This window comes from Mesorhizobium sp. LNHC232B00 (assembly GCF_000502435.1).
Classification (GTDB): domain Bacteria; phylum Pseudomonadota; class Alphaproteobacteria; order Rhizobiales; family Rhizobiaceae; genus Mesorhizobium; species Mesorhizobium opportunistum.
In genome coordinates, this window is the sequence record NZ_AYWP01000015.1 from 57,363 (window position 1) to 160,184 (window position 102,822).

83 protein-coding genes and 14 pseudogenes (1 of these 97 cut by a window edge) are annotated in these 102,822 nt (G+C 60.5%); 50 read left to right on the plus strand and 47 right to left on the minus strand.

Annotated features, from left to right (window positions below; genetic code table 11):
* A pseudogene (locus X743_RS01000000169190) lies at positions 1–126 on the minus strand (ISNCY family transposase) (it extends 1,362 nt beyond the left edge of the window).
* A gap of 183 nt (positions 127–309) precedes the next feature.
* Here X743_RS01000000169190 and X743_RS1000000170890 point away from each other — a divergent pair.
* Positions 310–682, plus strand: a pseudogene (locus X743_RS1000000170890) (transposase); the annotation flags it as partial.
* Positions 683–1,034: 352 nt separating this feature from the next.
* Here the strand turns inward: X743_RS1000000170890 and X743_RS1000000172860 are convergent.
* Both X743_RS1000000172860 and X743_RS150045 read right to left on the minus strand, forming a co-directional pair.
* Positions 1,035–1,266 (minus strand): annotated as a pseudogene (locus X743_RS1000000172860) (IS6 family transposase); the annotation flags it as partial.
* 447 nt (positions 1,267–1,713) lie between these two features.
* Complete coding sequence (locus X743_RS150045; RefSeq protein ID WP_032923194.1) at positions 1,714–3,033, minus strand: aspartate aminotransferase family protein; 1,320 nt, start codon at positions 3,031–3,033, stop codon at positions 1,714–1,716.
* 444 nt (positions 3,034–3,477) lie between these two features.
* Here X743_RS150045 and X743_RS1000000169900 point away from each other — a divergent pair, with 444 nt between their 5' ends.
* Together X743_RS1000000169900 and X743_RS1000000170900 are read left to right on the plus strand one after the other, a co-directional pair.
* Positions 3,478–4,746 (plus strand): CoA transferase, encoded by a 1,269-nt coding sequence (locus X743_RS1000000169900; protein ID WP_023766842.1) that lies wholly within the window; start codon positions 3,478–3,480, stop codon positions 4,744–4,746.
* Between the two features lie 410 nt (positions 4,747–5,156).
* Entirely contained in the window at positions 5,157–5,723 is a 567-nt protein-coding gene (locus tag X743_RS1000000170900; protein ID WP_031257902.1) for a GNAT family protein, read from the plus strand.
* A gap of 118 nt (positions 5,724–5,841) precedes the next feature.
* Here X743_RS1000000170900 and X743_RS01000000169195 read toward each other — a convergent pair.
* Positions 5,842–6,868, minus strand: a pseudogene (locus X743_RS01000000169195) (IS630 family transposase).
* 78 nt (positions 6,869–6,946) lie between these two features.
* Here X743_RS01000000169195 and X743_RS150040 point away from each other — a divergent pair.
* From X743_RS150040 to X743_RS150035, 4 genes and pseudogenes are all read left to right on the plus strand, one after another.
* The gene (locus X743_RS150040; protein WP_023766845.1) at positions 6,947–7,726 is read left to right on the plus strand and encodes an IclR family transcriptional regulator; all 780 of its coding nucleotides are present in this window, start codon (positions 6,947–6,949) and stop codon (positions 7,724–7,726) included.
* A 143-nt stretch (positions 7,727–7,869) separates the two neighbouring features.
* Positions 7,870–8,538 (plus strand): annotated as a pseudogene (locus X743_RS0136430) (transposase); the annotation flags it as partial.
* A 319-nt stretch (positions 8,539–8,857) separates the two neighbouring features.
* Positions 8,858–9,738 (plus strand): annotated as a pseudogene (locus X743_RS01000000169200) (tyrosine-type recombinase/integrase).
* 10 nt (positions 9,739–9,748) lie between these two features.
* The gene (locus X743_RS150035) at positions 9,749–10,948 is read left to right on the plus strand and encodes an IS91 family transposase (RefSeq protein ID WP_023766849.1); all 1,200 of its coding nucleotides are present in this window, start codon (positions 9,749–9,751) and stop codon (positions 10,946–10,948) included.
* A gap of 917 nt (positions 10,949–11,865) precedes the next feature.
* Here the strand turns inward: X743_RS150035 and X743_RS1000000173445 are convergent.
* From X743_RS1000000173445 to X743_RS149925, 28 genes and pseudogenes are all read right to left on the minus strand, one after another.
* Positions 11,866–12,096 (minus strand): annotated as a pseudogene (locus tag X743_RS1000000173445) (transposase); the annotation flags it as partial.
* 574 nt (positions 12,097–12,670) lie between these two features.
* Positions 12,671–12,904 carry an amidase family protein gene (locus tag X743_RS1000000173450; protein WP_031257904.1) on the minus strand — a complete coding sequence of 78 codons (234 nt, stop codon included), beginning with the start codon at positions 12,902–12,904 and terminating at the stop codon, positions 12,671–12,673.
* On the minus strand, positions 12,904–13,218 hold the full coding sequence (locus tag X743_RS1000000173455) for an amidase family protein (protein ID WP_023766850.1): 315 nt from the start codon (positions 13,216–13,218) through the stop codon (positions 12,904–12,906). The genes X743_RS1000000173450 and X743_RS1000000173455 overlap by 1 nt, the downstream gene beginning before the upstream one ends.
* Before the next feature lie 871 nt (positions 13,219–14,089).
* Entirely contained in the window at positions 14,090–14,533 is a 444-nt protein-coding gene (locus X743_RS1000000174125; RefSeq protein WP_348625903.1) for an exopolysaccharide production repressor protein, read from the minus strand.
* Positions 14,442–14,759: a ferredoxin III, nif-specific gene (fdxB, locus tag X743_RS150020; RefSeq protein ID WP_023766852.1), complete on the minus strand. Its 318-nt coding sequence runs from the start codon at positions 14,757–14,759 to the stop codon at positions 14,442–14,444. The genes X743_RS1000000174125 and fdxB overlap by 92 nt, the downstream gene beginning before the upstream one ends.
* Entirely contained in the window at positions 14,756–14,959 is a 204-nt protein-coding gene (locus X743_RS150015) for a CCE_0567 family metalloprotein (protein ID WP_023766853.1), read from the minus strand. The genes fdxB and X743_RS150015 overlap by 4 nt, the downstream gene beginning before the upstream one ends.
* A 25-nt stretch (positions 14,960–14,984) precedes the next feature.
* Entirely contained in the window at positions 14,985–15,455 is a 471-nt protein-coding gene (locus X743_RS12460) for a DUF269 domain-containing protein (RefSeq protein WP_023766854.1), read from the minus strand.
* A gap of 335 nt (positions 15,456–15,790) precedes the next feature.
* Entirely contained in the window at positions 15,791–16,960 is a 1,170-nt protein-coding gene (locus tag X743_RS150010; protein WP_023766855.1) for a TlpA disulfide reductase family protein, read from the minus strand.
* Between the two features lie 1,301 nt (positions 16,961–18,261).
* The gene (locus X743_RS0136445) at positions 18,262–19,149 is read right to left on the minus strand and encodes a universal stress protein (protein ID WP_031257905.1); all 888 of its coding nucleotides are present in this window, start codon (positions 19,147–19,149) and stop codon (positions 18,262–18,264) included.
* A 105-nt stretch (positions 19,150–19,254) separates the two neighbouring features.
* Positions 19,255–20,040 carry a response regulator transcription factor gene (locus X743_RS150005; RefSeq protein ID WP_023766858.1) on the minus strand — a complete coding sequence of 262 codons (786 nt, stop codon included), beginning with the start codon at positions 20,038–20,040 and terminating at the stop codon, positions 19,255–19,257.
* Positions 20,041–20,067: 27 nt separating this feature from the next.
* Positions 20,068–20,547 carry a NifX-associated nitrogen fixation protein gene (locus tag X743_RS150000; protein WP_023766859.1) on the minus strand — a complete coding sequence of 160 codons (480 nt, stop codon included), beginning with the start codon at positions 20,545–20,547 and terminating at the stop codon, positions 20,068–20,070.
* A gap of 17 nt (positions 20,548–20,564) precedes the next feature.
* Positions 20,565–21,062, minus strand: coding sequence for a nitrogen fixation protein NifX (gene nifX, locus X743_RS149995; protein WP_023766860.1), 498 nt, complete (start codon positions 21,060–21,062; stop codon positions 20,565–20,567).
* Positions 21,028–22,410 (minus strand): nitrogenase iron-molybdenum cofactor biosynthesis protein NifN, encoded by a 1,383-nt coding sequence (gene nifN / locus X743_RS149990; protein WP_023766861.1) that lies wholly within the window; start codon positions 22,408–22,410, stop codon positions 21,028–21,030. Before nifN ends, nifX begins: the two co-directional genes overlap by 35 nt.
* Before the next feature lie 9 nt (positions 22,411–22,419).
* A complete protein-coding gene (gene nifE / locus X743_RS149985; protein WP_023766862.1) occupies positions 22,420–23,910 on the minus strand; it encodes a nitrogenase iron-molybdenum cofactor biosynthesis protein NifE in 1,491 nt (496 codons plus the stop codon).
* A gap of 56 nt (positions 23,911–23,966) precedes the next feature.
* Positions 23,967–25,508: a nitrogenase molybdenum-iron protein subunit beta gene (gene nifK, locus X743_RS149980; RefSeq protein WP_023766863.1), complete on the minus strand. Its 1,542-nt coding sequence runs from the start codon at positions 25,506–25,508 to the stop codon at positions 23,967–23,969.
* Positions 25,509–25,631: 123 nt separating this feature from the next.
* Positions 25,632–27,134, minus strand: coding sequence for a nitrogenase molybdenum-iron protein alpha chain (gene nifD, locus X743_RS149975; RefSeq protein ID WP_023766864.1), 1,503 nt, complete (start codon positions 27,132–27,134; stop codon positions 25,632–25,634).
* A gap of 98 nt (positions 27,135–27,232) precedes the next feature.
* Positions 27,233–28,126 (minus strand): nitrogenase iron protein, encoded by an 894-nt coding sequence (gene nifH, locus X743_RS149970; RefSeq protein WP_023706403.1) that lies wholly within the window; start codon positions 28,124–28,126, stop codon positions 27,233–27,235.
* A 473-nt stretch (positions 28,127–28,599) separates the two neighbouring features.
* Positions 28,600–29,856, minus strand: coding sequence for a HipA domain-containing protein (locus X743_RS149965; RefSeq protein WP_031257906.1), 1,257 nt, complete (start codon positions 29,854–29,856; stop codon positions 28,600–28,602).
* Positions 29,831–30,157 (minus strand): helix-turn-helix transcriptional regulator, encoded by a 327-nt coding sequence (locus X743_RS149960; RefSeq protein ID WP_023766866.1) that lies wholly within the window; start codon positions 30,155–30,157, stop codon positions 29,831–29,833. The genes X743_RS149965 and X743_RS149960 overlap by 26 nt, the downstream gene beginning before the upstream one ends.
* A gap of 587 nt (positions 30,158–30,744) precedes the next feature.
* Positions 30,745–31,791 carry a type 2 isopentenyl-diphosphate Delta-isomerase gene (gene fni, locus X743_RS149955; protein WP_031257907.1) on the minus strand — a complete coding sequence of 349 codons (1,047 nt, stop codon included), beginning with the start codon at positions 31,789–31,791 and terminating at the stop codon, positions 30,745–30,747.
* An 85-nt stretch (positions 31,792–31,876) separates the two neighbouring features.
* Entirely contained in the window at positions 31,877–32,779 is a 903-nt protein-coding gene (locus tag X743_RS149950) for a hypothetical protein (protein WP_023766868.1), read from the minus strand.
* A complete protein-coding gene (locus X743_RS149945) occupies positions 32,776–34,323 on the minus strand; it encodes a hypothetical protein (RefSeq protein ID WP_031257908.1) in 1,548 nt (515 codons plus the stop codon). Before X743_RS149945 ends, X743_RS149950 begins: the two co-directional genes overlap by 4 nt.
* A 146-nt stretch (positions 34,324–34,469) precedes the next feature.
* Positions 34,470–35,456: a polyprenyl synthetase family protein gene (locus tag X743_RS149940; protein ID WP_031257909.1), complete on the minus strand. Its 987-nt coding sequence runs from the start codon at positions 35,454–35,456 to the stop codon at positions 34,470–34,472.
* Positions 35,457–35,586: 130 nt separating this feature from the next.
* Positions 35,587–36,930, minus strand: a complete 1,344-nt coding sequence (locus tag X743_RS149935; RefSeq protein WP_023766871.1) for a cytochrome P450 — start codon at positions 36,928–36,930, stop codon at positions 35,587–35,589.
* The gene (locus X743_RS0136450; RefSeq protein WP_031257910.1) at positions 36,930–37,772 is read right to left on the minus strand and encodes an SDR family oxidoreductase; all 843 of its coding nucleotides are present in this window, start codon (positions 37,770–37,772) and stop codon (positions 36,930–36,932) included. The genes X743_RS149935 and X743_RS0136450 overlap by 1 nt, the downstream gene beginning before the upstream one ends.
* A gap of 6 nt (positions 37,773–37,778) precedes the next feature.
* Positions 37,779–38,066: pseudogene (locus tag X743_RS1000000174130) on the minus strand (ferredoxin); the annotation flags it as partial.
* A gap of 1 nt (position 38,067) precedes the next feature.
* Entirely contained in the window at positions 38,068–39,357 is a 1,290-nt protein-coding gene (locus X743_RS149930) for a cytochrome P450 (protein ID WP_031257911.1), read from the minus strand.
* Positions 39,358–39,448: 91 nt separating this feature from the next.
* The gene (locus tag X743_RS149925; RefSeq protein WP_023766874.1) at positions 39,449–40,651 is read right to left on the minus strand and encodes a cytochrome P450; all 1,203 of its coding nucleotides are present in this window, start codon (positions 40,649–40,651) and stop codon (positions 39,449–39,451) included.
* Positions 40,652–42,285: 1,634 nt separating this feature from the next.
* Here X743_RS149925 and X743_RS149915 point away from each other — a divergent pair.
* The 3 genes from X743_RS149915 (at position 42,286) to X743_RS149910 (ending at position 45,606) form a co-directional block, all read left to right on the plus strand.
* Positions 42,286–42,819, plus strand: a complete 534-nt coding sequence (locus X743_RS149915; RefSeq protein WP_023766875.1) for a peroxiredoxin — start codon at positions 42,286–42,288, stop codon at positions 42,817–42,819.
* A 69-nt stretch (positions 42,820–42,888) separates the two neighbouring features.
* Complete coding sequence (gene rpoN, locus X743_RS0136455) at positions 42,889–44,325, plus strand: RNA polymerase factor sigma-54 (protein ID WP_031257912.1); 1,437 nt, start codon at positions 42,889–42,891, stop codon at positions 44,323–44,325.
* 57 nt (positions 44,326–44,382) lie between these two features.
* The gene (locus X743_RS149910) at positions 44,383–45,606 is read left to right on the plus strand and encodes an MFS transporter (protein ID WP_031257913.1); all 1,224 of its coding nucleotides are present in this window, start codon (positions 44,383–44,385) and stop codon (positions 45,604–45,606) included.
* Positions 45,607–45,742: 136 nt separating this feature from the next.
* On the opposite strand, the pseudogene X743_RS1000000173465 reads toward X743_RS149910, so the two are convergent.
* Positions 45,743–45,982: pseudogene (locus tag X743_RS1000000173465) on the minus strand (ABC transporter permease); the annotation flags it as partial.
* Positions 45,983–46,045: 63 nt separating this feature from the next.
* Between X743_RS1000000173465 and X743_RS149900 the strand changes: the two are divergent.
* The 7 genes from X743_RS149900 to X743_RS1000000173470 all read left to right on the plus strand — a co-directional run bounded on the left by X743_RS149900 (position 46,046) and on the right by X743_RS1000000173470 (position 52,965).
* Positions 46,046–46,417, plus strand: a complete 372-nt coding sequence (locus X743_RS149900) for a type II toxin-antitoxin system RelE/ParE family toxin (RefSeq protein WP_023766880.1) — start codon at positions 46,046–46,048, stop codon at positions 46,415–46,417.
* Positions 46,417–46,812: an XRE family transcriptional regulator gene (locus X743_RS149895; protein WP_023766881.1), complete on the plus strand. Its 396-nt coding sequence runs from the start codon at positions 46,417–46,419 to the stop codon at positions 46,810–46,812. The genes X743_RS149900 and X743_RS149895 overlap by 1 nt, the downstream gene beginning before the upstream one ends.
* A gap of 66 nt (positions 46,813–46,878) precedes the next feature.
* On the plus strand, positions 46,879–48,222 hold the full coding sequence (locus X743_RS149890) for a hypothetical protein (protein WP_023766882.1): 1,344 nt from the start codon (positions 46,879–46,881) through the stop codon (positions 48,220–48,222).
* A gap of 92 nt (positions 48,223–48,314) precedes the next feature.
* Positions 48,315–49,034, plus strand: coding sequence for a hypothetical protein (locus X743_RS149885; RefSeq protein ID WP_156934463.1), 720 nt, complete (start codon positions 48,315–48,317; stop codon positions 49,032–49,034).
* Positions 49,031–50,557, plus strand: coding sequence for a hypothetical protein (locus X743_RS149880; RefSeq protein WP_023766884.1), 1,527 nt, complete (start codon positions 49,031–49,033; stop codon positions 50,555–50,557). The genes X743_RS149885 and X743_RS149880 overlap by 4 nt, the downstream gene beginning before the upstream one ends.
* Positions 50,547–52,319, plus strand: coding sequence for a DEAD/DEAH box helicase (locus X743_RS149875; protein ID WP_023766885.1), 1,773 nt, complete (start codon positions 50,547–50,549; stop codon positions 52,317–52,319). Before X743_RS149880 ends, X743_RS149875 begins: the two co-directional genes overlap by 11 nt.
* A gap of 304 nt (positions 52,320–52,623) precedes the next feature.
* Positions 52,624–52,965, plus strand: a complete 342-nt coding sequence (locus X743_RS1000000173470) for a hypothetical protein (protein WP_245264259.1) — start codon at positions 52,624–52,626, stop codon at positions 52,963–52,965.
* 139 nt (positions 52,966–53,104) lie between these two features.
* Here the strand turns inward: X743_RS1000000173470 and X743_RS01000000169205 are convergent, their stop codons facing one another.
* The 6 genes from X743_RS01000000169205 to X743_RS149845 all read right to left on the minus strand — a co-directional run bounded on the left by X743_RS01000000169205 (position 53,105) and on the right by X743_RS149845 (position 57,545).
* Positions 53,105–54,550 (minus strand): DNA cytosine methyltransferase, encoded by a 1,446-nt coding sequence (locus tag X743_RS01000000169205; RefSeq protein WP_023766887.1) that lies wholly within the window; start codon positions 54,548–54,550, stop codon positions 53,105–53,107.
* Positions 54,534–54,731, minus strand: coding sequence for a hypothetical protein (locus tag X743_RS149865; RefSeq protein ID WP_023766888.1), 198 nt, complete (start codon positions 54,729–54,731; stop codon positions 54,534–54,536). The genes X743_RS01000000169205 and X743_RS149865 overlap by 17 nt, the downstream gene beginning before the upstream one ends.
* Positions 54,728–55,006, minus strand: a complete 279-nt coding sequence (locus tag X743_RS149860) for a hypothetical protein (RefSeq protein ID WP_023766889.1) — start codon at positions 55,004–55,006, stop codon at positions 54,728–54,730. The genes X743_RS149865 and X743_RS149860 overlap by 4 nt, the downstream gene beginning before the upstream one ends.
* 130 nt (positions 55,007–55,136) lie before the next feature.
* Positions 55,137–55,754: a nitrogen fixation protein NifQ gene (locus tag X743_RS149855; protein ID WP_031257915.1), complete on the minus strand. Its 618-nt coding sequence runs from the start codon at positions 55,752–55,754 to the stop codon at positions 55,137–55,139.
* A gap of 332 nt (positions 55,755–56,086) precedes the next feature.
* Positions 56,087–56,287, minus strand: coding sequence for a ferredoxin (locus X743_RS149850; RefSeq protein WP_023766891.1), 201 nt, complete (start codon positions 56,285–56,287; stop codon positions 56,087–56,089).
* Between the two features lie 40 nt (positions 56,288–56,327).
* The gene (locus X743_RS149845) at positions 56,328–57,545 is read right to left on the minus strand and encodes a cytochrome P450 (protein ID WP_031257916.1); all 1,218 of its coding nucleotides are present in this window, start codon (positions 57,543–57,545) and stop codon (positions 56,328–56,330) included.
* A gap of 427 nt (positions 57,546–57,972) precedes the next feature.
* Here X743_RS149845 and X743_RS1000000170920 point away from each other — a divergent pair.
* Positions 57,973–58,360 (plus strand): annotated as a pseudogene (locus tag X743_RS1000000170920) (hypothetical protein).
* A 79-nt stretch (positions 58,361–58,439) separates the two neighbouring features.
* Here the strand turns inward: X743_RS1000000170920 and X743_RS149840 are convergent.
* Positions 58,440–59,507, minus strand: a complete 1,068-nt coding sequence (locus X743_RS149840; RefSeq protein WP_031257917.1) for a hemin-degrading factor — start codon at positions 59,505–59,507, stop codon at positions 58,440–58,442.
* Between the two features lie 683 nt (positions 59,508–60,190).
* On the opposite strand from X743_RS149840, the gene X743_RS149835 reads away from it, so the two are divergent.
* From X743_RS149835 to X743_RS149760, 16 genes and pseudogenes are all read left to right on the plus strand, one after another.
* Positions 60,191–60,511 carry an iron-sulfur cluster assembly accessory protein gene (locus tag X743_RS149835; RefSeq protein ID WP_023766895.1) on the plus strand — a complete coding sequence of 107 codons (321 nt, stop codon included), beginning with the start codon at positions 60,191–60,193 and terminating at the stop codon, positions 60,509–60,511.
* Between the two features lie 431 nt (positions 60,512–60,942).
* A complete protein-coding gene (gene nifS, locus X743_RS149825; protein WP_023766897.1) occupies positions 60,943–62,109 on the plus strand; it encodes a cysteine desulfurase NifS in 1,167 nt (388 codons plus the stop codon).
* A gap of 25 nt (positions 62,110–62,134) precedes the next feature.
* Complete coding sequence (gene nifV / locus X743_RS149820; RefSeq protein WP_051508572.1) at positions 62,135–63,343, plus strand: homocitrate synthase; 1,209 nt, start codon at positions 62,135–62,137, stop codon at positions 63,341–63,343.
* The gene (gene nifW / locus X743_RS149815; RefSeq protein ID WP_023736300.1) at positions 63,340–63,720 is read left to right on the plus strand and encodes a nitrogenase stabilizing/protective protein NifW; all 381 of its coding nucleotides are present in this window, start codon (positions 63,340–63,342) and stop codon (positions 63,718–63,720) included. The genes nifV and nifW overlap by 4 nt, the downstream gene beginning before the upstream one ends.
* 187 nt (positions 63,721–63,907) lie before the next feature.
* The gene (locus X743_RS149810) at positions 63,908–64,759 is read left to right on the plus strand and encodes an electron transfer flavoprotein subunit beta/FixA family protein (RefSeq protein ID WP_023766899.1); all 852 of its coding nucleotides are present in this window, start codon (positions 63,908–63,910) and stop codon (positions 64,757–64,759) included.
* A 17-nt stretch (positions 64,760–64,776) separates the two neighbouring features.
* Complete coding sequence (locus X743_RS149805; RefSeq protein ID WP_023766900.1) at positions 64,777–65,886, plus strand: electron transfer flavoprotein subunit alpha/FixB family protein; 1,110 nt, start codon at positions 64,777–64,779, stop codon at positions 65,884–65,886.
* A 9-nt stretch (positions 65,887–65,895) separates the two neighbouring features.
* Entirely contained in the window at positions 65,896–67,203 is a 1,308-nt protein-coding gene (locus X743_RS149800; protein WP_023766901.1) for an FAD-binding protein, read from the plus strand.
* A gap of 11 nt (positions 67,204–67,214) precedes the next feature.
* The gene (locus X743_RS149795; protein ID WP_023678245.1) at positions 67,215–67,514 is read left to right on the plus strand and encodes a ferredoxin family protein; all 300 of its coding nucleotides are present in this window, start codon (positions 67,215–67,217) and stop codon (positions 67,512–67,514) included.
* A gap of 253 nt (positions 67,515–67,767) precedes the next feature.
* Positions 67,768–69,455 (plus strand): annotated as a pseudogene (gene nifA, locus X743_RS01000000169210) (nif-specific transcriptional activator NifA).
* Positions 69,456–69,694: 239 nt separating this feature from the next.
* Positions 69,695–71,173, plus strand: coding sequence for a nitrogenase cofactor biosynthesis protein NifB (gene nifB, locus X743_RS149790; RefSeq protein WP_023766905.1), 1,479 nt, complete (start codon positions 69,695–69,697; stop codon positions 71,171–71,173).
* A 31-nt stretch (positions 71,174–71,204) separates the two neighbouring features.
* Positions 71,205–71,399, plus strand: coding sequence for a 4Fe-4S dicluster domain-containing protein (locus X743_RS149785; protein WP_023672218.1), 195 nt, complete (start codon positions 71,205–71,207; stop codon positions 71,397–71,399).
* A gap of 96 nt (positions 71,400–71,495) precedes the next feature.
* Positions 71,496–71,816 carry a nitrogen fixation protein NifZ gene (locus X743_RS149780; RefSeq protein WP_023760366.1) on the plus strand — a complete coding sequence of 107 codons (321 nt, stop codon included), beginning with the start codon at positions 71,496–71,498 and terminating at the stop codon, positions 71,814–71,816.
* A complete protein-coding gene (gene nifT, locus X743_RS149775; protein WP_023678250.1) occupies positions 71,813–72,025 on the plus strand; it encodes a putative nitrogen fixation protein NifT in 213 nt (70 codons plus the stop codon). The genes X743_RS149780 and nifT overlap by 4 nt, the downstream gene beginning before the upstream one ends.
* A 33-nt stretch (positions 72,026–72,058) precedes the next feature.
* Positions 72,059–72,952 (plus strand): SIR2 family protein, encoded by an 894-nt coding sequence (locus X743_RS149770; protein ID WP_023778141.1) that lies wholly within the window; start codon positions 72,059–72,061, stop codon positions 72,950–72,952.
* An 85-nt stretch (positions 72,953–73,037) separates the two neighbouring features.
* Complete coding sequence (locus X743_RS149765; protein ID WP_031257919.1) at positions 73,038–74,882, plus strand: ABC transporter ATP-binding protein; 1,845 nt, start codon at positions 73,038–73,040, stop codon at positions 74,880–74,882.
* Between the two features lie 22 nt (positions 74,883–74,904).
* Positions 74,905–76,797, plus strand: a complete 1,893-nt coding sequence (locus tag X743_RS149760) for an ABC transporter ATP-binding protein (RefSeq protein ID WP_023736290.1) — start codon at positions 74,905–74,907, stop codon at positions 76,795–76,797.
* A 595-nt stretch (positions 76,798–77,392) separates the two neighbouring features.
* Here the strand turns inward: X743_RS149760 and X743_RS149755 are convergent.
* From X743_RS149755 to nifA (X743_RS149745), 3 genes are all read right to left on the minus strand, one after another.
* Complete coding sequence (locus tag X743_RS149755; RefSeq protein ID WP_023766908.1) at positions 77,393–78,433, minus strand: LLM class flavin-dependent oxidoreductase; 1,041 nt, start codon at positions 78,431–78,433, stop codon at positions 77,393–77,395.
* A 90-nt stretch (positions 78,434–78,523) separates the two neighbouring features.
* Positions 78,524–79,663 carry a histidinol-phosphate transaminase gene (hisC, locus tag X743_RS149750; RefSeq protein WP_031257920.1) on the minus strand — a complete coding sequence of 380 codons (1,140 nt, stop codon included), beginning with the start codon at positions 79,661–79,663 and terminating at the stop codon, positions 78,524–78,526.
* Positions 79,664–79,881: 218 nt separating this feature from the next.
* Positions 79,882–81,648 (minus strand): nif-specific transcriptional activator NifA, encoded by a 1,767-nt coding sequence (gene nifA / locus X743_RS149745; RefSeq protein ID WP_084555562.1) that lies wholly within the window; start codon positions 81,646–81,648, stop codon positions 79,882–79,884.
* 1,282 nt (positions 81,649–82,930) lie between these two features.
* Here nifA (X743_RS149745) and X743_RS149740 point away from each other — a divergent pair.
* Both X743_RS149740 and X743_RS149735 read left to right on the plus strand, forming a co-directional pair.
* On the plus strand, positions 82,931–84,259 hold the full coding sequence (locus X743_RS149740; RefSeq protein ID WP_032923201.1) for a dicarboxylate/amino acid:cation symporter: 1,329 nt from the start codon (positions 82,931–82,933) through the stop codon (positions 84,257–84,259).
* A 305-nt stretch (positions 84,260–84,564) separates the two neighbouring features.
* The gene (locus X743_RS149735) at positions 84,565–85,596 is read left to right on the plus strand and encodes a LacI family DNA-binding transcriptional regulator (protein ID WP_023736284.1); all 1,032 of its coding nucleotides are present in this window, start codon (positions 84,565–84,567) and stop codon (positions 85,594–85,596) included.
* A gap of 490 nt (positions 85,597–86,086) precedes the next feature.
* On the opposite strand, the gene X743_RS149730 is transcribed toward X743_RS149735, so the two are convergent.
* The gene (locus X743_RS149730; protein ID WP_023736282.1) at positions 86,087–87,112 is read right to left on the minus strand and encodes a LysR family transcriptional regulator; all 1,026 of its coding nucleotides are present in this window, start codon (positions 87,110–87,112) and stop codon (positions 86,087–86,089) included.
* Between the two features lie 238 nt (positions 87,113–87,350).
* Between X743_RS149730 and X743_RS149725 the strand changes: the two genes are divergently transcribed.
* From X743_RS149725 to X743_RS1000000173475, 9 genes and pseudogenes are all read left to right on the plus strand, one after another.
* A complete protein-coding gene (locus X743_RS149725; protein WP_023736281.1) occupies positions 87,351–87,944 on the plus strand; it encodes a NodA family N-acyltransferase in 594 nt (197 codons plus the stop codon).
* Positions 87,941–88,600, plus strand: a complete 660-nt coding sequence (nodB, locus tag X743_RS149720; protein WP_023766912.1) for a chitooligosaccharide deacetylase NodB — start codon at positions 87,941–87,943, stop codon at positions 88,598–88,600. Before X743_RS149725 ends, nodB begins: the two co-directional genes overlap by 4 nt.
* 14 nt (positions 88,601–88,614) lie before the next feature.
* Positions 88,615–89,973 (plus strand): chitooligosaccharide synthase NodC, encoded by a 1,359-nt coding sequence (gene nodC, locus X743_RS149715; RefSeq protein ID WP_023766913.1) that lies wholly within the window; start codon positions 88,615–88,617, stop codon positions 89,971–89,973.
* Between the two features lie 35 nt (positions 89,974–90,008).
* On the plus strand, positions 90,009–90,617 hold the full coding sequence (gene nodS / locus X743_RS149710; RefSeq protein ID WP_023736278.1) for a nodulation methyltransferase NodS: 609 nt from the start codon (positions 90,009–90,011) through the stop codon (positions 90,615–90,617).
* Positions 90,618–90,652: 35 nt separating this feature from the next.
* A complete protein-coding gene (locus X743_RS149705) occupies positions 90,653–90,937 on the plus strand; it encodes a carbamoyltransferase N-terminal domain-containing protein (RefSeq protein ID WP_023766915.1) in 285 nt (94 codons plus the stop codon).
* Between the two features lie 4 nt (positions 90,938–90,941).
* The gene (gene nodI / locus X743_RS149700; protein WP_023766916.1) at positions 90,942–91,853 is read left to right on the plus strand and encodes a nodulation factor ABC transporter ATP-binding protein NodI; all 912 of its coding nucleotides are present in this window, start codon (positions 90,942–90,944) and stop codon (positions 91,851–91,853) included.
* 3 nt (positions 91,854–91,856) lie between these two features.
* The gene (locus X743_RS149695) at positions 91,857–92,645 is read left to right on the plus strand and encodes an ABC transporter permease (RefSeq protein WP_023736275.1); all 789 of its coding nucleotides are present in this window, start codon (positions 91,857–91,859) and stop codon (positions 92,643–92,645) included.
* Between the two features lie 66 nt (positions 92,646–92,711).
* Positions 92,712–93,662: a LysR family transcriptional regulator gene (locus tag X743_RS149690; RefSeq protein WP_023766917.1), complete on the plus strand. Its 951-nt coding sequence runs from the start codon at positions 92,712–92,714 to the stop codon at positions 93,660–93,662.
* A gap of 30 nt (positions 93,663–93,692) precedes the next feature.
* A pseudogene (locus X743_RS1000000173475) lies at positions 93,693–93,954 on the plus strand (hypothetical protein); the annotation flags it as partial.
* Between the two features lie 542 nt (positions 93,955–94,496).
* Here the strand turns inward: X743_RS1000000173475 and X743_RS1000000173480 are convergent.
* Entirely contained in the window at positions 94,497–94,658 is a 162-nt protein-coding gene (locus X743_RS1000000173480; protein WP_245264260.1) for a hypothetical protein, read from the minus strand.
* 173 nt (positions 94,659–94,831) lie between these two features.
* On the opposite strand from X743_RS1000000173480, the pseudogene X743_RS149685 reads away from it, so the two are divergent.
* The 4 genes and pseudogenes from X743_RS149685 to X743_RS12115 all read left to right on the plus strand — a co-directional run.
* Positions 94,832–95,290: pseudogene (locus tag X743_RS149685) on the plus strand (HlyD family efflux transporter periplasmic adaptor subunit); the annotation flags it as partial.
* A 719-nt stretch (positions 95,291–96,009) separates the two neighbouring features.
* The gene (locus tag X743_RS149680) at positions 96,010–96,810 is read left to right on the plus strand and encodes a hypothetical protein (protein WP_023766920.1); all 801 of its coding nucleotides are present in this window, start codon (positions 96,010–96,012) and stop codon (positions 96,808–96,810) included.
* Between the two features lie 369 nt (positions 96,811–97,179).
* A complete protein-coding gene (locus X743_RS149675) occupies positions 97,180–98,955 on the plus strand; it encodes a type I secretion system permease/ATPase (protein WP_245264263.1) in 1,776 nt (591 codons plus the stop codon).
* Positions 98,930–99,936 (plus strand): annotated as a pseudogene (locus X743_RS12115) (biotin/lipoyl-binding protein). Before X743_RS149675 ends, X743_RS12115 begins: the two are co-directional and overlap by 26 nt.
* Before the next feature lie 418 nt (positions 99,937–100,354).
* On the opposite strand, the gene X743_RS1000000172865 reads toward X743_RS12115, so the two are convergent.
* A complete protein-coding gene (locus X743_RS1000000172865) occupies positions 100,355–101,116 on the minus strand; it encodes a hypothetical protein (RefSeq protein WP_198028462.1) in 762 nt (253 codons plus the stop codon).
* 566 nt (positions 101,117–101,682) lie between these two features.
* Positions 101,683–102,078, minus strand: coding sequence for a hypothetical protein (locus tag X743_RS1000000172240; RefSeq protein WP_156934465.1), 396 nt, complete (start codon positions 102,076–102,078; stop codon positions 101,683–101,685).
* A gap of 166 nt (positions 102,079–102,244) precedes the next feature.
* On the opposite strand from X743_RS1000000172240, the gene X743_RS1000000170935 reads away from it, so the two are divergent.
* Positions 102,245–102,822 (plus strand): transposase (locus X743_RS1000000170935; protein WP_156934466.1); only part of this gene is annotated, 578 nt, incomplete at its 3' end.

Sequence of the window (102,822 nt, forward strand, 5' to 3'; positions counted from 1 at the left end):
GGTGAAGCCCGTGACGACGACAAACTCATCCAAAATTCTCGCCTTCTCCGCTCGCGTCGCAGCACGATAGCGCTCTGAAACCGCCGCCGTCAGTTCTTTCCTTGTGGCCATCCTCAGCCGTCCCATAGTTGCCCCTGCTCATCACCCCTCGGTAGAGAGCAACTTATGTGAGGCAACGGTTGAACATTCAGGAACATTTTTGACGAGGCAATGCGCTTCTCATCCAGATCGTCGCGCTACAGGAGAGCCTGCCTGAGGACCAACTGCTTTTGGGGCTGGAGGAAGCCGAGCAGGTAGAGGCGGAAGGCTTCTCATATGCTGGTGTCGAAGTATGCCGACCACCTTCCCCTATATCGTCAGGCCCAGATCTACGCCCGCCAGGGCATGAATCTCGACCGTTCGACACTCGCCGACTGGGTGGCCAAGGCAGCTTTCCTGCTTCGCCCTGTGCATGAGCGGCTGTTCGAGCGGCTGAAGGCATCAGACAAGCTCTTCGCGGACGTGCGGGCAGTTGTTCGCCTATGTCCGAGACGACCGACCTCGGGGCGGAATGGACCTACCCGGCGTCGCCTATCTCTACGCTCCGGACCGGAAGGCCGAGCAGCCGATCCGGCATCTTCAGGGCTTTGTCAGAACCCTGCAGGCCGACGGATACGCGGGCTACAAGGCACTGGCCGAACGCAACGCGTCCCGTCATCAATGCCCTTGAACGATCGCTTTGCTGATCGAGTCATGCAAGCTCAACGGCATCGAGCACGCGGTAGCCAGAAAGGTCGATGCCTTCCAATATCTGCGCGATCTTCTCCGGGGCTCTGCGAAAGCATGCCTTCGCCCCAGATGAGTTCCATCGCCCGGCCGATTTCCTCCACCCGCCTGCGAACGAACGATTTTTTTTACCATTTCTACGTCCACACTATAAACATAAACTATGATTATCCCGAACTCACGGCGATTGTAGGGCAATCCAGTTTTATGCAATTTTCTATTATTTTATGACCTTTTATTGATGATTGTTTAGTATTTCCCTTCCTATTCACGAGCAGGTCGATAGTCTCGCCGAGGCTGTCGATGGCGCGACGAAAATACATCCATTGGCCTCGATGTAGGTCTAATGTGCCATTTTCCAGTGACGCCCAGTCTAATGGTCGACGCTCAGGCCACGCTCGGCCATCATCTCTTCCAGATCGCGCAGGCTGAGCTTGTAGACAGATAACAGCGAACGCACAGCAGGATCACGGATCGATCAAAATGGCGGCCTTTGAACATGACAAACTCCCGGAAAAAAGAGCAAGCGTCATGCAGAAAATGATCTTTCCGAGACGTTTGCAACAGAACCCTTGCGAGCCCGACGAAGTTAACCCGTCGCCTTAGCGATCGTCAGGGGACGATGCGACTTGTCAGCGTTTGATGGCGAGTGCCGTCCGCCTCGTGCGCTCGCCTATACCGCACAATCGACATCGTGGGTTCAGAAACTCCAAGGCGGTGGAGCCGATCCTGGGGCTGACGCCAAAGCTGAGCGAGCCCAGGAAAGCAAGCGGATTGGATGTTGCTCTGCGGGGCGCTCAATGCGTTCTGGGCGAGTATGATGAAATGGCGCCGTAGCGAAGTGCGCGGAATGCTTTGCAGCAAGTTATCCCATGCAATTTCAGCGGCGTGGAGAAGCAATCCGAGCGACAATATTGGACCTTGCACGCACAGTTGCATCTGTTTACACTACCGTGACGAGAGGTTTTGAAGCGCATCCCCCGCAGCATCCAGAGTGAATGCTATATCTTTGGCGGAATGCGCGGCCGATACATACCAGAGGCCTTCTGGGGTGATCCGGACACCTCTATTCTGCAAGGCGAGGTGCCACGCGGCCTGAAGGTTAAAATCGAGGCCTTCGGCCGCCGACCGATGATTTAGGACCTGCGTAGGCGCGACTCTGAAGGCTGTCGTGACTGCGCCGGGGCTCGCCCGAATAACTAAAGGCAGCTGAGTTTGCTTTGCTAGGTCTCGAAGACCCCGCTCGAGCAATGCTGCACGTTGATGGACAAGTCGAAGTTTTGCGCCGGAACTTGCTGCCAAGAGGGTTAAATGCTTAAGTGTACCCACGATGGCGGGTGGGTAAGCATTATAAGTTCCGGTGTGTACCGTATTAGTCACAACAAGCCGGTTCATAACATCCCGGCGCCCAGCAAAAGCAGCTAGGCAAACACTTCCACTTAGAGCCTTTGCGAACGTGCTTAGATCCGCGGCGACGCCGAAGTACTCTGCAGCTCCTCCGAGCGAAGTCCGGAAGCCCGTTTGAACCTCATCAAAAATCAACAGCGCGCCGTTCGCATCGCATTGTTCTCGAAGGAACTTCAGAAACCCCTTGATGGGTCGGACATTGCTCCAGAAACTATTAAACATGATCGGCTCGGTGATGACCGCTGCGATCTCCCCACGGAATTTGTCAAAGGCGCCTTCGACCGCTTCCGGGTCATTCCATTCAGCGGTCACTATATTGGAGGCATCCGAGGAGGGCTGTCCGAGAGACGACGGGGCTGGAAAGGATAAACCACTGTGACTGGTATTAGCACCCAGAAACCCCCACGAAATGCCATCGTACCATCCGTGATAGTGGCCGGTAAATCTGATGATTTTCTCCCGACCAGTCGCCGATCGAGCTAGCCGAACACTGGCATGGATCGCCTCCGAACCGGAATTGCAGAACCTGACCATTTCGACGTTGCTCACAAGAGAGCAAATTAATTCTGCAAGTTCTGCCTCTGCCTGTATCTGGCCTGCGAAAAATTGACCAACCTTAAGTTGCTGACATATGGCGTCTATGACTTCGGGGTCTCCATGTCCAAGGATTAGTGGCCCTCTGCCGAGTACGTAATCGATGTATTCGTTACCATCCACATCCCACACTCGAGCACCATCGCCTTTAGCGTAGTAAAGAGGGAACGGGGTCCAATTCGCTCGATTTCCGCTCGAAACCCCTCCCGGGATCACAGCTCTCGCCCTCTTGAGGAGATGTTCCGATGCCTTAAACGAGTTGCTCACATTTGCCTCCGACGTCTAGTAGGTTCATAAATGGCGGTCGTCCGAGCGCTCATCGCAGGTAGTAGCATGCGTCCGTGACCTCTCATCCTATTTGTCTGAGAAGATTGAGCCGGCTGCCTCCGGGAAGAGGCCCATCATTTCGCAAAAGTTAAGCGAGTCAACCGGACACGGGTAAAAAAAAGACGTCTATTTGTTTAGTTTGTTTACAAAATATTTCGACGCATAATAGAATGGCATATACTTGGTTACATAGACAACACTGTTTGTCCAAAATTCGTCACATTACTTTTACGAACTCTTTATAATGATAACTTCACGTCTTATGTATATATGTCCAGCACGACGGCGTGAGGACGTTGACGGTTCCGATCAAGCGCAGCTGTTTTCAAAGCCGGATGATACATCCCGGAACTTTTTCGCGCGTATGAAAAATAGAGGCTAGAAATGGTGAAAAACCCCGACGCGACCAGCAAGTTGGAAGCACGTACCGATATACATCCGTTAAGCGGCATTCGAGTCTTGGCATTTACGCACTATGCCGCTGGCCCAATTGCCGCGCAGTACCTGGGCTCGCTGGGCGCAGAAGTTATCAAGATTGAGGCGCCAACGGGTGATTTTCAGCGCAGCGGGATCAAGGAGTCCACAGCTCCCGATGACGCCCCGAGTCCCTATTTTTTAGGCATGAATCGAAACCAGCGGTCGCTGTCCATTGACCTCAAGAGGCCGGAAGCACGGTCTGTCATCCGAAAGCTGATCTCGCCGGCGGACGTGATCCTAGAAAATTTTAGGCCAGGCGTTTTGGAGCGAATGGGTCTCGGTAACAAAGAAATTATCTCCGAGCACCCTGGCTTAATTTATTGCTCTATAGCTGCATACGATCCTGCTGGGCCTAGCAAAAACAAGCCGGGTCAAGACTTGATCATTCAAGCTCTTTCGGGCATCGCAAGCCTCGGCGGACCGGCGGGCGGTCCACCCATCCCGGCGGGCGCCTATGTCGTGGATACGTACACCGCATCGCAAGCCGTGATCGGTATACAGGCGGCTCTAAGGCACCGTGATCAAACAGGCCGTGGACAGTGGGTCCGTGTCGACATGATCTCGTGCGCGTTACACTTGTTGGCATCGGAGTCCACCTATTTTCTAAACGCGCAGACACCGCCAACAAGAGCTCGGCATGCCATCAGCCACGTCTGCAACGGGGCGCCTTATGGTATTTACGCAACTGTTGACGGTGCGGTGGCCCTTGTAGCACATGCGGCATCTTTGCCAGACATAGCGGTGGCGCTGGGAGTAGCAGATCAAATCGTGCCGTTGCTCGAAGGCAAAGGTGCCTTGACCAACCGTGATCAAATCGCGGCATGCCTGTCAAATGAGATCCGTCAGCTAACTACTGATGAGGTAATTTCAGGTCTTTCACCGACGGGCGCTTTGTTAGCTCCTGTCCGAAGCGTTGGCCAAGCGCTTGCCGATCCTGACGTCGCCCGCGACCTCATTCGTGAGGTCAACCACACTTATGGCGGCAGCTACCGGGTGGCCGTTGAGCCGGTGAAATTTACAGATTCTCCTCTCGTCTTCGATCGTCCGGCGCCTGCGTTGGGAGAGCACTCGATCGAGGTTCTCCGCGAAGCAGGCGTCGGCGCAGATGACATTAAATCCCTAATTTCTACTGGAGCGGTTCGGGTCCCTGCGACTTCGCTAGCTCGAGACTCTTGAAGCGATGCGACCCAAGTAGAACTTTGCGACTTGGACCTCACTGATGCTCAAGGGGTGATCTGAGCACGAGCCGTGATGTGACAGGTCCTAACTTAGTTAAAATGTGTTGGCGCAAATAATTGAGACGCCGGGAAACATCGACATCCTGATCGGCCTTGTAGGGCTTAGCAAGACTATAGGACGGGAACTGAAGAATAGGAATACTCGTAAACTCCATTACACGGATGTTGAGGGATGAGCTTGTCGGAACAGAGACGCCGGAAGAACCTGAACTTTTTGAGGACTCTACCCGATGAGGCGCGTCTGCAGACCAGAAGAAATCGCTTCTATTGTGCCTTGGCTCGCACCAACGAATCCAGCTTCTGGACGAGCACAGTGTTTGACATCTCTGGCGGACGGGGGAACTACGAATGAACCTAACAACGAAACGCCTCGTATTACGCGAATGGAATCCCGAAGATCTACAGCCATTGGCACGTATCAACAATGATCCCAGAGTGGCTAGGTATGTCGCAAAACTTGCGGATCGGCGTGTTCTGGCAGCTTGGATTGCGGGCCAACGCGAGCACTTCAATAAGCACGGGTATGGCCTTTGGGCACTGGAGCTATCTGGTGCGGCTAAACTGATTGGCTTCTGTGGTCTTGTCAAAGTGCCATATCAAGCGCATTTCACGCCGGCGGTTGACATTGAGTGGCGGCTCGCTTCGGCCCATTGGGGCCGAGGTTACGCCACTGAAGCAGCATCGGCTGCGCTTGCATTTGGATTTGGACATCTTCGATTGAACGAAATTGTCGCTAACGCTGCAGTTGCGAATTTGGACTCCAGACGCGTTATGGAGCGGCTGGGAATGACCCACAACCCAAAAGATGATTTCGACCACCCCCTCATGGCCGGCGATGACCCGTTGCAGCGTCAAGTACTGTACCGGATCAAGGCTGAGAATTGGGGGAAATTGAAGGCGTCGTCTACTGGCTGAGCTTCGACCTGGAGCGCTTCATTCGGTCAAAAAACTCCGATGTACGCATCGGGGTCGACCAAAGTTGCACACCGTCTACTCACAGTAGGGCCAACTTGACCGCTCTAATCGATGGAATCTAACGCTTGGTTTCGACCGCAGCGATGATTTCGTTGGGATCGGCGGCCCTAAGGGCTTGGGTGGCCGGTTGTGCTCGGCGATGTAGCGATTGATGGCGGCCTGCAGGTCGACGACGGAATGGAGCACGCCCCGCTTGAGGCGACGCTTCGACAGTTTGGCGAAGAAGCCCTCGACGGCGTTGAGCCAGGAAAACGAGGTCGGGGTGAAGTGGATGGTGAAGCGCTGATGGCGGTTGAGCCAGGCACGCACCTTGTGGTGCTTATGGGCGGCGTCATCGTCGAGGACGACGTGGACGGCCTTGTCGATCGGCACCTCGGCGTCAACGGCGTTGAGAAAGCGGATGAACTTCTGGTGGCGATGGCGCTGCATGTTGCGACCGATGATGGCGCCGTCGAGCACATTGAGAGCAGCAACAAGCGTGGTCGTGCCGTTGCGCTTGTAGTCGTGGGTCATGGTGGCGAGCCGCCCCTTGTTCACGGGCAAGGCGGGCTGGGTGCGGTCGAGCGCCTTGATTTGGCTTTTCTCGTCGACAGAAAGCACGATGGGATTCGCCGGCAGGTCGGCGTAGAGGCCGACGACGTCGCGCAGTTTGTCGACGAAGTGCGGATGGGTGGAGAGCTTGCACTGCCGCCAGCGATTCGGCTGCAGCCCGTATGCCTTCTAGATGGGACGCACCGCGCTGAGGCTGACTTCGCCGCTTGCGCCATCATGTCGGCAGTCCAGTGCGTCGTCTCGCCCGGCGGGTGTCGCAACGTCAGCGACGCTCGGCCCCTTCCGGTCCGAGCGGCGGAATGCGCGAGGGCCGCGTCTTCTCGCGCACAGTCCCTCGAAGCCTCCTGCCAGCGCCACACACAGGCCTTCGACTTGCCGGTTTACCGCATAATTTCGACGGTGGCCCAAGCCGTCGGAGCTCAACAGCCGCGCATGTACTCCTGCGGCGCATTGCGATCTCTGATCAGTGCTGTCAGGCGCTGGCGATCGGTCAGCGAAACGGTGAATGATATTCCTGTGCGCTTAACGGAAATCCCACCCGGACTCTTACGCTAGGTGGGAACCTTTAGCCGATGGGACAATCATATTCTTAATGGAAGGAGGAATTCGAGGTGCGCGTTGTCAACTCTCTGGTCGAGCGCTGCTTCGCCGTCGTCTCGTTACTCGCTAACGAAGCGGCGGCCATGCGGCTGGGCGAAATTGCCGAGCAGCTGGGGCTGCAGAAAAGTGCCGCCCACCGCATGCTGAACGTCTTATGCGAGATCGGTTGGGTAGAACAAGAACAAGTTACCGGATTTTACAAACTTTCGCTACGTCTCGCAATATTGGGGCAACGTTTTCTCAGCGCGACACACCTGACGGACGTATGCCAGCCTGTGCTCGAGGAGCTTGCAGCCGCGAGCGCAGAGTTGGTTCGGATGGCGGTCATCCAAGGCGAGACATTGACATGGATAGCGCAGGTCCAAGGCGCAAAAAGCGGCCTGAAGTATCAGCCGGAGATGGTGGCAAAGGTGCGTCTCGGGAGCACAGCCAACGGCAAGGCATACCTGTCCAAGTTGCTCCCGAAAGATGCGCTTCGCATCGTGATCAAAAGCGCTGATGACGGGCAAGACGGGACGATTTCGTCGGTGGAAGATTTCATAGAGGAACTAAAACTGACCCGAAAACGCGGCTGGGCTATTTCTGACGGGCAAACAGAACCGGGTGTGGTGGCCATCGCAGCTCCGATCACTTTGATAGGTGGCCCAGCGGTAGGTACTGTCAGTGTCGCCGGGCCCAGTTCACGCCTTACTGAGGAACAGCACGGTAGCGTCGCGTCCTCCGTTCTGGCTGCCGCAGCGAAGCTTGGGGAATTGTGGCCTTTAAGACAACCGTGCACTAAGGCAAGCTAATTCGCGATGATCCGTTCGGTGGACAGGCATTAAGCTAACATCGCCGTTTCCTCGAACTCAATAGGGCTGAGGTAGCCCCAGCATCGAGTGGCGCCCTTGCGGATTGTAGAGGCCGTCACTGCCGCGCTTGACGGTAAGACCGTATGTCCGCCTCTGTCGGTGAGGTGGCTCGCCCTACACTGCGCGTCCGAGGGTTGCTCGGGCGGGCCGAGCCGATCCTCATCACAGGAGGACGAGCCGTGGCAGATTATAGGGAAGCATTTGTCGGAATCGATGTCGCGAAGCTGAGGAACGCCATCGCGATTGCGGACGCTGGCCGGGAGGGAGAGGTTCGCTTCTTCGGCGAGGTCGACGCGTTGGAAGAGAGCATGCGCCGAGTTATCCGGCGGATCGCCGCCAAGTTCGATCGGGTGTATTTCTGCTACGAGGCCGGCCCGACCGGCTACGGTCTCTATCGGTTGATCCGATCGCTCGGCCACGAATGCATGGTGGTCGCCCCATCGCTGATCCCAAGGAAGCCCGGCGATCGGGTGAAGACGAACCGCCGGGATTCTCTTGCGTTGGCTCGACTGCTGCGCGCCGGCGAACTGACCGCGGTTTGGGTTCCTGATGAAGGTCACGAAGCCATGCGGGATCTCGTCCGCGCCCGGGCGGCCGCGGTCGAGACGCTTCGCGTCCATCGGCAGCATGTGAGCGCCTTCATGCTCAAGCACGGGCGTATCTATCCCCGCAAGAAGGGCTGGACGATGCGCTATTTGCGCTGGCTGCAGGAGCAACCGTTCGATCACCCGGCGCATCAGATCGCGCTTCGGCGCGGAACACGGCGCGGATCGTGGCGGCGCTATAGACACGCGGATCCTCACCGAGGGCGGGCAGCAGCCGCTTGACCATGCGGCCCTGCCGCGAGACCGATCGATCGGACAGGCCGCGATGAACGGATATGCCGCGCGCCGCATAAGCAGGTTTGGACTAACCCGCTCCGCGATTGCGGAGCGGCAAGGAGGGTGTGTGCCGACGGCGTGGTCTTGATGGCGTCGTCTGTCGCGCTGGTCATGTGTCCACAACAAGCTCCGACTGCGTCAGCATGGAGTGGCTGCTTGCAGCCCATTCCATCGGACAAAGGAGCTTGTCATGACCCAACTTCGCCAGCGCATGAGCGAGGACATGCAGGTGCGCAACTTCGCGCTCAACACCCAGCTGTCGTATCTGCAACAGGTCTCGCTATTCGCCCGCTACTTTAGCAAGTCGCCGGATTTGCTCGGGCGGGAGGACATTCGGACCTATCAGATCTATCTGACCAACGAGAAGAAGCTGGCGCCCGGCTCGATCCACATCGCCATTGCGGCGCTGCGCTTTCTCTACAAGGTGACGCTCGAGGGGACTGGGCGCCTGAAGAGGTCCTGCCGCTTCCCAAGAAGCCGCAGAAGCTGCCGATCATCCTCAGTCCCGAGGAGGTTCAGCGGTTCCTCGGTTGCGTCCTCGACGTCAAACACCACGCCATCCTGACCACTTGCTATGCCGCCGGCTTGCGCATCTCGGAAGCGGTTCGGCTGAAGCCCACGGGCATCGACAGCCAGAGAATGGTCATTCGCGTCGAGCAGGGCAAAGGCCAGAAGGACCGCTACGTGATGCTGTCGCCCAAGCTGCTGGAGATCCTGCGTAACTATTGGAAGGCGCGCCGGCCAAAGGCGTGGCTCTTCCCCGGCGATCATGCCGACCAGCCGATCACCAGGGATGCCGTGGGACACGCCTGCGCGAAAGCGCGCGACCGCTCCGGCTTGTCCAAACCGGTCACGCCCCACAGTCTGAGGCACGCCTTCGCCGTCCATCTGTTGGAAGCCGGCGCCGACGTGCGCACCATTCAACTCTTGCTCGGTCACCGCAGCCTCGCGACCACCGCCCATTACCTGCGGATTGCCACCAACAAGGTCTGCGCCACATCGAGCCCTTTTGAGCTCTTGCCGCGTCCGGCGCCCATCCTGCCGCCACCCGCCAAGCCTCAGTACTTCTGAGCTCGCGCCGATGGCCCGCTCGGGGCCGGAAGTGGCGGATATCTTCCGCTGCTACGGAGAAGCCTATCGCGAGCAGCATGACGCGTCGCTGTCGACCGCCCAGCGCCGCGTCATGACGGCGATCGAACTGTGCCGGACCGCCGCGCTCGGCGGGCACGTCGAAGCGTGCGATCACTGCGGCCATAGCCGCATTGCGTTCAACAGCTGCCGCGATCGTCATTGCCCCCGCTGCCAGTCGCTGGCCCGCGCGCAATGGCTGGAGGATCGTCGCGCCGAGCTTCTCGACACGCAATACTTCCACGTCGTCTTCACGCTGCCGGAGCCCGTTGCCGCCATTGCCTTTCAGAACAAGGCACTCGTCTACAGTCTTCTCTTCCGCGCCACCGCCGAGACCATGCGCACCATCGCTGCCGACCCCAAGCACCTGGGCGCCGAGATCGGCTTCTTCGCCGTGCTGCACAGCTGGGGCCAGAACCTGCTCCATCATCCGCATCTGCATTGCGTGGTCCCAGGCGGCGGCCTTTCTGCCGACGGCGATCGATGGATCGCCTGCAAGCCCGGCTTCTTTCTGCCGGTCCGGGTGCTCTCACGCCTGTTCCGACGATTGTTCCCGGAGCATCTGGAGAAAGCCTTCGACGCCGGCCAGTTGAAGTTCTTCTCTGACTTGCAGGCCCTGAGCGAGCGCGATGCGTTCCGGCGCTATCTGGCACCGCTACGGAAGGCCGAATGGGTCATCTATGCCAAGCCACCCTTCGCCGGTCCCGAACGGGTCCTCGACTACGTCGGCCGCTATACCCACCGCGTCGCCATTTCCAACAATCGCCTCGTCGCCATCGAGGACGGCAAAGTCGCCTTCCGCTGGAAGGACTATCGGCACGGCAGTCGGCAGAAGGTCATGACCGTCGCGGCCGACGAGTTCATTCGCCGCTTCCTGCTACACGTCCTGCCCGAGGGCTTCCATCGCATCCGCTATTACGGCTTCCTCGGCAATCGCTATCGCGCGCAAAAGCTCGCCTGCTGTCGTGACCTGCTCGGCATGCCAGTTCCAGAGCCGTCGGACAGCCGATCCGCAAAGGACTATCGCGACCGCTACGAGGACCTTACGGGGCATTCCCTCAGGCAATGCCCGGCGTGCCATCGCGGGCAGATGATCATCATCGAAACATTCGACGGCGTCACCGGACGCCCGCCATACCAAGATACGTCATGAAGCAGGGGCGTCGCCTTCGTTGTCATCAGCATCGCGCCGGCCTGCTCGGAAGCCAAACTGAGCCGGCCCCGCAAAAGTGTGCGCCGTCATCACCGGCAAGCTGTCCCAGGCAGGCCGCGGCGCCGATCCTCACATGCCGGAACCGATATCCGTGCCGCTTTCGGCGCACCCCACGCCTCAATCGCCGCGTCCGCACCACCAAGAGATGCCTGTTGATGGGTGCGGCCCTAATTGAAAACCCATAGCGGCCACCCGTGCCGGCGGCTTAGTCCAACACGTTTTTAGCTCACCGTCGCGATCCACCGCAGCGCGCTCTCGCCACCCGCCTTGCAGCGCGACGCCAAGCTAAAAACGCTCTGCATTATGCCGATCACCGAACTATGCCGAGTGAGCAAGTTTTTACCAACACTTTCCTCAACATAGCGGTAGCTGGATCGGCATAGCTTAGGCTCTCTCCGTCGCAATTGACGCGAAAGGAGAGGACACATGAACGCAAGTGACTAGGCGAGGCCCCACACCTCTTCCTGCTTCAGGGTTTTCATGAAGCTCTCCGCCTTCGCGTTGTCGTAACGGTTGCCGACCGGCTCATGCTCGCCTGGATACCGTGAACATGCAGAAGTTCGGAATAGGCCCCACAAGCGTATAGGGCGGATTCAAGCGGTCGTCGCAACACCAATTGTGTTCACTCACGACGGCAACTCGTCAAGCGCCTCCGCCGGCGTCTTTAGGTTTTTCTCGGTCGGGCTTTGAGAGCCGCGGCCACGGTGCGGCGCGGCGATCAGGATGAGATTCGTATTGCCTCGCCCAAGAGTGTTCCCAAAGAACAATGCCGTTGCCTCACTCGGATGTTCTCGATTGCCTCACTGATTCTCCCCGAGATTTAGCCTCTGCCCATCCCGTCTTGCTCGGGGATGATCTCACCGCACGACCTCTACAATTTCCGTCCGGGCGGTATCGGCGAATGGCCCGAACACCAACGCATTGGCTTGCGTACTGCGCCAGATTTTCATTCGACGCTGCACGGTTCGAATGAGGCTGTCGGGATACACGCCGGGATATTTGACCTGCAAGCGTTTAAGCAACTCTCGTGACGTTCGCCAAGGCTCTGCCTCGAACCATTCCTCAAGCTCTCTCGAGGGCCGGCAAACCCCGACTGCTGAACGACGATGATCGAGTTGGCCTGGCTGTGGCTGCGTGCAATCAACAGGGTTCAGCGCTGACCCGCTGGTTTCATTAACGCGCAATGCGCAATCAGAGGCGCCTCAAAGAGACAACGATCTTCGCCCTAAGCTCGTGGCTCCGTGAAAATACGTGACCGCAGGCGTCATCGAGGGTGCGATCATGAAAGCTATCAGACGAGACCACACCGACGCACCATCCCTCGAGGCCTGGCCAGCCTCGGCGGATCCAGGAGGCGAACCGAGATCTCGCCTTCTGGGCGCCTGCCGCCTGCAGCCGGATATTGGTGCAGCCGTTCCAAGCGGCGACCCTATGTGAGTTTCACTAAGCTCGATCGGCCAAACCGTATCACGCAATCGGGCCCAGCTCTGGATTCCGCCACCAAATTGGAACAACACGAGCAGCCCTAACACACCTCTTGACCTAAGAATGTCATGTGAACCCGGATCAAACACCTAGCTCGCGCAAAGCTTTGGCGGCGATCGGGCTTCTTCGTTCCAAGATGAGCTTTCGTCCTAGATTTCTACGAGTTGAGAAGTCTGATCAGAGCCGCGGGCGCTTGTCAGCCCATGGCTGCATCTCTTCGAATGCCGCTGCAGCCTGCAACACGCCCAGATCGTCAAAGCGTTTGCCAACGATCTGCAGTCCGACTGGCAGCCCCGCCGGAGTAAAGCCGCATGGTACGCTTGCGGCAGGGTTCCAAGACATGTTGAATGGGTAAGAGAACTCCGCCCACGTGATCCAGTCCCAAGGATGCGTCGGCCAATGATCGGGCATCAGCTTCTCGGCGAGATCTTGCTACCGTGCTGTGTCGGCATGTCCTTGGTGTTCGAATGGTCTTTGATCGTGACGGGCACCCCGTGCAAGCGTCCAATTCGCACACCGCTCATCAACGCAGCTTCCGCCTTCATGGCATCATTCATTACGCGATCTGCGGCGAGGTATGCGAAGGCGTTTACCTTGGGCTCCAGCTCGGCAATGCGGGCCAGGAGGGCGCGAATGTACTCAACTGGCGAAATCTTCTTGGTGCGGATCAGTTCGGCCACCTCGACAGCCGGAATGAAGCCGATATTCTGAGAGTTCACGATCATTCCATTTTCAACGAGTCATGTAGATTTCTGTCGCAGCTTCTCCTAAAGCCTGCTCACACACTCCCATAAGGACGATGAGCGCTGTTGCACCCTGCGCCGCAGCTATCTGCACTTGTGTCATCATGTTCTCTCCTGGTATCTGACAGCCGTAGCCTCCGTCATTTGCGCGCGCGCGATGATCGCTCATCACTCGCTGCTACAGACGCTCTGCCAAGAGCACTGCATTTGTCGTGCCGACGAGAAGAACATTGGGAAACGGCACCATTCGCTTCCGCCACACTCGTGTCTCGGAGCTGATATCGTCGCGTTTCCGACAGACGGGCCGACGACGGCAAGCACGCGGGAGTTATCTCTCGGTCGTTGGCAGAGGATGGGTGCGATCGGCATCGCCTGGTCGTCCAGTGTCGGAATTCTCGCCATCGACTGGCCGGGCGCGGAATCGCAGTCCGGAAGAGCTCGCTCGTCGCCGGAAAGGGCGGAGTCCCGAGAGATGTCGAATCAGTCTCCCATGATCGAATGCTGATCGTGTGGGCACTGTCGTCGAGGTGGTCCCGGGATGGCTTGGCTGCCCTTCAGATGATCACGTGCTGCGGGTGCTGACCGATTTGCTCAACGGCTGCCATGAGGGCGATGCCAATTGTAGCGATGAAGCCAGCGAGGCAATTCGGCGGTGCGTTCGTAAGAGGAGTTGTAGGCCCGCGCGTACCCCAATGCGTATGGCATTCAAGAACTGCATCTCCTGGATTAACTAGAATGACCGGATCGCGGGCACCACCGACTTCTCAGGCACAGTATTCCTTCTAATATCTGCTCAATGTTTATGGTTGGTCAAAAGTGGCGCCAGCTTGAGCACTGACCTTGTCATGGCGCCTCAAGGCAGCAGCAGCGATATGGCCAGCATTTGATCGCGCTGGAGCAAATCTGGGGATTCATTCGTCACGTCATCAAGGTCTGGCGGCTCGGATCCAACTTCCTTGCAACTGTCGAAATGCTCAGCCCTTTGGCCAGCTCGGCTAATGCAGCCAGACCGCCAGATCAGAAAGAGCACGCTTGCGAAATAGGCCAACTGAAGGAGCAACGAACAAGCCAGCGTCGTGACGACTACTGTGCTGACGGAATGAGAAGCGAAGTAGACAATCTGAGCGTTGCTGCAGAGGACCAGCCCCAGGACGCGACAAAAGATTTTTAAGGGCAACGCCGTTCTCCTGGTTTGTCTCCTGAGATCAGGCTTCGACCTTGTCGGCCGCAACATGGGTCTGGCAGTTCTTCGGGCAGACGCGGGCGCAAGCTCCACAGCCAATGCAGCGGCCAGCATGGTCGACGACCATGATCATGCGATTGAGCTCGCCGTCGAAGTCGTCGTCCTCGGCGTCACAGACGCCGAGGATTTCACCCGCATCATCGACGCCGTGAAGGTGCATGACCTCGCGCGAGCAGACCTTGAAACAGCGGCCGCAGCCGATGCAGGTCGTGCCGTCTATAGCGGTGAGATATTCCGGCATCCATCCGGAGCCGTCGCGGGTGGTGAATGTGCTCCTCATCGTAACTTCTTCATTGCAGCGAGCTCTCTCTTGGCACCATCCAACTCGGCAAAAACGGCCGACGTTTCCTCGGCAACTTCCTCTATCTCCGTCCATTTTCCCGGGAGATCCTCTGGAAGGTCGCGCAATTTCATCTTGGCAACTGCCGCGCGCAGCTGAAGCTTTCGGACTTTCTTCCCCATCTCATCTAGCTTTGACATAGATCCTTCCTCGAAATCGGTTTCTTCACGCCCGTGCCACGTCGGGATAAGCTTCAATGGCTGCAGTCGCATCGTCGACCAGTTTCGTACCGGCCTCCGCGAGCTTCCTGAACGTCTCGAAGCCGAACCGGTGGATGTCTCGACAGAGCGACCAACCGCCCGGCCGTGAAAAGCAATCGTCCGAAGCCCCCATGGGTTTCAACTCAATCATTGGCGGTGTCACCAGGCCGGAGCGCTCCTCGATCGCAAGCCCCACGGCGGTGTAAAACATGTCGAGCCTCGACAGCACGTCCGGATCGGGATCTCCGATGACAGGGATCGCACGGCGCTGTTTTCTGGTGACGATGAAGTCGGCCAGCAGCTCGGCGTCCGATTTGCCTTCCCATGAGCCGTAGGACTCCTGAGCACGGATCAGCCGCACGAGGCATTTGACGAACGGGGTGGCAAGGGCCGCCTCGTCCTCGTTGACCGCAGGGCTGATTGCGGTTTCAGACATTTCGCCTTCTCCTCATTTCAGTCCTCTTCCTCGAAGCAGGATGTCTGTTTTCTGGGACGCTTACTTCGGGCACACTTGGGCAGCCGACGCCCGGCTCGGCGCGGGTGATTCCACGCAATTGATGTCCCTCGGGTCGACCTTGAACACGTCCTCGACTGCGAAGTCTTCCACGCGAATTCGCGTTGAACATCACTTCCGCCGCAATGCGGCCACAGGCCATGAAGATTTGAGCCGCGATCCTGCTGCAAACGATCGACCAAGTGCTGCATGGACCCTCCTTGCTGCGGTCACGCCAGGGAAATGGACGAATTGGCCAGTAAGCCATTTCCGACCAACTACCCTTTTTTATCTTTCCTCCTCGGCCGACCGCGGTTTGGCACCTTCGGGAAATTGTTTTGCGCAGCCGCAAAGAGAGCGCTGCAACAAGCCTTCGCACCCCTGTACTTGGCGAGGGCGTGCAGCAAATCCGGCAGATGCTGCTCTTTCAATTCGGCCGGGATAGGCTCCGGACCGTCCAGCGACGTCAGTGCCAGTTCGACCAACTCGATCGCGCGATCATTGTTGCCATTCTCATGATAGTACCGGGCGACCGCGGGATAGGACCGGAACTTAGGACTGTCGCCTTGCGGGGGATTCAGCGCCAGGATGTGTTCGGACAGCTCCTTGCCCATCGCGAAGCGCTCAGCAGGGGGAAGGCGCGAATGGTCATTGGCCGGATGGAAAAGTTGGTCTAGCGCCGAAACCATCCAATCCTCGGAATTTTTGTCGATCGCGTCGCGAACCAACTGGCGCATCACGGCCAAGCCGGTCCACATGTCTTGTATTTTTTGAAGCAACAGATGTGCATGAGCCAGGCGGAAATTGAGGTCGTCCGGCATCAAGGCAATGCCCTCTTCGATCGCCCAGAGCGCCGTCTTCCAATCTTCCAACTTCTCCGCCGCCCAGAACCTGTCATCGATCGGCTTCTTCAACGCTTGTTCGCGCGCCAGGGGCTCGCTTGTGGCGATCCGCTCATGATCGGCGGCTTTCGCTTTCTTGCTGGTACGCCAGCTGCCGTTGAGCACTTTCGGCAAAACCTCACCGAGTTGGCTCGGATGACCGATAAAGGCGATGCAGCCGTCTCGGTCGACTACGAACGAGGTCGGAATCCCGACGCAAAAGCTGGGTTCCCTCCAAAGCTTCTTCATTTCGCCTGTGTAGTCGAACGCGATCCGATAGTTCAGTTTCGAGCACTCTTCGGCCAACCACGCGTCCAACTTGGTCCGGGCCTCGATGGCCGTTGGAGCGTCTTCATCAGCCGCGATCCCGACGACCTCAAGTCCGCTGTCCTTGTATTTCTCCTGTAGCCGCATCAGCTCGAGCATCTCCGCCGCACATAGTTCGCACCAAGTTGCCCAAAATTCGACGATATAGACTTTGCCGGGCTGGAAGTCCGCAAGGGGCTCGCCACGCAGCCAGTCCTCCACTTTGATCGAAGGAGCCGGAGACCCCATCCGCAACATCATCTTGCCCTCCAAAGCTGTTGCCAAAGGTTGCGTGACCTTATGCGCAAGCTTGTTCCCCCTTTGAGACGGGGCACGAGGGTTCAACGAAGAGAGCCTTGCGCATCTGCGTGCAGTCAGCCTTCACTCAGTGTTGCTGAATCTCAATTCGCAAAGGCCGTGCCAACGCGCTCAGCGTGCGGTAAACGCTTGATTATACTTTAAAAAACTTCTGGGGCGCGCAAGATAGCCGGTTGTATTGGACGCGACATGTTTTCTGCCACTGTCAGGTCTTGGACACGCATCACCCGCTTCCCATCGGCACAGAAGCGTGGCCACGGACGTCTCGACATATAGGGACGAACAGATGCATGACCGCCTTGGCTACCGCCAGCCTCGTCATCATCGTCCGCCTCAAGCCTTGCTTGAGCTTCTTGCCGTTTCGGTCGCTCAGGTGGTAGCGCAACGCCATTGCGATTGCAGGCGCCGCTCCATCCGAGCATCGCCTCTGCCCTACCTCTTCCGCTTTGCGCTTGAATTCCAGGTGGCGACGCAAGAGTTCTTCACGACGACGCCGGTTATGTCCGGCTGCGGGTCGCGAGTACCGTCATCGCCAGATGATGATCGTGACGAAGAGGGCCAGGATGAGTGCCGGCCTGTGCCGGGCCGGTGAACTCTCCCGGATTCCTACTTTTGTTGTTCTGTGTCCCTGTGCACAGGCCCTACAGGGACCGCCTGGTGCGAATGTGAGCGTTGTCGGAATTGACCGGCCTCAAGGCCGCTCGGTCGCCACGCGGTGGGCCGGGCAGACTGAAAACGCCGAAGACCGCCCTCGCAGCGGGGCCGGCTACCATCCCAGGCGATGACAGGTAATTGGTGCCACCGGTCGCGCCGAGGGCCGGCAACAGCGCAATCGTCGGACTCGAAGGTCGGTGCCTTGGCCGCTGCACGGTCATTGCCGTGTTCAGTTCCCGGCCAGTGGTGAGGGAAATCGTGATAACGCCAATACGATGAGGCTACGGTCCGAACGCGGCCTGCCGCGCTGAAACGAATCTCTTTCTCGACCTGACGCCGGCTCGAGTATTGGTGTTTTGAGCGCATTGAGGACGCCTGGGCTTCTGCCCGGCCGTTTGTCTGCGCGTTACGGTTGTCTCGGCGAGCAGACACCGAGGCGTCCGGGGAATGTTCTTCGCGACGGCGCTTGCAAGTTGCTCATGAGCTGCGCGAAACCTGCTCGTTTGCGGCGACCTTTCTCCGACTTCGCATCAGGGTAGGTGACCAGGGGAGTAGAGCTTGGAACAGCATCGGTGCTACTTCAGAACCCGTCAGCGGGCCAAAAACAGCGGCAATGGCGGCTTCCCAACTATCCATCTTGTCACGCCACCGGCGAGCCGCTCGCGCAGCCGGCGGCTGCCATAAGCGCCCATGACGATCAGGTCGGCAGACGTGTCGATTGCCTGCTGCGCTAGCACCGTGGCCACCGGTTTGCCGCGGCTCGCCAGCCGGTCGACCGACACCCGAGCACCGTGCCGAGTGAGATAGGCAGCGATGTCGGCTCCCGGCTCGGCGCCGTTTCCGGTGCAGGTCGCCTCCGGATCGACGAGTGCGACGCGAACTTCCTCAGCACCGGCTAGCAGATCCAGCGCTTCCCGAACCGAACGGGACGCCTCGACTCGCGAATCCCAGCCGACCAGCACGCGCCGTGGCGACAGAGTCGCCTCAGCGCCCACCGGCACGACAAGCACCGGCCTTCCCGTATCGAACAAGCTGCCGTTGATAACAAGGGGACCGACGTTAATGTCGTTGAGAAGTGCGGGGCCTACGATTGTCAGGTCGTTGCAGAGCGCCCGCTGTCGCACCGCGTCACCGATGCTGGCCTGATCGCAGTTGTCAATATCGACATCATAGCACCGCCACGTGGCTCTTAGTAGTTGGTGAATTTCCCTGGATGTTTTTTCCAGACTGGCCGTGTCTTGTGAAAATCTCTCGATTTGCCTGTACCGTTTTTCCGGTGCGGCAATGGCGTGTGCGCGATTTCTAGGCCACTCGGGGATGCCATCGCCCAGCGGCGGAGGCGACATAACGAGCCGCGGAGGCGACATAATCAGTACGGACAAATATGCGCCGACCTCGGCGCACAAGCTCGCAGCTGTTCTGACGTCCTGGTCGGAATGGTCAGCTCCCGCTACACTGAGTAGGCTTTTGAAGGCCATCTGACTGCTTCTTTCTAAGTATGTCGCGCCCGTAGCGCGTTTCGAAGCTGCAAGACCTGCCCGGACCACGACGACAGATGGGGCGTGGCACCACCCCTGCCCAATCTACTCGTCCGGCTTCTCGAGCGAGTAGCCGGCAGACCTGACGGTACGAATGACGCTGCCTGGCGAGGCCGCCTTCAGCGCCTTTCTAATCCGGCTGATATGGACGTCGACAGTGCGTTCACCGATATGGATATTGTCCGGCCAGGCCGCGTCGATCAGCTCGTCTCGGCTGAAGACCTTGCCGGGAGCCTCAAGGAATTGCCGCAGCAGGTTGAATTCGAGAGGTCCGAGATGGATGTCGTGGCCATTACCTCGAACCCGGTGAGCATCGAGCTTCATCTCAAGGCTGCCGCAACTGAGCCAGCTGCCGTTTTTTATCCCGTTTGAACCCGGCTGTGGCAGCGCGAGCTTCGTGCGTAGACAGTCAAGCAGCTTAGCCGGCGCGAAGGGCCGCACAAAGCTCTCGTCAATGCCTGCCTTCAAGAGATCGAGGTGCTGGTTCTCGGCGCCCGGCGCGATCATGGCAATAACGGGCAGGCCGCCGGTCCGGGGCTCCCCCTTGAGCCGGGCGCAGATTGTGGAGCCTGTCGCGCTTGCTGGCCCGCAGTCCAGCACTACCGCCTGGAGCTCCCGTTCATCGGCCAATGCAAGTGCTTCCTTCACCCCGCCTGCCGGCTCACTCGTAAAGCCGTCCACTCCCAGAATGTGGCTGAGGAACAGATACAACTCAGCATCTTGCGAACAGATCAGGACCAGTGGCTTCATCAGCGCTACCCCAAGAACCAAATCGGCATCGACCGCCTCGGTTGAGTGGGCTGGCCATCGCATGTCCTCAAGGCCTGACATGATCCCCTTGATCGAAAATCGGTTCCATCACGACCGCGCCATCTCGGGATAAGCCTCAATGACTGCGGTGGCATCGCCGGCCAGTTGGGTACCGGCCGCGGCGAGTTTCCAGAACGTCTCGAAGCCGAACCGATGGACGTCGCGCAGGGTCTTGGACAGAACGACCAGTCGCCCGGCCGTGAAAAGCACGCGCCCGAAGCCCTCATGGCTTATCTCCATCATCGGCGATGCCATCAGGCCGGAGCGTTCCTCAATCGCAAGCCCGACGGCGGTGTAGAACTTATCCAGCCTCCACAGCACGTCCGGATCGGGATCGCCGATGATTGGAATTGCACGGCGCTGTTCCCTGGTGATGATGAAGTCGCCCAGCAGTTCGGCGTCCGATTTGCCTTCCCATGACCCGTGGGAATCATTAGCACGGATCAGCCGCACGAGGCATTTGACGAACGGGGTGGCAAGGGCCGCCTCGTCCTCGGTGGCGGCAGGGCTAACAGCGGCTTCAAACATTTCGCCCACTCCTCATTTCAGCTTTCGTCCTCGAAGGAGGGTTTCTGTTTAGCGACACCTGCCTGCGCCAGCACCTTGCGCAGCCAAGGGGGAGGACACGTCCTGAGCATCATCTGCGTGCGCAACAGCACCTCTTGGATGGTCTGGGGCTGCGGCACTTTGATCGGATGGATCTTTGCGGAAACAAGTTTGGCTGCCGAAGGTCCGCCGATCGCCAGACAAAACAGGAGATGACAGCCCTTCAGCGCCTCCACCTTCGGGGTGATGCGGTCATCGCCCTCAGTTCGGTGCTTCCCGCTCTCGTCGGAAACGTCATCGAAGGCCACGGCTTCGACGAGATTCCACTCCTCGCGCATCACGTCGTAGACAGCAAAGCGCCTGGCCGACCCGAAATGGGCGTTGAGGTTCTTCATGTCCTGCGTGGCGATGGCCACGCGCAATGCGCCGGCTTGGCGTTCCGGCGTCGGTGCGTGAACCTCGTCAGTGACGAGCGAGAGGCGACGAACGGAGCTCATCTGGCATTTCTCGCTTACGGAGTGGATCAAGCGCCTCAGGCGTCGGCGCGTGCCCGTTGGCTTCAAAAATGTTGGCAACCTCGAAGATCAGGTCGCGGGTCCCCTGGTAGAGGATTGTGAGCTTGTGCTGGGCCCCGAGGCGGTCGAAGATCGGGAAGCCGACCCGCATGAGCGGAATGCCGAGACGCTGCGCCGCCTGGCGGCCGTGGGAATGAGTAACGAAAAGATCAGCGCCGGCGCCAAGAGCTTCCAAATCGCCGAGGTCGCCGATTTGAACCGACTGCGCCGGTACTTCCTCCAGAATTTTCGACATATCGGTCGTGGTGACCGCCGCCGCGATTTCGGAGCCCATGCCGATGAAGAAGCTCGCGAGTTGGTAGAGTTGGTCTGGTTCAGCAGCGATCGCAATTTTCTTGCCTCCAAAGTGGAAATGTCCGTCGAGCAACGCGTCCTGCAACTGCGCCCGGCGACGGCGCACCCCAGCCGGCGCCGCCTCGCCCGAAATCGCGCACAGCAGCGAGACGAACCGGTCGGCATCCTTCAATCCAGTCAGCGACCGGAACAGCACGTATGGCACGCCGGTCAGCCTCTGCAGCAGCTCGGCCGGGCGGCGCATATGCTCACCGATGACGATGCATTGCTCGGCCGTGCCAAGCTCGCGGATATCCTCGACACTGGTGCCGCCATAGGTGGTGGTGACCCAGCGGTCGGGCACCGTACCGTCGAGCGAGCCGGAGACGTCCGGCAGAATCACCGGCTTCAGTCCAAAGCTCTCAACCATCTCACGCAAATGCTCGATATCAGCCACAGTGAGGTTCCAGCCAGGCAGGATCACGATCTTCTTCGACTGCCGCGCCTGCTCGCCGGGACGCGTAATCCTTTCGATCATCGCGGTGACAGCCTTGGCCCAGCCCTCTTCGATCGCGCCGTCGAAATCCGGTGTGTTGGCTAGCACCACCTCCGTACCCGCGAGTTCTTCCCTGCGCTTCAGCCTGATATTGGCGACATCCCCTGCGCAGTCTTCGCCCCGGGTTTCCACCAGCGCCGTCGTGCAAACCCCGATCAGCGTTGGCTTTGTGCGGGCCTTGAGGTTGAGGATCGCCTGTTCCAGATGGTCCGCCCCGCCAAGGATCGTCGCCACCTCGTCCATCGCCGTTGTCTGCAAGGGAATGGCTTCCTTGAAATGCCGCACGAACAGCACGAGCGCGAAGCTGGTGCACCCCTGGCTGCCGTGGAACAACGGCATCGCGCCGTCGACGCCAAGAAAGGCCAAGGCGGCACCCAGCGGCTGCGATGACTTCAGCGGATTGACCGCCGCCGCTTTGGTCTGGGGAAGGATGCGGACCATCGGCTCTCCTCAACAATCGCCGAAATCACCGGCCGTCGTGCCGGCGAATTCCTGGACAACATGCAAGGTCGCGGTCTCGCTTTTCGTGCGCGGCAGTTCCTGCCTCACCGCAGGCTGGCAATCCCATGGTGCCGGTTCCCGCACCTGGCGCCAGATCGGGTTATGAATAGCGACGTCGATCTGGCGTACGAGTTCCACCATGCCGTGATAGCCGGCGTAAGGATGTTGGCGCTCCTGGTTGATATCGAGCCAGGGTGTCTTGGCCTTAAGGGCGATGAACTGCGTGCGCCCGCCCGACAGCATGATATCGGCCTTGTGTTCTGAGAGCATGGCGTAAAGCTCGCGCGGCGCCATCTGGTCGAATATGTGGTTGTCGTCCTTGAGGATCTGCTTGATGCGCTGCTTGTCTTCGACGGTCGACTTCTTGACAGAGGTGCCGACGATCTCGATGCCGATCTCCATCAGCGCATGGACGACCGACCAGGACTTCACACCGCCGGTGTTGAGCAGCACGCGCTTGCCTTCGAGCCTCGGCCGGTAGGCGGCGAGCTTCTTCCAAGCGATCGCCTCCTCCTCTGCAATCAACGCCTCGGTGCGGCCGAGGATCTCCGGATCGGCACCCTTCTTCACCAGCAGCTGAGAGATCTGTCGGAGCGCTTCCGAGGTGTCGGTGATGCCGTAGAAGGAGCCCTCGAAAAACGGGATCTCCCAGCGCTGCTCCATCTTGCGGGCCAGATTGATGAGCGCGGTCGAGCACACGATCATAGCCGCCCGGGCACGGTGCGCGGAAGCAATGTCGAGGTAACGTGCGTCACCCGGGATGCAGGCGCGCACCCGGATCCCGAGCCGATCCAGCAGCGGCTTCACCAGCCAGAATTCGCCCGAGAGGTTGAATTCGCCAAGAATATTGATGTCGTAAAGGCCGGCATCGTCGGGCTCCACCGTGCCGATGACATGCTCGAGCAACGCCTCGCCGGCAAGCTTGTTGCCGAGATTCTTGGAGCCGACGAAGCCCGGCGCATTGACCGGCACCACCGGTAGGCCGAACTTTTCCGCCGCGCGCTTGCAGACGGCCTCGATGTCGTCGCCGATCAGCGCCGTCACGCAGGTCGGATAGACGAAGATCGCCGGCGGCCCATACGCTTCCTTGATCTCGCGGATCGCTTTGAAGAGCTTCCGCTCGCCCTGCCCCATCACAACATCGAGTTCGGTGAGGTCGGTCGTGAAGCTTGTGCGCCACAGCGTTGGCCCGGACGAAGCCGCACCGCGGTTGTCCCAGGAATTGCCCTCGCAGGCGAGCGGCGCATGGATCAGGTGCGCGACGTCGGTGATCGGCTGCAGCACGATCTTGGCGCCGTCGAAGGCGCAGCCGCCGGCCGCCGCCCCGGGGGTTAGTGGCTTCGAACAGCCCTTTTTGCGCGCCTTGGCATCCTTGTCGCGGTTCTGCTCGCAGGCGGGCTCATTGAAGAGATCCTGGATTTTGGCTCTGAGCGAGGACATTGCGTCGGTCTCCAAAGTCCCTCGGGAAGACGACCGGCCAAAGCCGACCGTCAAGCTTAGCGGGTGAGGTCATACGAATAGTCCGTCACGCCCGTCTCGCTTGTCTCGCGATCGAGCTTGTCGAAGATCTTGTCGAGGATCGTCGACAGGACGCGCAACCCGCCTTGGTAGCCCATGAGCGCAAAGCGATGGTGATGGTGGCGGTCGAAGATCGGAAACGTAAGCCGGATCAGCGGCGTGCCGGTGTCGCGCTCCAGATACTTGCCATAGGAGTTGCCGATCAGCAGGTCCACCGGCTCGGTGAAGAGCAGTGAGCGCAACGCCCAGAGGTCCTTGCCCGCCCAGACTTGAGCACCGTTGCCGAAGGGCGATGATGCAAGCAGCTCCTTCAGCTCCGCTTCCCATGTCGACGTGCCGTTGGTGGCGAGGCAATGGGTCGGCTCGCCGCCCGTCTCCATGATGAAGCGGGCCATGCCGTAGACAAAGTCCGGATCGCCGTAGATGGCGTATTTCTTGCCGTGCAGCCAGGATTGGCTGTCGGCCATGGCGTCAACAAGTCGACCGCGCTCGAGGCGGATTGCCTCGGGGATTTGCTTGCCGGAAATCGCGGAGACCTCCATCAGGAAGTCGTCGGTCGCCTGGACTCCGAGAGGGTAATGGAACGAGGCAGTCGCCTGCCCCACCCCCTCGCAATACTCCAGTGTTTTTCGGGTGTTGTAACGCTGTAGCGACAGCGTCGCCTCGGCGTTGAGTGCCTTCCTCACCTCTTCGATCTTCGTGCCGCCGTCGTACATGCGGTATTCGCCGTCGGACGGCGTGTCGAACTGGTCAGAGGCGTCTTGGATGAAGGTATAGGACACGCCTATCAGATCGAGCAGGCGCTTGAGTTCCCGGTTGTTGCCGACACAGAACCCGTCGAAGCCCGGAATGATGTTGATGGTTCCCTCGGCTTCAGTTCGCTCCTCGCCCTTCCAGAAATGCTCCAAAATGCCCTTGACCGCAACGTCATAGCCGTCGACATGGCTGCCGACAAAGGCCGGCGTGTGGGCGAAGGGCACGTCGAAGTCGCGCGGGACCGAGCCTTCGTCCTTGGCGTTCTCGATGAAGCTGTGCAGGTCGTCGCCAATGACCTCCGCCATACAAGTGGTCGAGACGGCGATCATCTTTGGGTCGTAAAGTTGGTACGTATTGGCGAGTCCGTCGACCATGTTCTTCAGGCCGCCGAACACTGCCGCGTCCTCGGTCATCGAGGAGGAAACCGCCGAAGCAGGCTCCTTGAAATGGCGCGACAGGTGCGAGCGGTAATAGGCGACGCAGCCCTGGCTGCCGTGGACGAAGGACATGGTTCGCTCGAAGCCTGCGGCCGCGAACACCGCGCCGAGCGGCTGGCAGGCCTTGGCGGGGTTCACGACAAGCGCTTCGCGAGCGAGGTTCTTTTCGCGGTATTCCCACGTCTTGGTGAATTCGCCTTGGTCGGTAACGATCTGGTCCGGGTGAGGACATTCGAAATTCAGCCTCTTCTCGGCGAGCATCTGCCTGTATTCCGGCTCGCGGAACAGGGGCGCGTGGTCGAGAACTTTTTCAGCCGACTGCGGCATGGGTGGTTACCTCTTTCCATCTGGCCCGCCATAGGGGCACAGGGACGTCGAAACGTTTCAGGTCTCCCGCGGACAAGCGGCCACAGGCGTTCACTGCCTCCCGGCTTCCGGGAGGCCAGGGTTTCATTCGGCTGCGATCGCCGCCGACGGCTCGGCTTTTTTCTTCCAGGGAGCGTCGTAGAGGTTCCAGACCGGGTTGTTGATGGCCAGGTCCATGTCTCGGGCGAAGATGGCGAAGCCGTCGTAGCCGTGATACGGGCCGGAATAATCCCAGGAATGCATTTGACGGAACGGTATGCCCATCTTCTGGACCGGGTACTTCTCTTTGATGCCGGAGCCAACGAGATCAGGACGGATCCCTTCGATGAACTTCTCCAGCTCGTAACCAGTCACGTCGTCATAGATCAGGGTGCCCTTCTTCACGTAGTGGCCGGTGCGCTGATAGTCGTCGTTATGGCCAAATTCGTAGCCAGTGCCGACGATCACCATGCCCAGGTCCTCATATGCCGTGACGACGTGACGGGGGCGCAGCCCGCCGACATAGAGCATCACCGTCCTGCCTTCGAGGCGCGGCCGGTACTTGGCGATTACGGCATCGACCAACGGCCGGTATTTGGCGATGACCGCCTCGGCCTTGGCCTCGATTTCCGGCCCGAAGTGCTTGGCTATCTTGCGCAGAGAGGCTTCAGTCTGGGAGGGGCCGAAGAAATTGTACTCCATCCAGGCGATGCCATAGTTTTCCTCCATGTGCCGGCAGATGTAGTTCATCGACCTGTAGCAATGGATGAGATTGAGTTTCGCCTTTGGCGCTCGCTCTATTTCGGCCAGCGTAGCGTCGCCCGACCAGTTGCCGACCACGCGCAGACCCATCTCTTCGAGCAGGATGCGCGAAGCCCAGGCGTCGCCGCCGATATTATAGTCGCCGACCACATTGACATCGTACGGGCCGGACTCGAACTCCACTTCCTTCTTCTCGAACACCCAGTCGCGGATCGCGTCGTTGGCGATGTGGTGGCCGAGGGATTGCGAGACGCCGCGGAAGCCCTCGCAGCGCACCGGCACGATTGTCTTCTCGTGCTCCTTGGCCTTGTTGCGGGACACGGCTTCCGTGTCGTCGCCAATCAGGCCGATCGGGCATTCGGATTGCACAGTCATGCCCTTGTTCAGCGGAAACAGTTCCTCGATCTCGTCGATGATCCGTTCCAGCTTCTTGTCGCCGCCGAAAACAATGTCCTTCTCCTGGAAATCGGAGGTGAACTGCATGGTGACGAACGTGTCGATGCCGGTCGTGCCGACGTAGTAGTTGCGGCGTTGAGACCAGGAATATTGCCCGCAGCCGACCGGGCCGTGCGAGATATGGACCATATCCTTGACTGGACCCCACACCACGCCTTTCGAGCCGGCATAGGCGCAGCCGCGAATTGTCATCACGCCGGGGATGGACTTGATGTTCGATTTGACCTCGCATTCGGAAAGGACCTCGCTTTCCTCGCCAGCCTCGTCGCCGGTCTTTGCGACGCTGAGGTGCTTTTTGCGGCGCTTCGCCGACTTGTCAGGATATTGCGACAGCACCTCCTCGATAAGCTTCGCATGGAGGGCACCGTCATTCTCGTATTCCAGGCTCATGGGACCCCTTTCAAGGTTCAGGGTGACGCCTCACCGACGAGGCGCCGTTCTTTGAAAGGCGCACCAGGTCAGGCGGCGCCTCATGTCGGCAGCGATCGCTACTGTGCGGCCGCCTTAGCCGCTTCCTTGACCTGAAGCTCGGCAAGCATCTGCTCGTCGGTCTTCATGATGCCGAAGTCGAGCAGCATGTCCTCGAGCTCCTCCATGGTGATCGGGGTCGGGATGGTGCCCTGGCCCGAATTCCCATGGATCTTCTCGGCCAGCGCCCTGTATTCCCCGGCCTGCTTGGAGTCCGGCGCGTACTGGATCACTGACATCTTCCTGAGCTCGGCGTGCTGGACGATGTTGTCGCGCGGCACGAAGTGGATGAGCTTGGAATTGAGCCTGGAGGCCAGCGCTTCGGCGAGGTCGAGCTCGCGGTCGGTTTGGCGCTCGTTGCAGATCAGGCCGCCGAGCCGCACGCCGCCCGAATGGGCGTATTTCAGGATGCCCTTGGCGATGTTGTTGGCGGCATAGAGCGCCATCATCTCGCCGGACATGACGATATAGATTTCCTGGGCTTTGTTCTCGCGGATCGGCATCGCGAAACCGCCACACACCACATCCCCGAGCACGTCGTAGGAGACATAGTCGACGTCGTCGTAGGCGCCGTTCTCCTCGAGGAAGTTGATCGAGGTGATCACGCCGCGGCCGGCGCAGCCGACACCTGGCTCGGGTCCGCCCGACTCCACGCATTTGATGCCTTTGTAGCCGACCTTGAGCACGTCCGCGAGTTCCAGGTCTTCCACCGAACCTTCCTCTGCCGCGAGATGCAGGACCGTATCCTGCGCCTTCGCGTTCAGGATCAGGCGGGTGGAGTCGGCTTTGGGGTCGCAGCCGACGATGAGGATTCTCTGCCCGAGGTCGACAAGGGCTGCGAGCGTATTTTGGGAGGTGGTGGACTTGCCGATGCCGCCCTTGCCGTAAAAGGCGATCTGACGCAAACCTGACATGTAGCTTTCCTTCCTTCGTTCCCATTCATCGCGGCTGCCGCGACTTGAATGCCGGTCGGGCAGCTCTAGCCGCCTCGCACCTAAGGATCTCAAGACTCATGCCAATTTGGCTGATCGAACCGAAGAATAATTTCATGGTTGCTTTTCAGGGGTTTAGCTTGAGTTCCAAGAAAGGATCGTCGGAACAGCCCGTGTAGCGGACGCGACATTGGCGACACAACGCGTCGGATCGCGATCCTCAGTCACCGCATTCGGTTGAACCGCATCGTTGTATTGAGGTGGACGAACAGCATCTCGACCCTCTGCGGGATGCTGCGAACTCTTCTGTGCCCGCGAGTTGACGTGCTTGCTCAACGCGTGTCCAAGTGGACCCTCCGCCGACTCTGCGCGCGATCCTAGCATACCACCGATCCACGGCCACTAATCCGGGGCACGGGCGAATAGTTCCGCTATATCAACCCGAGGGACTCGGTTTACTTCTCGGCGCAGGAGTTCAGTATCGGCGTCATCGCCTTCACATGTCCGTCGATCCGCTCGAGCACTTTCGCTGCGACAACGTCGCGCTCAGGCAGATGCCACCAGTACTCGTTGACGAGTTTGACCGTCTCGACCACTGCCTTCAGGACTGCTGGCTCCGGGAGCCGTGCACGGTTCGCAAATGCTTTCCATCGCGGTGCTGCTAGCGCCTTGAACGAGCGCTCTCCTCCAAGCGACAGCGCCATGGCGTCGGCAGGAATATATGGCACGGTGGACAGGAGGTCGTAAATTGGTGAAAGCGCCGGCTTGTCGCCGTTACCGGGATAGATCAAAGACCAGTTCTTCAGGTGCATGTCGCCATTGCCGGTGATGACGGTCAGTGCCAGGCGGCGGACGAACTCGAGAGCCGCCGTAGGCGAGACGGCCATGCCAAGAGCCAAGGCTATGTCGTGATAAGCAGCCCCCTCATATTTGCGCGAGGGGTATACACCGAAGACCTGAGCGAAATCCTCGATGTGTATCCTCTCGCCACCGGCGCCGCGATCGAAGCGTTTGACGAGAAGGACCTTGCCGTCAGACAGCGTGTTGAATTCTTCGGGAACGCCCTCAAAATCGGACTTCTCGACCAGTTCGCATTCAGGAACGTCCATGCCGATTGCTGCTGCCAGCGCCAGGTTGGCGAATTCGTTCTCGGAAACGCCCGGAAAGGCCGTCGAAGGGAACTTGGCAATGTACCGGCCCTGCTCGTCGTCCATTGGCAAGGTAAGGCCGCCGCTTTTTCCAATGTTCTTCATGACCGACAGCTTCATCTGCACGCCGGCAAGCGAGAACCGTGCCTTGGGCTGATCCTTTGAAGCGTCCTGTGAAACCGCTATCGCGCCGTCACTGGGCAACGCCCGTACGGCTCCCGGCAGATCGGCGCCCAGCGCCGCTAAAAGGTCGAAATCATTGCCTGGCCGCACATTGCCTTCGTGGTGCCTTTCCATCGCCTCGCGCAATTTCTCCTCCGGCAGGAGGTTCGCGAAGAAAGCGGGCAAGGCGCTTGCCAGAGGCTTCGGATCTTTCCGCAATCCTCCCGTCGCTGCCCGGAACGACAGGCTGAGAACCGGAAAGCCGCCCGTCGCGCGGTAGGCCTCATCGAAGTTGAACGCATTGAAATCGCCCGGCGTCCTGACGATTGTGCCGATCTTCACTGCGTTCAAGAGTACGTCCAGCGACGGGATCGTCTTAGGTGCGCGAAAGACTGGAGGCATGATCGTCATCGTCAGGTTGAGAAACAAAGGCGGGTCGATCGTCATCATCATGCGGACGCAATAGAGCCTGGACAGCCGGCACCATGACTTGCGGAACCAGCATCATTTCCAGGCCGAGCGCGCGAGCGATATTCATCAGCGTCGTCGCACGTGCGGCTGCGGCTCCCTTTTCGATGTCGCGATAGCGGGGACGGGATATACCCGCTAAGTCGGCGACCTGCTCCTGCGTCATGGCAGCGGCCAGCCTCGCCTGCCTGAAAAGCCCACCGATTTCGCGTAGAATTTCCGATTGAGGGTCCATATGATACGTAAACGATCCATTCGATGCTAGATGATATGGCAGAGTATCTTATCCAGTGATCGTGTCAACACGTTATGATCTGTTCGCGTATCACGGATCAGCCTTATGATACGTAAAGAGATCAATCATCCTGCATTTAGCGCCGCCCGACGGTGAACGCCGTCCGAAACTGACGCCCGATCAGCCCTCCGGAACTATCGGAATGTTAAATCAAGGCGGTCCGGCAGCTGAAATCGCTCGTCTCTTCTCGTCCATACGGCCGGCCGCGCTGACTGGGGGTCAATGTGGATCGCCACTCCTGTTGCAATGGCTTTGTACCATGCACTCCCTGCCGGTCTCCCGCCGCACCTGGTGTTCCGACCCTTTTCAGGGGCTCAGCGCGGTTCGCATGACCGATCATACTGGATCAAGCATCGACATAGCCGTCGAATACCCTTTGCTCTCGGCTGTCCGTTCGAGCATGGCGGGGCGCCTCCCTGATCACGAAGCAGCACCCGAACAAATCCGCGACCAGCGCAAATCCCCCCACATCCGCATCTGGCTCAGTAAGACTAGGCGCCCGCCGCTACGCACGGGCGACGCCGGCATCAACCGGCGGGCAGATGCGCCAAGGGCAACAAGCGCGCCTGACGCAACGCCGCCAGATCAGCCGAGCCGGTGCAGAAGCAGGCGACGGCCAACTGGCGAATGAGGATCTCGAAATGCGCGACAACCGCCTCGGTGGATACCGTAGCCGCGCGCAGCACGCCGGCTGCCTGGCCGGCGATGTCCGCGCCCAGGCGGATGGCCTTGGCCACGTCGACGCCGTCGCGGATCCCGCCCGACGCGATCAGCTTCACCGCTGGCAGCGCCTGACGTACCGCCTGCACACTGGCCGGGGTCGCAATCCCCCAATCGGCGAACGCCATCGCCACTGCGCGGTCGGCGGCATCGGGGGCGCGCTCGCCCTCCACCGCGGCCCAACTGGTGCCGCCGGCGCCGGCGACATCGATCACCGCCACGCCCGCCTCGACGAGCGCACAGGCCACCGAGGCGGACAGGCCCGACCCGACTTCCTTGGCCACGATCGGCACGCCCACGCTGCGTGCGGCGCGAGCGATCTGTGCCAGGACGCCGCGCCAGTCGCGGTCGCCTTCCGGCTGTACCGCTTCCTGCAGCGGATTGAGATGAACGATGAGTCCATCGGCCTCCAGTGCATCCACCGCCCGGCGCGCGAGGTCCAGGCCGTCGGCCTCGCGCAGTTGCGCGGCGCCGATATTGGCAAGCAATGGAACGTCTGGGGCCAGGCGGCGCAGCGCGCGCGTCAGCCCATGGGAGTTGCGGGATTGCAGGCTCACGCGCTGCGAACCGACGCACATGGCGATCCCCAAGGCTTGCGCTGCCTCGCTCAGATGCCGGTTGATGGACTCCGCGCGTGGCATGCCGCCGGTCATGGAGCTGATCAGCAGCGGCGCGCGCATGGTCTTGCCAAGCAGCGAGGCGCTGAGGTCGATCTGCGTCAGGTCCAACTCGGGCAATGCGCAGTGTTCGAAACGAATGCACTCCCAGCCGGCGGCCTTGGCCCACGCCGTTCGCCGATCCAGCACGATGTCCAGGTGGTCGTCCTTGCGCCGGCTCAGCTTGGTGTCGCTGATGCTCGCCCCATCCGCCGCATCGGGCGACGGCGTTGCGTCGGGTCGGACCGACGGCAGCGCGCGCACGCCGCCGTTTCCCGCGCGTTCAGGCCGGCGCACGCTCGCCTCCCCCCGCAGCGTCGCTGCGGTAGCGGCTGGTTGAGGTCTCGTAGTACTGCGCGCGGATGGCCGCCATGGCTTCGATCAACGGTCCCCACGGCGGTGGAAAGGGTTCTTGCGCCATCACCCGGTGCAGCATGCGCGTATGGCCGGCCAGCTCGTCGTTGAGGAACTCCACCACAGGCATAGCCGGATAGCGCTGCAGCAGCAGGATCGCCGCGTTAGCTCCCTCGCCGGCCGACTTATCCTTTTCGCGTCCATGCAGATCGTTCTGCAAGCGCCCTATCGCGGAGATGAGCCGCAGGACCTGGCGAAACGCCGGATGCGCGCGCAAGGTCGCCATGTCCAGCCCCCACAGCAAGGACAGGCAACAGAACACGTTCGTGTAGGCGATCGAATCCACGCCGTTCTGCAAGTACTCGGCGTAGGACCAGCGCTCTGCCCCTGCCGCCTGCGCGTGTCCGGCACGCAGCGCCGCGCAGTAGCACCGGGTATGGTAGAGAAGCTGAGCATAGTCGCGACGATCGTAGGCGAGCGCGGCGAGCGAAGCGCGCAGCACAGCACAGCCCTCGAATCCGGGGAGCGCGCACGGCACGCCTTGCCCGAGCGCCTGCTCCACCGCGGCGAGCTGCTCCGGCGCGATCAGGTCAAGGTCGTTGCAATCGTCGAGCCAGAACAGCAGCGCCAGTTCTCGATAGAACGCCACGATCAGCGTCTCGTCCAGCGGATCGCGGCCCGTGCGGGCGCTGGTGTCGCGCAGGCTCGGCTGGATGCGCTGCAGGATGTATTGGCCGCCCCGGACTGCTTCCACGCCATGCTCGTCGGCGAACCCGGTCAGGGAACGCCCCCACTCCAGCACCTGTTGCAGCGCGCGATCGGTCTGGATCATGGCCCCGCTCCTGCTCCCTCGGCCGAGACGCGCCGCCCCCAACGAAGCGCCAGCCACAACCCGGCGAGTTCGGCCACGCGCACCACCCGGGTGGGGCAATACAGTTCCTTGCCGATCCACAGCGGTGTCTGGGGCAGTGCGTGCGCTGCGTGGCGGGCGAGCATCCACTTCAGCGCACCCGCCACCGCCTGCGCGATGCGCCGGCGCCCTGCCGGCTCTTCGCTCCCGTCCATCACGTGCAACGCGAACAGCGCATAGGCGGTTTCCTCGAATGTGGACGCGCGACCGGCGCCCCAGCCGCCGTCATCGCGCTGCGCCTGCAGCAGCGCTGTCAGCGCGCGCTCCTCGCGCCACTGGGGCTTGCCTTGCGCGAGCGCAGCAATCGCATGCGCGGTGGGATACAGCCACGAAACGTGCCATTTTTCGTTGTCCCATAGACCATGCGGGTTGCGACTGGCCTCGACGTAGGCGCTGGTGCGGGCGGCGGGCTTTCCCAACATTCGCAACGCATGCAGGGCATGGATGTTGGTCGACACCGAGGCATTGCGCTCACCGGGGAAGGTGACGAAGAGCTCGCCGGTTTCGAACTGGCGCAACGCGTCGGCCGCCGGGTCGCGGCCTGCAAGGCGAAGGACGCACAACGCAACGGCGGTGTCGTCCGCATCGGCCGCGAAGTGCAAGGCAGGGCCGAGACCGCGGACTCCGAGGCGGGCGTCGAGCTGCGCGATGATCACTTGCACCGCCTCGGCGAGCGCGGGATGCGCGAACAGACCGGCCAGATGCAGGGTGTACAGCGACCAGCATGGCTCGAACACATTGATTGGCCAGACGTTGGGAACGACACCTTCGATGCCGGTGCGCGTTGCCCGCGATGCCGCCTGCAGATACCCGTCGGTGCGCCCGACGTGCGGCGTTCTTTCCTGTGTCACGGCGTGCGCACGCCACGCGGCGGTGGCCGCTGGACTGATGCCAATGCTGCCGTCGTCGTCCGGGCATGCGGTGGCCGGCGACGTCCCCCAGGCTTCCCAGGAGTGCAGCAACGGATGGCCGCTCGGCAACGTGCCCACCGCCCCCAGCTTGGCCAGGCACGCTTGCCGCAACGGCAACAGCGCCGGGTGGCGCGGAAACGCCACGCCGCCCAGCAAGGATGCGGCCTCGCCGCACAACTGCGGCAGGATCAGCTCCGCGCCGATCGGCGCATCTTCCGGCACCGCATGTGCGTAGGGATCGGGCTGGCGCTCGAGGAACCGGGTTGCAGCCTGGACTGCGTCGGCAGCGCCGGGAAGAGGATCGGCACGCTGCAATGCCAGCAACGCCGCCCACGTGGGCGCATGGCGAAACAGCGGGAAGTCCGCGCTTCCCCATCCGCCATCGGCCTGTTGCTGCGCGATGAGCCACGCGTACGTGTCCTGCCGACCGGTGACGTTGCCGTGGAACTGCAGAGCTCGCGCCGTGTCGTAGACGGCCGGACCGACGCTGCCGCCGTCGCTCATCTCGCTCAGCAGGCGGCGCAATTCGGAAAGGATCTGTTCGGACAAGTTCACGCGGGATGTTCCTTCTGCAGAAGGCTAACGAGAACAGAAACGGGCAGACGCCGCGTACGTCGCCGCCGACACGGACACAGTGCAGCATGCAGCGCCCGCCGGCCGATCGCAGCAGCACAGGGGCGAGTCCTTACGGATGGGCCCGCTCATGCGTATGGCGCGGACAGATAGACGTTGGCCCGCTGCAGCATCTGCGCCAACCCTTCCGCACGCGGCCCCAGAGGGGCGATGGCCTCCCCGGCGTCGTGCAACAAGTACAGGGCGAACTGGCGCGCAGCCTGCAGCCCCATGATCGACGCGCAGGTCGGCTTCTGCGCCGCCGCGTCCTTACCGGGGGTCTTGCCAAGAGTCGCGGTATCCGCCGTCGCGTCGAGAATGTCGTCGGCCACCTGCAAAGCCAGGCCGAAACAGGCGGTGTAGCGATCGAGCGCAGCATACAGCGCAGCGTGCGCGGCATCCTCCGCGATGGAGTATAGCGCGCCCATGCGAACCGACGCGCGCACTAGCGCTCCGGTTTTCATCCGGTGCATCGCCAGGATCCTGTCCAGCCCGGCGTGCTTTCCGACCAACGACAGATCCATGGCCTGCCCGCCTGCGGCACCCTCGGCGGACACCGCCTGCGCCAGTTCGCGCACGAGCGCGATACGATTGTCGCCCGGCGCATCCAGGCTCGCCAGCGTCAGGAAGGCGTGGGCCTGCAGCGCATCGCCGACCAGGATCGCAGTGGCTTCGCCGAACTTTACGTGCACGGTCGGAAGGCCGCGGCGAAGCACGTCGTCGTCCATCGCGGGCAGGTCGTCGTGGACCAGGGTACAGGCGTGCATCATCTCGATGGCGGCGCCGACGTCGTCGAGCATGTGCGCCGGCGTGCCCGCCAGTGCGCCGGCAGCCAGGCAGAGCAAGGCGCGGGTGCGCTTCCCGCCATGCAAGGTGGCGTAGCGCATGGCCGCCATCAACTCTGTCTTACCGTCGTCTTCGGCGCAGAGCAGACGCGCCAGCGCCTGTTCGACCCGCTTTGCGCCGTCCTGCATCCAGATCTCGGGGAGCAGGCCGCCAGATGCGCCGCGCGCCTGCGCGCCCAATCCGGATGCGGAAACGCCGATTCGGTCGCGTGGAGTGGAACCGGTCTGCATGTTGTTCATGTCCTTGTAGCTGAGACGGCCACGGCGAGCGCAAGCCGTCACACGAGTGCGTGCGCTGAGTGCCGCAATGCCGCGCCCCGCCGGCGCCGCTGCGTTGCCATACGGGGCATGCGATGCCAGCTCATGAAAAGCCTATTCGAATTTTCATTGACGGATGTGCGGTCGGGTAATAGCGCCGGCCCTTTTCGACGTCGCTCAGCAACTGCGGCCGCACCCCGGCCTTGTGCATGGTCAGCGCCAAGGCGATGCAGAACTGCACCATTTCCAGCCATACCAGGTGGTAGCCGATGCAGACGTGTGGGCCGGTACCGAACTGCAGCATGTCCACGGGCCGGATCGGCTCTGTGCGTAGCAGCCACCGCGCCAGGCGGAACTGATCAGGCGCCTCGTGCAGCAGCGCCGAGGTCGAGAAATGCAGCAGCGGGATGCATAGATGGGTGCCCGCGGGAATGCGCCGTTGGCCGAGTTGCAATTCCTGCAGCGCGCGACGCGGCAGGAGCGTGGTCGCCGGATGCAGGCGCAGTGTCTCGCGGAACAGCGCCTCGGCGACCGGACACTGCGCCAGGTCCGCGTGCCGGGTCGGCACCGCGCCCACGCGTTGCGCCTCCTCGACCAGGGCGTCCCACAGCACAGGCTGCCGCGCCAGCTCGATCACAATCCAGGCCATCGTCGAGGCAGTGGTGTCGTGACCGGCAAGCAGCAGCAAGCGAATATTCGCGATCAGGACATCATCGGAGAGCGGACCGTCGCTGCGGTCGAAGGCGCTCACCATGTCGTTGATCAGCCCGGTGCGCGCGGCATGCGCGCGCGCATCGCGGACAAACCGGCGCAACTGCGCGTCGATCCAGTCGCGGGCGGCGCGGCCGCGCCGCAAAGGCAATCCGGGCAGGTCGACCGGTGGCGCGACGATCAATTGCAGCAATTGCCGGTACTTGCGATGCCATCCCGGCAGGTCCTGCGCGGGGATTCCCATGAGGCTGAAGATGAGCTTCAGCATGAGGTCGCCGGTTTCGCGCAGGATGGGTACCTCGCCGCGGGCGCGCCACGCCTGCACCCGCGCCTGGATCACGGGCGCGAACAGGTCGCCGATCCCGGCCTGGGTCAGTCCCTTGGGCAAGAACGCTGCCTTGATGGCATCGCGCGCCTGCCGGTGCGCGCCGCCGTCCAGGGCGACCAACGTTCCATCAAGCAATTCGGGCGCGATCTCTTCGATCAGCGCCGAGGACACGTCCTTGTGCTTGAGCAGTGAGAATGCGTCCGGATCCACGCAGGTCATCAGATGTCCGGCAGGGCCGAAATCCAGCCAGAAGTGGCTGCCCAGCGTCCGTTCTGCGCGCTGCAGCAGGCGCGGCAGGTCGCAGACAATGGCGGGAAGATGCCCGACCAGGGGGAAAGCGCCAGGCATTACCGGGATGTCGCATCGCAGCCGGTGCCGACGGTTGAGTGGATTGAGCAGCATGTCCATCAGCAGCGCGCCGCCGCCGCCGATTCGGTATCGCCGGCAAGGCGCGCGGCGCAGCTGTTGCCACCGTCGGCATATGTCGGCACATGCGCCAGCATGCCGCCATCGATGCACACGACCTGGCCGGTGATGAACGCAGCATCGTCGGAGAGCAGGAACGCCACCAGTGCGGCAACGTCCTCGGGACGGCCGACGCGCGGCAGGAGCTGGTGCCGGCGCAGATGCCGTTGCATGCACTCGTCCAGCTTGGCGAGGAGACGCTCGGTCATGATAAGACCCGGCGCAACCGCGTTGCAGCGGATCTGAGAGTGACCGTACTGGGTGGCGAGCGAGGCCGACAGCATGTTCATCGCCGCCTTCGACGCGGCGTAGGACGTCTGCGCCGTGTCACCGCTGAGCCCCTGGCACGACGACATGTTGACGATCGCGCCACCGCCGCGGGCGATCATCCGTGGGATGGCCTGCCGGCAGCAGAGCAGCGTGCCGCGCAGATTGGTCGCCATGGTCTGATCCCATACCGCCAGGTCCAGGTCGAGGATGGCGCGGTCGCGCGGGGTCAGATGCATGGCGCTCGCATTGTTCACCAGCAGGTCGACCCCCCCGAAGTGCCGCTCCGCCGTATCGAACAGCCCTGCCACCGCCTGCTCATCGGCGATATCCATGGCTATGGGCAGCGCGTGGCCTGCTTCGGCCGCGATCTGCGCGGTGCAGGCGATGGTAGCCGAGCCATCAATGTCGGCCACCACCACTCTGCCGCCCCCGCGCGCGATGGCGAGAGCGCATGCCTTGCCGATGCCGGCGCCAGCGCCGGTCACCACGGCCACCTTGCCTTCAAACCTTCCCATCGTGTCTCCTGAATTGCGTTGGTCTTTCGCGGCATGCCGCTGGGCCTGCGTCGGAGAAGGCGCCGGGTCGGCGCTGGCGCACTCGTCATGGCCAGCGTCGCTTTCGATGACCCGAATGGCGGCGACCGGGCACTGGTTCGCCGCAAGCCGCACGGCGGCGTGCAGCGCCTGCGGGACCGTCGCAACGCACACTTCGGCCACGCCGTCCGGTTCGCGCTGGCGAAAGGTGCCCGGCAGCGTCAGCACGCACTGCCCGGTCGTTCCGCACAGATCCTGATCGACCAGGACGCGCATCTCAGCCCTCCTGCCCATGCAGCCGTACCGGCAGCGCGCGGAACGTCCTAAGGAACGCGGAGGGCTCCCGGGTCGGCTGCTCGGCCAATGCCAGCGTGGGGAAGCGCGCCTGGATCCGCGGCAGGCTCTCGGCCAACTGCACCCGGGCCAGTTGCGCACCAAGGCAGAAGTGGATGCCGTGGCCGAAGGTCAGCATGATCTTCCCGTCGATCGACATGCCAGGACTGGTGCCGTAGAACCGCACGGCATCGAAGCGATCGGGATCGGCGAAGGCGTCCGGGTCGCGATTGCCGGCCGCGATCAGCACGCGCACGTCCGCGTTCTTCGGAATCACCACGCCGCCCAGTTCGATGTCGCGCTGGGCGATACGCGGAATGGAGCTGAACATGGCGGGCGCGTCATAGCGCAGGGCTTCTTCGACGAAAGCCTTCACCCCCACGGCATCTCCCTTCAGCCAGTGCCGCTGTTCGGGATACGCCAGCATCGCCAGGACCGCATGGCCGATGGCCGCGGCAGTGGTGGCGAAGCCGCCCAGCAGCATGCCCCAAAGCATGCTGATCAATTCCGCGTCCGACAGCGTCTCGGCATCGTCGTCGTGTGCGCCGACCAGCATTGACACGATGTCGTGGCGGGAATCGGTGCGCTTGCGCTGTATGAGGTCGCCGAAGTAGGCCTGCACCCTGGCGCTGGCCGCGTCCCCCGCGGCGAGCTGGGGATCGCTGGCGTGCGGGCTCAGGCCTTCCAGAATGGCGCTGATGCCGGTGATGAGCCCGAGAATGTCATCCGGGGGCATGCCGAACAGTTCGCCGAAAACCAGCATGGGCAAGGCCAGCGCGAATTCCCGATGCAGGTCCACCGCCTCCCCGCGCTCCAGCGCGGGCGCCATGCCGTCCAGGCGCGCTGCGACGATGCGAGCGATGGTCGGCCTCAGCTTGTCGATCTGGCCCATGGTGAAATCGCGCGAGATCAGCCGGCGCAGACGCGTATGCGTTGGAGGTTCCTTCATCGCTAAAGTGGACGCCAGCAGACTTAGCGACAGGCTGGTCGCCGCACGCGGGAAATAGCGCGCCAGTTCGCCTGGCGCCGGCCCCCGAAAAGCATCGCCCGTGGCCTTGAGCGCCCAGTAGATGTCGGCGTGGCGGCTCAACAGAAAGAGGCCCGACGCCGCGCGATGTACCGGATCGTGCTCGCGCAACCACCGCATGAATGGGTACGGGTCCTGAATGCACGCTGGCGACGCCAGTTCGGCGAAGGCGTCCTGGCATGCTGCCGTGGTTTCTTGCACGTCCATCTTGGTCACCTGTTGGCTGGCTGATCTGATCGGCGCGCGGCAGGCGCGCCGGCAATTCGAGAACATCGCGATTCCTGGTGGCATCCGAGCATCACCAGAGCACCGGGAACTCCTCGAACCCACCAGTGATGATCTCCTTGCGCAACTTCAGTTCTTCGGGCGCCACGGCCAGGCGCAGCGCGGGAAAGCGCTGGAAGATCGAACCGAACACCGCCTTGAGTTCCAGCCTGGCCAGCGCCAAGCCGACGCAGTTGTGCGGCCCGTAGGAGAACGCCAGGTGCGGGTTTTCGTCACGTCCTATGTCGAAGATTTCCGGGTCGTCGAAATGGCGCGGATCGAACGACGTCGCCGGCAGGCCGACCAGCACCTTGCTGCCCGCGGGAACATGCACGCCCGCGATGGTCACGTCGGTCCTCGGATATCGCATGATGCCGTCCCAGCCGGCGCCCGGCGGGTACATGCGCAGGATTTCCTCTACCGCCTTGTCCACCAGGGATGGATCGCCGATCAGGCGTTCGCGCTGTTGCGGATGGCGGAACATGGCCAGCAGGCCGAATTCGATCTGCGCGACGGTGCTCTCGTGCCCCGCCACCAGCATGCCCGCCGCCAGGCCGATCGCCTCTTCCTCGGTCGCCTTGCCCTGGTCGACCGCCGCGAGCAGATCCGTCAGCACGTTGTCGCCCGGATCCTGGCGCTTGTCCCGCATCTTGCCGCGAATGTAGGCGCGGAGTTCTTCCCAGGCCAAGCGCGACGCGCTTCGCGGGCCGCTTTCATGCTGGTGCGTCATCACCTCGTCGGACAGCCCGGCGAAAAAGGCGTGGTCCTCGTAGAGCACGCCCATCAGCGCGCCAATGACCATGGCTGGAAGCGGAAAGGAGAGGTGGCGCCGCAGATCGGCGGGCTGGGGCTGGGCCGCCAGCGTCTCAAACAACTGCGCGGCGATCGCCTCGACCTGCTGCGCGAGCTGCTTCACCCTGCCGTTGCTGAAGGCCGGCGCCACGATCGTGCGTAGCCGCGTATGCTCGCCCCCCTCGTGCGAGACCAGCCATCCTGGCGAACCGAGAATCACCGAATCCGGGGTGAATGCGGCCGGCGGCATTCCCGCGGGCCGGAACGCCGCGTCGGACAACACCGCCTTGGCCTCGTCATAGCCTGTGACCCACCAGCCTTCGTGCCCGGACGGGAAGCGCACGCGATGGATCGGACCGTTGGCCCGCAGCGCCAACATCTCGGGCGAGGGCTCAATGTGATCGACCCGCCACATCGGCAGCGTCGGCAAAGGTTGTTCGGGCATGATGGCACTTCACTCGGTAGCGATGGAAGGGCGGAAGGTGACCGGCGGACGCTGCGGCAGCGAAGACCTAAGACGGCATGTAGACGACGTCGTCCGGAGGCAGACCGATTATCAAGATCGGCTAACGCGTAACTGTCTAGGCACATCGCGCGGCGAGATGCAGAACATTATCCTGTACCTTCGAGGTCAGGATAAAGTCCGTGTGGTGGGCCTTTGACTCGCCGCCGGCCAAGAGTTCCTGCGCAAGCGTCGACAAGGGCGGCGAGCTGTTGGGTAAGGGCTTTCGCCGAGGCCCCCCTGCCCATAGACGCTATCCGACGCAGATTTGACATTTTGCTTTTCTTTCTTCGTTCCATTCGTGTCATCCACGAAATGAAAGTCGGTCGGCGGCTCCCGGCCCGCAACGAAGGTGCTTCAAATCTCGTGCCAATTTGGCCGCAGCAGAAAAAAATCGTGGCAGCTTCTCAGCGGCTTAGCCTGAGGCCAGAGAAGAACTAGGCGAAATAAGCCGGTGTCGCGGGCCAACAAAGGCGACGGAACAGTGTCGGACAGAACGCCTCGGGCGACCTTTAGGTCGGGCCTGCGACATTCTGGTCCAGTTTCGAACATAAGAGGGCGGCAAACAGACACGATTGGCGAATTCGATCCTCACGGCGCCAAGGCGCTTGCCCAAGAGCGCGCGCTCATGTTGCTGCGAGAGGCGCGTGTTCGCGATAGCCGTGCTGCGCACCCATGAACGCTAGCGGCACACGCTACGACTGGAGTGCCCGCCAGCCTCAGGTGGTGCATCGGCTCGGCTTCCGGTTCTTCTTTGCCCAGCCGGGGCTGAAGCGCCGAATATCCGCACCATACAGCATCGTTGTTGCCTATGTGACGAGGCGGCATAGCGCGCTCCCGGTCTTCTAAGACACGGCCTCCGAGAAGAAGGGGGCGGTCCAACAGCACCTCTATTTGAAATGGCACGCCGCTTGCTGCTCCTGGTTAGAGCACCATCAAATTACGATGAAAGCGACTTGCACCATGCCCGACGCGCGAAGCTCTAGACAGTGGCCTGAGGAGACGGTGCCCGTTCCCGCTGAACATCGGGACATCGTCTCCTCCGGAAGGCCGTTCTCGGTGGCCGCTTTGCGCATGGCTGGTCCGATGCCGGCACGCCAACACGGGCCGCTCGCGCAAATGCCGTTTACCGGTTCTGTTCAGCATGGGAGTGCCCAAGGGCCCCGTCAAAGGGTCACCCAAGCCAAGGCCGGCGGGTCACAGCCACACGACAACACGCTGAACCAGTCCAGTGACCCGAGTCTGCGTGAAGTGACATTTCAGGTCGCCACATGCTTGCGATATTGGCTACTGCCGGCCGCTATCCCTTTTCCCCGGGCACGATCGCGGGTGACCGATCCCGCTTCCGGCGCCATAGCCGTGGAAAGCAAGCGGCTCGACGGTCTCCAGCTCGCTCAGATCGATTGCGTTCGCGTGGCCAAGACCAGCCGCCAAGACGTTCCCATCCGTCGGGATGGAAAAGGAAGTTGCGAGCCGCCGAGGCCCTCATTCCGTGCCCGAGCATACGAGCCTTTGCTCGGAATTGCGCCAGCCTATGCCAGAATTCAACGGCAGTTTTCTTCTTTAGGAGCAACTTGATGACAGTTCAAAAGAAAGTTCCCTTCGTCACCTTTCTCACGCGCGTTCACGATAAGTCAGTCCAGGGGCCAAATCCATATCGCTGGGAAGAAAAGACATCTGACGACTACTTTGCCGGCAAGCGGGTCATCCTGTTCTCGCTGCCTGGCGCCTTCACACCAACCTGCTCGACCTACCAATTGCCCCAGTTCGAAGAGCTCTATGATGAGTTTGAGAAGGAGGGAATTGACGCGATTTACTGCCTCTCAGTCAACGACGCCTTCGTCATGAATGCGTGGGGGAAGTCCTTGGGCCTGAAGCAGGTCGAGCTCATCCCCGATGGCTCAGGCGAGTTCACACGCAAAATGGGCATGCTGGTCGCCAAGGACAATCTCGGCTTCGGGATGCGCTCTTGGCGCTACGCCGCCCTGATCAACAATGGCGTGGTGGAGCACTGGTTCGAGGAGGAAGGTTTCTCCGACAACTGCGAGGCCGACCCCTATGGCGTCTCATCCCCGCAAAACGTTCTCGAAACGCTGAAAGCCGCCGCTTGACCTAGAAAACGTCTCACTGGTGCCAGTGCCGGCCCCAAGAGGCTCCTCGACAGGATTATCGCGCTCACCATGCAATCCTCAGCAAGCCTGCTTCAACGCCAGAAGCAATCCATGGTGGCATCGCCTCAACTCATTGAGTCGATTCGCTTGCTGCAACTGGCGCATACTGAACTGCATCAGTTCGTGGAGCGGGAAATTGAGAAGAACCCGCTCTTGGAATCTTTATCAAGCGATGGCGGGCCTTTTGACGACGTTTCGATTTCGGGAGCGGATCAGCCTGTCGGCCCTGGGGCAAACGCCGTTGAAGGACCGACCGGGGGAGGTTCGCCTGAACGGCTCGGGCAATGGAAATCACTTCGCAACACGACCAACAACCCGCCGGGCAATGGCCCTTCCCTCGACGAGTTTGCCACCCTCGCCGAAACATTGCACGACCATGTCGCTCGTCAGATCGCCCTCACTGCGTTCACACCACAGGAGCGGCTGATCGCTGGCCAGCTTGCCGCCGATCTGGAAGACACTGGCTATCTTCGGGCAAACCTTTTGGAGCTGGCCGAGAGCCTGAATGTCCATGAGGCTGTTGTGGAACGGGTTCTCGGAACCTTGCAGCAATTTGATCCACCGGGAGTTTTTGCGCGAAGTCTCAGAGAATGCCTCGAGATCCAGTTGCGCCAGCGAAATCGGCTCGACCCGGCAATGGCAGCTTTGGTTGCCAATCTTGAAATGCTCGCACGACGCGATTTTGAGGCACTGAAGCAGCATTGCGGCGTCGATGAAGAAGACCTTCTCGACATGATGCATGAGATTCGGGCGCTCGATCCCAAGCCTGGGAACCGATTCCAATCCGGTGCGTCTGAATCAATCATACCCGACGTCTGGGTCACGCCCTCGCCGCAAGGCGGGTGGCAGATCGAACTTGATCCCGCCACGCTGCCAAAGCTGCTGATCAATCAAAGCTACTATGCCGAAGTCTCGCGTCAAACTGCCCAAAATTCGAAAGATCAAGCATTTCTCGACGAATGCTTACAAAATGCGAACTGGCTAATCCGCAGCCTCGATCAGCGCGCCAAGACCATTGTTAAGGTTGCGGCTGAAATCGTGCGTCAGCAGGATGCCTTTTTGGAACATGGCGTCGCCCACCTGCGGCCTCTCAATCTTAGAACCGTCGCTGACGCGATCGGCGTGCACGAGTCTACGGTAAGCCGGGTGACCTCGAACAAGTACATGCTTACCCCGCGCGGAGTCTTTGAACTGAAGTATTTTTTCACCGTCGCGATCGCGTCCTGCCAAGGCGGCGATGCGCACTCCGCCGAAGCTGTCCGGCATCGGATCAAAGCGATCATTGCCGCAGAATCTCCCGGCGACGTGCTTTCCGATGAGGACATCGCTGTCCGGCTGAAGGAAACCGGCATCGATGTTGCGCGCCGCACCGTCACAAAATATCGCGAAGCAATGAACATCCCCTCCTCCGTGCAACGCCGCCGGGAAATGCGCTTGTGTTTTTAGATTTGGGTCAAGGCAGCCAACATCACGTTGCATTGCATCAAAGTGGAGACTTCGTTCATGACCCAATCCGCAGCAGGCGTCATGGACGCTGTTCTGCACGACCCAGAAAAGCCCGTCCCACCGTCTGGTCCCGCATGGGGTGCAGTCATTTCGCTTTCCTTGGGCACATTCGGGCTGGTCACGGCAGAGTTTCTGCCTGTCAGCCTGCTCACGCCCCTCGCGCATGATCTCGGTATCAGCGAGGNCGAGGGAGCGGCTGGACAGGCGATGACGGCGACAGCTATCGTCGGGGCGATCTCGGCGCCGACGGTGGCCATCATCACAAAGCGCCTGGACCGCAGGACCGTCATGTGGACCATGACGCTGCTGCTGATCCTGTCGGACGTTCTGGCGGCCGGCGCGTGGTCGCTGGCGGTTCTCCTGACTGCACGCGTCGTGCTCGGCATAGCGCTCGGAGGCTTCTGGTCGATGTCGGCAGCACTGGCGATGCGGCTCGTTCCAAGCCACCTCCTGCCGCGCGCTATGTCGATCATCCTTACCGGCGTTTCCGTAGCTACCGTCTGCGCAGCTCCAATCGGCGCTTATGTCGGCGATATCTGGGGATGGCGAAGCGCCTTCATGCTCGCCGCAGCCGGCGCCGCCGCTACACTGCTCGTGCAACTCATAACCATTCCGAGACTGCCTCCGATTGGAGTGGCTAGCTTCCGAAGCCTGCTGGATGTGGCCAAGATTCCGATGGTCAAGGTTGCGCTTTTGGTTGTCCTGCTGGTCGCTTCCGGCCACTTCGCCGGAATCACCTATATCCGCGCCTTCCTTGAGAAGATTCCCGCGCTGGATGTCGAGACGATCTCGCTTGTGTTGCTGGCTTTTGGCATCGGCGGATTCTTCGGCAATTTGGCCGGCGGGCTTCTGGCCGAGTACAGTCTCAAGGCAGTCGCGGCCCTTGCACCGCTGCTCATAGCGCTAGCCGCTGTTTCGCTGCTGACGGCGGGAGCATCGGCCTTGGCCTCGGCGATTGCTGTTGCCGCGTGGGGGTTTGCCTTCGGCGCGGTGCCAGTGGGATTGCAGACGTGGATGGTACGGAGGGCCGTTCCCGAGCAGGCCCAAAGCGCCGGTGTGCTGCTGGTCACAGTATTCCAAGTGGCAATAGCAGCCGGCGCGATTTTCGGCGGACTATTGGTGGAGAATGCGGGGATTACCAGCGCCATTGCCTACAGTGCTGTTGCCACGTTCGTCGCTGCCCTCATAGTTTTCCTGCTCGGCCCGAAGCGCGAAACCTAGACCGCCTGACAGGAGAGATCTCAGCAGCGCAGCGGAACGAGAGTTCCAATCGCATGCACGGCGCGGCGCTTCGATTACGCATAGACCAGCGCAAGCGCCTCGCCGGCTTCACCTCCGGGCCACGCGACCTTCCCGCCAGACACGCGAACCTCGCCGGCACCGGTTTCCATTTGGCGACGGTGAGCGCTGCCGGCGCGATTGAACCCTTGCTGGCGGTCATATCCTTCACGACAAGCCGGATTCTGGGCAAGCGACAGCTACGCGCCGGCCATGCCCGTCAGAACGCCGGTGACGATGCCGCTCGAATAGCGCAGACAGGTCGGGAATTGCCAGTCGTGTCAACGGCGGCCGGATTACCCTCGACCGCGCGCACCTTGTTTCGGCCGCAGACTATCTTCGGCAGCTTGATGATGTTGACCGCATAGCCTAGGAGCTATATATGACTTGGGAAGTCGTTTTTGGCGATGAGTTCGATGGGGAGTTCGAGGCGTTGCCCCAGACAGTCCAAGATGAGCTATTGGCCTCGGCTAAGCTGCTCGGTGTGTTCGGGCCCCAGCTGGGGCGACCGCATGCGGATACCTTGAATGACTCGTCGTTCGCGAACATGAAAGAACTTCGCTTCGACGCTGATGATGGTGTCTGGCGGGTTGCGTTCGCATTCGACCGGAAGCGGAAGGCGATCCTGCTCGTCGCCGGCGATAAGTCGGGCGTGAGTGAGAAGCGCTTCTATAAAAGTCTGATCGCCAAGGCGGACAAGCGCTATCAAGGGCATCTCGACCGTTTGGCGGCGGCGAAGAAGGTGAAGAAGTGATGGGACGCAAGCTTGACGACCTAATCGCTGCGCTCCCCGAGGATCGTCGGGAGCGGGTCGACGCGCGTTTCGAAGAGTTAAGGGGAGAAGTCGAGAGTCTCGGCGATTTGCGGCGTGCCGCTGGAAAGGCCCAGGCCGAAATCGCTTCGGTCCTCAAGATCAAGCAGCCTTCGGTCTCGAAGATCGAGAAACAAGCCGACATGTACTTGTCTACTCTTAAAAGCTACGTCGAGGCGATCGGGGGGCAACTCGAACTCGTCGTTCGCCTTCCCTCGCGCGCGCCCCTCCGTATAGAGCGGCTCGGCGACGTCGTGGCTCCCAAAGCCGTCTCCGTGCGTAGCGTTAAAAGAGCGGCAGGTGGACGTAGTCGCACAAAGGCCGCACGCGCCGGCTGACCTCACTCTGTTTCGGCTAAAGACTACCGATGGGGCGAGATGGTCTCGTCGATGCAAGGAGTAGGTATGAGCAACGTCCTAGTTAAGCCAAAGACCGACCTGCCCGCCGTCACACTGCCCGACGTGACCCCTCTCTCCTCGCCCATGCTAGCCCAACTTACCGCCGCGTTGGGAGTCCCTCGCAATGTGCTCGCCGAGGACGACCAGATCGCCCATGCTTGGTCCCAGCTCCCACGCCTGATCAAGAAGATCCCTCCGCACCTGCGCGATGAGCGGATCGTCAAAATGTGTGTCGCCGTCGCCAGCGGTCTGTTCGACGCAGCCATCAACTACGTTTGGAACGCGGCCGTGGTGGAACTGCGTGACAAGGTGCGACGGTTCGGCATCAACGTCGTCCCTCAGATCCTCGACGACAAGTCCTTCGACGAGGACACGCTCCTCGACCTCAAGGACGCCGAGCTGCTCGACCTCTGCCGTAAGCTCAACCTGATCGGTGACGACGACTTCTTCTTCCTCGATCAGTGCAGGGCCACACGCAACAGTTTCTCTATCGCACACCCAGCTGCGGGGACGGTCGACGAAGACGAGTTCCTGAGCTTCCTAAGCCGCTGCCAGAAGCATGCGCTCTCGAGCGCCCACAACCCTAAGGGGGTGGACACAAAGTCCCTGCTCGCCGCGCTGAAAGCAACGAAGTTCAAGAAGGATCAACGACAAGAATGGGAACGCCGTATCCAGGAAACATTCGAGGCCCAGCGCGAACTGATCTTCGTCATGTTACACGGCATCTACTGTGACCCAGCGTCTGGAGAGGAAGCCCGCCTGAACGCCATCGCAATCTGCGAATCCTTCAGTAACGACCTTAGCCCCCGGACCAGGTCGGCGCTGGTGGATCGACACCAGGACTATAAGGCAAAAGGCGACGAAGCCCGTCAGAAGGCTTCGCTGCAGTTCTTCGAGACGCTGGGCCAATTGTCGCTGCTGAGCGAAGCCGAGGTTCACAGTATCTTCACATCAGCGAGTAGGAAGCTCTTAAGTGTGCACAATGGCTGGGATAACTTCCACAACGAGCCGCCCTTCGCCGATCGGCTCCTTAAGCTGTCGCGGAAAAACCGCGTTCCGGAAACAGCGCAGGCCACTTTTGTGGAGGCAGTCGTGACGGCAGCGACTGGCAACTCATACGGCGTCTCGAACGCGGCGTCGCCGTCCTACAATGAGATGGTGAAGTCGTTCTCGCCAAACGAGGTCAAGCTGATGCTGGATCTACCGAAGGCCTCAACCCTCGTGGCAAGTCGCATCACATCGAACAGCGGCTGCGAGAAGCGGTTCCGCTCGCTCGTCGCTCTCGTTGATGCCAAGACGGTTCCCACGGGCTCGAAGAGCTTTTACGCAAAATGGGTTCCTAAGCCTTGATTCGCTGCGTTCCCGCTGACCCTGTTTCGCCCCTAGACTACTGTATGTAGGTGACCGGCAACCCGCTGGTTCGCAAAAAGGGGACGGCGAGGTTGAACGAGGAAGAACCCCCGGGATCAGATCCCGTCGCCAAGGCGTTTGCCTTCTTGTCCAAAGCCCAGAAGGCAGCCGAGGCGAAGGACGCACTAGGCATGATCGAGGCGCTTCATGCGAGTGGCTACCTCGCCGGTCTGAAGCGTATGCTCCAGTCCAAATGGTCCAAACTGCCCGCGGCCGATGTCGACGATAGCGTCGCCGAGGCGGTCGAAGGCGCGTATTCCGCTGTTTCGACAGGACGCAGGGTCGGCAGCATAGGTGCCTGGCTCTGGAAGGCGGCTGACAACATCGCGAACGGCCGATGGAACCGCGGCCACCTCGATATGCGTGAGATCGATGACGCGTCGGACTGCGCCGGCGAGATCGAACTATCCCCCGACGAGCGACGCGAGGCCGACGACCTTGCCGAATACCGGCGGACCGAAGCAGTGCGATTCGCACGCCAACTGCTCAGCGCGGTCGGTCACGGTCAAGTTCGGGACGTGATGGAACTCGTCATCGAGGCTGTCGAGGCAGGCGAACCCGACCTCTCTGCTGAAGTTGTCGCTGACACACTCGGCATTGGCCGGGACGCCGCGCGCGCGCTCATGTCGCGCGGGCTCGACCGGCTCAAGACCGCCGCTCGAACCCATGGGATCGAACTGCCCGAAGAAATCCCGTCCGACTTGGGCGCCAACGACAACGCCGAGAATATCGAAGAGGAAACCTACCAATGAATGACCTCTCCAATGAGTTCCGCGACCTTATCGCTGCAGCAGAGCGCGTCTCTGCCGACATGGGGAACATCGTCCGCGACGTATTGCAGGCTGGCCTCGATCAGCCTCTCGACCGAGACGAGGCTCGCACCCTGCTTGGTCGCGTGCTCACGGTGATGCGCGAACGCGCCGAGGCGCGCGAGGATCGTGTGGTTGCAGCACAGATGACGGCGGATATCGACACGCTCATTGACCGCGTCGAGGCAGTGCGTGTCGCACTCCGCCCTCAGAGCCCAGCCGACCAGCCAAGTATACAGCTTGTCAGCTATAACGGAGTCCAACCGCGACCCATCCGCCCCACGCCTGTGTTCCACGAACGGAGCGTCCCGGTATGGGAGGGCTTCGTCCGCACGCGTGACATCAATCTTTGGGGTGAGAACCAACGTATCGATATCCACCTGAACCAATTCTTCCAAGTCCATGGTCGGACGCCGGAGGCAGACGAGCTGTTGGCGATCATGCTCGGGAAGATGAGTCTGCCAGGGCTCGCTGAGGACGACCAGTTCGAGATTGAAGTGCTGGCACGCAGCATTGCGGCAAACGGCGTCCGCAAACCCCCCATAATCGACCGGGAAGGCAACCTCCTGGACGGCAACCGTCGGATCACGGCTTGTTACTTCATTTTGAACAGCAACGACTTCGACGCTGACCAGAAGCGACGCGCCGAGTGGGTGCAGGTATGGCAGCTGACAGAACACGCAACCGAGGACGACCGCGAGGCAGTCATCGTGTCGCTCAATTTCGAGCCAGATCACAAGCAGGACTGGCCTCAGTACGTGAAGGCGCGGAAGGTCTACGAACACTGGCAGGCCCTCCTCGCGCTAGAAGGACGCGCCAATCCAGCGCCGGCACGGCAGAAGGATATCCGCCGGGCGATCGCTCGCAAGTTCGCGATCGCCACGGACGAGGTCAGCCGTTATGTCGGGATGATTGAACTCGCATCGGAGTTCGAAGACTACCATGTCACGGAAGGAAAGAAGGACAAATACGCCGTCAAGCATAAGGCAGAGAAGTACTTTCAGTACTTCGATGAGCTCGGGAAAGGTCGGCGTAATGGCGTGCTCGCAGCCTTGAACGACGATGAGAGCTTCAAGAGCCTCGTCTACGACCTGCTGTACGACGACAAGTTTAAGAACTGGAACCAGATCCGCGAACTACGCGCCGTCTCCTTAGATGATGAGGCTATGGCGTGTTTCCGTGAAGCCGGACAGCGCAACCGGAAGGAGGGGCAACAACTAATCGATACGGGGATCGCGCTCTCGAAAGCAAATCGAGAGGTCGAGCGTACGGTCGGAGCCAACAAGCGCGTAGAGGTCTTCACGAAATGGCTCGAGAACGCGCCGGTCAAGATTTTTCGGCCAGGCCCTCCCGATGCGCTCTCCCAGGAGAACCTTCACCGCCTGTATCGAGCACTAAAGCTTGTTGAGAGCTACGTCGTGCCTTCCGATGCGTCGACCTCGAGCGAAGCCCACCATGCGGGATGAACAGTGGGTTGGTCAGACCGCCGCCGATGTACGTGTCGGCGACGGGCTCGATGGTCTGTACTTAACCGAGAGAGACTCCCGAGACGCGTTAGGCCTGTTAGCCACTGTTAAGGCCGCGCTTGGTGGAGGCAACTCGGTGCGGCGCTCTGCGAACGGAGTGTTCGTGCCGCACCAGCTTGCCGGTCAACTCGAGCGGACTGACGATCTTATCCTGCGGTGGACTCCGGAGGCACGCCGCTTCGTTGAGAACAGGCGTCGTGCCTCCGAGGTCTTCGACGTAGCGGTGCGTCACGTCCAACGGCTCAAGGCTGAGGGGTCGGGCGCGGCCCGGGCTGAGGTCGAGGACAGCGCGGGTCTCGCCGTTCTCGACGCGCATCAGGTGCTTAATGTCGCGGCCATGACGATCAAGGAGGGGTTCGGGCTCTGCGTTTTCGACGAGCAGGGCGCGGGCAAGACAGTCACCCTTATCTACGCGTTCGACCTTCTTGCCGCTAGGAATGAGGCTGATCGCGTCTTGATCATTGCGCCCAAGAGCATGGTGCCCGAGTGGCCGAAGGACTTCGGGCGGTTTAGGCCAGACCTCTACCGCACAGCAGTGGTCTCAGGGTCTGCACGCGAGAAGCGTCGTGTTTTGCAGGATGACCCCGAGGTACTGGTCACTAACTTCGAAACTGCGGTGAGCATGGAGGGAGAACTCTCCGCACTTCTCCGCAGCCGTCCAGGCCGGACGGTACTCGCAGTCGACGAGTCGTTCTTTATCAAGTCCATGGACGCGCGGCGAACCCGCGCCATCCGGCGGCTCAGGGAGTGGTGTGGTCGCGCTTACGTGCTGTGCGGGACGCCCGCGCCGAATGCTCCACAGGACCTTGTCCAGCAGTTCAGCCTGGTCGACTTCGGCCTTGCCTTCGAAGGTGTCGAAGTCCCTACTGATCGAGCGGAGGCAGCTCCCGTCGTGCAGTCCGTCATCGACAAGCGTGGCCTCTACACTAGACACCTGAAGGCGGAGGTCTTGCCCGACCTCCCAGCGAAGAGCTTTCAACGCATCTTCGTCCCGCTCGCCCGGCAGCAGCGACGCCTCTACGAGCATACCCTTAACGAGTTGGTCTCCGATATCGAGCAGACCGACGAGAAGGAGTTCGGGCGTCGATACGCCAACTTCCTCGCCCGCAGATCTGCGCTCCTCCAGCTGTGCTCGAACCCCTCTGCGATCGATCCCTCATACAGCGAGACGCCCGCGAAGCTCGAAGCGCTAGACGCCGTGGTCAGCCGGTTGATGTCTGCGAACGAAAAGGTGCTGGTGTGGTCGTTCTATACGCAGTCGATCACAGCCATTGTCGAGCGCTATAAGGCGCATGGAGCCATGCGCTACGACGGGCAGGTTACCGACATCGACACGCGTAGAGAGACGGTCCGCCGCTTCCAGGAGGACAACGAGTCGATGATCTTGGTGGCCAACCCGGCGGCTGCGGGTGCCGGCCTCACGCTACACCGTGCAAGATTTGCAGTGTACGAATCGCTGTCCAACCAAGCGGCGCACTACCTGCAGAGTCTCGATCGCATCCATCGGCGCGGCCAGCAGCGGGACGTTGAGTATCTCATCTTGCTCTGCGACAAGACCCTCGAGATCCAGGAGTATGAGCGGCTCGTGACCAAGGAACTGGCCGCACAGTCGCTCCTCGGAGACGTGGTCACCCCTCCGCCCACCCGGGATACTTTCTTGGAAGAGGCTCGAGCTGCCGCTGACCTCCTGATGAAAGATTGATAATGGGTGTGCCAAGTCAACAGCACGACGCGCTGCGACTGACGGACACATTGGCAGTCATTGACGGGTTCTAGACTAAGCAACCGTGACTTTCCCGCGCTTCGCCTACACCTGTACGTCCGCCCGGGCAGAAGGGTTGTCGCGGCTCTCCGCATGGTGGCTTGGTGCGACCAGCAACTTGTCAACCCGCATTGCTTTGGCGCTGGGAGTATCCCGCTGAGGGACAGAGTGCCCAAAGGGGACACTCTGGGCACTTGGGACGCATGGGTCGGCACAGCTCTCGACCGTGCTGGAGTACATTTACGTGGTAGTCGTACCGACAGTCCGGCGGCACCGCTGCTTCCAGATTCGCGACGAAAAGCCGGCTCGGCGCATCTCCAACAAGCATCAGTCGGCGGGACACGCGAGCAACGTGCGTATCGACCGGGAGCAGCTCGCGACCGAGGCTGTACATGAGCACGCACTTCGCGGTCTTCAGTCCGACGCCGGGCAGCGTCGTGAGGAAAGTCTCTGCGTCTCTGTCCGTCATCCGTCGGAGCGGTTCGAGTGTGACCTCGCCAAAGTCTCGGGCGAGTTGGTTGGCGATAGCCACCATACGTGGCGCTTTCTGGTTGGCGAGACCGGCATCTCCGATGAGCGCTTTTAGGACAGTCAGATCCATTTTCAGCAGTTGCGACCAGTTAGGCACAGCTGCCTTCAACCGGTTGTAGACACGCTCATAGCTCGGTCCTGTCGTCATCTGGGACAAGAGGATAAAAAAGAGCTCGTCGAGAGCGTCGTCTTTGTTATTCAGCCGCGGCGAGCGGTACCTCGCCTTCAGCAGGCCAGTCACCCGCCGCGCTTTCTCCGTCACAGTTCGTCGGCTCCTCGTACAGCTCAGGGACCTCCGCGACTGCGGGCAGGCGCATAAGCGCGCGGAGTTCATCTTCAATCTCAGGCGCCGCGTATGCAAGCGCATCTCGCCGCAGCCGGCCTGGTTCTTTGTACCAGCCAGTGATCGTCTCTGTCTCGGTATCGTTCCGCATACGCGGTGGGTTCACGATTGTCCGAGGACGTTTCATGAGCTTTGTCAACAGATCGAGGTTGAAACACTCGACGTGCCCAAACCGTCCGGCAACCGAAGGCATAGACATGATGTTGCGGAGTGCACGGCCGGCTGCCTCGCCGAGGCCGAGAGGGACAGCGTTACCGACTTGCTCATATTTTTTGCGAACTGGGCCGGCGAATATCCAGTCGTCGGGGAACTCCTGGACACGAGCATACTCACGTACACTCAGCGGACGCAGCTCGGTCGGGTGACAGAGGCTCGTCGCTTTGCTATCGGGACGGGTCGTTAGAGCCGGACTCGGTCGATCCCAGGCAAGGCGGCGGAAGAAGCCAGACCGACCGCCCCATGAGTCGAACGCGCGACCGAGCGCCTCTTTGCGCACCTCATGTGGCAGGTCGCGCCAGTTGCCGCCCTCAGGCACCTGTTTCAGGAACTTCTCCCTGGCCGGGGAGAACGTGTAGAATTCTGGAAGCGGATCCGTGAGGCCGCCTACGGCATCCCGTAGAGTGCGCCATCGGGATTTGCCTTCCGCACCGTCCCGCATATGCGTCGGCACCGGCATCTTGAGGGCTTCACCGTCGCGGCTCCCCAGCAACAGGAGACGTTGCCGCGTCTGGGGAGTCCCGTAGTCCGCGGAGTTCAGGATGTCGAAGACAGTGTAGTATTTCAAATCTCGCAAGTGCTCCACGACGACCTGGAATGCCGAACCGAGCTCTTCGTCAGGTGCAAGGGGCGGGTGTCCCGGACCACGCTTGCTCAGCGGCCGGTGCCGGGCGGCTGCCGACAGAAGCCCGCGAACGTTCTCCATGACGAAGAACCGCGGCTGGCTCTCGCGCACCACCCGGACGAAATGGTCGAAGAGCTCCCCGCGAGGATCAGCGAGCGAGCCGCGTGCTCCGGCCGTGCTAAAAACCTGACACGAAGGGCCGCCGGCAACCACAACAGGGTCACCCGGCCTTAGGCCGGCTACCTCAAGGATCTCCTCTGTCGACACGCCCTCGATAGGACGGTCGATCAGCGGCAGATCCGGCCGGTTCTTCCGGATCGTTGCTACCGCATAGGGGTTGCACTCCAGAGCCACAGCCACACGGAAGCCAGCCCTCTCCAGGCCAAGGTCCAACCCCATAGCCCCTGAGAAAAGCGAGATGACCGGGAGATCCGGCGCGTCAATTGCGTCGGCCACTCTGCACCTCCAAGCCAAGTTGTAATTGCCCGCGGTTCACGTCCTCGAAGAGTCGGGTGAGGGCGAGTTCGATCACGTAGCGTTTCGTCAGCCGCGGGTGTCGACGGTCGGTGACATCTAATAAGCCCTCATAGATCTTAGGCTCGACCGTGACCGTGAGCCGCGGCTCGTCCTTTTTCATATCGCGTAAACCCCCAAGTGCTTCGGCACAAGAATACACCAAGACTCACCAAAGGTCACCAAATATCTGGCCCCGGTAGCGGGATTGCGCCGGGCGAGGCTCCAGTGATCAGACCTCATTGCGTGATCGAGGCGAAACTGTGCACCGCGAACAATCACGGCGGTGAACCGCGGCCGTGTAGCCGCCGCAACCGCCAGGCAGGCGAGCAGCAACGGCCCGGAGAACACCAGTTGCTCGGCGGCGATGGTGCGGGTCGCATCCTGCACCGCCATCATGACGGCGCCCGCCGAAGCATGGCGAGTAATCGGACAGCATGCACAGCATTCAATCCCCGAAGGGGGCAGTCGACAAGAGACATATGGCGCGGCGCGAGCTCTGACGCTGTACGACTGACGCAAGCGGCTCTCAATCCTGGGCGTTGTCCTTGGTCCGTGTGAGGCGGCTTTCGCCTTCCTCCGGGCCGAAGCAGCTTTCGAAATCATTGCAGTCCCGGCAACTGGGGGAGCTGCACAGCGAAAAGCCTTCGGCCTCGCAGAGCTTGCGATAAAAGTATTTTTTCCATTTCATGTTTTGGGTGTTGCCGGCCGCCAGCGTCGGAAAATGCCAGGCGAGCAGGCGGCCGAGGTCGGTTCGATTGAAAAGGCCAAGGTCCTGCCAGAGGTGGTCATTGCGCATGGCACGCCGGGCGATGATCTTGGCGAAGCGGGCGCTCGCCGGGTCGCCATGTCGGGCATGCGCCAGCAGCAGTCCATGCAGAAGTTCTTCTTCCAGATCCGGCTCGGGCTCGCTCACCTCTTTCAAGCCAAACGCGTTGATAGGAAAACCAGGGAAACAGCGGACCAGGACATCGCGCAACTCGGCGCGCGAAAGTCCGGTTGCCTCCGTCGCCGTCGCCTCGCCGGCCTCGATCTCCTCGAGCGCACGTGAAAGCACACAGGCAAGCACATGCTGGTCGAACCTCCTCTCCAGCTCAATGTGCGGCCATTGGCCGGTGCTGAGCCGGGCATAATGTTGGGCAAATATGGTGCGTTCTCCTGGGTTCGTCCTATCAATTCATGCCGAGACCCGGCCTGCCGCAACATGGGCCGGGCAGTTCTTCGGGTGTACGCAGTCGCGGATCGCCTCGCGGTCGAGTAGTTCGGCAATTCTCGTCTGGTCCACTCGGCTCTGTCGCAAATTCTGTGATTGGAAGGAGGCGTTTCGCGAACCGCGGGGCCCTGCCGTTTGCGCCTCACGGGGAACACAGGCGCCGGAAATGCCCCTGCACAGTTGGACGTGAACCGTGCGGGACAGAGGTCGCGTGCTGAGTGCGGCCACATGGTTCAAGCCCGCCAGACTCTCGGTTGAATGAGTCCTCAAAGCGCGCAGCGGGTGAGTTCCAGCGCACGTTCAGGACAGGATCGCACGCCTCGCGATGCAGGCAGTTCCTCCCCTTCCGCAACTTCAATGTCACCGGGCAGGATGTAGCCCTCGTCATCAAGCTTGAAGATGTCCGGCGCTTGCGCCGCGCATCGCGCGTGACCCTGGCATTTGGCCTTTTGGACGATGATGCGCATGGCGCTGCCTCCATTGTCTGTGCCCCGGCTCGGGGCGGGCCTAAGACCAGTCCAGGATCAAATTTTCGATCCCGAACACATGGCCGCCAGAAGTTATCGGTGCCGTACCCTGCTTGATCTTGAAAGCCGGGATGCGCGCCAGCCACTCCTCCAGGCCAATGACAATCTCCCGCCGGGCAAGGTGTGAGCCAAGGCAACGGTGGGGACCATAGCCAAACGCTGCGTGGCGGTTGTCCTCCCGCTCCAAATCGATAGCGTTGGGGCATTCGAATTCCGCCGGGTCACGATTGGCAATCATGGTGGCGCAGGAAACATAGTCCCCCTTCCGGATCGGCGCGCCTTCGAAGTCGATATCTTTCGTAGCCACGCGGATCAACTGAATGGGCGGATAGGCCCGCAGCAATTCTTCGGTTGCGAGCGCGATGCGGTCCGGTTCGCTCCGCAGCAATTGCTGATCTTTGAGGTTGCGCGCGAGGTACGCCAAGTCAAAGCCTATAGCTGCTGCGACCGTGTCGAGCCCAGCGACGAAGACAAGCACGCCGATGCCGCGGACTTGGGTGTCCGTCAGCCGGCGGCCCTCGACCTGTGCCTGCACGATGAAGGTCATGAAATCGTCAACCGCCTCCTGGCGGCGCATGGCTGCAAGTTCGTCGATGAATGCCACGATCGTCCGGGCAGCCATAGGTCGTTCCTTATCGTCGCCGTGGAGCAGATCTTTTCCCCAGCCGACGAATGTATCGAGTCGGTCATCGGGCAACCCCAGAAAGCGAAGAAAGGTGCTCACCGCGAAAGGAAAGGCAAAATCCTTCATCGCGTCGCAGCTTGTGCCCGATGCGACAATTCTATCGATCAGCATGATCGCTTGCTCGCGGACAGCCGGCTCCAACACCCTCACCCGCTTTGGCGAAAGCAGCGGACTGAGCAGTGAGCGAAAGACGCCATGGGCCGGTGGATCGAGCTCAAGCGGGATCGTCGGCCAGTTTTCACCCAGTATGGAGGAGAAGATGCTGCGATGGCTGGAAAAAGTCTCTGCGTCCTGCAGCACCCTCCGCTGGTCCGCGGCACGGGTGATGACCCAGGTACCCCGGCCATCTTGCGTGTTGTAGCGGGAGTAAAAGATCGGAGGCCCGTCATGTACGCGAGCGACAGCTGCGTGTGGATCCCCGTTGGGTGTTGGTGACATGCCTGGCGATGTGAACAGGCTGAAGTCCCTCACCATTTCGGGCGGGACATGATCTGGAACGGGGTTGGTCGCCATTTTGCTTTCTCTACATTGGCGTTCATGGCTCGATTGAGATCGCACCGCTGTTCATAAGTCGATTTCCAGCATGGCTACGTCTCTTGTCGGGCGCCTTCTAGATTCTGTCGGCCGATACAGCCCACCTGCACCAGCGCGGATGAGATCGGTTGCGAAGTCAATCAGAAGGGGCATCTCCGCCGCGCTGCGGTCATGAAGCAAAGCCGCCGCTTATCCCCGTTAGGGTTGAGAGGCTGGTCAATCACCGCTGAACTCCGTGACGCACTGCTGATGCCCTGCTGATCAAATTGTCGAAGCAAGTCGCGTGCCGGATAGGCGTACCCATGGCGCTGCACCAAGCGATGCCAGCCTGCACTGGGCCCGCCGCTGGGATCACCTGTCCATCATTCTTAGGACAACGTCCGACAACCGACATCCGTGGTCGGTTTTGTCGAGTCCGCGACATCAAGCTGTTCGGCTTGGCTGCTGCTGCACAGCCTTCCGGTCGACGAGCGAGGAGATCGCTCGCACCGCCCGGATTGAGCAACGACGCGATCCAGCGCAAGGATCGACTGCGGTCCGACAAGACCCGACGGCGCTTGCGCGCGATGATCGGAATATCAACAAGGTCGAGCCGCGCTTCGGTTCGGCGTTGATGGCGTATGCGTTTTATCGCTCGCAGGCGCTGCAAGGATTTTCGGTCAGACGGCGATGCACTCGTGCGCACCGGTCCGGACGACGACGAGCCTGCCTGTATCGACGCGGTCAATTCCGGCGTGCATCACCTGACCGTGCGTATGCGCTACGACGGCAAGCACTATCGCACATGGACCTAAATTTCCTCGCGAGCCGCTGTCGGAACGTGGTGCCGAGTCCTATAGCGGTCGGTTCAATCCGAGGGCCTGTCGGCACACTCTATACATCCCTGTCGCTCGGACCGGGAATGCGTGGCAGACTCTCGGCCAGAAACCGCCAGTCGCTGCGCTCGCGTTCGCCTTCCTTGCGCGTGCCGAAGAACTGGATGATCATCTTGCCGTCGGCGCCATAGGCTTCAATGGACGTGACGTGACCGTCCCTCGTCGGCTTGCGCACGGCCCAGACCTCGCGGATGTGATGGGTCCTCAGATGCAGATGGAAGGTCTCGTCGAGCACATTGATCCGCGGCCCGATCTGCTTGACCGACTTGATCGGGCCGGAATGGATCTGGATGCAACCACGATTGCCGACAAAGCACATGATAGGCATCTCGTCTTCGGCCGCCTGTTGGAACAGGGCGCCAACGGCATCATTGTCGAGCAGCCAAGCGTAATCTTCGTCGGCCATACGCATTGCCTGGCAGCGGCTGAGCTTCAGTGTCTTCAACATATGGTAGAACTGATGCACGTCGCTCAGCCGGCTCCAGTGCTCGCGTAGGTCGTCGGCCGTGGCGGCTTGGTCTGGACTCACTGCGTTATCGCGCGCACCGCCCGCTTCGACCGATATGATCGGCTCCTGGTCGTAGGATACGAGCTCTGCCGTCAGATCCTGATAGGCGTGCAGGTTCGAGGCGGGCCTGAGATGTACTTTGTGCATCGCCTCGCCGGCGGCATCAAAGAATTGCAGGCTGCGGCGGATCTCGGCTCCCTCGCGCTTCTCGACGGCGAAGCCATACGCCCACGCTTTCGGGAAGATGCGCAGGTCGATGTCGTCGCCGAGCACCATGGCATGCTGGTTGCCGGTGACCACTTTGTCGTAGACGCCGATCTTTTGGTGCACGGCACTTTCGTTGCGGGTGAGCGCCATCACCTCGCCGACCGCTTCGAGGCCCGTCAGCAGATCATCGACGCGCGGCTCGATGCGCACCGCGCCGTGACCACAATGCGCCGCGACCAATTCGGCTTCCGAAATGCCCAATCGAGCGGCGAGATCATGCGCCCGGATTTTCGGATTGTCTTCGCACGCCCGCCGTATTTCATCCGGCGACGGTTTCTCGCGCTGGTCCATGTCTTACCCCTGGTTCTACCTACGTGTAAGGATCAGCTGCCCTGCCGGGGAATCTTCAGCCGATAGGGCGGCCGTAATGCTCGTCCCTGATCTGCTGCTGGCCCATGAACAAAGTGTCGCTGGACAGCGTGCACACGGCGTCGCACCCGCGCGAAAACCGGCGAGCAGGCACATGCCGATGGCATCCCGTTGAGCCGGTCGGCGGCTACTGGGCGGTGGTGAGCGAGTGTGGGTGTTGTCGCAATCGGCCAAGCGGGCATTCGGATGCCACGGGCGGCGCTGCTTTGCCAAGCGAGGCGTATCTGACCCGGTCCTGACATGTTGCTCCCTTGCTTCGCCCCATCCATCGCGAGGGCACCCACGGCATGATTGTGGATCGGCATGCTCTTGCCGCCTCGCCAAACGGAGCCTCAAAAACCGTGCCAATTGCGCCGAAGCAAGCTCAGAAGAAGTTCTGTATTTGGTGATGTGAGTTCAACCAAGAACTCAGGCCCAATATCCCTCGTGGCAGACCCGACAAACCCGACAGTACGTGTCGGTTGGCCGACAGCTTCGCAGCAATGCACTCACAAGAAGCACGGCAGTGTCAGAGATGCCGCGCTGTGTTGAAACGTTTTTTTCGCTTTGGCACGGTGCATGCGACGTGATGCGCAAGCAGGTCCCGGACTGAGGAGAATGGAGCCATGATTACGCTCACCGACAACGCTGTTGCCGCCTTCAAGACTGCTCTTTCCCGCGCCAGCGAGCCGGCGGAAGGTTTTCGCATCATGGTCGAGGCCGGCGGCTGCGCCGGCTTCAAATACTTAATGGGCCTGGAGAGCGTGTCGCGCGAGGGCGACGCGATCACTGGCACAAATGGGATCAAGCTGTTCGTGGACGCGGGTTCCCAACCACATGTCGCCGGCATGACCGTTGACTTCCTCACCGGGCTCGAATCTTCCGGCTTTGTCTTCGATAACCCCAATGCGCGCGAGAAGTGCGGCTGCGGCAAGTCCTTCAGTTAAACGCCCGAAGCGCCTATGCGGCCGTCGGACTCATTTTGCGGCAGAGGAGACTTATATGGCCGGCACGACAGATGTCCCCGTCCTAAAGACCAAGGAAAACGGATCTCGGGACCGCCATTCGCTTCCGGTAAGGTGCAAAGAACGCCGCCTCCCGAAACAGCTCGGGTCCTGGTGTCACCCGAGCTGCTTGCGGACAGATCGCGCTGCTGTGCCAAATTCGGCTCATCAATAACGTTATCGCGTTCGGGCGTCCTTACGGCTGACGGCGGCCACTGCGAACATGTCCATCTCGACGGAGATCCGGTCTGCGTCAAACACTCCGGGCGTCTGCGCGGGCTGCCAGTTCAGGCCCATTATCATCAACGGCATGCGCCAGAGGCTCAACGAGTCGGTCCGCGCCGCGTCATTCTGGTCAACTGAGGATCGCACCTATGAAGCCTGTCTACCTCGACAACAACGCAACCACACGGGTCGATCCTGCGGTCCTGCAAGCGATGTTGCCGTTCTTTAGGGATCAATTCGCCAACCCTTCGTCGGCGCACGCTCTTGGCGCCTCAGTCAGTGCGGCGGTGAGAAAGGCGCGGAGGCAGTTGCAAGCGCTGATCGGCGCGGAGTTCGAGGATGAGATCACCTTCACCTCGGGTGGGACAGAAAGCGACAATGCAGCGCTTCTTTCAGCGCTCGAGGCGGCGCCCAACCGAACCGAGATCGTTACGTCCGCGGTCGAGCATCCCGCCGTGCTGACGCTTTGCGCGCATCTTGAGAAGACCCGCCGCGTCAAGGTGCACAGGATCCCGGTGGATTGCCGTGGCCGGCTCGACCTCGACGCCTATATGGCCGCCCTCACCCCACAGGTGGCAATCGTTTCCATAATGTGGGCGAACAACGAGACTGGTGTGATCTTCCCCGTGGCCAGGCTTGCCGAGTTGGCCAAGGAAGTGGGCGCCCTATTCCATACCGATGCTGTGCAGGCGGTCGGCAAGCTTCCGATGGACCTGAAGTCGACCTCAATCGACATGCTGTCGCTCTCCGGCCACAAGCTGCACGGGCCGAAAGGGATCGGTGCGCTTTTCGTAAAACGTGGCGTGAACTTCCATTCGCTGATCAAGGGGGGCCACCAAGAACACAACCGGCGTGCCGGCACCGAGAATACGCCCGGCATAGCCGGGCTCGGGACGGCGGCCGAACTCGCCTTGAAATTCATGGACGACGAGACCACACGGGTAAAGTCGCTCCGCGATCGCCTGGAGGGCGGGATCCTCCAGCGCATCCCAAGCACCTGTGTCACTGGTGATCCCCTGCAACGGTTGCCCAACACCGCAAACATCTCCTTCGAACATGTCGACAGTGATGGAATTCCACTTCTCCTCAGCCGCATTGGCATCGCGTGTTCCTCTGGCTCGGCCTGCACCTCCGGCTCTCTGGAACCAAGCCATGTCCTAAGCGCGATGAAAACGCCGCACGCGGCAGTCCGCTTCTCCTTGGCGCGGGACAACAGCGAAGAGGATATCGACCGGGTGCTCGAGGTCATGCCGGCAATCGTGGGGAAGCTGCGCAGCTTTTTCGGTTCTGGGCCGGGTAATCCGGTCTATGCGTGAGCGGCAGAAGAACAGGCTGCCGGTCATGACCCGTCATGTCTCTCTCAACGATACGACCTTGCGCGATGGCGAGCAGGCGCCGGGCGTCGCCTTTACCACGACGGAAAAGCTGGAGATCGCCCAGTCTCTTGCGGCGGCCGGCGTGACAGAGATCGAGATCGGCACGCCGGTCATGGGCGTCGACGAGATCGAAACAATTCGCGCCGTGGTAGCGCGGCGTCTCCCGGTTCGCCTCATGGCCTGGTGCCGGATGACGTCGTTGGATCTCGATGCAGCGATCGAGAGCGGCGTCCAAGCCGTCAATCTATCGCTGCCTGCGTCGGACATCCAACTTGCCGCCAAGCTCGGCCTCGACAAGGCGGGAGCGCTCCAGGTCATCGATCATATGGTCAGGCGCGCCGCCGCCGCCGGCTTCTTCGTCGCGGTGGGCTGCGAGGATGCCTCGCGGGCCAATCGGGATCATCTCGCCCGCGTCATCGAGACGGCCGCACGCGCCGGCGCAAGCCGCGTCAGGCTAGCCGACACAGTCGGTGTTCTCGACCTGTTTTCGACCTTTGAACTTGTCGCCCAGCTCGTGGCGCAGTCTCCAATCGACCTTGAATTTCATGCGCACAACGATCTCGGACTTGCTGGCGCCAACACGCTAGCCGCGATCCGCGCAGGCGCGCGCCATGCCTCCGTCACCGTCCTGGGGCTCGGCGAGCGTGCGGGCAATGCCGCGCTGGAAGAGGTGGCCGCCGCGATGGCGGTCTTCGGCGGCGCGGATACCGGCATCGAGCTGACCGCATTGCCCAGCCTCGCCGCCCAGGTGGCGTGGGCCGCCCGCCGGCAGACCGCGGCCACTAAGCCGGTCGTCGGCGCCGATGTCTTCACCCACGAATCCGGCATTCACGTCGCAGGGCTGCTGAAGGACTCGCGTACTTATCAGGGGCTTGATCCGGCTCTCGTGGGCCGTTGCCGGCGGATCGTCATCGGCAAGCATTCCGGCGCCTCTGCGATTGCTCATGTGCTGAGCGAAAGCGGTCGCGATCTCGACCCGGATCTGGCAGCCGCGATGGTGGCCCGCGTCCGGCGCGAGGCGGCCGAGACCAAATCGACGCTCACTGCAACTCAACTGGTCGAGCTCTACGATAAAATGTGCAGCGAGGCGTCCCTCTTCGAGCTGTGCGGGTCCAGGTCAGCCGTGCGCGCGCGCGCAAAGGCCACAGTTTTGCGACCAGGGAGAATGCAATGAATTGTTCCGCTGACAGCCGCCCCATCGATGTCACAGACATCCTCGCACGACTGAAGCGCCTGTCGGCCGCGGAGGAGTTCTTCTCAGTCCTTGGCGTCTCCTATGACCCCAAGGTGCTGAATGTCTCGCGGCTCCATATCATGAAGCGCGTGGGCCAATACCTTGCCGAAGAAGATTTCTCCGGTCTGCCCGACCAGGTGATTGCCGCGAGGGTGCGCGCGACGCTCGAACGCGCTTACGAGGACTTTGCGATTTCCTCGCCGCTCACGCATCGGGTCTTCAAGGTGCTCAAAGACCACGATCCGAACAAACCTGCCGCGCCGGGTCACACCTTTGTCCCGTTCGACTCGGTACTGAAGCGGTTCGGACGGGAATGAGCGGCGACAAGGGTTGCGACGCGACAATGTCGAGCAGCCGACAAATCCGATCATCACCACAGCGCCGTCAGAAGCAACCAGCCGAAGTTGTAGGAAGGGGGCAGCGCAAGAGACTTGGCACGAATTATGCGGATCAAGGAGATAACCGCAATGCCCGCACCCGGACAGGAGCCTGGAGAAACCGCCAATGCACATCGTAATCTGCATCAAGCAGGTGCCGGACTCGGCACAGATAAGGGTCCATCCGGTGACGAACACAATCATGCGCCAGGGTGTTCCGACCATCATCAACCCTTACGACCTGTTCGCCCTCGAAGAAGCGCTCAGACTGCGCGATGCCTATGGCGGCGAAGTCACTGTGCTCACCATGGGTCCGCCCATGGCAGAGGACGCGCTGCGCAAGGCGCTCGGCTACGGCGCCGACCGAGCGGTGCTCTTGACCGACCGCTATTTTGCCGGCTCCGACACGCTGGCGACCTCGTTCGCCCTTTCCCAGGCAATCGCGAAGGTCGGCGAGACGTTCGGCACGCCAGACCTCGTCTTCACCGGCAAGCAGACGATCGATGGCGACACCGCCCAGGTCGGGCCCGGCATCGCCAAGCGCCTCGGACTCCTGCAACTGACCTATGTCGCGAAGATCCCCTCTATTGACCTTGCTGCAGGCGAGATCAAGGTCGAGCGCCGCTCCGAAGGCGGCACACAGATGCTGAAGAGCAGGCTGCCTTGCCTCATCACCATGCTGGAAGGCACAAACGAGATCCGCCGGGGCTCGATCCACGACGCCTTGTGCGCCGCGCGCAGCCAGGTCTTGAAATGGAGCGCGGCCGACGCCGGCATCGAGGATCTGACCAAATGCGGCCTGCGCGGCTCACCGACGGTCGTCAAGCGTGTTTTCGCCCCTGCTGCGCGAGCTGAAAAGGCGGCACTAATCGACACCGCCGAGAAGGCCTTGCGCGATGTCGCTGACGAACTCATCACCGCAATCTTCACCCGCCAGCCGGCGCTGGAACATGAGCTCGCCTTCAACGGCGGCGCGTGACGGCAAGGAGTAAAACGATGTCGACCGCGAACCGAGAAACCCCTCGCCCTGCCGCCGGCCGCGCCGGCATAAAGAAGGAGCTGCCCGCCCATTTCAAGGACTACCGGCACGTCTGGGTTTTCATCGAGCTCGAACGCGGCCAGGTCCATCCCGTATCATTCGAACTGCTCGGCGAAGGCCGCAAATTAGCAGACAAGCTTCAGGTCCAGCTTGCAGGCGTCGTGCTCGGACCGCCGGGAGAGGCCGTCGGGAACGCCGTTGCCGAAGCATTCGCTTATGGTGCTGACCTTGTCTACATCGCCGAGGCGCCCCTGCTCGCCGACTATCGGAACGAGCCTTTCACCAAGGCGATGACGGATCTGGTCGATACCCACAAACCCGAAATCCTTCTTCTCGGTGCCACCACACTCGGCAGGGATCTTGCCGGCTCCGTGGCGACGACCTTGCAGACAGGGCTCACGGCCGACTGCACCGAACTCGATGTGGATACCGACAGTTCGCTCGCCGCCACGCGTCCGACTTTCGGCGGTTCCTTGTTGTGCACGATCTATACGCTCAATTTCCGCCCTCAGATGGCGACAGTGCGGCCAAGGGTCATGCCCATGCCGCAGCGGACGGATAAACCGGTCGGGCGTGTCATCCGGCACAAGCTCTCGCTTGCCGAGGACGAGATCGCTACCAAAGTCCTCGGCTTCCTGCCGGACAATCAGTCGGCAAAGGCAAACCTTGCCTATGCCGACGTCGTGGTTGCGGGAGGCCTTGGTCTTGGCGCGGCGGAGAACCTGCAGCTTGTGAAGAACCTCGCGCGAGCAATCGGCGCCGAGCATGGCTGTTCGCGCCCGTTAGTCCAGAAGAGCTGGATGCCAGCTGATCGGCAGATCGGCCAAACTGGCAAGACCATCCGGCCGAAGCTTTACATAGCGGCCGGGATTTCCGGCGCCGTCCAGCATCGGGTTGGCGTCGAGGGGGCGGATCTCATCGTGGCCATCAATACCGACCCGAACGCGCCGATTTTCGATTTCGCTCACCTCGGAATCGTCACCGACGCGATCCGCTTCCTGCCCGCACTGACGGAAGCCTTCACCCGGCGGCTGTCGCCCCACAGTCGCGATAAGCTTGCGAGCTAAGGGACGGACATGATCGAGGAAAACTTCGACGCCATTGTTGTTGGGGCAGGCATGTCCGGAAACGCAGCTGCTTACACCATGGCCAGCCATGGCCTAAAGGTGCTGCAGTTGGAGCGCGGTGAATATCCGGGCTCCAAGAATGTCCAAGGTGCCATCATGTACGCGAACATGCTGGAGAAGATCATCCCGGATTTCAGGGACGATGCGCCTCTCGAGCGGCATTTGGTTGAACAGCGGCTTTGGGTGATGGACGACACATCCCATACCGGGATTCACTATCGGTCGGACGACTTCAATGAGGCCAAGCCCAACCGATACACAATCATCCGTGCCCAGTTCGACAAATGGTTTTCGCGTAAGGTGCGCGAGGCCGGCGCGACGGTTCTGTGCGAGACGACCGTGACGGAGCTCATCCGTGACGCCAAGGACAGGGTGATTGGCGTGCGCACAGACCGGGCCGGCGGAGCCATCTACGCGGACGTGGTCGTTCTCGCAGAAGGTGTCTGCGGACTGCTTGGCACGCGAGCCGGCCTGCGGCAGATGCCGAAGCCACAAACCGTGGCGCTCGCCGTCAAGGAAATGCATTTCCTGCCCGAAGAGGTCATTGAGCAGCGGTTCGGCGTCAAGGGCGATGAAGGCTGCGTGATCGAGGCGGTGGGCACGACCTCCCGCAGCATGGCCGGGCTCGGCTTCCTCTACACCAACAAGGAGTCGATCTCACTGGGCATTGGCTGCCTCGTCTCCGATTTCGCCGCGATGGTCGAGAGCCCCTACGTTCTCCTCGACGCCTTAAAGAGCCATCCTTCGATCCGGCCGCTGATCGCCGGCTCGGAAGTGAAAGAATATTCCGCACACCTCATTCCCGAAGGCGGCTACAAGGCTATTCCGCAGCTCTTTGGCGACGGTTGGGTCGTGGTCGGCGATGCCGCGCAACTGAACAACGCCATTCACCGCGAGGGTTCGAACCTCGCCATGACCTCCGGCCGCATCGCGGCTGAGGCAATCATCGAGGTCAACAGCCGCAACGCTCCTATGACCAAACGAAATCTCGCTCTTTACAAAGCCATGCTGGACAAGTCCTTCGTGGTCAAGGACCTAAAGAAATACAAAGATATGCCGGCCTTGCTCCACACCAATTCCTGCAATTACTTCACAACTTATCCGCGGTTGATGTCGCAAGCCGCGCAGAACTTCATGCGTGTCGACGGCACGCCGAAGATCGAGAAGGAAAAGGCGACCACGGCGGCCTTCATCAAGGCGCGCTCGCGTTGGGGGCTGCTCAGCGACGCGGTCCGCCTTGCATTGGCGTGGCGCTGAAGGGAGACGAAATGACGATCGCAGTGACAAAGTCACGTGTCGAGGACAAGCTTTACCAGAACCGCTACTTGGTGGATTCCGGCCGCCCGCATATCAAAGTGCGACCGCACGAGAGGCCAAGCGCGAACTTGCTCGCGCTTACCCACGTCTGCCCGGCGAAATGTTATGAGTTGAACGACAAAGGTCAAGTGGAGATCACTGCTGACGGCTGCATGGAGTGCGGCACCTGCCGGATTTTGTGTGAGACCAGTGGCGAGATCGAGTGGAACTATCCACGCGGCGGTTTCGGAGTCCTCTTCAAATTCGGATGACCGACGCACGCACGTATTAAGAGGGTTGATCTTGATACAGTTTAGGTCTCGCCCAACGCCAAGTCTATCTTCGTTGCTTCGATCGTCGCTTTGACGAAGAGAAGCTCGTGAATACTGTGCTTTCAGAATTCAGATAAAAAGGAGGAGCACTCTGGACCACAACCCCTGAGGTGTTTCCATGACCCACGGACCGCAAGATCGGGTCGACGAGGTTGGACCTCGGGAGACCCGCCCTGAACCGCCCATCAAAAGCATGCCCCAATCAGATATCGCGCTCAGAGGACTCTATGAGATATCGAAGGTGCTGACCGCCCCCAGCGAGCTGGAGATTACGCTCGCCAATGTCGTGAACGTCCTGCCTTCATTTCTGCAGATGCGTCACGGAGCAATCGTCGTCCTGGACGCTGAAGGAGAGCTGGAGATTGCCGCGACTGCCGGCAATACCCACGTACGTCAATCAGGCACTCGCCGCATCATACCACAGGCCGTAACAGATCAAATCGTCGCTACGGGGACGCCGCTCTTCATACCGGACGTGCGCAAGTCCCAACTATTCAGGCTGACCTTCAAACGTCTTCGAGCATCGGAACCATCCCAATTGCCTTTATCGGTATCCCGCTAAAGGCTGATCATGATATCCTTGGGACATTGTCGATCGACCGCGCCGGAGACGGCGCCACCGACTTTCGCGACGACGAGGACATTTATTTCCTGACGATGGTCGCCAACCTTGTCGGCCGGACCATCCGCCTCCATCGCGCCCTGAGTACAGATCGTCAGCGGTGTGGCCATGAGCAATCGGGACCGGAGAAATCGCCCAACGAGGGGAGGACCTACGACCCTGCCCGGCATGCGGATGCCAAAATCGACGGGATCATCGGGGAAAGCCCCGCACTCAAGCAGGTGCTCGAAACCGTCTCGGTCGTAGCAGGGACCAATTCCACCGTGCTTCTGCGGGGTGAGAGCGGCACCGGCAAGGAATTCTTTGCGCAGGCCATCCATAAGCTCTCACGTCGGAGGAAGAAGTCTTTCGTCAAATTGAACTGCGCCGCACTGTCTGAAAGCGTTCTGGAGTCAGAACTGTTTGGGCATGAAAAGGGCGCTTTCACGGGTGCTATCTCCCAGCGCGCCGGTCGTTTTGAATTGGCAAATGAGGGAACGCTGCTACTTGATGAAATCGGGGAGATTTCGCCGGCCTTTCAAGCCAAGCTGTTGCGTGTCTTGCAGGAAGGCGAGTTGGAGCGAGTCGGCGGCACCAAAACGCTACAGGTCGACGTGCGCCTCATATGCGCCACCAACAAGGACCTCGAGACGGCCGTCATAAAAGGGGAGTTCAGGGCCGACCTTTATTACCGCATCAATGTCGTGCCAATTATCCTGCCTCCGCTCAGAGAGCGACCCGGCGATATTCCACGCCTTGCGAACGCCTTCCTCAACCGGTTCAACAAGGAGAACGATCGCGCACTATCCTTCGCGGCGCCGGCGCTTGACCTGATCTCGCAATGTTACTTCCCTGGTAACGTCCGCGAGCTGGAGAACTGCGTCCAAAGGACGGCCACACTTGCGCGCTCAAGGACGATCACTCCATCCGATTTCGCCTGTAAGAAGGGCCAGTGCCTTTCCTGGCTCCTCTGGAAGCGAGCCGACCGCTCGAATGGCGGCAATGCCATCGGCGATCTCGCACGGGTCAACGCAGTGCCGGTCGGATTGCGGCTGCCGGCCAGTTGCATCGGTGCCTCCGCAGGCAAGATATCTCCCTTTACGGCCGGCGATCCGAACGATCCCACTTGTCCCCCGCGTCTGGCGGAACGCGACCGGGTGATCGACGCGATGGACAAGGCCGGTTGGGTTCAGGCCAGGGCGGCTCGTATCCTCGGCCTCACGCCGCGGCAAGTCGGCTACGCCCTGCGCCGGCATGGTATCGTGGTGAAGAAATTCTAGACATCGTGACGACGTCAACCGTAAGCAGCCCGGAGTGGTCTCGTTCACACTTTGCGCGCCCAAGGCTGGTAGCCTCGCGACCCTATTTGCGTGTCCACTGTCGTAAGCCCGACAAAGGTGTGTCGGAGCAATCCGAAGAAATCTGACACGACAAGCCTATTCGTGAACCGAAACAGCTCTTTGAGCTGGCATAGCTCTTGCGCTTTGAACTGCGACATCACGCAGCAACGGAGCCGTTCATGTCTGCACCGGCAATTTCGCTTGAGAGCCTCAGCACGACATTCGGTGACCAGTTGCTTGGCACCATGAAACCCGGTGGCTGCGCGTCTTCGTCCTGCGGCTCGTCGACAAAGCCCGACGACACGGATCCGGCTGTCTGGGAGAAGATCAAGGATCACCCCTGCTTTTCAGAAGAGGCGCATCACTATTTCGCGCGCATGCACGTTGCGGTCGCGCCGGGCTGCAACATCCAGTGCAACTACTGCAATCGCAAATATGACTGCGCCAACGAAAGCCGGCCTGGGGTGGCCTCTGAAAAGCTGACGCCCGACCAGGCGCTACGCAAGGCGATCGCGGTCGCCAGCGAGGTGCCGCAGCTTTCCGTGCTCGGCATCGCCGGACCGGGCGACGCCTGCTACGACTGGAAGAAGACGAAGGCGACCTTCGCCAGGGTCGCCAGGGAAATCCCAGACATCAAGTTTTGCATCTCCACGAATGGGCTCGCGCTACCGGACCATGTCGATGAGCTTGCTGACATGAATGTCGATCACGTGACGATCACCATCAACATGGTCGACCCTGAGGTCGGTGCAAAGATCTATCCTTGGATCTTTTACGACCATCGCCGCTACGTCGGCATCGAAGCCGCCCGGATCCTGCACGAGCGGCAGATGTTGGGCCTGGAGATGCTGACCGCGCGCGGCATCCTCACCAAAATCAATTCGGTGATGATTCCTGGCGTGAACGATGAGCATCTGATCGAGGTGAATAGATGGGTCAAGGAGCGAGGCGCGTTCCTGCACAACCTCATGCCGCTGATTTCGGACCCGGCGCACGGCACGCACTACGGACTGAGTGGGCAGCGCGGCCCAAACGCAAAGGAGCTGAAGGCTCTTCAGGATCGTCTCGAAGGCGGCGCCCAGTTGATGCGCCACTGCCGGCAGTGCCGGGCAGATGCCGTCGGCATGCTTGGCGAGGATCGTGGCCAGGAATTCACGGCCGACCGGATTCCCGGCGAGGTCACCTACGATGCCAGCAAGCGTAACGCCTATCGGGAGCTGGTCGCGCAGGAGCGCCGTGATCACGTGGCGGCCAGAAGTGAAGCGATCGGATTGGTCAAGGCAGCGAGGCCCGGCAAATCCGTCCTCTTCGCGGTGGCGACCAAGGGCGGCGGCCGCGTCAACGAACATTTCGGCCATGCGAAGGAATTCCAGGTTTACGAAGCCTCGCCGAGAGGGATCAGCTTTGTCGGGCATCGCAAGGTCGAGCAGTATTGTCTCGGCGGCTGGAGCGCAGAGGCCACCCTCGATGGCGTCATCGCAGCCCTTCAAGGAATAGATATCGTGCTGTGCGCCAGGATTGGAAATTGCCCGCAGGATCAGCTCGCGGAGGCTGGAATCAGAGCCACCGACGCTTGCGCCCATGATTATATCGAGACGGCAATCAGCGCGATTTACACCGCCGCGTCAGGGGCCCCCGCACTCGCGGCGACGGCCTGAGCTGTATCATCCATTCGGACCAGGAGTTAAAATGGCTTTCAAGATCATCGCATCCCAATGCACCCAATGCGGCGCCTGCGAATTCGAATGTCCTTCCGGCGCGATCAAGTTCAAAGGCGAGAGCTACGTGATCGAGTCACAGAAGTGCACCGAATGCGAGGGGGTCTTCGATGCGCAGCAATGTGCCTCGGTATGCCCGGTGCCGAAGACCTGCGTTCCTGCGTGACCCCATGGGCTGCCGACATGGTTGGGGCTGCCTACGCAGGACGCCTGGAACGCCTTGTTCACAACCTGCAGCCGCAAGAGAAATCAGGGAACGGACATGTCGCTCGGACGCGAAGAGGAGATCGAAATCCGCAGGCCTCCACGATTCATGCCGGGAGAGCGGGTACGTGCCACTCGCCACATAAAGAATGACGGCACATATCCCGGCAGGGAGATCGGGGAAAATCTCGTGCGCAAGGGAGACGAGGGATATGTGCGCGACATCGGCACCTTTCTCCAGCAGTTCTTCATCTATGCGGTCGAGTGGATCGACCGTGGCACCGTCGTCGGCATGCGAGCGCGTGAACTGATGAGCCTCGACAAAGCCGAGGCGTCCTGCAGTGCTGAAAGCAATTCCAATGAAGGGACGGCCAGATGAAAGTCATGATCCGCAGGACCGATGCTGGCTTGTCGGCGTATGTCCCCAAAAAAGACCTCGAAGAGCCGATCATCAAGCTCGAGAAGGAAGAGTTGTGGGGCGGAACGGTCACGCTCAGGAACGGGTGGCGGCTCCTCCTACCCGATCTTCCACGGGATACGCGTCTGCCGATCACTGTCGAGGCAAGGAAGGTTTCCGAAGAGGACTGATGCTGCCCCTAGGTGCGTCGCGAGGAAACGAGCATGAATACGATCCTGACATCGGACCACCTCGTCATAGTGCGGGACAGTTTTGCCGATAAGCTGCTTGACTTGGCGAAGGAAGCGCTCGCCGCCGATGAGGTGATCCCCTATCTCGGTCCGGGTCTTCTTGGGTTGAACTGTGCGGAACCGCCTGTGCCGCATACTCCGGAGGTCGTTGCCGCGGCACTCAATGCACGGGCGCCCGCCCCTTCCAGGATCCGCACCAATATGTGGTCGGTTGCGCAGTTCATCGAACAGCGCCGGCATCGCCGGACGCTTCAAGCTTGGATGACCGAGATATTCGCAGCGCCGGTGAGGCCAACCCTCCTCCACGCCTGGCTCGCAAGGCTGCCGCTCTCCCTCATCATCGACAGCTGGTATGACAGCGCGATGCGCACGGCTCTCGTGGAGACCGGCCGAACGGACGTCGTTGAGATACAAGGCGTCACGCGGGCGAACGAAATCGGCAACATTTGGACAAAAACCTACGATTTGTCCGGGAGGGAGCTCGACGCCCGATCGGGGGCAAAGACGGTCCTCTATGCACCTCACGGGAGTAGTAGGCCCGCGCAAAACTTTCTCGTCGCAGATTCCGACTATGTCGAGGTCCTGACCGAAATTGATATCCAGACACCGATCCCTGACGTGGTGAAGGAACGGCGCATCACCCGTGGATTTTTCTTCGTTGGCTGCCGCTTCAACGATCAGATGCTGCGCACCTACGCCAGACAGATCATGAAGCGCTCCCGCGGTCCCTATTGCACTGTAATGGACGCGGAAACCCTGACCAGAAACGAAGCGCGTTTCCTTGCGGCGAGCGGAATCACTGTGATCGACATGCCAGTAGGTGAAGCGGCGGCTCGGCTTCTGGGAACGGGCACGGCTGCAGGTTGAGGACGGGATTAACAATGGCGGATGCCTTTGATGATGCGTCCTTCGGCTTTCCACGAAGGCGCAAAATGCAGTCGGGAATACACCCGTGAACAGTGATGCTGTCGGCAGCGCAACGAACGCTCTGAATCCGTTGACCCATGTTGAAGCGGCGCGCTGGGGCCGGGATTTGAGTACGCTGTTGCGCATAACGCGTATGAATTTTCGGCATCCCTGGCAGGTCGCCCTCGCTATGGGCTCGACGATCATGGCGGCAATCCTCCAGTTGCTCATTCCCCAGCTTCTCGGCCGGGCTGTCGACCAGGCCCAGACAGCCATCGGGGGCGGTGTCGCCGGGAGCGCGGCAGGACAAGCGCTCTGGACCCCGGCTCTCCTGCTGCTCGCCGTCAGCGCGCTACGCGGCCTTTTCACGATGGCGCAGAACTATTTTGCCGAAGCCGTCGGGCATCATGTCGCGTACGAACTGCGGCTCGCCTACTACGACAAGATCCAGCGTCTCAGCTTTTCCTTTCACGACCGGGTCCATTCAGGCGATCTGATCACCATCGGAATGCTCGATCTCCAAGGCGTACGGATGTATTTTTCCACCGCGCTCGTTCGCGTGGTCCTGCTCACCATGCTGATCGGGATCGGCGCCTACATGATGATCTCGACCGATCCCATGCTCGGCCTGGTCGCGCTGAGCTTCGTGCCTTTTGTCGCCTGGCGCTCATCGACCACACAGCTTAGGCTGCGCGCCACCTGGCTCGACCTCTATGAGCGCCTTTCGGTACTAAGCCGCGTGATGAAGGAAAATCTCGCAGGCATCCGCGTGGTCCGCGCTTTTGCGGCTCAATCCTATGAGATGCTGAAGTTCGACCGCGCTTCCAAGAACGCGCTCGGCCTCGCCAACGATCTCGTTGACATCTACGTACCCAGCACGTCGGCGATGACCTTGTCCTTCTTTTTCGCAATGGGATTGGTGCTTTGGATCGGTGGCAACAAGCTCATCGCTGGCGAGATCAGCGTCGGAACGATGGCGACCTTCCTGACCTTCATGACCATCCTGCAAATGCCAGTCCGCCAGATCGGCCTCATGGTCAATGCCTTTGCCCGCGCTTCCAGCTGCGGTTCGCGGCTTTTCGGTCTCCTCGATCAGGAGATCACGATCAGGGATGCTCTCGAGGCCAGACCGCTTGAGATAAGCGACGGCACTCTGCGCTTCCACAATGTCTCATTTGCGTACCCCAATGTCGAAAACCGCGCCATTCTGAAGAACCTCAGCTTTGAGGCCCGGAGAGGCGAGACGATCGCGATCGTCGGTCCGCAGGGTTCCGGCAAATCGACGATGGCTCATCTGATCCCCCGCTTTTACGACGTGACCGGTGGCGCCATCACGTTGGACGGCCAGGACATACGCAATGTCACCCTCGAGAGCCTTCGCAAGGCGGTTGCCGTTGTACAGCAGGATGCGTTCCTGTTCACCACCACGATTGAGAACAACATCGCTTATGGCGACCCCTGGGCGAAGAGACAGCGAATTGAACGCGCTGGCGAATTCGCCCAGCTCCACAACTACATTCTAGGGCTCCCAGCAGGGTATGAGACGGTCGTGGGCGAACGCGGCGTCTCTCTCTCTGGCGGCCAGCGCCAGCGTCTCACGATTGCTCGCACCATGATGCTGCGCCCCTCTGTCGTCGTTTTCGACGACTCGATGGCCGCGATCGATGCCGGCACCGAGCAGCGCATTCGCGCGGCGACGCGGCGCTTCGCCAAGGATCGGGTGACGATCATCATCGCGCACCGGCTGAGTGCGCTTATGCATGCCGATCAGATCCTTTTTGTCGATAACGGCGAAATCGTAGAACGCGGCACGCATGAAGAGCTTCTGGCGAAGCGGGGACGCTACAGGGCCCTTTACGATCTCCAGACGCGCCCAGGTGATAGCATATGACCCAGTATGGGGGCGCCCGCTGATGGACCAGGGCCCCGGCGAACTCGAAGCCGAACGTGACGACGGCAGACGCCCTCCGCGCGCGGTCGTCGGCTCGCACCGGATCGAGGAGGAGATGTTCGGCCGGGCTTTCGACAAGAGCATCCTCCGCCGGATCTGGGGCTTCGTCCATCCCTATCGGGCAAAGGTAGTTGTCACGATTGTCGCGATGTTGATCTTCACCGGGACGCAGCTTCTCATCCCCTTGATCATCCGCTACGCGATCGACCAGGGCATGAACCCGGCAGCGAGCGATCGCTCAGCCCAGCTTGCGGCCGTCGGCGCGTTCCTTTCGGCGATTTTGGTCAATTTCGCCGCCGGTTACATGCAGGAAACCTTGGATGGGAAAATTGCCGAAACTGTCCTGTTCGACATCCGCCGCGCCATGTTTGGCCATCTGCAAAAGGTTTCGCTCTCGTTCATGGACAAGACTGAGGTCGGACGTCTGATGTCGCGCCTGCAAGGCGACGTTAACTCCATACAGGAGTTCCTGGAAACCTCGGTATATTCCCTAGGCGATGTTGCGCTTCTCTTCGGCATCGTTTTCGTAATGCTGTGGCTCGACTTTCGCCTCGGCCTCCTGACGCTGTCGGTTCTGCCGATCCTGGTGATCGTCCGCATTGTCTGGCTGCCGCGTGCCCGCGACGCCTTCATGGCTGCACACGAAACCAATTCAGTCGTCAATGGCGCGCTGGCCGAAGCCATTCACGGCGTGCGGACCATACAGTCGATGGATCGCCAGCAGGTGAATTTCATTCTTTTCGACGACCGGGCCCATGCCAACCTCAGGACCCAACTGATCGCTGCCAGATATGCACTGGTCATGGTGCCTATCGTCGATGGCCTCACGGGCCTCGCCTTGGCCGCCGTTATTGTGGTCGGCGGCTCGATGGTCGTGAATAGCCGTATAGATGTGGGCGTGTTGGTAGCCTACCTGTTTTACATCCAGCGCTTCTTTGACCCGATCCGCTCACTCACCTTGCAATATTCGATCATGCAGCGCGCCATGGCCTCAGGCAAGCGCCTGACCGATGTGCTCGATGTCAAGATCGATGTTCAGGACAAACCCAATGCCGAGGTACTTTCGCCCGAAATGGACGGCTCGGTCGAGTTTAGGGACGTCACATTCGGCTACGATCCGAACCGTTCGGTTCTGAAAAATGTCTCCTTCAGGGTCAATCCCGGCGAGACGGTCGCACTGGTCGGACCGAGCGGTTCTGGCAAATCGAGTGCGATGGCCCTGGTCCACCGCTTCTATGATGTTCAGCAGGGTCAGGTGCTGGTCGGCGGGCATGATGTGCGCGACCTCACCCAGGAATCGCTCGGCCGCCAGGTCGCCATGGTGCTGCAGGAGCCATTCCTGTTCACCGGGACGGTCTTCGAGAACATTCGATACCAGAAGACGGAAGCCACGCGCGACAAGGTGATCGAGGCGGCGAAGGCGGTCGGCGCGCATGACTTCGTCATGAGCCTCGCCGACGGGTATGAGACCCAACTTGGCGAACGCGGCGACAACTTATCTCTCGGCCAGCGCCAGCTTATCAGTTTCGCCCGCGCCCTCGTCGCTGACGCCAAGATCCTCGTGCTCGACGAAGCGACCGCCAACATCGACAGCTATACGGAATTGCAGATTCAGAAGGCTCTGATCAAGCTGCTTGAAGGGCGGACTGGCCTCGTCATCGCCCACCGTCTCGCCACGATCCGGGGGGCCGACCGCATCATCGTGCTTCAGAATGGCCAAGTTGTTGCGACTGGCAACCACGATGAGCTAATAGCTATGGGCGGCCTGTATTCCAAACTCTACTATCTCAACTACGCCTCCTTCGACGACATCCCCGAACACGAGACCACCGTCCAAGCTGGCTCCCAGACCTGAGTTTTTGGCGGCCTTGTGGTAGTGGCGTTGACTTTCGGGCGTGTCGGCGGACCACTCAGGCCACCGCAGACGGCCAGCAGGCAGCATTCAAGGACAAGCACTCCTCGCAGAAGACCGGCTGCGAACGATTTCCTTCAGCATCATATCCCGACCGCGGTGCACCCCATCATCGGGCGAGCTCGCTCCCGTTGGTGGCTGGGCGTAGCAAAGCCGCTCGCGAGCGCGCCCTCAACAGCGCCGTAGCGAGTGGCGGCTTTGCTACCGCCGGGCCGCTGATGAAGCTGGAGGCGCCGCACCGACGCCGCCCCGGGCGAGAAGAACCTCTGCGGCGGGCTATGGGCAACGGGTAGCGCGAGCGCGACGAGCAGACGCGTGCCTGCATCGTGACGCGCTCGGCCATCATCTCCTTAGGATCATGCAGGTTCACACGATGGCCCGGACGCCAGCCAACGCACAAAGCTGGTATTCTGTGCCGCCGGCTCGTCGTCAGTTTGGCCTCCCTCCCGATTGCCCGTCCCCATCACGTGCACGCTCGAGCACGTGGATGTGAGGGAGCGCTGTACAACGATTCAACCTCAGACCGCGAATTTCATGGTCAGCCAAATCGAGCCATGATTTCGGATTGAATGGTCGTCGCGGTGTACAGGGAAGCATCTAGCGGCAGATTTCCAAATGCCAGTTGACAAAGCAGGTAGTTGGCACCTGCCACTTCCAACTGACCTAACAGAGCTTTTCGCACAGATTCTGCTGATCCTACCACGCACAATTCACTCTCGACTGCCGCATCGAAGGTCAGCGGCAGGTTTGGTGGAGTGGGGATAGCGTTAAGCTCGTAAAGGAATTGGAAGCTCTTGAGCCAGCGTTCGTAAGCAGGTGCCGCGAGCGAATAGGCATGTGTGTCACAACGCCCAACCACGACCATGCGGAGCAATCCGATAAATTGCTCCTGATCCCCCGCGCCAGCGTTGTCCTCTCGATAGGCGCGGAACGCATCAGTAGTTTTGCGAACAGAAGAGGAAGGTCCTACACACGCGATATTGGTTCCATTCGCAGCCGCCCAAGCTGCGGACTCGGGTCGATTGGCAGCAACCCATGTCGGCGGATGTGGACGCTGATGAGGTCTTAGCGTCAAAGGAACGTCATTGAGATCAAAATGGCGGCCTTGATAGCATAGCGTGCCGACCTTCATCGGATTAACAAGTATTTCCATGAGAATTTCGCTGGCTTCGGCATAACGGCCCGGCACCGCGTCCGCACCAATCCCGAAGTAGCCCAATTCGATCGGGAGAGCACCGCGCCCTATGCCCAGTTCGAGCCTGCCACCGCTCAACTGGTCCAGCATACAGATCTCTTCGAACGCACGCAGCGGATGATAAAGCGCAAGCAGCATCACCAAGGGTCCGAGACGCAAGCGCCGGGTGCGCTGGGCGACGCTCGATAAGAACAGATTCGGCGATGGACCTCTCCCATGGGGAGTACAGTGATGTTCTGCGAGATGATAGGCATAGAACCCTAGCTGATCGCACGCCTCTGCTAATATCAGGCGATCTTCGTATTGCCGACCGATGTCGCGGCCATCCTCGTCCAGATGATCGAAGATGCCGAACGCTAGGTTTGAAGGAAAGACGTTTGTCACTCGATAAGTCCCCGATTTTAAAAGGCACGCTGTTCTCTTGCTGGGATGACCAAGCAAGTCGGAAGAGATGTGTGTGATCGCCGATTTGCGTCAGCGTAACGAAGAAGCAGAGCCTGACGCTTCCCTGCCCTTGGAGCTTGGCACCATTAAGCTTCCAGCAATGTCGCCAGCGGCAGCAAGAAATGCATCCATCTGCTCTTTTGTGCCGATGCTGACGCGGATGCAGTGTTCCAAGCCTTTGTCCGGAAAAAACGCGACAAGTATCTTTTGCCTTTCCAATGCTGCTTGCCACCATGAGCCGTCCTGTCCCGCGGGCACACGGGCCAGCAAGAAATTTGCGCGGGAGGGCGTTACGGAAAATCCGAGTTGCGACAGCGCGACTGTCACTCGCTCTCGTTCATCCTTGATGTGCTTGTGGTTCTCTGCGTAGGCGCCGCGATGCGCAAGCACGCTGATACCAACGGCATGCCCGATGACGTTCATGTTGAAGACGTTCTGGATGTTTCGCAGCCTGCCAATAATTTCAGGGTGACCGAAACCGAAACCGACGCGAATGCCGGCGGCGGCATAGCTTTTCGAGAATGACCTCAAGATCAGAACGTTCGGATACCGGTTGATGAGGCGCAGGCCATGATCGGGTGCAAAGTCGACGTAGGCTTCATCAAGGACAACCAAGCGGTCCGATTGTGCTACGAGGCGTTCGATATCGCTTATCGGGAGGAATGTTCCGGTCGGATTGTTTGGATTGGCCAACATAATGAACTTGGCGTCTTTTGCCGGACCGGAAAGCAATTGCTCCATTGGCAGGGAATGAGCTTGACATCCGATTTCGAGAAACTCGGCGCCCTGAATCATGGCAAGTTTGCGGTTGAACGAAAACCCTGGCGACATCATCGCAACCTTATCGCCAGGCGCGAGGAAAGCTCTGTAGATGAGTCCGAGCAGTTCAGACGACCCGTTGCCTGCGATGACCTGATCCCTGGAAACGCCATAGGTGCTGGACGCCGCTTCCCTCAAGCTGATGTTATCGTCATCCGGATATAGATACTGGCACTTGAGAGCCGCCACTGCACTTTGCATTATGATTGGCGGCAACGGAAACGGGTTTTCATTCGTATTCAGCTTGACAAAATTTCCGTCCGGCGCCGGTCCGTTGGACGGCAGAGCATCTAACTGTCGCGTCACTGGCGGAAGAGCCGAAAGCACAGTTTGCAGTTTTGCATCGGACATATTTTAACTCCGTTTCATTCACCAGGGGCATCCGTATGAGCTCGCAACGAGAGCAACATGGCGGACAGGATTGACGATGGAAGCGTTGCCTCTCACACGATGGTCGCAACGCAGACACGGGAATTCGGCCAGGCTGTCCTCGATGAATCGAGTGGAAGCGGACGCGGACCTGCATCGCTGCCGCAAGGCGCTAAGCAGCTCAGCTCATCTGCTCGGTTTCAGATACGCTTGATCTCGACGCCGTATTTCCTCAGCACGTAGCCAATCTGGCGCGGGGTCAGTCCAAGGAGGCGCGCTGCCTTTGCCTGCACCCAGCCACATCTTTCCATGGCAGCAATGACGCGCTCTATGTCGGGGGTCCTCGCACCAATTGGGTGTGTTGCGCCGGCACGCGGGACTGTGGTCGCGGCCGAAGAGGCTGCCGCATCCGGCGGCGTGGCCGGATTCACTGACTCCGGCAGGATCGGCGCTGGTTGCAGCGCGGCCTTGCCCGATCTGCACTTCCACAGCGCCTCGGCAAAGCATTGGCCTTGGGAGCAGGAAAAGTCGTTTCTCCCGATTGATAGTCCCTCGGCCAGGATCGCTGTCCGGTGCACGCAATTTTCAAGCTCGCGAATGTTGCCGGGAAACTCACATTTCATCAGCACTTCAATCGCACACGGATCGAAGGTAAGCGTACAGCCGTTCTCGTCGTTGAACTTCTTGAGAAACTCAGCTGCGAGCAGCGGAATATCGCTGCGCCTCTGGCGCAATGCTGGTACCAGCAAGGGAACCACGTTGATGCGGTAGTATAGGTCGGCGCGGAACTCATTCCTTGCAACCGCCTCTTCCAGGTTCCTGTTCGTGGCGGCAATCACGCGAACATCGACCTTAATGGTCTGATTGCTGCCGACGCGCTCAAACTCCTGCTCCTGCAGCACGCGCAGTAGCTTTGCCTGGAACGAGGCCGAGATCTCGCCAATCTCATCCAGAAACAACGTCCCCTTGTCAGCGAGCTCAAAGCGCCCCTTGCGGGAGTTGAATGCGCTTGTGAAGGCACCCTTCTCATGACCGAACAATTCGGATTCCAGGACTGTCTCTGGGAGCGCTGCACAATTGAGTTTAACGAAGGGCCGCTTGGCGCGCGGCGATAACTCGTGAATTGCCTTGGCAGCCAGCTCCTTCCCGGTACCGGACTCGCCTCGCAACAGAACCGTGGTTTTTGCCTTGGCTACGATCGCGATCTTCTCCAGCAGCGCGCTTATCGCCGGACTGTCACCAATCATCCCCTCGACATGAACTTTTTTGCGCCGGGGTGCAGGGTGCTTAACATCTGAAAATTTCGTCTGCAGCCGATCTTCCAACTCCGGCGGTCGCTCGCGGTCCCCCGCGCAGAAGCGGTGCAACTTGACTGTCTGTCCCACCATGTTGGCAATCATGGTGAGCAGTCGGACATCGTAATCGAGCCGATAGCTCGACCTGCTTTCCAAAGCCCTGTCCACAGTCAGCGCGCCTACGGCGTTCCCATCAACACGAATGGGAACGCCGATGAAGGACACGGTGTCGGAGGCCCCAAGCACCTCGATGTCAGCGGCAGTGAAGGCCGGATGCATCGCTATGTCCTCGGCGATGAGCGGCGTGTCCGTCGTCACAATCTGATCGATGGCGTTGCGCGGCACGCGCGACCGGGAGGGCTCATTGCTGTTCGTGTCGCAGTCGCTGGCCACGGTGATGTCCAGTCCGGCCTCGGCATCGCAGAGAGTGATGATGCCGTGCCGCATCTGCACTAATGAGTGCAGGAGATCAACGACCTTGGCCAACGTGAGTTCGAGCCGGGCGGGACCGGTGAGTATTTTCGATATTTCGAAGATTCCGGTGAGGGCGCGCTCGTGCAATACCCCATTCGCAGGATTCGTCTCGGACGTTGGACAACCCCTTATCGCATCCGGCAGCGATATGCCGCACTCGCTGGCATTTTGTTCTGATTTGCGAATGTTGTGGTGCATGTGATCCTCGATCTCGCGCCATCAAACGTAGGCCGGCGGCATGTGCGCCCGCGACGTCGCGAGCAAGCGCGAAAATACTCCGACGTGAACTCGTGCCGCCGCCGTTTGGTCGAGTGCAGAGCGGATCGAACCCTGATGCATCGCTTGGCTCTCCCCTCCACGAAGCTTGGCCATGGTCTCGGCTTGCACCAAGGCAACCACACGTTGTTTTCAACAGACTGGAGCGAGGCGGGATAGTCAATCGAGCTTTCTTTCATTCGTGAAAGGAAACCTCGCGGCATATGATAGAATTCATCAATTCTGTTTTTGCCGTTGAACGATGGAAATACTTGCGCCGGCGATGCGGTGCCCGAGCGGCTGACCGCGCCGAGTGTAAAAGCCGGGCCGTGCCATTCACCAGCGCCCGCGAAGGAGGGGCGGAAGTGATAATAACCGCCAACGGCACTGGTCGTTTGCGGCAACCGCCATTTTGCTCGAGTTGACCATGCGGCGGCGGTTTCGCGTGTGAAGGCGCGAAGCTGGCGTCGAGTACGGCTTGGTAGGCGGTGCTCGCAATTTCCAGATCGCATCGTCGTGGTCAGCGCCAACGGCGTCAATCTCTACGTCTCGACGTGGCTTTCATGCAGCGGGAGCGCTGCAAAGAGCACAGCCATTCTCGGCTCTGATGCCACCGATGAACCGCGAGCCAGAGGGATCGACCGGCAGCACTCTGTCAGTGAACATCAACGGGTCGTGCTGGACCCTCGTCGTTCCCGCCTTGTGCCAGCGCATTCATTCCATCATGGGTGCCACGGCTAGTCAGGGAAAGCGAAGCTCTCGGCCTCCTCTAGACCAACGGATTTCGTCATGTGGCGCAGGCGTTCCGGCGAGAGGAACTCGCCTGTCACAGCGCTTCCGAACAGGGGTAAGTTAGCCTGTCATCTGGACGGGCTTATGAACAGGCGACCTATTTGGTACGCGCTGGCGCCAGCGATGCGGCCCGGTCCAAAGCCGGCTAAAACGAGGAACCCACCACGCTCTGTGCAGCAAACCGCTAGCCAGAGGGATCGACCGGCAGCACTCTGCCAGAGACATCAAGGGCGTGCCGGACCGCGGCCTATCCCGCTGGTCTGACACCGCATCATTCCTCCATCATTGGCGAGCCCACCTCAGTTCAGGTCATGCGGATTCATCTGGCATGGGTATTGCGGCGGCGTTGGTGCAGCGTTCGACCGGAGCGCCGCGATAGGGAGAAGCCCGGGAGAAGTCACGCCACCTCGATCCGGTCAGGGAGAGAGAACCAGTGTCAGCTGCACAAGTCCGCGGCGCGAGTCCCGCGCCCCGCAAACCCTTCTACACCAAGCTCTACGCCCAGGTGCTTGCCGCCATCGCGCTCGGCGTCGCAATTGGCTATTTTTATCCGGAGACCGGCGAGAGCCTGAAGCCGCTGGGTGATGCCTTCATCAAGCTGGTCAAGATGATTATCGCGCCTGTCATCTTCCTGACAATTGCCACCGGCATTGCCGGCATGAACGATCTTCATAAGGTCGGCCGGGTCGCCGGTAAAGCGATGGTCTATTTCCTCACCTTCTCGACACTCGCGCTGATCGTCGGCCTCATCGTCGCCAATGTCGTCCAGCCTGGCGCCGGCCTCAACATTGATCCGGCCTCGCTCGATGTCCAGGCCGTGAATACCTATGCCGCAAAAGCTAGCGAGCAGTCGGTCACCGGCTTCCTGATGAACATCATCCCGCCAACGATCGTCGGTGCCTTCGCGGAAGGCGACATCCTGCAGGTGCTGTTCTTCTCGGTTCTGTTCGGCATGGCGCTTGCGATGGCCGGCGAGCCGGGCAAGCCTGTCGTTTGCTTCCTTCAGGCGCTCATCGCGCCTGTCTTCAAGCTCGTTGGAATTCTGATGAAGGCCGCGCCGATCGGCGCTTTTGGCGCAATGGCCTTCACCATCGGCAGATATGGCATCGGTTCGGTGGTCAACCTCGCGATGCTGGTCGCGACGTTCTATTTCACCGCCTTCCTCTTCGTGTTCGGGGTTCTCGGCGCGGTCTGTCGCTACAACGGCTTCTCGATCTGTTCTCTCATTCGCTACATCAAGGAAGAGCTGCTGCTTGTCCTCGCAACGTCCTCCTCGGAGGCGGCGCTCCCTTCGCTGATGCAGAAAATGGAGAAGGCAGGCGCCAGGCGTTCGGTTGTGGGTCTCGTCATCCCGGCCGGATACTCATTCAATCTGGACGGCACGAATATCTACATGACGCTGGCGGCCCTCTTCATCGCGCAGGCGACGAACACGGATCTGTCCATCGGCGATCAGGTGCTGCTGCTGCTCGTAGCAATGCTTTCCTCCAAGGGCGCTGCAGGTGTCACAGGCGCGGGCTTCATCACCCTGGCGGCTACGCTCGCCGTAGTTCCGAGTGTTCCCGTTGCTGGGATGGCACTGATACTCGGCATCGACCGCTTCATGTCCGAATGCCGGGCGCTGACGAATTGCGTCGGCAACGCAGTGGCATCCCTCGTCGTCGCCCGCTGGGAAGGAGAATTGGACCGAGCACAGATGAAAGCCGCCTTCTGCGGTCATCAGCTTGCCGAGGCATCAAACCGGCTACCCTCCTCCAAGTAAGGTGGGCGGCCCACGACCTGTTAAGTCGCCTAGCTGGTCACATGAACTGAACGACCGACCCGCAGCCTCTAAACGGCTCCTCACGGACCATGTAGCCGAAGCGCTAAATGTGTGAGTGCAAACCGTCACCGCCCTTTAAGCGAATGAGCCTTTCAGTATACCCGGCCGGTTTACGTCTGGAATGATGTTCGTCCAACACGCTGTTGGCCATTCGTATGGGACGTTTTCACTTTGCCACCCGAAACCGAAACGCGTTAGGCGACAGAGAGCCGGCCCGCGTCAAAAACCGATCAGAATAGGGACCTATGACCAAGCGCCCCACAATTGCCGATCTCGCCCGCGAAGCCCGAGTCAGCGTAGCAACGATCGATCGGGTTCTGAACGCCCGCCATCCGGTGCGCGAGGAGACCGCGCGGCGGGTCCACGACGCCGCCCACGCGATCGGCTATCATGCTGCCGGGCTAATCAAGCAGCGCTTGCGGCGAGACCTACCGCACTACCGTCTGGGCTTCATCTTGAGAAAACCGGCCCAGCATTTCTACCAAGATTTTGCGCGCGAGGTCGAAGCATCGGTCAATTTGGCCCAGTCCTTCCACGGCATTCCGCTCGTCGAATTCGCCCCGTCACATATGCCGAGCGACCTGATCGCACGGCTCAAGGATTTGGGCGCACGCTGCCATGCGATCGCGATGGTGGCACCGGACCACCCGAAAATTACAGCAGCGGTTGAGGACCTCAAGGCCAAAGGCATTCCGGTTTTCTCGCTGCTTTCCGACTTCGCCGCCGGCGTACGACAGGGGTATATCGGCCTTAACAACCGCAAGGTGGGGCGCACGGCCGCTTGGATGGTGTCGAAGGTCGCAAAACGGCCCGGCAAAGTGGCGGTTTTTGTCGGCAGCCATCGTTTCCAGGGGCACGAGCTCCGTGACGTCGGCTTTCGCTCCTATTGCCGTGAGAACGCGCCCACGTTCGAGGTGCTGGATCCTGTCATGAACCTCGAGAAACGGCAGATCACCTACGAGGCAACGCTTGATCTCATGCAGCGAGAGCCCGAGCTCGTCGGCTTCTATGTCGCCGGCGGCGGCATGGAGGGCGCCATCTCCGCGCTCCGAGAAGAGGGCAAAAGTCGCGATCTCGTCGCGATCGTGAATGAAATCACGCCGGAGTCTCGGGCGGCGCTCGCAGATAATATCGTCACGATGGCGGTCGCCACGCCAATGCGCCGACTTTGCCGGGAGCTGATAACGCTGATGACGCGGGCTATCGAGACCGGCACCGCTGAAACACCCGGACAGACATTTCTCCCGTTCGACATCCATCTGCCGGAAAATATATGAAACTCATGGACTCTATCATGAGCGGGGAGTTTCCTATCATAAACGAGAGAAAGTTGAATGATGATCCCATCCCCGCGGGGTGGCCGCACCCACGGACCTCAGCCGGGCAGAATGTAGCGCCGATTAGATGAACGGATCGGCCACGCGTTCAGGCAGAAGCGCGGGGTCAATTGCCTGGGTCCGCAGCGTCAAGCTCGACCTGCCCGACTTTCTCGGTGCAGGGGACTGTCGTCGACGCCAGTAGCCGAGCGAGGCTGGCACAGATGATCGACCACGTGGACCGCCATCTCCTCGCCTGGCCGCGCGTGAAAAGCCGCGGCAAGGCCTGCGACGTTGGCATTTAAGTGGGGCTGAGCATCTTCTGGGACTCCGCAAGCAAAATCGGAGGCGGCAGTCAATTCAGTAGCAACCCCGGGCGTGTGTTCTGCTCGTTCCTGGCCCTCGTACTTGACAATCAACTGCGCCGCTCTGCTGGGCAAAGGCCCGGTGTTTAAGTGGGGCTTAACATCTTCCGGGACTTCGCACGCGAAATCGAGGTGGCAGTCGGTACCAACAACCGCAAGGTCGGATCGGCGTGCCCGAGACGCTCATTGATTTCAGGCAAAGGCGCCAGGCTAGATGCCTCCTGCAACATCATTTCCCGCATCCACATGCTTGCCGGATCAGTATTGTGAAGCTCAGGCCATTGGACGGCCTCCGTGAATGCGGGAGGAGGAAGTGGCGGCGGAAGTTGGACAATCCGCAGGGGTGTTGTTTTTGCGAAATGCTGCGCCAGCCGTAAGGGCATGGTCCCGATGCGGTTGCTGCCTGACAGGACGGGCGCGATCAGGCTAAAGCCCTGTACGACGACCTCGACACGTCTCTCGAAACCGTGCTCGAGCAAATACCATTCCTCCATGGTGGGCTGCCGGGTGTGCCTGAATTTGAGCACGACATGCCCCATGGACAAGTATCGCTCGAATGTAAGTGGCTCTGACAGCTGCTTGTTCGTGCCGCAGCCTACGCATACGAGCATATCTTCGAACAGGACTGCTCGAGGATGTTTCGACATGAACACTTCCGGCATAATCAGAAAATCAAGGTCGCCGCGCCGGAGAAGCTCCTCGGGGTCGTCGCAAATAGGCAGACATTCAAAGCGAACGGCGGGAGCTTCCCGCGCAGCACGCTCTACGATCTTCTTAAAAAATACGAGCGTGATGTAATCGGAAAGCATCATTCGGAAGAGACGATCCGATTGCGCTGGGTTGAAAGCGTCGGAGGAAATAATCGATAGCTGGATGTGCAGCAATGCCTCCCGGACTGCTGTGGCGAGCCCGTCGGCGCGCGGTGTCAAAATGAGCTCGCGGCCGTTCATCGTAAATAGCTCATCGTTGAAGTAGGCGCGTAACCGAGCAACGGCGGCGCTCATGGCCGGCTGGCTCAGGTTGATACTGCGAGCCGCGGCAGTGACTTTACGCTCCCTCATCAGAGCGTCCAGCACAACGAGGAGATTTAGATCGAGTCCCTTGAAACGCATGTCATGTTCTATCCAACGCGTGGATGCGTATCATTCAAACAATCAATTTTACGAATTTACGAGCCATGCATTAGAGGAACGTTAATGAGCGACGTCAAGCTCAAATCGACGACACGGGCCGGAACTTCGAGAGAGCGTCTGGCTCACCTTCGCCAACGACAACGGCTGAATGCAGCCAACAGCGCCGCTTTAATCGGGTAATGCGGCCGCAAAAAACTAATATGAAGAGAGGTCCTGAATGCGCCATCAGGTGCAGTGGAAGTTGTGCTGGGAAAACGAATTGCAGCTCTCCGATCACGTTGAGCTCGCCGAGTTCTTTCGTGATACGTACGGGCCGACTGGGGCGTCCAACGCAGAACCGTTCGAAGGTAGTCGAAGCTGGGCCGGAGCCAGGCCTGAACTCCGCGTGATCGCCTATGATTCAAGTGGTGTAGCGGCTCACATGGGCATACTGCGCCGTTTCATCAAGGTTGACGCGGTCGACCTGTTGGTGGCTGAGCTGGGCCTGTACGGGGTACGCCCGGACCTTGAGGGTCTCGGAATCGCCCATTCAATCCATGTCATGCTTCCAATACTGCAGGAGCTTGGCGTTCCATTCGCTTTCGGAACGGTCCGGGACGCGCTGCGGAATCATGTTGAGAGGTTCGGGCGGCGATACAGGCCTTTGGCCGTTTTGTCGGGAATTCGCGTGCGCTCCACCCGACCAGAGGCCCGCCTCGACCTGCCGCCCACACGCATCGATGACGCACTCACCATTGTTCTGCCGGTTGGACGGCCGATCAGCGAATGGCCCACGGGCACGATGATAGATCGGAACGGACCAGAGCTATGAGCCGTCCCGATTGCTTGTACGAAGTGCGCCGTGAGTGCTCTGACGGCACCGGCCGTCGCAGCGTTTATCTGACGTTTGACGACGGTCCCAATCGACTTTTCACACCGGAGATTCTCGATGTGCTGGCAGAGCAGCGGGTGCCGGCGACTTTCTTCGTCATCGGCGCCTACGCCTTAGAGCACCCAGATCTAATCCAACGGATGATCGCAGAAGGGCACGAGGTAGGCAACCACACGATGTCTCATCCGGATCTGTACCAATGCGGTTTCGGCGAAGTGCAACGTGAGGTCTTTGAAGCGAACGACGCCATCATGAGAGCGTGCCCGCAGGCCTCGGTGCGCTATGTTCGCGCGCCCTACGGCGCCTGGAGTGAAGAAGTCTTCACAGCGTCACAGATCGCCGGGCTGGCGGCCCTCCATTGGTCCGTCGACCCTCGAGATTGGTCTCGCCCTGGGGTCGACGCGATTATCGATAAAGTGCTCGCCTCTGTCCGGCCGGGCGCAATCGTACTCTTGCACGACGGATGCCCTCCCGGCGAGTTGGGCCGGGGCGCTCACGCCGGTCTGCGCGACCAGACGGTCACGGCGCTGTCCCGGCTGATTCCAGCATTGCGTGAGCGCGGATTTGTAATCCGCTCACTTCCTCAACATCACTAAACAAACGAGATCCCATGACTCTTCTTGGTACAACCAGCACTGTGGCCATATCGCTTTATGCGCTGCTCTCGACTGCTTATAAGAGCATGCAGGGGCTTTATGCTCTGCCGACAAACGACCCATCGGCGTTGCAGGTTCTCGTCGGCTCCGATCAACTGCCCAGCGTGGATGTCATCGTCCCCTGCTTCAACGAGGATCCGCGCACGCTTTCAGAGTGCCTGGCTTCCATTGCCGACCAAGAATACGCCGGAAGACTTCGGGTCTATGTGGTTGATGACGGTTCTGGAAATCGCGAAGCCTTAGGAACTGTCCACGAAACCTACGCGCGCGACCCTAGGTTCGACATCATTTTGCTTCCCGAGAATGTTGGAAAGCGCAAGGCGCAGATCGCCGCGATACGCCGCTCATCAGGGGATCTGGTGCTTAACGTTGATTCAGACACGTTACTCGCGTCCGACGTCATTGCCAAGCTTGTACCGAAGATGCGAGATTCAGCGGTCGGCGCAGTCATGGGTCAGTTGACGGCCAGTAACCGGACCGAGAGCTGGCTGACCAGGCTGATAGACATGGAGTACTGGCTGGCTTGCAACGAGGAGCGCGCGGCGCAGGCTCGCTTCGGTGCCGTTATGTGCTGTTGCGGCCCATGTGCCATGTACCGCCGGTCTGCGCTCCTTTTGTTACTGGACCAGTACGAGTCGCAGTTTTTTCGGGGCAAGCCAAGCGACTTCGGTGAGGATCGCCATCTTACTATCCTGATGCTGAAAGCAGGCTTTCGAACCGAGTACGTTCCGAGCGCCATCGCGGCCACAGTCGTCCCGAACAGACTAGGACCGTATCTGCGCCAACAACTCCGTTGGGCACGAAGCACATTCCGGGACACGCTGCTTGGGCTGCGCTTGCTGCCCAGCCTGAATAGCTATCTCACGTTGGACGTGGTCGGACAGAATCTCGGCGCGCTACTCCTCGCCATATCGGTATTAACGGGCCTCGCACATTTCGCACTGACAGGCTCTGTGCCTTGGTGGACAGGACTGATGATTGTGTCCATGACCCTGCTCCGATGCAGCGTGGTAGCATTTCGTGCCCGACAGTTTCGATTTCTGGGCTTTTCGCTGCACACGTTCATCAACATCTTTCTCTTGCTTCCGTTGAAAGCCTACGCGCTGTGTACATTGAGCAATAGCGATTGGCTGTCGCGAGGCTCTGCTGTCGCTACATCGAACACTGGGGGAAAACAGGCCCCCACCCAAACTCCGATCACTGGTTCCAGCAGGGCAGAATTCTCGCCGCATGCGGCTCCGCTTCGCAGGCTCAATCTTGCGCGGGATTCTTCGGAATTAGTGCTGTCGGGCAACATTTGCGGCGACGAGTGATCGCTAATTACCTAGTGGACGAGAGGTGCACGAGTTTGACCCAGAACGTGAATCATCAGTTGCTTGATCGGGAATTGGCCGCAGACGATCCGTGGCTTCTCGACGGCAATCCGTTCGAGCGGAAGCGCCACACGCAAATGCTCCAGCTGGCGCTTGCCCAAGGCTCCATTTCAAATGCCCTCGAAGTCGGGTGCGCTGCCGGCGCATTCACGGAAAAACTAGCCCCCTACTGCCAAGGGCTCACCGTCATCGATGTCGTGGCGCAAGCGATTGCTCGAGCACGTCAACGGATAAACGAGCCGTCGCGCATCAACTGGATAGTCTCCGATGTTCAACAGTTTTCGACCGACGAGTTGTTTGACCTGATCGTTGTGGCGGAGGTCCTCTACTATCTCGAAGACATAGCCGAGATGCGCGAGGCCGTCAAAAACCTGGTGCGGGTGCTTGCGCCTGGCGGGCATCTGATCTTCGGATCGGCAAGGGATGCTAATTGCCGTCGCTGGGGTCACGCCGCTGGTGCTGAGCCGGTCATCGCCATGCTGAACGAAACGTTGATCGAGGTAGAGCGTCTTGAGTGTCGGGGCGAGTCGGTCAACGAAGACTGCTTGCTCGTCCGTTTCCGAAACCCGCTTTCCGCTTCCTGATGAATCGAATCTATCGCCGTTAACCTGGAGACACTATGCGCATCTTTGGTATCAAGCTGACCCATGATGGGGCGATCGCCCTGGTCGAGGATGGACGGCTCGTCTTCTGCGTTGACCAGGAAAAGCGGCACAACGATCCGCGTTACCAAGCCATCGATAATTTATACGCAATTGTCGCCGCTTTACCGGAACAGGGGCTAAATCCTTGTGATGTCGATCAGTTCGTTATCGACGGCTGGGATGGCGAAGACGAGTCACAGTTTCAGGTCCGGCAGGCAACCAAGCAACCGCCAGTCTTGGCGTCCCTCTCGGTAAAATGAACCCATGTCCATGGTAGCGATCGATCTTACTGACGTAAGCAAAACTTATGACAAGCTCGTTGTCGACAGACTGTCGTTCCGCGTTGCGGCGGGGGAATGCTTCGGGCTCTTGGGACCGAACGGCGCCGGCAAAAGCACGATTGCGCGTATGGTCCTCGGCATGACATCGCCCGATGCGGGGAAGATTACTGTGCTCGGCGTTCCAGTGCCGGCGCGCGCGCGTTTGGCACGTATGCGCATCGGCGTGGTCCCGCAGTTCGACAATCTTGATACCACGTTCACTGTACGCGAGAACCTGTTGGTGTTCGGGCGCTACTTCCGGATGAGCAGACGCCAGATCGATGCGGTCATACCATCGCTGCTTGAGTTCGCCCGCCTCGAGAACAAAGCGGATGCGCGCGTCGCCGAACTGTCCGGCGGCATGAAGCGGCGCCTGACGCTCGCGCGTGCGCTGATCAATGACCCGCACTTGCTGGTGATGGACGAGCCGACCACCGGCCTCGATCCGCAGGCCCGCCACCTGATCTGGGAACGGCTGCGATCGCTGCTGGCGCGGGGCAAGACTATTCTTTTGACTACCCATTTCATGGAAGAGGCCGAGCGGCTGTGCGATCGGCTGTGCGTTATGGAGGAGGGGCGCAAGATCGCCGAAGGCCGCCCGTCCGCACTCATTGACGAGCAGATCGGCTGTGACGTGGTCGAGGTCTACGGCGGCAATCCGCATGAACTGGGTGCGCTGATCCGGCCGTACGCACAGCGCATTGAGGTGAGCGGTGAGACGCTTTTTTGCTATGCACCCGATCCGGAGCAGGTGCTGGCGCAGCTACGCGGGCGCGCGGGTCTACGCCTTCTGCAGCGTCCTCCCAATCTCGAGGATGTGTTTTTGCGGCTAACCGGGCGCGAGATGGAGGACTGAACAATGGGCGAACGTTATGCGGCGGGCATGCCCGCCAATGCGTGGAATTGGGTCGCGGTTTGGCGCCGCAACTATCTTGGATGGAAGAAAATCGGGCTTGCATCGGTGCTCGGCAACCTCGCCGATCCGATGATCTATCTGTTCGGTCTCGGCTTTGGAATCGGAACAATGATAGGTCCTGTTGAGGGCACTTCGTACATTGCGTTTCTCGCGGCTGGCATGGTTGCCACAAGCGCGATGGCATCGGCGACTGCTGAAACGGTTTACGGGAGTTTCGGCCGCATGGGCGACCAGCGCACCTGGGAAGGAATGCTATGCACTCAGCTGACGCTCGGCGATATCTTACTCGGCGAATTGGCGTGGGCAGCCACCAAGGCCCTGATGGCGGGCACAGCAATCACTATTGTTGCGACCACGCTAGGCTACGCATCGTGGCCATCCATCCTCTGCTTGCTGCCAGTCATCGCTCTCAGTGGCCTCGCCTTCGCGAGTCTAGCGATGGTCGTCACGGCGCTTGCGCCCAGTTATGAATATTTCATATTTTATAATACGCTTGTTATAACGCCCATGCTGTTCCTTTGCGGCGCGATGTTTCCGGTCAACCAATTGCCCGGCGCTTTTCAGGACGTCGCCTCCTTGTTGCCGCTCGCACATGCAATTGACCTCATTCGTCCGGCGATGCTTGGCCGTCCCGCCGGCAGCATGGGCCTGCATATCGGCGCGCTTTGCATATACACGGTTTTGCCGTTCTTCCTATCGGTTGCTCTGTTTCGTCGTCGGCTGATGCGTTGACGCTCTCACCATTCGTGAAATTGATTGTTTGGGCGATACCCATCCACGTGTCGGATAGGTCAATGCATGCGTTTTAAGGGACTCGATCTAAATCTCCTCGTTGTGCTGGACGCTTTGATCAGGGAGCGTAAAGTCACCGCCGCAGCCCGCAGTATTAACCTGAGTCAGCCGGCCATGAGCGCCGCCGTCGGTCGGTTACGCGCCTATTTCAGCGATGAGCTATTTACGATGAACGGCCGCGAACTCATTTTGACACCGCGCGCGGAGGGGCTCGCCACAGCAGTCCGGGAGGCATTGCTGCACATCCAGCTGTCGATTATTTCCTGGGACCCCTTTAACCCGGTCGGATCGGATCGTCGCTTCCGCATCATCCTTTCCGATTACCTCACACTCGTATTTTTTAAGAAGATCGTAAAGCGTGCTGCGCGGGAAGCTCCCGCCGTCCGCTTCGAATGTCTGCCTATTTCCGACGACCCCGAGGAGCTTCTCCGGCGCGGCGACGTTGATTTTCTGATTATGCCGGAAGTGTTCATGTCGAAACATCCTCGCGCAGCCCTGTTCGAAGATATGCTCGTATGCGTAGGCTGCGGCACGAACAAGCAGCTGTCAGAGCCACTTACATTCGACCGATACTTGTCGATGGGGCAGGTTGTGCTTAAATTCGGGGACACCCGGCAGCCCTCCATCGAGGAATGGTATTTGCTCGAGAACGGTTTCGAGAGACGTATCGAGGTCGTCGTACACGGCTTTAGCATGATCCCGCCCCTTCTATCAGGCACCAGCCGCATCGGGACTATGCCGTTGCGGCTGGCGCAGCATTTCGCGAAATTAACACCCTTGCGGATTGTCGAACTTCCGCCGCCACTTCCTGCCGCATTCACGGAGGCCGTCCAATGGCCTGCGCTTCACAATAATGATCCGGCAAGCCTATGGATGCGGGAAATGATGTTGCAGGAGGCATCTCGTATGATTGCCCTGCCTAATAGCACCGGACGTCTCAGTTGTCGGCCGAATTGAGAAACTGACCCCTGGGTTATGAGAGGAGGCATGGATGGCGATTGGGATTGGGCGATTCCTGCATTGTCGAGAACGATGCAGGGAGAGCAGATCCTTCAGCCTGAAGAGGTGGCAGCGATGCTGCGGCGGCATGAGGTTGGCGGGGAACCGACGGGCGAAGGAATTCGGGGGCGCGCGCAACACCGTGCATCGGCATCTAAGCGAGGGCGGGACTGTTCCGTTTCGCAAGCCCGTGCGGCCGACGGCGTTTGACGGACTGGACGATTGGCTGCGGGAGCGCTTCTTCCCCCATGGGTCGAGCCGGATGACGATCTCGACCCGCTCCAGATGCACCGGGAACGCCTTGCGCGGTCGCGCAGCACGTCGCGGCTCGCCTGTCGGTCTTGCGGCCTTGCGGCCTCGAGTTCGGACTCAATCGCGCCGAGCCCGGTCTGGATTCGAAGGCGAAGGCCTGCTGGGCACGTTCGAGCTTCTCGGAGCTGCGACCGAAGCGCCGCGCTCCAGCTGCTTGACGATCCCTGAAGGTCGGCGAGCCTCTCCTGGGCACGCTCGTTGAGTGTCGCCATCCGGACGATCTCGGCCTTGAGTGTTCGCTCCGGAGTTGTTGCAGTTCGGCCTTCTCCGCCGCCATGGGGACGAATATCGCCTTGAGCGGAACGATTTCGTGGAGACGGGCCAAAGCGCTTCTCTACATGACGCCGACAAAAGCTTATTTTGCACGGCCAGAAGCCCGCCTTTTGGCCCTGAGTCACTTCGCCACGGCCTATCCGGCCGACGTCGGACGCCGTCTCCGTTCGGCTTAAGCGCGCCAGTCCATGCCTTCGACGAGCGCCATCAGTTGGGCGCGGCAAGCCGGATCACGCCGTTCTCCACCCGCGGCCAGCGGAACTTGTCCTCGTCCAGCGAGGCGCAGGTCGGGGAGTATGGTGAGCGCAAGGTGGCGGCTGAACAGGAACTGCGACGGATCGATATCGTCGCGCCGCAGTCAGGCACCATTCAACAACTCGCAGTTCATACGGTCGGCGGAGTGATTACGCCCGCCGATCCGATCATGCTAATCGTGCCGAAAGGCGACGATCTTGCGCTGGAAGTACGGATCACCCCGAAGGACATCGACCAAATCCAGCTTGGTCACAAGGCCGTGCTGCGGATGTCAGCCTTCAATCTGNCCCGCCGATCCGATCATGCTAATCGTGCCGGAAGGCGACGATCTTGCGCTGGAAGTAGGGATCACCCCGAAGGACATCGACCAAATCCAGCTTGGTCACAAGGCCGTGCTGCGGATGTCAGCCTTCAATCTGAGAACCACGCCGGAATTGAACGGATATGTCAGCCGGATCGCAGCAGATCTGGCGACGGACGAAAAAAACGGCATTTCGTATTACCTGGTGCGTCTATCGGTTCCGCATGCGGAACTGACGAAGCTCAAGGACCTGACGCTCGTGCCCGGCATGCCGGCCGAAGCGATGGTCCAGACGGGCGAGCNGGAACTGACGAAGCTCAAGGACCTGACGCTCGTGCCCGGCATGCCGGCCGAAGCGATGGTCCAGACGGGCGAGCCTACGGCGCTTTCCTATTTTGTGAAGCCGCTGTCGGACCAAATCAGTCGGGCATTCCGGGAGGAATGAATGTCATTCTGTTAGCTTGGCGTAGGCCGCGTCGCGTAGAGCCCGTGCGGCCGACGTGCGGAAGCTGTCGTTCCGAGATCCTTGAACTCTCGGCTCGCGCGAACGCGCTCTCTAATGTTCCATTGCTCGCAATGGGCAGTGCTGGCGAGATACTCGGCAACACAGCCCTATGCCTGTTCTTCCGAGGCCGGCTTGACGGTGAGCGAATGCGTAACGCAGCTGTGAGGACCCGTCAGTTGTCGTTTCAGCTCGGCTTCGGTCAACTTCGACAGCCTGTCGGCGAAAGGCGCTATCACGAGACCATTGGCGGCAAATTGCCCTCCCCTTGTTGCGCGGTAGCAGCATGCGTGTCGGGGAAGGAACCGTCTCCGGCCCCCATTCATCGCTGAGCCGCGCCGTACCCGCCGCCACCGGAACTTGTCCACGTCCAGCGCTTACGGTGCGGGTATGCCGGCGTCGAGCAAACAGAGAGAGGTTTGGGCCCAACCAGGGCGGCCGGTTACCAAGTTTTCCTCGTCCGCTTGAGTGTGAATGTTCGGGTCGATCGTCTGGGCGCGTCCCCGCCGCCTGCGAGCCCGCTACTGCTCAGCGGAAGGGCGAAGTGAACGTGAATGCATCCATTTCGTAAATGTGTGTCTATCCAAGCAATCGATTTCTCTAATTACCCGATGAGCAATATGAACGCGTCAGGCAGGGTGCATCATTAGGAGTATTTTTCGATGGCAAACATTATCGAGGGTAGCCCGGATGCCGAAACACTCCTCGGCACCAAGGGTGAAGATTGGATGGAGGGTTTCCAGGGCGGTGACTGGATTGACGGTCGTGGCGGCAACGACGAGATCTCGGCTGGCCCGGGCAGTGACCGAGCCCTTGGCGGCGAGGGTAACGACCGCATCTTCGGCGGAGATGGCTGGGACGATCTCTCCGGCGACAACGGCCGCTTCAACGCGCGCGTCTCCGGTGAGGACAATGACAGGCTCAGCGGCGGTCCCGGCCAGGATGTCCTCTACGTGGGTGACGGCCAGGATACGTTGACCGGGGGCACCGACAATGACACGTTCGTGTTCCAGTTCCACAATCCGGTGCCTGGGGTCGATCCGAGTGTCGGGTCGAAGCCGGACATTACCACTATCACCGATTTCAACCCGGCGGAGGACAAGTTCGCCTTCGATGCGGTGGGCCTCTACAACGACGGTTTTGGCGCGAACTTCGTCAACAACGCCAGCATACAGTCCGGCTACCCGGTGAGCAGCTTCTACAGTGGCGCGGCCTCGGGTGCGAACGGCGAACATGTCGTGGTAATCACTGGCGAATCTTTCAACTCTGCTAATGAGGCAGCGAGTGCGATCTCCGGCGAGCACGCCGGCGACATCATTGTCTACCAAAGCAGCTACACCGACAGAGTCGCAACTCTGGCCTATGTCACCGCCGACGGCAGCGCGCACGAGTTCGCCCACCTGGGCGGTGTGGTCACCGTGGCCGACCTAGGCCTGACCGCGTCGGACTTCACCTTCGTTTGATCCAGAAAAACGATACGGAACAGCGCCCCGCCCCCTGGGCGGGCGCTTTCCGTCTCCGCTACTTGCGATGGGCCGGGGCGCCGGGAGCAGTCGCAGCGTGTACAGCTTGACGAAGCCCTGCACGTCGCGCTGGTCGTACACCGAAATCTCCCTGAAGGCGTCTGTTCGGGCCCTTGCGGCCGGCCACGATGAATCCCTTCCAAACCTTCAGCCGGACGGTGTTGTTGTTGACCCGCTCCATTAGATGCCAAACCAAACATATTCGGCGGGAGCACTGATCCTGAATCAGCGAGTCGGTTGCCGCTCGGGGAGCAATATAGGGAGCTGGGTCGCCAGATCCTCACGGAGACCTACGTGAGTAACCATTCCTTGAAGGATTCAGCTTTGAGACCTTTCCCTCTGACTTCCGCTATTTGGGGAATTCTGTTGATCAGCGGCGTGGTCAACGTGCTTGCGCTGATCTCGCCGCTGTTCATGCTTCAAGTCTATGACCGCGTTCTGGCAAGTGGCAGCGTATCGACGCTGGTGGGGCTCGTCGTGCTTGCTGCGGGGCTTTATGCGTTCCAATGCTTGCTCGACATTTTGCGCGCCCGCGTGCTGCTGCGGATTGGCGAGCGTTTCGATGGAGAGTTTTCCGGACGCGTTCACAATGCGATCGTTCGCCTTCCGCTTTCAACGCGCATGCCGGGCGACGGCTTACAGCCGCTTCGCGATCTCGACAATGTTCGCGGCTTCTTAGGTGGAAACGGTCCGACAGCGTTCTTCGATCTGCCATGGATGCTGCTTTATCTTGGCATTTGCTTCCTCCTTCATTTCTGGATCGGCATGACGGCACTTATCGGGGCGGTCGGCCTCACATCTCTGACACTCCTTGCCAACACTCTCTCGCAACGGCCGATAAGCGATACCGTTTCCCACAACATGGCACGCAATGGTCTGCTGCAAGCAGCGCGTTGCAATGCCGAGGTCGTGCAAGCTCTCGGTCTTGGAAAGCGGATCGCTGCCCGATGGCAAAAGGCCAATGCCAAGTTTCTGGCCGCCAACCGGAAAGCTGGGGACGTGGCAGGTGGGCTGGGTGCCATTTCAAAATCGCTGCGCGTGCTGCTGCAATCGGCCATTCTTGCCGTCGGCGCGTACCTTGTCATCAGACAGGAGGCTACGGCCGGGGTTATGATTGCCAGTTCGATCATGATGGGGCGTGCGCTGGCGCCGGTCGATCTGGCCATTTCAAGCTGGAAACCTTTCCTCATGGCGCGCCAGGGTTGGGCGCGGCTGGAGGACCTCCTGGAAAAGGTTCCTGAATCCGCTGCCGTTATGCCAATGCCTGCACCTGAACGCGAACTGCGCCTCGAAGGCGTGACAATCGTTCCGCCCGGCGCAAGGAAGCCGACCGTGACCGGCCTTGCGTTTGCCATTCAGGCGGGAAGCGCACTCGGGATCATCGGTGCATCGGGCTCGGGCAAGTCGACACTCTCGCGCGCCATCGTCGGCGCATGGGCGCCGGTGGCCGGAAAAGTTCGCATCGACAGCGCAAGCCTCGATCAATGGGACCGGGAAGCACTAGGCCGTCATATCGGCTATCTGCCGCAAGGTGTTGAACTGTTCGACGGCACCATCGCCGAAAACATCGCTCGTTTTGAAGATAATCCTGACCCTGAGGCTATTGTCGCCGCGGCGAAAGCAGCGGGCACGCACGAACTGATCCTCCGATTTGAGCACGGCTACGGAACTCCGATCGGTGAGGCCGGATCGGCACTTTCCGCCGGGCAGCGCCAGCGTATCGGTCTTGCCCGTGCTCTTTATCGAGACCCTTTCCTTGTTGTGCTGGATGAACCCAATGCCAATCTCGATTCGGAAGGCGAGGCTGCGGTCGTTAAGGCGATCGCCTCCGTGCGCGAGCGCAAGGGCATTGCGGTTGTCGTCGCCCATCGGCCCAGCGCCATCCGCGCCGTGGATTTGGTGTTGGTGATGGAAGGTGGACGGCAGCGAGCATTCGGTGCGCGTGATGAAGCGCTTTCCAAAGTCCTGAAGGGGACAGCGATGGCACGAGGCGCTGGCGTCAAGGCCATCGAATCTACACAGGATAACGTGGGAGAGCGCGCTGACATGGAGGATCCCGGTGTCCGGCATTCAGCAGAACAATGACGTTTCCAGCTCCATTCGCCGCCACCTGGTGGCGGGCCTTCTGGCGAGCGTAATCTTTGTGGGAGGAGCCGGAGCCTGGGCGGCCTTCACGAATCTCTCCGGTGCGGTTGTCGCGTCCGGACACTTTGTCGTCGATTCCTATGTCAAGAAGGTGCAGCACCCGACCGGCGGGGTGGTGGGAGAAATCCTGGTGCGCGAAGGCGATAAAGTAAAAGCCGGCGACATCCTCATGCGGCTCGATGCCACCCAGACGCGCGCTAATCTCGCCATAGTCACCAAGCGGCTCGATGAGCTCGCCGCCTACCAGGCACGACTCGATGCTGAGCGTGACGATCTCGCGGAGATCGCCTTCCCGGACTGGCTGCTCGCCCGAAGAGATGTTCCGGACGTAGCTTCGGCAATACATAGCGAGACGCTGCTGTTCGAATTCCGCAGACAATCCCGCCACGGAAAGCAGGCGCAACTGGCGGAACACATTACTCAATATCACCACGAGATCGAAGGATTCGAGGCGCAGGAAATTGCCTGTGAAAAAAGGATCGAGGTTCTCCTAAAGGAAATTGCTGTTCTGAGTGGGCTGCGCGACCAAGGCATTGTCTCGGACCAACGGTTGAACAGCCTGAAGATCCAGGTTGCCACTTTCGGTGGCGAACGCGGTGAGAAGATCGCAGATCAGGCACAGACAGCAGCCCGCATAGCCGAAACGCGCCTGCAGATCCCGCAGATCGATCAGGATTTCAAGACCGAAGTCGGCCAGGAGCTCAGAGAGGTTCAGGCGCAGGTCGGGGAGTATGGTGAGCGCAAGGTGGCGGCTGAACAGGAACTGCGACGGATCGATNGGAACTGACGAAGCTCAAGGACCTGACGCTCGTGCCCGGCATGCCGGCCGAAGCGATGGTCCAGACGGGCGAGCGTACGGCGCTTTCCTATTTCATGAAGCCGCTGTCGGACCAAATCAGTCGGGCATTCCGGGAGGAATGAATGTCATTCTATTAGCTTGGCTTGGCCCCTTCGCGAAGAGCCCGTGCGGCCGACGTCCGGACGCTGTCGGTTCCGAGGTCCCATTGCTCAGGTGCCAGCCCCCGATGGCCTCATATTGCAAACTCAGCGTAGCGCGAGCCCGCGACTGCGGTTGGTGCACGGCTTTGTGACGACCCTCGCAAAGGTATCCAGTGCGGTGCGGGTTGCCAACCAACAGCGGCTGGCCCTTCAGGCCCAGCATCACCCGTTCGGCCGAGAGCGGATAGACAGGGCAGTGAGCTTCAGAACCTCAGTTGCGGTCATTAGTCCTGCGGCGAAGGAGAGGAAGGGTAGCGCCGCGTCGACGCGGTCTTGTTCGACCGCCGTTTGGGGCGGCCGCGGCCCATCTGTGGCGCAGGCAGTGGGAGCGAACTTCGCTTCAGGCGGGAACACGCAGAGCGAGCAAGCTTTCGCTCCGGGCACGTGCCGTATCAAGATCGCCTGTCAGTTTCGGCCCGTGGTGGCATAGAGCTGGATCGGCGGAAATCCCATCTCGGTGATAGCGCACGTTGAACTCGTTGGCGGCCGAGATCAGAACGTCCGTCGAGCCCGCCTCACGGGAATTCCACAGCGCCGACTCATGGACCGCGTCCGAGTCGACCGCCACATCCTCGACACCGGCTTCTCGGAGAAAGGCGGCGACAGCCTTGACTTTGGCCAGGCCGATCTTGGCATGGGCATCGGTGAAGACGGGAGAGCGCGTTACGTTGTGAATCCCGACATGCTCGTGGTCGATCCGGCTGGCGCGCAAGTCCCGAGTAGCGAGAGCCAGATAGTAATTCGTGGCCGAGCTACTGAGCCGAGCCCTGCCGTCACGACATGGCCGAGCGGGGCCCCGATCGGGGAGAATTCTACCAGCTTGGGGACATCGGCCCAGTCCCAGGCATTGCAGGCGAACGGGTCGATCATAGCAGCGAAGCGGGTGCGGAACAGGTGCGGCACCCAGTACGACGGCGAGCGCCGCACCGATCCCCACATCCGCTTTGATTGGTGGCAGGGGTGACGGCGCCGGACCGATGTAAGCGTTCCATCCGGACCCGTGCACGATAGCCTCATGGCCATCCTGCCCGAGGTGGAAACGGGAGTCGCCCACTGCCAGCGGGCGCGCACCGTAGGTGCCGAACGGGTTGGTTGCCACCATGCCCTCCAGGGTATGCCTGACGAGCGAACTACCCGCCCAGGGCAGAGTGGCCCTGGTTCGGGCCACAAGGATTGGAAGATGTTGCGGCGCTATACGCATCTCAAGCCGGAAATGCTTCACACTATCCAAGGTGCGAGGGCAGCGTAATCGGCGCAAGTGACTTGGTCATACAGCCTCGATCGCCTCTATCACTAAAACGTGCCGCGGAAGCGGCGACACCAAAGACGGCGTACAAAGCGGAGCCGATGAAATGTCCGCAATTCGAACAGAGGTCATTTCATCAGCGAAGCCGGTTCGTGACCCCAAGACCGGTTCAACAGGGCGGCCTAAGGAGCGTCAGCATAGCGCCGCCAAAAGGCGGGACGCGGGACTGACCGCCCCCGGCGAGGGGTGCCGTTTAGGATCCGTTTGATCCCTGTACATCGATCTCTCGCCTTTATCCTCGTAAGCCCGGTTCGTTTTAGCATGGTAGCTGAGCGCGTCGAGTTGCGGGCGTCGACTATATCCTCGCGGCTAGGCGTTGCGGATCCAGACATTTTGTATCTTTCGGTTATGGTTTCGGTTCGCTAGATGACGCGATTGGCAACACCTGCGATCTGGAACGAAACGCGTTCAACCGCACTGCTTGCCGCCAATAGTTCTTCGACCTCGCGTGCCGAGGTCACCCCTGCCTGGACCAGCACATCGAGGCTGTCGAGCAAGGCTTTTGCCTGAGTAGAATCTGGCAATCCTGGCACACCATCTGCAAGAACATCCTCTAACCAGCGGCATACACGTCCGCCAATGTCGCGGCTGACCCAGAAGCTCGTATCCGGCCCATAGGCCGAGCACCACGCTCCAAGAGCCTCAACCAGGTAGGGTACTAGAGCCGGCCGCGGCGACGTTTCGACGAGGTCGAGAAACAAGACGGCCAGATAGCCTGAACTGGCAGCGCCTGTGACCAGACCTGTAAGCGCGGGCATGACCGCGTCGAGACCATCCCAGTTATCTGGAATGCTGGGCCGAAGTGACTGCAGGACGCCCGATCGCTGGAAGAATATGGCCGTCAGCGCGTCGGCGGCATGTGACCTTGCCCCTCTGATCTAATCCGGTTTGAAGTTCGTTTTGGCCCATCGAGAGGACCAGGACATGAAACGTAACCGCTTCTCTGAAGAGCAGATCATCGGAATTTTGAAGGAACACGAGGCCGGGGTGTCGGTTGCCGATCTGTGCCGCAAGCACGGGGTCAGCGACGCCTCGATCTACAACTGGAAGGCCCGCTTCGGCGGGATGGATATCTCCGAGGCTCGGCGACTTAAGGCGCTGGAGGACGAGAACACGCGGTTAAAGCGGCTTCTGGCCGACGCGATGCTCGACAATGCCGCGTTGAAGGATCTTGTGGGAAAGAAATGGTCCGCGGCCAAGCGGAAAGCTGTCGCTCGCCTGAAGGAAGGCTTCGGGATGAGCGAACGGCGGGCGTGTAAAGCCATCGGCTGTTGCCGCATGACGGTTCGCTACGAGACCAGCAGGCCGGACGACCGCGAGCTTCGCGAGCGGATGAAGGCGATCGCGCAGCAGCGTCGCCGGTTCGGCTACCGGCGTCTTCTCGTGATGCTGAGGCGGGAGGGCCTGGTCGTGAACCACAAGAAGCTGTTCCGGCTCTATCGGGAGGAGAAGCTCGCCGTTCGCCGCCGTGGCGGCCGCAAACGGGCGATCGGGACCAGGGC

Coding starts and splice junctions, on each gene's coding strand:
- X743_RS1000000169900 (WP_023766842.1), top strand. CDS start 3,478: ATGGTGAAAAACCCCGACGCGACCAGCAAGTTGGAAGCACGTACCGAT.
- X743_RS1000000170900 (WP_031257902.1), top strand. CDS start 5,157: ATGAACCTAACAACGAAACGCCTCGTATTACGCGAATGGAATCCCGAA.
- X743_RS150035 (WP_023766849.1), top strand. CDS start 9,749: ATGGCCCGCTCGGGGCCGGAAGTGGCGGATATCTTCCGCTGCTACGGA.
- X743_RS1000000173450 (WP_031257904.1), bottom strand. CDS start 12,904: ATGCCCGATCATTGGCCGACGCATCCTTGGGACTGGATCACGTGGGCG.
- X743_RS1000000173455 (WP_023766850.1), bottom strand. CDS start 13,218: ATGATCGTGAACTCTCAGAATATCGGCTTCATTCCGGCTGTCGAGGTG.
- X743_RS1000000174125 (WP_348625903.1), bottom strand. CDS start 14,533: ATGCTGGCCGCTGCATTGGCTGTGGAGCTTGCGCCCGCGTCTGCCCGA.
- fdxB (WP_023766852.1), bottom strand. CDS start 14,759: ATGAGGAGCACATTCACCACCCGCGACGGCTCCGGATGGATGCCGGAA.
- X743_RS150015 (WP_023766853.1), bottom strand. CDS start 14,959: ATGTCAAAGCTAGATGAGATGGGGAAGAAAGTCCGAAAGCTTCAGCTG.
- X743_RS12460 (WP_023766854.1), bottom strand. CDS start 15,455: ATGTCTGAAACCGCAATCAGCCCTGCGGTCAACGAGGACGAGGCGGCC.
- X743_RS150010 (WP_023766855.1), bottom strand. CDS start 16,960: ATGATGTTGCGGATGGGGTCTCCGGCTCCTTCGATCAAAGTGGAGGAC.
- X743_RS0136445 (WP_031257905.1), bottom strand. CDS start 19,149: ATGGCCTTCAAAAGCCTACTCAGTGTAGCGGGAGCTGACCATTCCGAC.
- X743_RS150005 (WP_023766858.1), bottom strand. CDS start 20,040: ATGTCAGGCCTTGAGGACATGCGATGGCCAGCCCACTCAACCGAGGCG.
- X743_RS150000 (WP_023766859.1), bottom strand. CDS start 20,547: ATGTTTGAAGCCGCTGTTAGCCCTGCCGCCACCGAGGACGAGGCGGCC.
- nifX (WP_023766860.1), bottom strand. CDS start 21,062: ATGAGCTCCGTTCGTCGCCTCTCGCTCGTCACTGACGAGGTTCACGCA.
- nifN (WP_023766861.1), bottom strand. CDS start 22,410: ATGGTCCGCATCCTTCCCCAGACCAAAGCGGCGGCGGTCAATCCGCTG.
- nifE (WP_023766862.1), bottom strand. CDS start 23,910: ATGTCCTCGCTCAGAGCCAAAATCCAGGATCTCTTCAATGAGCCCGCC.
- nifK (WP_023766863.1), bottom strand. CDS start 25,508: ATGCCGCAGTCGGCTGAAAAAGTTCTCGACCACGCGCCCCTGTTCCGC.
- nifD (WP_023766864.1), bottom strand. CDS start 27,134: ATGAGCCTGGAATACGAGAATGACGGTGCCCTCCATGCGAAGCTTATC.
- nifH (WP_023706403.1), bottom strand. CDS start 28,126: ATGTCAGGTTTGCGTCAGATCGCCTTTTACGGCAAGGGCGGCATCGGC.
- X743_RS149965 (WP_031257906.1), bottom strand. CDS start 29,856: ATGCCTCCAGTCTTTCGCGCACCTAAGACGATCCCGTCGCTGGACGTA.
- X743_RS149960 (WP_023766866.1), bottom strand. CDS start 30,157: ATGGACCCTCAATCGGAAATTCTACGCGAAATCGGTGGGCTTTTCAGG.
- X743_RS149950 (WP_023766868.1), bottom strand. CDS start 32,779: ATGATCCAGACCGATCGCGCGCTGCAACAGGTGCTGGAGTGGGGGCGT.
- X743_RS149940 (WP_031257909.1), bottom strand. CDS start 35,456: ATGCAGACCGGTTCCACTCCACGCGACCGAATCGGCGTTTCCGCATCC.
- X743_RS149935 (WP_023766871.1), bottom strand. CDS start 36,930: ATGGACATGCTGCTCAATCCACTCAACCGTCGGCACCGGCTGCGATGC.
- X743_RS0136450 (WP_031257910.1), bottom strand. CDS start 37,772: ATGGGAAGGTTTGAAGGCAAGGTGGCCGTGGTGACCGGCGCTGGCGCC.
- X743_RS149930 (WP_031257911.1), bottom strand. CDS start 39,357: ATGGACGTGCAAGAAACCACGGCAGCATGCCAGGACGCCTTCGCCGAA.
- X743_RS149925 (WP_023766874.1), bottom strand. CDS start 40,651: ATGCCCGAACAACCTTTGCCGACGCTGCCGATGTGGCGGGTCGATCAC.
- X743_RS149915 (WP_023766875.1), top strand. CDS start 42,286: ATGACAGTTCAAAAGAAAGTTCCCTTCGTCACCTTTCTCACGCGCGTT.
- rpoN (WP_031257912.1), top strand. CDS start 42,889: ATGCAATCCTCAGCAAGCCTGCTTCAACGCCAGAAGCAATCCATGGTG.
- X743_RS149900 (WP_023766880.1), top strand. CDS start 46,046: ATGACTTGGGAAGTCGTTTTTGGCGATGAGTTCGATGGGGAGTTCGAG.
- X743_RS149895 (WP_023766881.1), top strand. CDS start 46,417: ATGGGACGCAAGCTTGACGACCTAATCGCTGCGCTCCCCGAGGATCGT.
- X743_RS149890 (WP_023766882.1), top strand. CDS start 46,879: ATGAGCAACGTCCTAGTTAAGCCAAAGACCGACCTGCCCGCCGTCACA.
- X743_RS149880 (WP_023766884.1), top strand. CDS start 49,031: ATGAATGACCTCTCCAATGAGTTCCGCGACCTTATCGCTGCAGCAGAG.
- X743_RS149875 (WP_023766885.1), top strand. CDS start 50,547: ATGCGGGATGAACAGTGGGTTGGTCAGACCGCCGCCGATGTACGTGTC.
- X743_RS149865 (WP_023766888.1), bottom strand. CDS start 54,731: ATGAAAAAGGACGAGCCGCGGCTCACGGTCACGGTCGAGCCTAAGATC.
- X743_RS149860 (WP_023766889.1), bottom strand. CDS start 55,006: ATGATGGCGGTGCAGGATGCGACCCGCACCATCGCCGCCGAGCAACTG.
- X743_RS149850 (WP_023766891.1), bottom strand. CDS start 56,287: ATGCGCATCATCGTCCAAAAGGCCAAATGCCAGGGTCACGCGCGATGC.
- X743_RS149845 (WP_031257916.1), bottom strand. CDS start 57,545: ATGGCGACCAACCCCGTTCCAGATCATGTCCCGCCCGAAATGGTGAGG.
- X743_RS149840 (WP_031257917.1), bottom strand. CDS start 59,507: ATGGACCAGCGCGAGAAACCGTCGCCGGATGAAATACGGCGGGCGTGC.
- X743_RS149835 (WP_023766895.1), top strand. CDS start 60,191: ATGATTACGCTCACCGACAACGCTGTTGCCGCCTTCAAGACTGCTCTT.
- nifS (WP_023766897.1), top strand. CDS start 60,943: ATGAAGCCTGTCTACCTCGACAACAACGCAACCACACGGGTCGATCCT.
- nifV (WP_051508572.1), top strand. CDS start 62,135: ATGACCCGTCATGTCTCTCTCAACGATACGACCTTGCGCGATGGCGAG.
- nifW (WP_023736300.1), top strand. CDS start 63,340: ATGAATTGTTCCGCTGACAGCCGCCCCATCGATGTCACAGACATCCTC.
- X743_RS149810 (WP_023766899.1), top strand. CDS start 63,908: ATGCACATCGTAATCTGCATCAAGCAGGTGCCGGACTCGGCACAGATA.
- X743_RS149805 (WP_023766900.1), top strand. CDS start 64,777: ATGTCGACCGCGAACCGAGAAACCCCTCGCCCTGCCGCCGGCCGCGCC.
- X743_RS149800 (WP_023766901.1), top strand. CDS start 65,896: ATGATCGAGGAAAACTTCGACGCCATTGTTGTTGGGGCAGGCATGTCC.
- X743_RS149795 (WP_023678245.1), top strand. CDS start 67,215: ATGACGATCGCAGTGACAAAGTCACGTGTCGAGGACAAGCTTTACCAG.
- nifB (WP_023766905.1), top strand. CDS start 69,695: ATGTCTGCACCGGCAATTTCGCTTGAGAGCCTCAGCACGACATTCGGT.
- X743_RS149785 (WP_023672218.1), top strand. CDS start 71,205: ATGGCTTTCAAGATCATCGCATCCCAATGCACCCAATGCGGCGCCTGC.
- X743_RS149780 (WP_023760366.1), top strand. CDS start 71,496: ATGTCGCTCGGACGCGAAGAGGAGATCGAAATCCGCAGGCCTCCACGA.
- nifT (WP_023678250.1), top strand. CDS start 71,813: ATGAAAGTCATGATCCGCAGGACCGATGCTGGCTTGTCGGCGTATGTC.
- X743_RS149770 (WP_023778141.1), top strand. CDS start 72,059: ATGAATACGATCCTGACATCGGACCACCTCGTCATAGTGCGGGACAGT.
- X743_RS149760 (WP_023736290.1), top strand. CDS start 74,905: ATGGACCAGGGCCCCGGCGAACTCGAAGCCGAACGTGACGACGGCAGA.
- hisC (WP_031257920.1), bottom strand. CDS start 79,663: ATGTCCGATGCAAAACTGCAAACTGTGCTTTCGGCTCTTCCGCCAGTG.
- nifA (WP_084555562.1), bottom strand. CDS start 81,648: ATGCACCACAACATTCGCAAATCAGAACAAAATGCCAGCGAGTGCGGC.
- X743_RS149735 (WP_023736284.1), top strand. CDS start 84,565: ATGACCAAGCGCCCCACAATTGCCGATCTCGCCCGCGAAGCCCGAGTC.
- X743_RS149730 (WP_023736282.1), bottom strand. CDS start 87,112: ATGCGTTTCAAGGGACTCGATCTAAATCTCCTCGTTGTGCTGGACGCT.
- X743_RS149725 (WP_023736281.1), top strand. CDS start 87,351: ATGCGCCATCAGGTGCAGTGGAAGTTGTGCTGGGAAAACGAATTGCAG.
- nodB (WP_023766912.1), top strand. CDS start 87,941: ATGAGCCGTCCCGATTGCTTGTACGAAGTGCGCCGTGAGTGCTCTGAC.
- nodC (WP_023766913.1), top strand. CDS start 88,615: ATGACTCTTCTTGGTACAACCAGCACTGTGGCCATATCGCTTTATGCG.
- X743_RS149705 (WP_023766915.1), top strand. CDS start 90,653: ATGCGCATCTTTGGTATCAAGCTGACCCATGATGGGGCGATCGCCCTG.
- nodI (WP_023766916.1), top strand. CDS start 90,942: ATGTCCATGGTAGCGATCGATCTTACTGACGTAAGCAAAACTTATGAC.
- X743_RS149695 (WP_023736275.1), top strand. CDS start 91,857: ATGGGCGAACGTTATGCGGCGGGCATGCCCGCCAATGCGTGGAATTGG.
- X743_RS149690 (WP_023766917.1), top strand. CDS start 92,712: ATGCGTTTTAAGGGACTCGATCTAAATCTCCTCGTTGTGCTGGACGCT.
- X743_RS1000000173480 (WP_245264260.1), bottom strand. CDS start 94,658: ATGGTGCCTGACTGCGGCGCGACGATATCGATCCGTCGCAGTTCCTGT.
- X743_RS149680 (WP_023766920.1), top strand. CDS start 96,010: ATGGCAAACATTATCGAGGGTAGCCCGGATGCCGAAACACTCCTCGGC.
- X743_RS1000000172865 (WP_198028462.1), bottom strand. CDS start 101,116: ATGGTGGCAACCAACCCGTTCGGCACCTACGGTGCGCGCCCGCTGGCA.
- X743_RS1000000172240 (WP_156934465.1), bottom strand. CDS start 102,078: ATGCCCGCGCTTACAGGTCTGGTCACAGGCGCTGCCAGTTCAGGCTAT.